Source organism: Cognatiyoonia sp. (genome assembly GCF_965661665.1).
Taxonomy (GTDB): Bacteria; Pseudomonadota; Alphaproteobacteria; order Rhodobacterales; family Rhodobacteraceae; genus Cognatiyoonia.
In genome coordinates this window covers 1-109,938 of sequence record NZ_CBFIEO010000004.1, presented here as the reverse complement: position 1 = coordinate 109,938, position 109,938 = coordinate 1, and the positions used below count along the sequence as shown (strand labels likewise).

The following is a 109,938-nucleotide window of genomic DNA, read 5'->3' as shown; positions in this document are numbered from 1 at the left end:
CCCCTTGAACTCTCGGTCGTAGTTCTGCGGCTCCCACGGGCCGCTGCCGGGCACGTTGATCACAATCGGGCTGTCATCGACGAGGTCGTAGGGGGAGAACCCCAATTCAATCGCCGTGCCGTAGATGAAAGGTTTGAAGACTGATCCTGTTTGCCGTCTGGCTTGGGTCGCGCGGTTGAAGGCGCCGATTGCTTTGACGTTCCTGCCACCAACCATCGCGCGGACTGCCCCGTCGGCGGACATCACAACAACGGCCGCTTCCGCGACTGAACTTTCGCTGACCTTATTCTCGAACACCCAAAGCAGGGCCTCTTCGGTGGCTGCCTGAATGCGTTGATCAAGGGTGGTTTGGATGATCACATCCTCTGTCGTGTCGCGGGTGAAGAACCCTGGCCCATTGTCCATCACCCAATCTGCGAAATAGCCGCCGATGCGGGCGGTGGCTTGTTCGGAAAGGGTGGCCGGGTTTGCGCGCGCTTGCGCGGTTTCCGCTTCCGTCAAATAGCCCTGATCCTCCATAAGTCTCAGGACCAAATCCCCACGCTCCTGCGCGCGTTCCAGATTGTTCGTGGGCGCAAGGCGGGACGGGGCAGGAAGGATGCCAGACAGCATCGCGGCCTCTTGCGGCAGCAGGTCTGTCGCGGATTTCCCAAAGAACCGCTGCGACGCCGCTTCAAACCCGTGGTTGCCGCTGCCAAGGAAGGCGCGGTTTAGGTAGATCGTGAGAATGTCATCCTTGGAGTATTTGAACTCCATCGCCATCGCATAGATAGCTTCTTTCACTTTACGCCAAACGGTCGTGCGGCGGCAGTCTGCTTCGTACTCCGCCTCGTTCTTCCAAACCGTCGGATCATATTTGACGCCGAGGCACAGGAGTTTGGCCGTTTGTTGAGTCAGGGTTGAGCCCCCGTTGCCTGACAGCGGCCCGCGGCCTTCGCGCAGGTTGATGCGGACGGCAGATGCGATGCCGCGTGGATCGACGCCTGGATGCCAATAGAAACGTTTGTCCTCGGACGCGATGACGGCGTTCTTGAGGTGTGGGCTGACGGTTTCGGCGGTGATAAAGCCGCCATATTGGTCGCCGCGCAGGGCAAAGATGTCGCCGTCTCGATCCAAAAGCGTGACGGAACCACGCACCCGCCCATCGACCATTTTATCCACAGGTGGCAGCTGAGCTGCGAAAAAGAAGACGCCGACTGCAATCAGGACGGCGACCACAGCAGAGAGCCGCCAAGTCATCCGCCAGATCAGACGCAGAGCCCATGTAAAAGGAGCGAAGATCCAGCCAAGCAAGCCGCGCTTCTTGGTGGGCTTACGCTTGGGTGCTGGTTTCTGCTTTGTTTTCTGCGTTGACGTCTTTTTGGGATACCGCCGGTCAGCTACCAAAGGCTGCCGCGGTTTGCGCGTTCCGCTCATCTGCCATTCAACTCATTCGTTTTGTTATCGAACAGTTTATCGCGTCCCGAACACGATGTCCTTCTTGAATTCTTGCGTTAGGCGCCTTTATGGCGTGCCTATTTTTTAACCAAATGCCCAAATTTGTGCAAAAAATGTGCAAGTTGACCTGATGTAGGGCCCATTGAATGCCCCAGAATCGTTGTCCCTCCCCTGATTCCACGTCTTTTTCGGCGCATCGTCTGTGCCCGGTACGCCGGTGCGCATTCAAACAGACTAAGGGGATCAAAGGTGAAACTCATTATTGCAACGATCAAACCGTTCAAGCTGGAAGAGGTTCGCGAAGCGCTGACCGAGATCGGCGTCCGCGGGATGATGGTATCTGAAATCAAAGGCTTTGGCGCACAGTCCGGCCACACAGAAATCTATCGCGGCGCTGAGTACGCGGTGAACTTTGTGCCGAAAGTGAAGCTGGAAATTGTTGTGACCAACGACATGGCTGAACAAGTCGCCAAAACAATCGCAGACACCGCCAAGACTGACAAAATCGGTGATGGTAAGATTTTCACTCTGGATGTCGAAGGCGCGCTGCGCGTCCGCACCGGTGAAGTGAACGAAGACGCGCTGTAAGCGCCGAAAGGGGAATGAAAGACATGAAATTCAACAAATCACTCCTGTTGGGTGCGGGCCTTACCGCGCTGCCAACATTGGCGCTGGCGCAAGACGCCGCGCCGGGCTTTGACGAGATTGGCCCGTATATCATGACCACCCTGCTGTTCTGCATGGCAGGCTTCCTTGTTTTCTTCATGGCCGCAGGTTTTGCGATGCTCGAAGGTGGCTTGGTGCGGTCCAAGAACGTGACAATGCAAATGACAAAGAACATCGCGCTCTTTTCCATCGCAGCAATCATGTACTGGATCGTTGGCTTCAACACGATGTACCCAGGCGACTTCAACGGTTGGTTCGCTATCGGCGGCCAGACAGTTCTGGACCCCGTGGGTGTTGCTGCAGCTGACGCAGCGCTTGATTATGCGTCTGTCGGCTCTGATTTCTTCTTCCAGTTGGTGTTCGTCGCTGCGACAGCCTCCATCGTATCCGGCACGCTCGCTGAGCGGATCAAGCTGTGGCCATTCCTGATCTTTGTTGTTGTTCTGACAGGCTTCATGTATCCGATTTCCGGTTCTTGGCAGTGGGGCGGCGGCTGGTTGTCCGAAGCCGGCTTCTCCGACTTTGCGGGTTCTACAGTTGTGCACTCCGTTGGTGGTTGGGCCGCGCTTGCTGGTGCGATCGTGCTGGGTCCACGTTTGGGCAAGTACAAGGACGGCAAAGTGAACCCAATGCCAGGCTCCAACCTCGCCCTCGCGACGCTGGGTACGTTCATCCTGTGGCTCGGCTGGTTCGGCTTCAACGGTGGCTCGCAGCTTGCAATGGGTACCGTTGGCGACGTGTCTGACGTGTCCCGTATTTTTGCGAACACAAACATGGCAGCCGCGGCTGGTGCAGTTGTAGCCTTGATCCTGACACAGGTTCTGTACAAGAAGCCTGACCTCACAATGATCCTGAACGGTGCATTGGCTGGTCTGGTGTCGATCACGGCTGAACCGCTCGCGCCAACTCTCTTCGGCGCGCTTTGGATCGGTGCTATCGGTGGTGTGATCGTGGTGTTCGCTGTTCCATTCCTGGACAAGCTGAAGATCGACGACGTTGTTGGTGCGATCCCTGTGCACCTCTTCGCCGGTATCTGGGGCACAATCGCTGTTGTCTTCTATAACGGTGACGCATCCCTTGGCACACAGATCCAAGGCATCATCGCCTACGGTGTCTTCACCTTCGTGGCGTCCCTTGTAGTCTGGTTCATCTTGAAAGCGATCATGGGCATCCGTGTCAGTGAAGAAGATGAGATCAACGGCTTGGACATGTCTGAGCTGGGTATGGAAGCTTACCCTGAGTTTTCCAAAGGCTAACGTCCTTCCTGTTAGCTGACTTAATTGCCCGGGCGTTCGCGCCCGGGTTTTTTGCACTTGATGATTTTGAAGCACTAATCTCGCATGAATTTTTAGCATGGCGCAAAAATTGCGCAGCACGCGGGTGTTTCACGTCAACATCTGAGAAGAACTTGCCCCAAAGGTGAGAGAAGATCGCGCAAGATCTGATTCTACGCTTGGGAGATGCGCGATGATCAAGACACCCTACCTTCTTTTCCTTGGCGACGCGCCAGATCAACTTGCTGCGAAAGTTGCGCAAGGCATCAAGGATTGGCGCCCTGAGAACGCGGTTGGCCAATTCCGGATGGATGGCTGCGGCGCGGATGTGGCTTTGACCGATATGTCGCTGACGGAGGCAAAAGCGGCAGGTGCGAAAACGCTGGTCATCGGTGTCGCCAACCGCGGCGGTGTGATTTCCGCAGCTTGGAAAGCGGTACTACTTGAGGCAATCGACATGGGATACGATCTCGCCTCCGGCCTGCATAATCTTCTGCGCGATGAAGCGGATCTTGTTGCAGCCGCCAAAGCAAATGGCACTCAGCTTCATGACGTGCGCGTGCCATCCGTCCAATACCCCATCGCAACCGGCGTAAAGCGCAAGGGCAAGCGCTGTTTGGCTGTTGGCACGGATTGTTCTGTTGGAAAGATGTACACGGGCATGGCGATGGATGCAGAGATGCGCACGCGCGGCATGAAATCGACATTCCGGCCCACCGGGCAGACCGGTATTCTGATTACGGGCGAAGGCGTCCCGCTCGACGCTGTTGTTGCAGACTTCATGGCGGGTGCGGTTGAATATCTGACCCCTGACAACGACGACGATCATTGGGATCACATCGAAGGGCAGGGAAGCCTGTTCCACGTCTCTTATTCCGGCGTCACGATGGCGCTGATCCACGGCGGTCAGCCTGATGCGTTGGTGCTGGCGCATGAACCTACACGCAAACATATGCGCGGCCTACCCGACTATCAGCAACCGAGCCTGCAAGAGTTGCGCGAGGCGGCATTTTTGATGGCGCGGGTAGCGAACCCGAACTGTCAGGTGATCGGCATTTCCGTGAACACGCAGCATTTGGCGGACGATGAATTCGAAAACTATCTTGCCAAAGTCGAAGCAGAGATGTGCCTGCCCACTATCGATCCGTTCCGTCAAGGTGCAGGCCGCCTTGTCGACGCGCTAGACGCACTTTAAGCGCGTGTTGAAGGCGGCTTTGGTTAGTTGCTGCCCCTCATCGGCAGGAGGGCGATGATGCAAATCTCGGTCCAGCAGGACATTTTCAAACTGGCGCAAACCTTTACCATCAGCCGTGGCTCACGCACTCAGGCTGAGGTGTTGACTGTTAAAGCCGATCATAAAGGCTTCGTCGGCTGGGGTGAATGCGTGCCTTATGCCCGCTATGGTGAAACGTTGGAGAGTGTGACTGCACAAATCGAAGGGTTTTCTGGCCGCTGGTGTGATTTGGAAGAGGAACTGCCCGCAGGGGCAGCCCGCAATGCTTTGGACTGTACCCTTTGGGATCATGCGGCAAAGATGGCGGGCAAGCGGGTGTGGGATCTTTTGGAGCTGCCAGCGCCGCAACCAAAAATTACCGCCTATACATTGTCGCTCGATACGCCTGAGAAGATGGAAACACAGGCGCGACGGAATGCGCATCGCCCGCTCCTGAAGATTAAGCTGGGCACCCCGGATGATATGGTGCGGCTTGAGGCTGTTCGCCGCGGCGCACCTGACGCGCCCATTATTGTCGACGCGAATGAGGGGTGGACGGCTGAGGTCTACAGTGATCTTGCGCCCCACCTGTTGCACCTTGGCGTGAAAATGGTGGAGCAACCACTCCCTGCAGGCGACGATGAGCTTTTGGCAGAGATTGCACGCCCTTTACCTGTCTGCGCGGATGAATCCTGCCATGACCGCGCCAGCTTGCCATCGCTGAAGGGCAAGTATGACATGGTGAATATCAAACTCGACAAAACCGGTGGTTTGACGGAGGCGCTGGCGCTCAAAGACGCGGCCATCGTCGAAGGGTATCAGATCATGGTGGGCTGCATGGTTGGGTCGTCCCTCGCGATGGCGCCAGCAACGATCTTGGCGCAGGGTGTGGCATTTACCGACCTTGACGGACCTCTGCTTTTGGCCGAAGACCGCGAACAATCACTGATTTTTGATGACAAAGGCGTGCACCCTCCTGCCGCCGCATTATGGGGATAACACCATGCGCACAGTCTACTTAAACGGCGAATACCTGCCCGAGAATGAAGCCAAGGTTTCCATCTTTGACCGTGGGTTCCTGATGGCGGATGGTGTCTATGAGGTGACGTCAGTGCTTGAAGGTAAGCTTGTTGATTTTGAAGGCCATGCCGTGCGGTTGGAACGATCGCTCAACGAATTGAACATGCCGCATCCGATCACCAAGGAAGAGTTGCTGGACGTGCACCGCGAACTGGTTCGCCTGAACGACATCGATGAGGGGATGGTCTATCTCCAGATCACACGCGGCGCGCCAGATGATCGTGACTTTGTCTTTCCTGATCCAGAAACGACACCTTGCACGGTTGTTTTGTTCACTCAGAACAAGCCGGGACTTGCAAACAGCCCTGCTGCCAAGAAGGGGATGAAGGTTATTTCCATCGACGATCAGCGATGGGGCCGGCGTGACATCAAAACGGTTCAACTGCTCTACCCATCGATGGGAAAGATGATGGCGAAGGCTGCCGGCGCTGATGATGCCTGGATGGTGGAGGATGGCCACGTCACCGAAGGCACGTCCAACAACGCCTATATCGTTAAGGGCAACACAATCATCACACGGCAATTGTCGAATGACATCCTGCACGGCATCACACGTGTAGCGGTGCTTCGCTTTGCGAAAGAGGCACAGATGCAAGTGGAAGAGCGGCTCTTCACCATTGAAGAGGCGCAAGACGCCGATGAAGCGTTCATCACCTCCGCCAGCACATTCGTCATGCCTGTGGTAGAAATCGATGGTAAAGCTGTTGGGACGGGTGAACCAGGAAGCGTTGCTGGGCGCTTGCGCGAGATTTACCTTGAAGAAAGCATCAAAGCGGCGGTTTGATCAGAGGACAGCTTCAACCGTCAGGTCAAGCTCTTCGGGATCAGTGATCCCTTGTACGATCTAGATAGTTACATCGCCGATTAAGACATTGATGCCATCGTCACTTGCTGTGGCGGTGGCGTCTTCGTTTTCAGTGCTCTCTGGCACTTGGATAAGGATCGTCTCACCTGCGGTGTAGTCAGAAATGACAACTGCATCATCGGTGGCTGCGTCAAACTCAACGATAAAGCTGTCGACACCCTCGCTGCCATGCATTTCGTCCCCGTCATCTCCAACAAGCGTGTCCGCGCCAAAACCGCCGAACAGCTGGTCTGCCGCATCGGTCGCCTCTGGCGAGTTTTCGGTGGCATCCAGAACGTCAGCTTTTAGATCGCCAAAGAGCTCATTTGACCCCTCGACATCGATCAGCACGTCCGCCCCATCTCCACCACGGATGAAATCGTCCCCAAGCGCCCCTGTGACGGGGTCGTCAGGCAGGTTATCCCCATGCGCGTCGATGAAGGATAGATCATCACCATCCGAAAAGAATATATGATCGTTTTTGGCGCCTGTTGAAATCTGATCGTTGCAACCTTCGGCAAAGATCGCTTCAGGGCCGATGCCAAAGCTTTCTATGTCGTCCCGTTCGTCAAATCGGATGTATATGATGGGCTGCTCTTCGGGAAGGATGCCGCCTTCGTCTGCGTTCCCAAGCGTTCCGCCGCTTTCTTCGTCATCGTTTGATGCAAATGCCAACAAGCCAAAGCCAAGCAGCAAGAGCAAAGGAAATGCGGCATAATCCATGAAACCATCCTCAAAGAGGTGACTGAGTACGTCGCCGGTCTGGGATGGGCGCACGGACCTGTCAACAAATGTGGCAATATCGTGTCAGAATATCGACAAAACTTTGCCGATGGCCCTGTTGTTGCGAAATGCCCCACAATCCGACAAGCAGCGCGGCCGCTCTTCCCATTGCTGCGGCTGCATTGTAAGACGCGCCGGATATCTAAGGAGCGTACATATGGGTTATCGAATCGCAATCGTTGGGGCGACAGGAAATGTCGGCCACGAAATGCTCAACATCCTTGCTGAACGTGAGTTTCCGGCGGACGAAGTGGCCGCATTGGCCAGCCGTCGGTCCATTGGCACGGAGGTGAGCTTTGGTGAGAAAACGCTCGTCACCCAGGACCTCGACACCTTCGACTTTTCCGGCTGGGACATGGCGCTTTTTGCAGTTGGGTCTGATGCGACTAAGAAGTACGCGCCGAAAGCTGCTGCGGTGGGCTGCGTGGTCATCGATAACAGCTCGCTCTACCGTTATGACCCCGATGTGCCGCTGATCGTTCCAGAAGTGAACGCCGACGCGATCGAAGGCTACAAAAACAAAAACATCATCGCCAACCCGAACTGCTCAACGGCGCAGATGGTTGTGGCGCTGAAGCCTCTGCATGACCGTGCGAAGATCAAGCGCGTTGTCGCTTCGACCTATCAGTCCGTGTCTGGCGCGGGCAAAGAGGGGATGGATGAGCTCTGGGATCAGACAAAATCCATGTACAATCCGACCGATGATGTGCCGTCCAAGAAGTTCCAGAAACAGATCGCCTTTAACGTGATCCCGCACATCGACGTCTTCATGGAAGATGGCACTACAAAAGAAGAATGGAAGATGGTAGCGGAGACCAAGAAGATCGTCGATCCATCCATCAAAGTGACCGCGACATGCGTGCGCGTACCAGTCTTTGTTGGCCACTCAGAAGCGATTAACATCGAATTTGAAGACTTCCTCGACGAAGACGAAGCGCGCGACATTTTGCGTGAAGCCCCTGGCATTATGGTGATCGATAAGCGCGAAGACGGCGGTTATGTCACTCCGATTGAATGTGTCGGTGATTATGCGACGTTTATCAGCCGTATTCGTCAGGATTCCACCATCGAAAATGGCCTAAATCTTTGGTGTGTCTCAGACAATCTGCGCAAGGGCGCTGCGCTGAATGCAGTACAGATTGCCGAAGTTCTCGGTCAGCGTTGTTTGAAGAAAGGGTGAGTCGGATCTATTGTTTCGACATCTGCAACAGTCGCCATATTTGATGTCTGATTATTTGTCAAAATGATACAGTTCTATACGCATAAGTAGAAAATGACATCTTTCTGCCGTTTACTTGTCGTAATTTTGTCCGCTCATGGTATCGTTCCCCAGCGGTCTATATTCAGTTAATTGTTGGATTTTCCACCGCTACTGTGGCCTGGGGGTGCATTTATTTGCTGGGATACGCTGCCGCTGCCAATTCAGTTATTTAACGAGTGTTGACAATGGGGTGAATTCGGATACCCTTTTTTCTTTTTCAACATCTCAGCAGCCCAATTCAGTCAAATCAAATTACTTCAGAAATGAGGTAAACCTAAGGCGTTTGAGGCGGATTTTCCCGAACTTCGAGCTATTTCATCAGCCGTAGGAGACCTTCTGGGAAGGACTGGCCCGTATCCCTTTTCACATGGTTACAAACGCCTACCTAACCCTTCATCCTTCCGAGCATTCCGCAGAGGTCGTGCCATTGCGGCTCAAGCGGGAATGCGAGTTGGAAGAGGCACAATTCATTGCACTGTTCAGTACCAAAGATCCGCAACGGGCTGAGGATGTCATTTTCTCCGCTTTAGAAGAAAAGGCAGCACAAGTTGAAGAAATTCGCCTTTCAGTTGCGCAAAACGGCATCGAGGCAACGCTGATCTCGACTAGACGACTGACGGTGATCTCCCAAAGAGTTGGGCTTTTGTCTGTAAGCAGAGCGGCGTCATTTTTTCGACCAGCGAACGCAAAGGTCAGCACCGCAACCATTTCAGCCGCGTTTGAACGTCTGGATCGATCGTTTGACGAAGCTATCTCTCAGATGTGGAAGATGTTTGAGGCACTTTGAGGTTGTTCAAAAGGGCTGATAAGCTAGGCTGCTAAGGGAGAGGAGTCCCTTATGCAAACTCATTTTGCCCCAGCAGATACCAAATCGACCCCACTCCACATCACGACATTCGAAGAAATTGTGAACCTGCCCAAAGCGGCTGCCGATTGGGCGGGGAAGGTAGGATACAAAGCTGGCTTGGGTCAGGAACTCATCGTCCCTGACAAGAGCGGCGGCATTTCTTGTATCTTGATTGGCAATGGCACGGATGACGCCCGCGCGCGGTCGCGCTTTGATTTGGGCGCTGTTGCCACACGATTGCCTGCAGGCACCTATCATTTGGCCAATGAGCTGCCGCAAGACAAAGCGGAAGAGTTTGCATTGGCGTGGCTCCTCTCCGGCTACACATTCACCAGATACAAAGGATCCCCGACAGACATACCAGCGCTCGTTGCGCCCGCGGACGTTGATACCATCCGGGTCGAGGCGATCGCTGCAGGGGAGGTTTTGACCCGTGATCTTATCAACACACCGGCCTCGGATATGGGTCCTGCAGAGCTTGAGGATGCCGCACGTACGATTGCCTCGACTTTTGGTGCCAAAGTCGATGTGACAGAAGGCAGCGATCTGCTGAGACAAAACTTCCCGATGATCCACACCGTTGGTCGCGCCTCCAACCGCGCACCACGGCTTATCGATATGCACTGGGGCAAACAGGGGCCGACGCTGACTTTGGTGGGTAAAGGCGTTTGTTTTGATACAGGAGGGCTGAATATTAAACCCGGTGGATCGATGGGTCTGATGAAAAAGGATATGGGCGGGGCTGCCACTGTCCTTGGGCTGGCTCTGATGATTATGGCGCTCGATCTGCCAATTCGCTTGCGCGTTTTGATCCCTGCTGTGGAAAACAGCATCGATGGCAACGCCTTCCGCCCACAAGATGTGCTGACTTCGCGCAAGGGATTGACTGTAGAGATCAACAATACCGATGCCGAAGGGCGCCTTGTGCTTGCTGATGCGCTGGCTCTAGCAGACGAAAGCAATCCAGATTTGGTGATCTCTATGGCGACACTAACCGGCGCAGCGCGCGTAGCGCTTGGCCCTGATCTATCGCCCTTTTACACGGATGATGACGGACACGCGGTTGCCTTGTCAGAAAGTGCGGCAAAGGTCGCGGATCCTGTGTGGCGGATGCCCTTCCACGGTCCCTATGAAACGATGATTGAGCCTGGGATTGCCGACCTCGACAATGCGCCGAAGGGCGGGTTTGCGGGCAGCATCACAGCCGCGCTTTTCCTCAGACGGTTTGTGAAAGCCCCGTATATACATTTTGACATCTATGGCTGGCAACCCAGCCCCGCACCGGCACGCCCGAAAGGCGGCGTTGGCATGGGTGCGCGGACCATTCTAGATGCGCTGCCCAAACTGCTCTCACTCTGATGGATCGTCGATTGATCCCAGCGAACGAGCGTGTTGTGCTGCGTGGGTCAGGGTTAAACGTGGATGATCGTGAGTTGGTGGATGGAAAAACAGTATCTGTCACTGTCAGCTTCGTTGATCTGTTGACCGTGCCAGATGGCAAGCGTGAGCGGCAACTGCTTTTGGGGGAGCGGGTCACGCAGATAGAAGACGATAACGGTTGGTCATTTGTTCAAACAGTATCTGGTTACGTCGGGTATCTCCCGTCGCCTGCGCTGACGACTGGCTCCGAACCCACACATTTCGTCTCGACCCTCGCCACGCATGCTTATGAAGCGTCGGATATGAAAACGCCTGACCTTATGTATTTGTCTTTTGGTAGCCGCGTGACTGTGCTTTCCGAAGAGCGTAAATTCATGGAAACCTCGGTTGGCTACGTTCCCAAGGGGCATCTGCGCCCGCTTGACCGACCCCTGACAGACCCTGCTGCGGCTGCTCAGATGTTTTTTGGCGTGCCTTACCTGTGGGGTGGGAATGCCTCCCTCGGGATTGATTGTTCAGGGTTGGTGTCAGCCGCCTTTGCAGCGTGTGGTCATATCGTGCCAGGGGATAGTGATCTGCAGGAAATGTCTTTTGGCGACCTAACACCCAATAATTCCAAGTATTCGCGTGGTGATTTGATATTTTGGGATGGCCATGTTGCAATCGTGGTAGACGAGAGCACGCTGATCCACGCAAATGCGCACCACATGGCCTGTCGGTATGAGTCGATTTCGCAAGCCATTGATCGGATTTCTGCGCAAGGGTACGGTCCAGTCACCGCGCACCGTCGCGTTTTGTCCTAATCGACAGCGCGGATCAGTTTCCGCTCCAACACCCGCAAGACCTGTTTCAAATCGTTGCCGCGCTTCAAGATGCGCCCATCCATACCGACGACTGCATACTGCCCTTGTCGCAATCGCAGTTTGGGGCGCTTTTCGATGCGGTACATCGGATATTCCGCCGTCCGACGAAACACCGAAAACACTGCAAGATCCTTCAAAGAGCTGATCCCGTAGTCGCGCCATTCCCCCGCTGCGACCATGCGGCCATAGAGGGCAAGGATAGGAGCCAGCTCTGTTCGGTGGAATGCCACGACTTCATAAGGTGAAGGCTTGAAGGGGATAGGTGATTGATCCGTCATGACCACAGATTTGCGACAATTGGGCAGTAAATCAAGCACCGCCACGAACTTGCCCAAAAAAGACCTCTACGGAACCATGACTCGCTCAAAACCCGAACACAGTCGGGGTGCACTACCAAGGGCATAGCGAACGCTACCTAAGGGCTGTGACGATTATGCCCCCACCCAGTTTATTGTCTTGAGTGCGTTCGCTTCATCCCCCAAACCTAGCCACATGTGATCGCAGTGATTGTTTTTGTGCTGTCGATGAAAAAGTTGATCCGCTCGGGCTGGAAATCCTGTGTAACCGCTGTTGTGGGCCGAATTAGCCGCACCTGACCCAAGATCAAGACCTTCTCAAGCGCCGTCGCCGGTTGCTCAACAACTGCGCCATATTGCGCCGCACCACAACTGTCAGCGTCGCCATCCGGTACGGGCGGCAGCCCGACGGTGTGGCTACAAGCCGAGAGAACAATGAGGATCAGAATACGTTTCATGCAGCCACAGTCAATAGATTGTCGGCAGGGTTCAAGCAGGGCAATGTCGACGGACCTCCCAAAAACATTGAAATTCTCTGATTTATCGCTGAACAATGGTGTATTGAAAAAGAGAAGGGCATTGAAATGCGGACACGTGCGGCGGTTGCTTTGGAAGCTGGCAAACCTCTTGAGGTGATGGAGGTAAACCTCGATGGCCCGAAAGCTGGTGAAGTTCTAGTGGAAATTAAAGCCACGGGGATTTGCCATACAGATGAATTCACACTGTCTGGCGCTGACCCAGAGGGGATGTTCCCGGCAATCCTTGGCCATGAGGGCGCAGGCGTCGTGGTTGAAGTCGGTGAAGGTGTCACATCCCTCCAACCAGGCGACCACGTGATCCCGCTCTACACGCCAGAATGCCGTGAATGTGAGTACTGCCTGAACCCGAAGACAAACCTGTGTCAGTCGATCCGCTCAACTCAAGGCAAAGGCGTAATGCCAGATGGTACCAGCCGTTTCTCCATGCTCGATGGGACGCCGATCTTGCACTACATGGGCTGTTCGACTTTCGCGAACCATACGGTTTTGCCTGAGATTGCGCTCGCCAAAGTCCGCCTTGACGCGCCGTTTGATAAGATTTGCTACATCGGCTGCGGTGTCACGACAGGCATTGGTGCCGTTATCAACACTGCAAAGGTAGAGATTGGCAGCCGCGCGATCGTATTTGGTTTGGGTGGCATCGGCCTTAACGTCATCCAAGGTCTGCGCCTCGCTGGAGCGGATCAGATTGTGGGCGTTGACCTGAACAACGACAAGAAATCGATGGCTGAGAAGTTCGGCATGACCGATTTCGTCAATCCGAGCGATGTGAAAGGCGATATGGTCGGCCACTTGTTTGAATTAACCGGCGGCGGTGCGGACTACACGTTTGATGCAACCGGCAACGTGCAAGTGATGCGGACTGCGTTGGAATCTGCGCATAAGGGCTGGGGCGAAAGCATCATCATCGGTGTGGCCCCTGCTGGTGCGGAAATCGCAACCCGTCCTTTCCAACTTGTTACGGGTCGCAGCTGGCGCGGCACTGCGTTCGGCGGTGCCAGGGGGCGAACAGACGTGCCAAAGATCGTGGATTGGTACATGGACGGCAAGATCGAGATTGATCCAATGATCACGCATACCATGTCGCTGGATGACATCAATTCAGGTTTTGATTTGATGCATGAAGGAAAATCAATCAGGTCTGTTGTGGTATATTGATATTTGGGGATCAGGCTTAGAGCCTAAACTACCGCTTGGCATGTGAGGCCATAAAGGTCCTCACAGCGCCTTTTGCAATGCGCTCTTTCTCCGCATCGGAGAAGTCTTTCGTGCCTTGGAAGACCATGCGCGGGTGAAGCTCTGCCTTGCAAAGTTCTGCAAACTGGTCGGCGGCGAGTGCGAAATCTTCAATTTCCACCACACCGTCATTATGCGCACACTGCAACAACTCGGTCATGTGCGACCGAAACAGCATCGGGCCGCTCTCATAAAACGCGCGGCCCAGTTCAGGGAAACGCTCACTTTCAGCCACGCAGATGCGGAAAATCTGTTGCCCGAATTTTGAGGTGATGAAGTCGATGAAACGTGTGGCGACTTCCAAAAGGACAACATCCAACGGGTCTTCATCGGATGTTTCGGCAAGGATCGACATCGCCTGCTTTTGACATTCGGATTTCGAGATTTCGATGAACAAGCTCTGTTTATCGTTGAAGTAGCTATAGAGCGTGGCTTTTGACACGCCTGCCGTCCGCGCAATGTCATCAACAGACGCGGCGCCGAACCCGTGCATCATGAACACGTCCCGCGCACCATCCAGCACTTGGTCGAATTTCCGACCGCGTTTGATGGCGTTGGACCCGTCTGGCATTCATGTCTCCGCTGAATAGGTTTGAATTAGAACATAGTCCGTGCGGTGCGGTCTACAACTTAAGCACCGGTCCTGCTTGTCGCCGCAACCATCGTCGTTACGCTTTGAAAGCCGAAGATATGCTTGAGCGGGCCAAGGTGCTGAGTATCAACGCTTGAAAACCCGTTTCGGTCATAAAGTGCTTTTGCTCTAGGATTCGTATCAATCACATCGAGACGGATGGTATCATAGCCCCGCCTTTCTGCCGCTGATTTGACCGCAGCCAAGAGCGCTTGGTCCACGCCTTGGCCTCGGGCGTCAGCGGTGACAAAGATGCCATCCGTCAAGAACCTTTGGTTTTCGATGTCGCGCTCCAACATCGAGAGAAGCATGGCCCGCCAAACAGCACCAAATGTCCCGTAAATTGCGCGCATGTTAGAGAAGTCGCCGCCAACCAAAGCGCCGTGAATCGTCTTGAACCCAACAAGGCCCAAGAGTTGCCCGTCGTCCGAGTAAGCTGAAATCGCATGATCTCTGCGGATCACACGATCCAGAAATTTTAGTGCCTTGTATCGGGGGCCGAGGGCGCGACCAAGTTTGGCCCCGAATGCTTCCCAAAAAAGCGCGCCTGCCAACTGCCGGTCGGACGGATCAAAGCCCGCGCGGATGATCATAAGCCGAAGCTGGAAAAGGGTAGAAAATCAACAAGATCACCCTGCTCCACAGTCATCGCCTCATGGGGCAAACGGATCAATCCATTGGCCCAACTGAGCCCTGAAATCCGCCCTGACCCTTCGGAGGCAAAAGGAACAGCGCACCCATTTTCTATTCTGGCCCTAAGGTATTCGGTGCGCCCGTCTTTCTTAGATTTGCTGAATGCCGCGGGCACCTTAAAGGTCATTGGCTCTTGCCACGCCATCCCTGCCATCATGGAGAGTGCTGGATAGGCGAAAATTAGGGAGCAGACTTGCGCGGCCACCGGATTGCCTGGCAAGCCAAAGACGGGCGTTTGGTTCCACATGCCCATCGCCAAGGGGCGTCCGGGCTTTACGGCCACGCGCCACAGCGCGAAGTCGCCAGTGTCTTTCAGGACCGTTGACATGTGGTCCTCATCACCCGCGGACGCGCCACCAGAGGTCAAGATCGCGTCGCATCGTTTTGCTGCACTATCGAGGATAGACCGTACCTTTGTGCGGTCGTCAGGCGCCCGCCCTAAATCGATCGCCTCAAATCCCCAGCGCTGCAGGTTTTCCAACAGCATTGGACGGTTTGCGTCGAATATCTGCGCATCTGTTGCCGCCTCGCCCACGTCGCGCAGTTCATCCCCTGTTGACAAAACGCCAACCTTCAGGTGCTGGAAAACCTCCACTTGTGCAATTCCTGCTGCGGTCAGCGTACCCAGATCAGCGCTGGTCAATCGACGCCCTGCGGATAAGACAGTCTGCCCCGCGGTCATATCCTCCCCCGCTTTGCGCGCATTTGCCCACGCTTTGAGGGGGCCATGGAATGCGATGGAAGTGCCGTCGTTGGACACATCTTCCTGAAGAATGACGGTATTGGCCCCGTCGGGCAGTGGCGCGCCCGTTAGGATGCGTAGCGCTTCGCCATCTGCGACCACGCCGTCAAAAACATGACCTGCTGCTAAAACGCCGTCGACCAGCGTCAAGTTATGAGACCCCTCTGCGATAGGACCAACCATCGCATACCCATCCACTGCGGAGTTTGGGGTCGGTGGGTGGGAGCGGGCAGCGACAGCATCGGTTGCAAGCACCCTGTTCGCCGCCAAGGATACGCGCATCTTTTCGGCGCCAACAACGGGCGTCATCGCGGCGCGCAAATGGGCGAGTGCGTCCGCCTCCGGTGTCCAATAGGCACCTTGCGGCATCGCAAAGCAGTCATTGCGCAAGGGCGGCGGGACCAATCCGCCCTCGGCAGCAGCTTTTAATGCATCCTCATGACCCAAACCGAAAATCCATCCTTCTTCCGTTACAGGCACGTCCAGCATCTGCGACAGGGCATCTACCTGCAACCGGCTTATGGCCTGAGCTAAGACCCGAACCTGATGCGCGTCTTTGATTTCGCCTTCGGGCAGGCTTTCAGCAATCTCTGTGCTGAGCAAGGAGGGCCACACTTCCATCAGAACGATGTCCGTCTCCGTCGGTTCCAGTGGCCAAACCGATAACGCGGCCCCAAACTCCCTACGCAGCCGGTTGAGCAAGGGTAGGCCCATCAAGGTCTGTGACCCGACGGACCCCGCGCCAGCCAATTGCCAAACGGTGAACGTGCCTTTGGCGTTTTCCTCCGCCTTGCGACGCTCTGGCCATCCGTGTTGTTCCCGGACAAGTCCTTTTCGCGGTAGGCCGTCGTGATCACCCTTTGTCCCATTCCCCCAAAAAGGGCCAATCCCATCGCACAAACGGTTCATCTCTGCCGCGACGGCGAAACGGTTGTTGTCCTTGGGTGCGTCCTCAATCCGGTCTTCGATCCAATCCCAGAGGGCAAAAGCGTCGTCTGATCCGGTGAGATGTTTTGCAAACCCAGTTGGATAGCCGAACGGGAAGTCAAAACCGCAGAGCACGCGGTGGCTAGCCTCCCGTGCATCTCTCAATTCGTCCCGACACCACGTTTCAAAAACCTGCCGGTTTCGGAAATAGATGGGATCAGTCACTTGTCTTTGTGTCACCACACAGGCCCAAATCGCATCTTTCTTTGGCTTTGGCCCCTGATCTTTCCCGCCCGACCAATCGACAATGATGATCTTGTCAAAGGTCAAAGGTCAAAGCCCAACGTCCAAAAGGATGAAATCCGCAATAGCCGTCGTGTCGTTTAGATCAAAAACAGGGCAGGGCGCGTCAACTTTGCAATCGGCGGCCACCGCCCGCACCGTTGGGTCATCAGGGGCAAGCAGCGGATTTCCGGGTTCGGCGCGGTGCGCTTCTACCTTCGGATGATCCCCACGCTTGTAGCCTTCGACCAGGACCAAATCGACGGGCGACAGCCCTGCCAGCAATTGATCGAGCGTGGGTTCGTCTGCCCCACGCAGTTCTGTCATCATCGCCCAGCGATTGGCGGAGGCGAGGACGGTCTGCGATGCGCCCGCCTTTCTATGCCTGTAGCTGTCCCTGCCAGGTTGATCGACGTCGAAATTATGATGCGCGTGTTTTATGGTGGAGACGGTGAAGCCGCGGCCAACAATTTCCGCCACCAGCCGTTCCATCAAGCCTGTCTTCCCCGCGTTCTTGAACCCAACGATCCCGTACATCTTCATAGCATCGCCACTGCCATTTTCAGATCGTCGGGCGTGTTAATGTTGAAGAACGCCGCATCATCGGGAAAGGCGGCTATGCCTGCGGCGTGTCGGTCCGTCCAATGCAGAACCTTGCGCACGCCGTCCTCTAACGCCTCCCGCAAATCACCGCGTAGGGCGACGGGCCATAGGCCAAACGTGGGTTGCATGCCGCTTGGCGATTGCGAAAGCGCGAGGCCCGCTTCATTTGCCGCCAACTGAAGCTGGGACACCAAATCGCAGGGCAGGAACGGAGTGTCCGCCGCTGCCGTGACAATGTGATCGGCGCCATTGGCCGCTGCCCAATCCAGCCCCGTCAATACGCCAGACAATGGCCCTGCAAACCCGTCGATACTGTCCGGGCAGACGGGCAATCCTAACATGTCGAACCGGCTGGCGTCGCCGTTCGCGTTCAGTACAAGACCGTCACACTGAGGTGCCAGTCGGTCAACTACATGGTCAATGACCCGAGCGTCGCCCAAGGGCAGAAGGCATTTGTCCCCACCGCCCATGCGCGTGGCCAACCCGCCCGCTAGGATCACACCTTTGGGCTGTTTCATCGGGCGGCCTTGCGGCTGGCCGCTTTGGGTTCGTCGGAAACGGTTTTCGGGTCTGCGTCCCTGTCCAAGCGATGCTCCCCCGCCAAACATACAAACCGCTGACCACGCATTCGGCCGATCAGCGTTAGATCAACCTGTTGCGCGATCTCGATACCCCACGCCGTAAATCCTGATCGTGACACCAGCGCAGGAATGCCCATCATCGCCGTCTTGATGACCATTTCCGATGTCAGTCGACCCGTCGTGTAAAGGATCTTGTCCTCCGGACTCACATCTTCCGACAGCATCCAGCCCGCGATCTTATCGACCGCGTTGTGACGGCCCACATCCTCCATATAGACCAGCGGCCTTGCGTCTTGGCAGAGCACGGTTCCATGGATCGCGCCCGCTTCAAGGTAGAGCGAAGGCGTGCGGTTGATCGTGTTGGCCAGTATGTAGAGGTCGGAGGTTTTCACCGTCAGGTTGGGCAGGCTCACGCCTTCCAGCCCCTCCATAATGTCACCGAATACCGTGCCAATGGCGCATCCGCTCGTCCGTGTCTTCTTGCGGAGCTTGTCCTCATAATCAGTCTGCCGCGCGGTGCGGACAATGACCGTTTCAAGCTCCTCATCAAACTCGACCGCTGCGATGTCATCATCAGCGTGCAGCATCCCTTGGTTCTTTAGGAACCCTAGCGCCAGATATTCGGGGTAATCCCCAATCGTCATGGCGGTGACGATTTCTTGGCTGTTGAGGAAGATCGTTAAAGGACGCTCTTCAACAACGGCAATCTCCGTCGCGGCGCCGTTTTCATCATGGCCCACGATGCAATGTGTCAGCCTTGACCGGTTGGGATCAGGGGCGATCAGATAGTCAGAAGTATCTACCAAACGCGCCAATTGTCATTCCTTGCTAAGCTGGATATCCCGCTGTTCAACAAACAACTTAGGACAAAGCCATGCCCCCCACCACTGTGAAATCCGCCTATTGGTCGGGTTTTCGCGACGGGACGCCGTTCATTCTGATGGCGCTGCCGTTTGCCTTGTTATTTGGCGTTGTAGGCACGGAAGCAGGGCTCGGCTTCGGTCAAACCTTTGCGTTTTCGCTTTTGGTGATCGCCGGTGCTGCGCAATTTGCCGCCCTGCAACTGATGATCGAAGACGCGGCGATTGTGATGGTCATCCTCGCGGCTGTGGCCGTGAACCTGCGGATGGCGATGTATTCTGCCTCCCTCGTGCCATACCTCGGGGCGGCCCCGATGTGGCAACGGGTGCTCATAGCCTACATGAATTTTGACCAAACCTATGTCGCGAGCATCACCAAGTATGAGGCTGTGCCGGACCTGACGATCGCGCAGAGGGTGGCCTATTTCTTTGGCGTGGCCTCGCCCATTGTGCCGACATGGGTGGGTTCCACGGTGATTGGTATTGTTGCAGGTTCTGCCATTCCACCGGAATATGCGCTCGATTTCATTGTGCCAATCATGTTCCTCGCCATGGTTGGCCCGCTCCTCAAAACCAAGGCTCATGTCGCAGCGACGGTTACATCGGTGGTTGTCGCGCTCTCGCTTGCGTCCTTGCCATCAGGGACGGGTCTGTTGATCGCGGCGGCTTGCGCTATGGTCGTTGGTGTCGTGGTTGAAACATGGGACGCGCGCAATCCATGACCTATAGCGCGTCCGAAATCTGGTTCATCATCGGCGTGTTGGCTGTGCTGACTTTCCTTATCCGTTTCTCTTTCTTGGGCCTCATCGGCGACAGACCGATGCCGACACTTGTGATGCGGTTGCTGCGCTACACACCCGTTGCTGTCCTGCCTGGCATGGTGGCCCCGTTGGTCATCTGGCCAACTGCGACCGATGGCATATTTGATCCTGCCCGCGCTGCGGCAGCACTTGCAGCGTTGAGCGCGGCTTACCTCGCCAAGAACCCGCTCTGGGGCATGGTCGCAGGAGGTGTGACGCTATACGTGGGGCTGTTTGCTACTGGCCAGTTCTGATTTGCGCGTCAATGGCAGCAGCAGCAACTGATTTGTCTTCCGAGTCATTTTCCCGATAGACCGTGGTTTCGACACCGGGCAATCGGGCGACATCATCCATCATATTGTTTGGGAAATAGGTGACACCGATACTCTCAAACCCAGGCAGGCGCGACACAAGTGAAGACGTTGCGTGGGTGCAAAGGGCGTTGGGCACAGCACCATTTGACAAGGCGAGCTCTAAGGCAAGCTCCGCCACTTCTGGCGACACGTCAACTTTCTGGGCGACTACGTAGAAGGTCAGCCGTGCGTGATAGCTGGCGTAGTAAGCCTCAATCCTTGGACTAAAGCCGAACAACACGTCATCCCGCTCTGGGATCGTTTCATGACCAAAGCTGCCCGCAGGATCGAACATCACCCGCTGGCTCGCGTCGATCAAAAGGCTGGTATGCGCGCCGCTGTCAGAGCGTGTGTTGCGCATGGTATAAAGCGTCAGGGACGCAGGTCCCTTGCTGGAAAAGGTAGCAGCTCTGACGGCCTCGTCAGATGCGTAGATGCTTACTGGGGTTGTGCAACCGGTAAGGGCCAATGCAGCACTGCCAGTTACAAAAGCCCGGCGGTGCATTCAGGTTAGGCCCCGATCAGCGCCAAAAGAACCAAAACGACAATGATCACGATTGTCGATTTTGTGACCATGCTCATAAAGCCGTTGAACGTTGCTTCCTGAACGGATGTGTCCATTTCGCCGTGCTTGTGTTCAGCCATGGGTCTTTTCCTTTGTTTCGACGGTGCCGATGTAGTGGATTCACGCACCCTTGTCACCACCTGAAATGGGGTCAGGAGGTCGCATCCTCATCGCGTTCTAACGCTTCAGCCAGTTTGACGCCGATGCGATTGGGTTCGTCTTGATCTAATTGTTTTGGCGCTGCTCTCAGCATCACATTCAATTGGCTAACATTCTAAAGAAATTGCGTTTTTGCACCTGTGTCATCTTGGCCGTAGAAGGTGATTAGATCAGGATCAAAGAACCCAAGTCCTTCAATCCTGATGACGCTCACCTGACCGCCAGTGAAGCCCATGCCAACCTCACGGTCGTTGTCCAGCTGCTTTTCGAAATTCTGGATGTACATGATGATCCGCTCATAGGCCCATTGCGCTGGACTCTTCGTCTTGGTCGATTCCTTGAGCGCAGTGGGTAGCTCAACCGCAACCCCAGTATCGGCACCTTGTTCACTGTGGACTTCGCGCACGACAGGGATGGCATCATTCTCATAGGCCTCTGCTGACGTGTCGATTTGGTTCATCGGGTGTTTGCTACAGGTCATAGGAGCACCACCGTTGTGTCTTTGATATCCTCCATAACTAAACTCGCCGACATATCCGATACAGAAATGCGTAATGTCAGTCGTTTGTAGAAGTCGTCATAGCCCGGCATATTGGCGAGTCGGACACTCAGAATGTAATCGAGATCACCGGTCATTCCGTGGGCGCCGACAACTTCTGGCAAGGTCGACAGGACAGTTTGAAACTCCCTGATCCAGTCCGCCGAATGCGTGCCGGTCTTGATCATCACAATCGCTCTCAGCGATGCGCCCACTTTGTCTGGGTCCACCAATGCGACGCGTTTCTTAACGATGCCGCTCGCCTCCATCGCTTTGATCCGGCGCCAGCAGGCATTCCGGGACAGGCCAACCTTTTAGCTGATGTTGTCCACTGGCCGGAATGCGTCAATCTGCTATTCATGGAGAATTCGGCGGTCTATATTATCGATAAAATCATCTATTACTGGGATTTTATCCCAAGAATAGGAGAAATAAAATGATCTTTGGGACAAGAGTGCGATCTATGTAGCATAGATTTGCCTCATCAAATTGAGAGGCACACCATGACAACCCGACCCATCCAAAAGCTATTCCTCGATCACTCAGCATCGGTTGATGAAAGCTACTTTCAACACATGCGCTTTGCCGCCAGTTTTGGGTTTTGGCTTTTTGTTGCTGCTGGTGCCGCGCTTATACACGCGCTCAGACCAGCCGCTTGCGAAACCACAGCCAGCCGGATCCTGACGCGCCTGCACAATCGCATGGCTGCGCGGCACTAATCCAATCGTTCGAAGACGTAGGCGCCTTGGTCGTTCAATGAGCGGCTGGCTTTGCCTGTCTGGTGCAAATGGTTCAAGTGGCCGACCGCCTCCACTAAGGCGAGCCCATATTCGCCGCTGCTAATTTTGCGCTTGAAAAGCGGCAAGAAACACTCTCCAGCCGTCTTTGGCGTATCGAGGAACGCCAATAGACGATCTAACGCCTCATGATGGTTGGAGATCATCTGCTCAAGCCGCTTTGGCAGACCGTGATAGGGCAGTTTGTGCCCCGCAAGGACAAACTGGTCGTTGGTGGCAAACTGCTGAAAATATTCGCAGCTTTCCAACCATTCGCGCACTGGGTCGGCTTCTGGTTCTGTCGGGTAGACACCTAAATTCGGGCTGATCGACAGCAACAACTGGTCGCCGCCAATCACCAGATCGCCATCTCGGCTCCACAACGTCAGGTGCTCTGGCGCGTGGCCGTGGCCCATGCGGATATCCCACATGCGCCCACCAAAAGTAATCTTCCCACCAGCGGCCAGCCTCGTATAGCCTTGTGGCAATGGCAGGACGCAATCGGCGAAGTTAAAGGGCCGCTCCGTCCGGCGCTCTTCCAGCACTACGGCATCCATTCCGGCGCGGGTGTAGAACGTGATCGCTTCGGGTGACGGGACGGTTTGTTCGTCCATCGTTAGCATCCGCGCCATCAACCATCCGGTGCGCGGCATGCAGAGTTCCGCGCCCATCTCGATAAACCAGCCCGCCAAACCTATGTGATCGGGATGGTGGTGAGTTACGATCAGGCGTCGAACTGGTCGCCCCCCCAAGTGACCTGCTAAAAGCCGTTCCCAAATCGCGCGGCTGCGTTTTGAGGCAAAGCCCGTGTCAACAATCGTCCAACCGTCGGGGTCGTCAAAGGCAAAAACGTTGACGTGATCCAAAGCCATCGGAAGCGGCAGCCGCATCCACAAAACACCGCGGGAGACCTCTATGGCCTCCCCCTCTTTTGGTGCTTGTTCAAATGGTGTTTGTATCATGCAGCAAGATCATCTGGCGTCAGGGCCATCAGGTCTGACCCGCCCTCGCGCACATGGGCCAAAAGCCCTGTGTGCTCTGGCAACATCCGCTTGATGTAGAACGTCGCCAAACGCTTGCGGGTTTCGTCGCCGTGAATGGCGGCTTTCAGATGCGCATTGGCCCCAAGAACGCGCGCAAAGGCCCGCAGGTAAGGCACGGCACCGGCAAAGCGATCCGTCATCTCCTGTTCGACCAGCCATTCGGTTGTTTCACGCAGGCTTTCTGCTGCACTCCAAACCGCTTCGGCCAGTTCTGGTTCATGTGCTTTTGCGGCCTCAGCGTTGGTCTCGATCTCTTCGATCAAGCGCGTCGCTGCTTCGCCACCGTCCATCATCTTACGTGCCACAAGGTCCATCGCTTGAATACCGTTGGTGCCTTCGTAGATCGCGGTCACGCGGACGTCACGCGAATATTGTGCTGCACCCGTTTCTTCGATGAAGCCCATGCCGCCGTGTGCCTGCACACCTTTGGATGCAACTTCGATCCCGACATCGGTGCCAAACGCCTTGCAAATTGGCGTTAAAAGGGCCGCACGCGCTACCCAATCGGCGTCACCTGTGGCGTTTGCCATGTCGATGGCAACTGCGTTCATCATGGCAATAGACCGCGCTGCAAACACATCCGCCTTCATCTCTGCCAGCATCCGGCGGACGTCGGCGTGTTCGATGATTGCACCTGTGCCGATTGCTTTGCCCTGCTTGCGATCTTTCGCATAGGCGAGCGCGTGCTGGTATGCCGCTTCTGCCACACCCAGACCTTGAACGCCAACACCCAAACGCGCGTTGTTCATCATGGTGAACATGGCTGCCATACCGCCGTTCTCCGGCCCAACGAGCCAACCTTTGGCGTTGTCGTATTCCATCACAGCGGTGGGCGAACCGTGCAGGCCCAGTTTGTGCTCAAGGCTTACAACGCGCAGTCCGTTCCGCTCACCTAAGCTGCCGTCCTCGTTAGGGATGAACTTCGGCACCATGAAAAGGCTGATGCCCTTCGTGCCAGGAACCGCGTCAGGCAAACGTGCCAGAACCAAGTGGCAGACATTTTCGCTAAAGTCGTTGTCGCCCCAGCTGATATAAATCTTCTGGCCAGAGATTGCGTAGGTGCCATCACCATTTGGCTCTGCCTTCGATCGCAACGCGCCGACGTCGGAACCCGCCTGTGGCTCCGTCAGGTTCATTGTGCCGCACCATTCGCCAGAGATGAGCTTCGGGATATACATCGCCTTGATCTCGTCAGAGGCGTGGTCTTCCAGCGCTTCGATCTGGCCTTGAGTCATCAGCGGGTTGAGCTGCAAGGACAAGCACGCGCTCGACATCATCTCGTTGACGCCCGTCGTCAGCGCCATCGGAAGGCCCATACCGCCAAATTCAGGATCAGCAGCGATACCTATCCAGCCACCTTCGGCCACAGCGGCATAGCCGTCAGCAAAACCGGGGGAGGTGTGGACAACGCCGTTCTCCAGCTTGGCAGGATATAAATCGCCATTACGCTGTAAGGGGGCCAAAACCTCTTCACTCAGCTTGGCAGCTTCGGACAGGATGGCATCCACCATGTCGTTGGATGCTTCGCTGAACTTCTCAGTCTCAGCGACCTGTGCAAAATTCACAACATGATCCATCAAAAAGCGGATGTCGTTGACCGGCGCGCGATATGGCATGTGGGCCTCCAATAAGCTCGGGTTGGATTCTCTGGTTCCCAGCGATATGGAACCAACTCTAACCATTACGTTAGCCTTACTGTAGGTCACGAAAATTGAAACGCAGCGTCACAGCGCCCAAAAATACCAAAATCCTGTCTGACAGCCCGTCAGATTCGGATCGCGCAGGCGCGATTCTGCTCGATGGCGGTTTGGTCGCCTTCCCGACGGAGACAGTCTATGGCCTTGGTGCTGATGCGCGAAATGGTCTTGCAGTTGCAAGCGTTTATGAGGCAAAGGGCCGTCCCAGTTTCAACCCTTTGATCGTGCATGTGCCTTCGATTGAGGCAGCAAGGGCACTGGTCGAGGTGTCGGATGTGGCAGAACGTCTAGCATCAGCCTTTTGGCCCGGTGCTTTGACTTTGGTGCTGCCGTTGAAGGCCGAAAGTGGCATATCAAAGCTGGTCACCGCGGGGCTTGAGACTCTGGCAATTAGAGTCCCCAGCCATGCCTTGGCTCAAGACCTGCTGATGCGCGCAGGGGTGCCCGTGGCCGCGCCATCTGCCAACCCGTCCGGTCGCGTCAGCCCTACGCAGGCGCAGCATGTCATTGCTGGTCTGGACGGGAAGATTGACGCTGTCGTGGATGGTGGGCGTTGCACCGTTGGTATTGAGTCGACGATTATTTCCCTTGCAGGCGACCCCACTTTGTTGCGCACTGGCGGCATTCCAGTTGAAGCGATTGAAGCCTGCATTTGCGCGCCACTCACCCGACAAGAGCATGCAGAAACGCCAAGCGCTCCGGGCCAACTTGCCTCCCACTATGCGCCCAAGGGTACGGTTCGGTTGAACGCCGACACGGTGGAGGGGGGGGAGACGCTGCTGGGCTTCGGGCCTGTTGATGCGGAGATCAACCTTTCGCCCTCTGGTGATTTGATCGAAGCAGCGGCGAACCTGTTTCAGTGTCTGCACCAACTCGATCAGATGGGTGCAGAACATATTGCGGTTTCACCGATCCCGACGCATGATTTGGGCGCTGCAATCAATGATCGGCTCAATCGGGCGGCTGCCCCACGCGATTAGGAACGCACCATGTCCCACGGCTATGAAAGCGGACGGCTCAATCTGCCATTTGTTGGCATAGCCACCTTTGGGAAGTATCCTTATGTCGAAGATTGGGACGCGATCGATGCAGATGTCGCCATCCTTGGTGCGCCGTTCGATTTCGGCACACAATTCCGCCCCGGCGCTCGTTTTGGTCCCCGCGCCATTCGTGAGGCGTCGACGCTTTTCTCCTTTGGTCATGCCGGTGCCTATGACTACGAAGATGATGAGACTTACCTCGGCAAAGGCACAAAGATCGTCGACCTCGGCGATGCGGATATTGTGCATACCGACACGATCAAAAGCCACGCAAACATCGAATACGGTGTGCGTAAAATTTTAGAGGTGGGTGCGATCCCTGTCGTTTTGGGCGGCGATCATTCGATTAACATCCCTTGTATCAACGCGTTCGACGGGCAGGGGCCGATCCACGTCCTGCAAATCGATGCGCATCTTGATTTCGTGGACGAACGGCACGGTGTCCGTTTTGGTCACGGCAACCCGATGCGCCGCGCGGCCGAGAAACCCTATGTGACAGGTCTCTCCCAGTTCGGCATCCGAAACGTCTCCTCCACCGCGAAAGAAGGTTACGTTGATGCTTGTGCGATGGGGTCGGATATCCTGTCGGTGCGTCAGTGTCGCGCGGTAGGAGTCGAGGCGTTGCTGGACCGCATTCCTGCCGATGCCAATATCTACCTGACCATAGATATTGATGGGTTTGACCCGTCTATCGCGCCGGGAACAGGCACGCCGAGTCATGGCGGGTTTCTATACTATGAGGTCTTGGAACTCATCGCCGCCGTCGCAAAACGTCAACGCATCGTAGGGATCGATTTGGTTGAAGTTGCACCGGACTACGACCCAACCGGCAGCACCTCAACATTGGCTGCGCAGCTTTTGCTCAATATCATCGGACGGGTGTTGAGGGCGAAAAGCTAGCTTAGGTGCGCTGGCTGCGCAGTTCTTCTGCTTCCTGACGCGCATCCCGCAAGCCATCCATCGCAGCCCTCAGCTCAGCCTCTGTCTGGCTCAGCTGATTGGTCATTTCCGCTTCGCGCTGCTGCATATAGGTGATCGCCTGATCGCGGGTTTCTTCGGCTTCGTGCAGAGCCTGCGCCATCTTATCCAGCTCGCCAATGTCTGCCTTCGTCACGCGTGAGAACCGGTTGACCAGCCAGTGCGAAAACCAGCCCAACGTATAGGCCACGAACAAAATAATCGCGATGGCGATGATGAATTCAGTTCTGTTCACGGCGTCATCCTATTCACTTTCGTCATCAGCATCGGTGCTTGCTTCCATTTGTTCGAGCGCTGTCGGTTCTTCTTCGATGGGTTCAGGGACGATTAGGCTAAATTCTATCCGGCGGTTCGCCTCGCGCCCCTCTTCTGTGCCATTGTCAGCGATCGGGTCCGCTTCACCAAATCCGATGGCGACGAAGTTGCTTGTTGGAATCCGACGCAAGCGCAAGGCGTCAAGCACGGATCGCGCCCTGTCTTCTGACAACTGCTGGTTCATGACCTCACGGCCTTGGCTGTCGGTATATCCGGCAATCTGCATTTTCAGGTCAGGGCATTTTTGCAGGATTTCTGCCAAGTCATCCATCAGCCCCTGCGTTCCGACAGAAATCGTGGCCGAACTGGGCTCAAACAGGATTTTCCTGACGGATGTGAGCGTTTGCACCTGCTCGATGCATTCCTCAACCGTCGGAAGGCCCGCGACGGGATCGAGTTGTTTGACATAGGTCACATCGATCTGGACGTCTGCTGCTTGTCCAAGTTTGTCGATCATCAGTCGTGTGATGTCGGCGCTGGCGTCCGGGTTGCCCGTGTTGCCACGGATGACAACCGTTCCGGGTTCGACGACAACCGATCCGTTGGACAGCTCAGAAAGAGCTTCCAGACCCGCCAACACACGCACCGACCATCGGCTGGGCAGATTGCTGGCGACACGCGTACCCATGGTAATATTTTCTTTCCCAAATCGGGCGGCGGCATAGTTTTGGGCGACCAAATTTGCTACCTCATCGGTCACACGACCGCGCAATTGGACTGTGCCCTCTGGACTGCGGGTGGCCACGAATTGGGGCGGACCTTCAGAAGATTCATCAGGTGCCTTTGGCAGTTCGGCTGTCACCGCAAATGCCGTTGGAAGCGCGTTCTCCAGGGTTCCGATTGTCGTATCGAAAAGACCCTCTGCAGTGCCTTGCAAGGCGACGATGGTAATGTCGGTGTCTGACACAGTGACGGTGCCACCGCCAAGATCACCAACCGCGTCGATTGACAGGGCGACAGCTTTGCCCCACTCCCGCGAGGGCGCACCCAATGCCAAAACACAGGAGGTTTCCGTTGGTTGATACCCAAGGAATCGCGCAGCGGATAGGATGAGATCAGCCGCTTCTTCTGTTTCAACCGCACAGGCGGCCAGTTTTGCACCATCCTCATTCAACGAAAACCGTGTGGTGAAAGGTGCCACAACTGGACGCGGGGCCCGCACGTTCAGCGCCAACTCCACACCATCCGGCGGGTTGCGTGTGAGTTGACGCTCAAGGCTAGCCTGTTCTTCGCGACTGTCGGTAATCGCATCGATGGCGATTCTATCTGACGACACGGAAATCTTCGACCGCGGCAGGTCTTCCAACGCCCGAACGGCGAACTTTACCGCTCGGTTCCATGTCTCTGGAGTCTGATAGTCTGCCGTTTCCAAAAGATCGGACACCGGCAACCCGTCTGCCAAATCGACGAGGTCGTTGTTTAGCGCATCACGGTCCATCGCGTCAGGGATCAGCCCGATCAGGAAAACACCGCTGTCATTGCGGAGGATTTCGATGGCGAACTCAGGTGCGGCAATGCCGGCGCTTTCTTTGACGGACATCCCATCAATCACACGGCTTGCATCGACGATACGACCTGCGGCAGACATTGCACGGAAGCGGGTTGATTCTGTTGGAGCTTCGCCCTCGATGATGATCTGCAAGCCATCACCAACGACCGACGCCCATTCGAAATTGCGATCGATCAGGTCTTCCTGCACGGCCAAAACAGATCGGTTTTCGATCGTTTGCGCAGCCCACATCCCAGCCAAGACCGAGGCCAAGGCAGCCAACACAAAAACACCGATACGGAAGAAAAAGCCTGACACGTGTTTCTCGCTTCACATCGCTGACGACACACGCAGTTTATGCGCTGCGTTGTAGTGGTTCAATCACAGGAACCATGCAAGCGCGAAAAACGGCAGCGGCAAGAATCCGGCAAAACTGTTCGACCTGAAAATCTTTAGGAGGGAGGCATCATCCGATGGGTCAAACTTGGTCAACTGATAGGTTAGGTGCCACCCCAAAGCCCAAGGCCCGCCAAGCGCGACCAGAAGTGACAGAATTGTACGCTCCTGCACGGCAAACAGAACTGCCAACCCCATTAGACAGACTGTCAAAGTCAGGAACCCGCGCAACCAAGCGTGGGACTTTTCACCAAACAGGCGTGCTGTGGATTTGATGCCAATGAGCGCATCGTCGTCCGAGTCCTGATGCGAGTAAATAGTGTCATAGAACAAGGTCCAAGCGATTCCTGAGGTGTAGAGGATGATGGGCGCGACGCTCAGCCCATTTGTGTGTGCCGCCCAAGCGAGCAGCGCCCCCCAATTGATTGCGATCCCCAAGAACGCTTGCGGCCACCATGTGAACCTTTTGGCAAAGGGGTAGATGAGCACTGGCAGTAGCGCCAAAACACCTAGGATGATGGCTGTGTCATAGAAGGTGATTAAGATGAAGAAGGCGAGGATGGCTTGCACAATCATCCAGATGACTGCCCCCTGGACTGATACTTGGCCCGATGGGATCGGACGGGATTTGGTGCGCTCCACCGATCCGTCGAAATCACGATCTGAAATGTCATTCCATGTGCAACCGGCACCACGCATCAGAAATGCTCCTGCACCGCACCCGACAATGGTCCAAATGTCATGCAGACCAAAGCGCCCCGTGCTCAGGCTCGCCAAGGCTAGCCCCCACATACACGGCAGAAAGAGAAGCCAAGTGCCAATGGGTCGATCCGCGCGAGACAGACGTAAATAAGGACGTGTCGTCATCGGCGCCCACGTATCGACCCAGTTTCCAGTGCTATCTGCGACGGTTCCGTCTGGCATCTGTGAGTGCTCGGTCATAAGGTTCTGCCCATGGCGTCCAAGGTTAGGCTCTATGTAGATCACGCCCTCGGGGAAGGGCAAATGGTTCCGTTGTCGCGGGAGCAAGCAAATTATCTTTTTGCCGTGATGCGCCTTCCCATTGGCACCGTGTTGTCTTTAATCAACGGCAAAGATGGCGAGTGGGACGCGGAGGTTGTCGAAGGTAACAAGCGCGGCGGCGCATTGCGGTGCATTGCTCAGACAAAACCTTTGCAAGAACCGCCAGATGTCTGGCTGACCTTCGCACCCATTAAGAAAGAGCGGACTGCCTTTATCGTGGAAAAAGCGACGGAACTTGGCGCGGTGCGGATTTGTCCGGTTGAGACGGATTTTACTCAAAGCGCTAACCGCATCAAACGGGATCGGCTGCAGGCACATGCTGTCGAGGCGACCGAGCAATGTGGCGGAACATTCGTGCCCGAGGTCGCCGAACTGGCGAGGCTGTCTGACGTCATTAAGTCATGGCCAGAAGATCGCAACCTGCTGATCTGCGACGAAGGTTTGGTGCACCAAACCCATTCCCTTGCAGACCTTCCAATCGGTCCTTGGGCAATCCTGATTGGACCAGAAGGAGGGTTTTCTGATGCCGAACGGGCGCAATTGACCGCGCTTTCGCAATCCTATGCAATCAGCCTTGGTCCCCGCATCCTGCGCACGGATACAGCTGCCGTCGCCGCCCTGACGCTTTGGCAAAAGCACTTCGGGGATTGGGTATGAGACGGGCAGGAGAGGCTGACCTGCCGAAAATCAAAGAATTGCTGCAAACCCAAATCGCGACATCGATGTTTTCACTGTCGAATTTGGACAAATACAGCACCGAAGGACACGATTATTCGATGCGTTTTCAGCCATTTGAAGACGCGGGTGCGATCACAGGTGCGCTATCTGTCATGCAACGGGGGAAGATCTTTCCACAGCTCCGGCCCGATCAAATTGAAGCCGCTGCACAAGCGCTCAAGGGGCTTGAAGCCATTGGCATCATCGGGGCAGCCACGCAGGTGGCCGCCCTGAATTCTGCATTAGAGCAGGATATACCAACCACGTTGGACGCGGTGGAGCCGAATTTCGCGCTGTCCCTGGCCGACATAGATAGGCCTGCGACGCAGGGCGCAAAGCTCGTACCGCTTTTAGATGCTGATTACGACCTTATGCTTGATTGGCGGACGGCCTATGATGTTGAGGCCTTGAAGACCGACCCACAAGAGGCATGCGACATCGCAAAACATTCGATGGCGCAGTATCTGACGAACGGCAGCCATCGTGTCTTGATCGTCGATGGCAAACCCGTCTGCACCACGGGGTTCAACGCTACGACACCCACGTGTGTGCAGGTGGGCGGGGTCTACACTCCACGGGACCTGCGCAATCGTGGATATGCCTGCCTTGCAGTTGCCATGCACCAGAAAGAAGCGCAGGTGCGCGGTGTGACAGATGCAATTCTCTTCTCTGCCAGCACCGCCGCAGCGAAAGCCTATATCGCCATTGGGTTTCGCCAGATTGGAGAATTCACACGGATGCTCTTCAAAGATCCGACGGTGCTGAATGGCTGATTTCTTGCGTCCAGATGCCCGCGCAACCCTTTGGCGCTACCGCGATGTGATCGCAGCGCTCGGTGTTTGTGTCCTTGGGGCGTGGTGGTTAAGCACCTTCTACGACCCTGTTCGCTGGTTGGGCTGGGCCTTCATCGCCCTTGGTGTCGTCTGGGCGCTAGGCGCGATGCAGAAGCTGCGATTTGCACAAGATGGCCAAGGCCCCGGCGTTGTGAAGATCGTCGAACGGCGGCTTGCGTACTTTGGCCCGCTGTCTGGTGGCGTGATGGAGATGGATGATCTCGCCACGCTGGAACTCGAACCCGATGCATTGCCCAAGGCGCATTGGATTCTGACCTCAGTGCGTGGTGACCGATTGGAGATCCCTGTGAACGCGGATGGGTCAGATGACCTTTTCGATCTATTTGCCAGTTTGCCCGGGATCGAGACCGAAAAAATGCTGCACAGCCTTTCCACCCAACCCAATTATCGGGTTGTGATCTGGCGGGCGACGAAACCGCTCTTGCATTGACCTTGCCCTTGGGTCAGACAAAACATCCATTGCGCAGTTAATTGGAGCCTCGCACATGTCCATCCCACAATCCGGCGGCGGCCCCATCGAAAACCACGACCAGTTGGCGCAGCTCCTTTCGGATGGATGCAAGCCAAAGGAAGAATGGCGCATCGGGACGGAACATGAAAAGTTCGGTTACTGCGTCGATACCCACAAGCCTTTGCCATATGAGGGTGAACGCTCTATCCATGCGGTTTTGTCCGCCCTGCGCGATCAATTCGGCTGGGCCCCGATCGAGGAAAGCGGCAAGCTTATCGGTCTCAAGAAAGGTGGTGCGAACGTCAGCCTTGAACCCGGCGGCGCATTGGAACTGTCAGGCGCACCGCTGAAGACGATCCACCAAACCTGTGACGAGGTGAACAGCCATCTGGAAGAGGTGAAAGCCGTTTCCGACCACATCGGTGTCAAGTTCATCGGCCTCGGGGCGGCCCCTGAGTGGACGCATGAGGAAATGCATTTGATGCCCAAAGGCCGCTACAAGTTGATGAACAACTACATGGAAAAGGTCGGCACGATGGGCACCGCCATGATGCGCCGCACCTGCACTGTGCAAGTGAACCTCGACTTCGGGTCAGAGGCGGACATGGTTCAAAAGCTGCGCGTATCTTTGGCGTTACAGCCTGTTGCTGTCGCTCTTTTTGCCAATTCGCCGTTCTTTGAAGGTAAGGTGAACGGTCATAAATCATGGCGCTCCCGCATTTGGCGCGATCTCGATGCCGACCGCACGGGAATGCTGCCGTTTGTGTTTGAAGATGGCTTCGGGTTTGAGGCTTGGGTGCAATACGTGCTCGATGTGCCGATGTATTTTGTCTACCGCGACGGTAAATATATCGCCGCGCTGGGCATGTCGTTCCGTGATTTCCTGAAGGGCGAATTGCCTGCTTTGCCAGGGGAAAAGCCGCTTTTGTCCGACTGGGCCGATCATCTTACAACAGTGTTCCCAGAAGCGCGTATCAAGCAATTCATCGAACAACGTGGGGCCGATGGCGGCCCGTGGCGGCGACTTTGCGCGCTGCCCGCATTCTGGGTTGGTTTGCTCTATGATCAAGAGGCGCTCGACGCGGCATGGGACCTTTGCAAAGGCTGGACGGCGGAGCAGCGCGAAGCGCTGCGTGTTGCAGCCTCGGTCGATGGATTGCAGGCAAAAGTCGGCGATCTCAACCTCCACGACATCGCCCGCGACGTTGTCGCGATTTCAGAGATGGGTCTCAAGAACCGCGCCCGTCCCGGTGCCGGTGGTCTGGTGCAGGATGAAACGCATTTTCTGAACGCGCTTAAGGAGTCCATTGAAAGCGGTAAGACACCTGCGGACGAATTGCTTGACCGCTATCACTGCGATTGGAATGGTGATCTGTCGCAGATCTACGCAGACTATAGCTACTAATGACCGCTAACCCTTCGACCCAATTTTTGTCTCTTCCCCGCGCTTCAAACGGCCGACGTTGCCAAGGTGGCGCAGGTAGATACCAAGGCCGAGCACGACGCCCAAAAAGAACGTGAAGCCGTTGCCGGTGAACACCATCACGATTGGCGTACAACCGGCTGTAATGAGTGCAGCCAATGACGAATAGCGGAACACAGCTGCGACGACCAACCAGATCACGCAGGATGCGAGGACCGCCGGAAAGGCCATCACAGCCATGATGCCAAAGTACGTGGCTACCCCTTTGCCGCCTTTGAATTTCAGCCACACCGGAAAACAGTGACCAAAAAATGCTGCAATCGCGGTAATTTGAACCGCATCTTCAGCGATAAACGCCCGCGCCAGCAGGATCGCGACGATGGCTTTTCCGGCATCGATTAACAGCGTCAGGACTGCTGCTTTTTTATTGCCGGTCCGCAAGACATTTGTTGCGCCGATGTTGCCGGAGCCGATCTCACGCAGGTTGCCCAGCCCCATTGCGCGGGCCAGAAGTACGCCGCTTGGGATTGATCCGAACAGATAACCGATCGCCGCCCAAAGCAGCAGGACGCTCCAACTCGATTCAAGTATCGGCATGCGTCACGTCCTTTCCAGCAACCCATGTGTTCAGTACCTTGCCCTGCATTCGTTGCCCATCAAACGGGGTGTTTTTGGATTTCGACCGAAGCGTCCCGCGGTCCAGAACGAACGGTGCATCTGGGTCAAACAGGACCAAATCGGCAGGCGCGCCCGCCACTATCCGCCCAGCTTCTAACCCAAGCCGCCGTGCTGGGTTCAGCGACATGGCGCGGAAGAGCCGTGGCAAGTCGATCAGACCGTTGTGATAGAGCCGCAGCACTGCAGGTAGGAAGGTTTCAAGCCCAACTGCGCCACTCGCCGCCTCTTCAAACGGCAGGCGCTTGCTTTCTTCATCTTGCGGCGTGTGCATCGAACAAATGATGTCAATGAGCCCGTCTGATACCGCACGGATGACCGCCATCCGATCGTCTTCGGATCGGAGTGGCGGTTTGAGTTTGAAGAAGGTTCGGTAGTCTGCCACGTCAAGCTCGTTCAGCGTCAGGTGATGCAAACCAACGCCTGCCGTGATGTCCAACCCATTACGCTTGGCGCGTTCCAACGCGGGCAGCGCCCGCGCGGTCGTGACCTGATCGGCGTGGTACTTCGCGCCTGTCATCTCCAACAGGCTGATGTCACGATCTAGACCCAACCGCTCCGCCATCGGCGACACGGCGGGCAATCCGCGCAGGGACGCAAACTTGCCCGAAGTGACGGCTGCGCCTTCTGAAAGGATCGGTTCCTGAATATGCGCGATGACCAGCGCGTCGAGCGATTTGGCGTAAGTCAAAGCACGGTTGAAGACCTTGGTATCCGCAACAACGCGGTCACAGTCGGTGAACCCTACGGCGCCTGCGTCTTGGAGAAATCCAATCTCCGTCATTTCCCGCCCTGCACGGCCTTTGGTCAGGGCGGCCATCGGCAGGACATTGACTGGCGCATCCTCATTCGCGCGGGCTGCGACGAACTCAAGCGTTTCAGGCGTATCAATCGCGGGCAAGGTATCGGGCCGCGTCACGATGGTTGTCACACCGCCCGCCGCAGCCGCAAGACCAGCGGAGCGGAAGCTTTCCTTATGGCGTTCCCCGGGTTCACTAACCTTTACACCAATGTCGATGATACCGGGGGCGAGGCATTTGCCTTTGCAATCAATAACCTCTGCCTTCGCAACTTTGGCATCAGCAGCTTCTAGAACGTCGGAAATCTTGCCATTCTCGACAACCAGTGACCCGAGTTGGTCGGTCAGGGCAACGGGATCAATCAACCGCGCATTCTTCAGCAGCATCTTGGTCATGCGATCTTTCCTTGTCGTGTCATCCACCCACCCAAACCATCACGGCCACCAGTGCAAACATGATGAGAAGGGCCAACGTCGCCACCATACCGCCGATACGCGCATCTGATTTTGGAGGTTTTCCGCCCTGTGGCCCCGAAATCACGCCCGTTGCAGCATCGCTTTCCAGACTCGCAGCGACCGTCATACGGGCCCCGTGACCAAGGGTCGTCAGATGCCGAACGCTATCGCCCAAGACAAGCTCCACCTCCGCGCCTTCATGAGCCCGCGACATAATCAACACGACGATGTTGTCCGTTTTCGACAATGCGGCGCGGTCTGCAGCATCGAGTTCGACGTCATAGCCTTCATTGATGTAGTCGATCAGGGTCATCTCCCCCAAATCGTCCAGCTTGATGATGTCCACAAAGTCAGGATTGAGGGGGGCGCTGCCAAAACATGCGACCAGCCCTTCGATCTTGTTGTTAAAAAGGTCAGCAGCAGCCCCCGAAACGCTGAACACGCGGATTTTGCCGTGGTCGGTGTTGGGGATTGTCAGCATCGGACCATGACCCCTGCGGCTTGCTTTGCATCGCGTCGGTTCTGCGCCAGAAGATGCATTGCAGCCATCCGCACGGCAACGCCCATCTCGACCTGTGTCTGAATAACGGAGCGGTTGATGTCGTCGGCTATGGTGCCATCTATCTCCACCCCACGGTTCATCGGGCCGGGGTGCATGACGATGGCGTCGTCTTTGGCGTGGGCCAGCTTGGCCGCGTTTAGTCCGTAGCGGTGGTAGTATTCTCGCTCTGATGGAATGAAGCCGCCATCCATCCGCTCCTTTTGGAGACGGAGCATCATGACGACGTCAACGTCCTTTAGGCCGTCTTCTATATTATCGAACACTTCGACGCCAAACTCACCAATCTGGCTCGGCATCAGCGTGGGCGGCCCGATCAGGCGGATGCGGTTTTCCATCTTGCCCAACAGCCAGATGTTTGAACGCGCCACACGGCTATGGGTGATGTCGCCACAAATGGCAACGCTAAGGCGGTGCAACCGGCCCTTGGCGCGGCGGATCGTCAAAGCATCCAACAATGCTTGGGTGGGGTGCTCATGCTTGCCATCGCCAGCGTTCAATACGGCTGCATTGACCTTTTGCGCTAGCAAATCCACTGCGCCAGAGTTTGGGTGCCGCACGACCAGGAGATCGGGGTGCATCGCATTCAGCGTCAACGCCGTGTCGATCAGCGTCTCACCCTTTTTGATCGAACTGGCCTGCATTGCAATGTTCATCACATCCGCACCCAGCCGCTTGCCTGCAATCTCAAAGCTGGCTTGCGTCCGCGTGGAATTCTCAAAGAACATGTTGATCTGCGCCATTCCCGCCAAAACGCTGCGATGCGCAATGTCAGTGGGTCGGTCCGCATATTGATCTGCTAAATCAAGAAGGGTGGTAATATCTGACGAGTCCAGGTGCTCAATGCCGAGAAGATGCTTGGCGCCGAAACTCATATCTCACCTCTGCTTGGTTGCCCGCTTATAGGCGGGACATTCCAGCGCGGCAAGCATTCTGACTGCACTTCGGGTTTAAAACGGAATAAGCTCTGCGCATGGATTCGCAGGCATCTTATTGGAAGGACAGGGCGCTGCTGGAATGGCAGCTTGAAATCGGGGCCACCGACGCCATTTGCGATGCGCCGATTGACCGCTATGCGCTCGATCCCGCGCCTGCGCCGAAACCTGAGCCCGCGCTGCAGCCTACAGCCGCGCCCGCAATTGCGCAGCCCAAGACGGATGCCGTGGCCGAAGCGAAGAAATTGGTCTCGCTGGCTACAGATTTGGAGGCGCTGTCGACCGCAATGCAAGGATTTGAGCATTGTGAGCTCAAGCGCGGCGCGCGGAATTTTGTTTTCTCGGACGGTATCCCTGCCGCGCGTGTAATGATTGTTGGCGAAGCACCCGGTCGGCAAGAAGACCAGATTGGCAAACCCTTTGTTGGTCAGGCTGGTCAGCTCTTGGACAAAATGCTCGCTGCGATCCAGTTGGATCGCCGCTCTGACGATGCTGCGCAAGCGGTCTATTTCACCAACGTTTTGCCGTGGAGGCCGCCGCAAAACCGGACGGCGGACGCAACAGAAATCGCCATGCTGCTTCCGTTTCTGGAACGTCACATCACATTGGCCAATCCTGATTTGCTGATCTTGATGGGCAATACACCCTGTCAGGCGCTGTTGGGTCGCACTGGCATCACGCGCATGCGCGGCAACTGGGTGGAGGTTTTGGGCCGCCCTGCGATCCCAATGTTCCATCCTGCTTACCTTTTGCGCCAACCGCTTGCCAAGCGGGAGGCGTGGGCCGACCTTTTGAGCGTTAAAGCCAAATTGGAGGGCGCGTCTTGAGCCGGATCGACGACACGCGGGAGTTCATCCCCATCCGCATCGCCCTGATGACGGTCAGCGACACGCGCAAGCTAGACGATGACCGCTCCGGCGACACTCTAGCTGCACGGATTGCTGAGGCAGGTCACACTCTGGCAGATCGCGTCATCATCCCTGATGAACGCACCGATATTGCCGCAAAGCTGAAAGAGTGGAGCCTGTCAGACGACGTGGATGTCATCATTTCGACAGGCGGAACGGGTTTGACAGGGCGCGATGTAACTGTTGAGGCGCATCGCGACGTTTATGAGAAAGAGATTGATGCGTTCAGCATCGTGTTCACGCATGTGAGCATGGCAAAAATTGGCACCTCTGCCGTACAATCCCGCGCAACAGGTGGTGTTGCAAACGGCACTTACATGTTCGCCCTCCCCGGAAGTCCAGGTGCGTGCAAGGACGCGTGGGATGAAATTCTTGTCAAACAGCTCGATTACCGTCACCGCCCCTGCAACTTTGTAGAGATTTTGCCGCGTCTGGACGAACATCAGCGACGGAAGTGACGGCCCGCCACATTAAACGTGAGACACTGTGAAGTGGACGCTGCGCCGCAGCGTTCTAACTTTCGGTATAATCCTCACGGAAAACAGCATTTTTAGGTAGCCCCATGCGATTTCTCAGACGCTCTCTCGTTGGTATTTTTCTGCTGGCGGTGACCATTGGTCTTTTGTCCTTCGCAGGTAACACAGTTCGTGATGCCGTGCAGACACGCATGAATGCGGAGCCGCGGTCGTTTCCCGAGCGGGAGCGTGTCTTCGCCGTGAATGTTGTCGAAGTTCAGCCGCAAACCATCGCGCCGGTTTTGATGGTGTTTGGCGAAGTGGAAAGCGGCCGCAGCCTGCAAGTGCGATCTGCTGTTGGCGGCACCATCGTTGAGACGGCTGCTGAAATGGTTGAAGGCGGTACCGTCACCGCAGGACAGCTCTTGCTGCGCATTGATCCCGCAACCGCGATGACGCAGTTGGAGCGGCAAGAAGTTGATCGACAAGACGCGCAGGCCGAGTTGCGCGATGCGCAGCGGGCGCTTGAATTGGCTCAGGAAGAGCTGGCCTCTGCCCAAGGTCAAAACACGCTGCGCCAGCAGGCATTGACCCGCGCCAAAGACTTGCGGGAGCGGGGCGTTGGCACGGCAGCGTCGGTTGAGTCCGCTGAATTGGCGGTTGCATCTGCCGAAGCCGCCGTTCTGTCGCGCAGACAGGCGCTTGCCTCAGCCGAAGCACGAGCGGAGCTTGCGAATACCCGTCTCGCGCGGGCTCAGATCGGGTTGAAAGATGCTCAGCGGGCAGTGGATGAGACGGAAGTCTACGCGGTGTTCAGCGGCACCTTGGCCAATGTGACCGTGACCAACGGGGGCCGCTTGTCGCCCAACGAACAGATCGCAACGCTGCTCGACCCAACTGACCTTGAAGTGGCCTTCCGCGTCTCAACATCGCAGTACGCCCAGCTTTTGGACGAAAATGGCGTGTTGATTGACGGTGCGGTCCAAGTCGGGCTCGACCTGTCGCAACAGGGCCTCAACGCCACAGGTCAAATTATCCGCGAAAGCGCGGCAGTCGGCGAAGGCCAGACAGGACGGCTTTTGTTCGCACGTTTGGATAGCGCAGGCGGCATGCGTCCCGGTGACTTTGTGACCGTGCAAGTGCGCAGGCCGGAAATTGAAGGCGTCGCGCTTGTGCCAAATTCTGCGGTCAACACCGACAACACAGTGTTGGTTCTTGATGAAGAGAACCGCTTACAACTTGCCGAAACCGTGGTTGTGCACCGCCAAGGCGATGATGTGTTAATCCGTGTGGGCGATCTTGCCGGCAGGATCATCGTCGTCGAACGTTCGCCGCTCCTCGGTGCTGGTATCAGAGTCCGACCCATCATCCCCGGTGCCGAAAATGCACCGCCGGAGGAGCCGGAGACTGTCGCCCTTGACGCAGAACGCCGCGCGAAGCTCCTCGCCTTTGTGGAAGGCAGCCGCATGCCAGCAGAGGTGAAAGAGCGGATGAAATCGCAGTTGGAGCTGGACGAAGTGCCCGTCGCTGTCATCGCCCGCCTTGAAAGCAGGATGGGGAGCTAATCCATGGCCGAACCCCGCACCAACGCGATCCTGTCTTACTTCACGCGCCACAAGACCATTGCAAACCTGTTCCTGATCCTGATGATCGGAGCGGGCCTGATCGCGTTTCCTAACATGCGCGCGCAGTTCTTTCCCGATGTTGTCGTCGATGATGTCGACATCTCCGTTACATGGTCAGGCGCGGGGGCAGAGGATGTGGATGCGGCCATCGTACAAGTCCTTGAACCTGCACTCCTCTCAGTCGAGGGCGTCACCGAAACGCGCTCAACATCCTTCGAAGGCCGCGCGAGCCTGACACTTGAATTCCGACCCGGGACTGACAATGAAAAGGCCCGCGAAGATGTGCAATTCGCGCTTGATAACGTGCAAAACCTGCCCTCTGACGCCGATGATCCGGAGATTAGAACCGGTGGGTGGAGTGACCGCGTCACCGATGTGGTCATTACCGGACCTGTAGGGCCAGAACAACTTGGCCGGTTCGCGGATGAACTTGTCACAAGGCTTTTCGCTGAAGGTGTCACGCAAACCATCATTCGGGGCGTCGCGGCAAATTCCACGGTTGTTGAAGTGCCGTCCACCTCCCTCATCCGTCACGACATTGGCCTGTCGGAGATTGCCGCCCGCATTAATGCAGAGGTGAATGGCGACCCAGCGGGTGATGTCTCCGCCAGCACGCGGGTACGGACGGGGATTGCAAAACGAAGTGCGGATGACATTGAAGAGATTGTGCTCCGCTCCAACCCCGATGGGTCGAAACTGCGGATTGGTGATGTGGCGCGGGTTGTGTCCGAACGGGTTGACCGTGACCGCGCTTATTTTGTTGGCGAAAACCCTGCCGTCCAATTGCGCGTCAACCGCGATGCGTCTGGCGATGCCATCGGCATTCAGGCCATCGTGGAAGAGGTCGCACAGGAAATGCAGGCGACCTTGCCTGCGGGCACGACGATTGAGCTAGTCAACACATTGGCCGAAGTGATCAGCGCCCGCCTCGATATCCTGCTCGACAATGGGTTGATGGGGCTGGGGCTCGTTGTGTTGCTCTTGTTCCTATTCCTTAACGCGCGGACTGCGTTCTGGGTCGCGGCAGGGATACCAGCGGCGATGTTTGCCGCTATTGCGCTGATGTATGCGGCGGGTGTGACGATCAACATGATTTCCCTCTTCGCGCTTATCATCACTTTGGGGATCGTAGTCGATGACGCCATTGTCGTGGGGGAACATGCTGATTTCCGCGTGCGACGATTAGCCGAGGAACCCGTTGTCGCTGCCGAACGCGCCGCCGCGCGAATGTTCAGCCCTGTGTTCTCAGCCACCCTAACAACAATCATCGCCTTCTTTGGTTTGGTGGCGATTGGCGGACGTTTCGGCAGTTTGATTGCTGACATCCCTTTCACCGTGATCATCGTGCTGATTGCGTCACTGGCTGAATGCTTCCTCATCCTGCCGCACCACCTCAGCAAAGCGATGGTGCATTCTGCCAAAAACCATTGGTACGACTGGCCGTCGCGCACGTTCAACCGCGGGTTTGACTGGTTCCGTCGCACGATTTTCCGCCCCTTCATGGCCGGGGTCATTTGGGCGCGGTATCCTGTGCTGGCTGGTACGATCCTGTTGTTGGCCAGCCAAGTTGCGATGCTGGTGCGGGGTGACGTGCAATGGCGGTTCTTCAACGCGCCGGAGCAAGGACAGGTCACTGGCAACTTTGCTATGCTCCCCGCCGCTACGCGGGCAGATAGTCTTGAAATGATGCGTGAAATGCAACGCGCGACGGAGGCTTTGGGCGCGGATTACGAAGAACGCTATGGCGTGAACCCGTTGACCTTTGTTGTCTCCGAGGTGGGCGGCAACGCGGGCCGCGCCATCGCAGGATCGGACCGCAAAGACCCTGATCAATTGGGCTCGATCTCTATCACCCTGATCGACGCTGACAGCCGCCCATATTCCAGTTTTGCTTTTGTGTCGGAGCTCCAGGAAAACGTGCGCCAGCATCCTTTGACCGAAACTGTCAGCTTCCGCAGTTGGGGCCGTGGACCAGGGGGTGATAGCCTTGCGATCCAGATTTTTGGGGCCAACACCGAAGTTTTGAAAGCCGCTGCAGAGGAACTGAAATCAAAGCTAGTCCATTACTCAGAAATCAGTGGGCTGGAAGATAGCCTTGCGTATGACAAGGAAGAATTGCTGCTTGAACTAACGCCCCAAGGTCTCGCGCTTGGGCTGGATATCGAAACCTTAGGCCGGACGCTGCGCAACCGCTTGGGCGGGATCGAAGCGGCGACATATCCCGACGGTCCGCGCAGTGCGGCGATCCGCGTGGGACTGCCAGAGGGCGAGCTTTCCGCAGATTTCATGGACCGGATGCTCATTCGCACGGGGGCGGGCGACTATGTACCTTTGGGAGATGTTGTGTCCGTTGAAAGCCGGACCGGATTTTCCACCGTGCAGCGGGAGAATGGCATCGCGCTTGTCTCTGTTACTGGTGATCTCGACGATGAAGACGCCGAACGTGCGACCGAAATTCAGGAGGTCATTAACCAGACCGTCCTGCCGGAGGTCGAAACGCGGTTCGGGGTCGAAACCCAACTGTCCGGTCAAAGTGAGCAAGAGCGTCAATTTTTGGCTGATGCGCAAACGGGCCTCGTCTTGGCGCTGTTGGGTATCTTCCTTGCTCTGTCATGGATTTTTGGCAGCTGGACCCGACCGCTGGTCGTAATGGCGATCATTCCTTTTGGGCTCGTCGGCACGATCTATGGACATTTCGTTTGGGAAATCCCGATGAGCCTTTTCACCGTGGTGGGCTTGATCGGGATGGTCGGAATTATCATCAACGACTCTATCGTTTTGGTTACGACCATTGATGAATATGCGCAGGAACGTGGGCTTTTCCCGGCGATCATTGATGGTGCGTCTGACCGTTTGCGGCCGGTTTTGCTGACGACATTGACGACCGTCCTCGGTCTGACGCCGCTGCTCTACGAAGGGTCCAATCAGGCGGAGTTCTTGAAGCCAACAATCGTCACACTCACCTTCGGCCTCACCTTCGGGATGGTGCTGGTGCTCTTGGTGGTACCTGCTTTGATCGCGATGCAGTCGGATGTGGCGCGACAATTCCAGACCGTGCGCCGCGCGTTGCAAGGGCGGCGTTTGGCGATGCGACTGCCTGCTTTCGTTGCTGTGGCGGCGATGGTTGGACTGTTTTTCGCGCTGCTTGGTCCGATTCTGATCTCAGGCGCACCACTTGCGGCCGCAGCCGAGGCGTTGCCAATGCTCAACGGTGGGTTCTGGCCGGCGTTTGGGGTGTATCTTGCGGCGACGGCGGCGGTGCTGGTTGTTATCTATATCATTAGCGCGGTCAGCATGGCTGTGGCCCAACGACGCGCCTAACCGCCGGTGCAGCCTTGCACGTCGACCGCGCCGCCGGAGCCGAGGATCGTGATTCGAACGGCGGAGCGATCCAGAGCAAAGCTGGAGTAGGCGATATGCACAAGGTCGGATGTGGCTTCGATCATGCCTTTGGAAATCGTCACACTCGGCTCTGACACCCAAATTTGCGGATCGCCCGTCTCAATGACAATATCTTCGTCGCCCCGCAGGTTTGGCAAGCTCACCCGCGTCGTCAGTTCCATCGCCCCGCCGGTTGGTTTCAAGCGGCACGTGGCGGCGGTCACACCCGCTTCTTCTGCGGTCTGGGGGCGGTTGATCAAGGCTGCAACGATCGAGCTGTCCCTGCTGCCTGCCGGTGGAAGAACCGCTTGGATCGGGAATTCTACGGGGATGCAAATCTCCTCACAGACACCAATAGAAATCGTGCCTGAAACGGTGATGCTCCCATCGTCATCCACCGGATCAATGCGCATCGGTACAACGATGGAAGATTGGTAGCCTACAGAACGAAGGCCGGACTGATAAAACACCTCCGGCACTGGCCAGTGAAAATCCGCCTCAGTGATGTTTTCTGATCCTGACAAGGAAATCTCTGGCGGGATGCCACCATCACCGGGCGCGCGCCAATAGGTCTTCCAACCCTCGGCCAAAGTGATGCGCAGACCTGCAATATGGGTGCCATCCGCCCCGCGCCATCCGGGCAAAACGTCTAGCTGTGCGACATCCTCAAGCGATTGGGCGTGGGTGCTCGTGGCCGCTAGGGTCAGCAGAATCGTATGCAGCATCTTTTTCATGCAATCTGGTTTGGAAGAGTTGCCCTGAAATAGAAAGTCACGAATGAGAGATGTCACGGCGGCGTGTCCCCCTTGCACAAAGACCGCTCTCGGCACATCTTTGACATATGAAGGAATTCGGATCGAACCTTGTTGGGAAGCTTTTGATCGCGATGCCGGACATGGACGACCCAAGGTTCGCGCAAAGCGTGATCTACATTTGTGCCCACTCGGATGAAGGTGCGATGGGGCTGATCGTCAACAAGCCAAAGCCAAAGGTGCGGTTTTCCGACCTTCTGAAACAGCTTGATATTTCAAAATCTGACGCCTCACGCGACATTCGTGTGCACTGTGGCGGGCCGGTTGAGATGACACGCGGCTTTGTCTTGCACACGTCGGATTATCAATCCGGCGTCGGGACGCTGGAGGTGTCTGAAGGCATCGGCATGACGGCGACGCTGGACGTGTTGGAAGACATTGCGACAGGGCAGGGGCCCGTGACGTCGATGCTGGCGCTCGGCTATGCTGGCTGGGGACCTGGGCAGTTGGAAAGCGAGATTGCGGACAACGGCTGGCTGACCAGTGACGCGCGCAATGACATTCTATTTGGGCGCGCCAATGAGCATAAATGGAATGCCGCGATCAAACTGCTTGGTATTGATCCTTTGATGCTATCGAGCAGTGGCGGACGCGCCTAGCCATCAATCAATGCTTTCATAATGGCCACCGCGCTGTCGCTGTGCCAATCCGCATCACCCTGCAAACGCGCGATTTCCTGCCCTTTGGGATTGAGGATCAGCGTCACCGGCAGACCAAGCACACCTAAGCTGCGCGACAGATTTTGGCGTTCATCTGAGTGCAGGGGCAGGTTGTTGACGCCAATCTCGGCAAAAAATGCCTCCATCGACGGGCGCGGGTTCCGGCCTGTGGCGATGGTGACGACTTCAAGGTTATCCCCTCCAAGTTCCATCTGAAGCGCGGCAAGATCGGGCATTTCTTTCCGACAGGGCGCGCACCACGTGGCCCAGAAATTCAAAACCACATGCTTGCCCTCAAAAGCGGCGAGGGTCATCTCACTGCCATCTTCCCCCAAAAAGGCCACATCTGACCCATCGACAGGTGCGCTGTGCACCACAAGCTTGCCCATGTCACCTTCACGCAGTGCGGCGATATCAGGAGTTTCGGCCACCGCGCTGTTTGCAAGCACGCCGAGGCTTAGGTAAAGCAAGGCTGACTTAATAAATCCCATAGGGCTTCCTTTATGACTAAGAGCGCAAACACGATGTGGGGCGGGCGGTTTGCCGCCGGACCAGATGCCATTATGGAGGCGATTAATGCCTCGATCGGCTTCGATCAACGACTGGCCTCACAGGACATCGCAGGGTCACGCGCCCACGCCGCTATGTTGGCCGCGCAGGGTATTATTACCGATAAAGATGCTGAGGCGATTTCGGAAGGGCTGCTCACGGTCTTGTCAGAAATTGAAAGCGGCGATTTCCCATTCTCCACGGCTTTGGAGGACATCCACATGAACGTGGAAGCCCGGTTGAAAGAGATTGTGGGGGAGCCTGCAGGCCGTCTGCACACCGCGCGGAGCAGGAACGATCAAGTAGCTGTCGATTTCCGCCTTTGGGTGCGGGACCAATGTGATGCGGCATATGTGGCCTTGGCGGCGCTGATGCAAGCGCTCATCGGGCAGGCGGAGCAGGGGGCAGATTGGGTCATGCCCGGGTTCACGCATTTGCAAACGGCCCAGCCTGTAACGTGGGGCCATCATATGCTGGCTTATGTGGAGATGTTCGGCCGCGACAGGTCGCGGTTTGCCGATGCACGCAAGCGGATGAACATGTCGCCTTTGGGCGCGGCAGCCCTTGCCGGTACTTCCTTTCCCATTGATCGCCATGCCACGGCAGAAGCGTTGGGCTTTGACGGACCGATGGCAAATTCACTGGATGCGGTGTCGGACCGCGATTTTGCCCTCGAATTCCTCGCAGCCTCCAGCATTTGCGCGATGCATATGAGCCGCTTGGCGGAAGAGCTGGTGATCTGGTCCTCCGCCCAGTTCCGGTTTGTGAAGATGTCGGACAAATGGTCAACAGGATCGTCGATCATGCCGCAAAAGCGCAATCCGGATGCGGCAGAATTGATCCGCGCCAAGATTGGCCGGATATTTGGGGCCAATGTTGCCCTGATGACGGTGATGAAAGGTCTGCCATTGACCTATTCGAAAGACATGCAGGAAGACAAAGAGCAAGTCTTTGATGCTGCGGACAATCTGATGTTGGCATTTGCGGCCTTGAGCGGGATGGTCGCGGATATGTCGGCGCAGCCTGACAATCTGAAATTGGCGGCGGCAAGCGGATTTTCGACAGCGACTGATTTGGCGGACTGGCTTGTGCGTGAACTTGGGCTACCCTTCCGAGACGCGCACCATGTGACGGGATCGCTTGTGGCGCTGGCAGAAGGCAAGGGCATCGACCTGCCTGATTTGACGCTGGCGGATATGCAATCGGTCCATTCGGGTATAACGGAAGCGGTGTTTGACTTTTTGGGAGTGGCAAACTCTGTTGCGTCACGCACCAGCTTTGGTGGAACGGCCCCGAGCGAAGTGCGCAAACAGATAGCTCTTTGGAAGGATCGAATTTGATGAGGTATTTAAAGTGCTTGGGGCTGATCGCGGTGTTGGCGTCTTGTGGCGCGCAGAGCGACCCGCTGCGCCCTACCGCAAACTTTGGATTGAGCGTTGGCAGCGATGGCGTACAGCCAAGCGCCCAAATCGGCGCAACAAATGGCCCTGTATCTGTGTCGGTGGGCCTGTGATGCGCTGGGTCTTTCTGGCAATCGCCGTCTGGGGCGCCATCCATCCGATGTATTACTTCATCACGTGGTTCAACACGGACGGCTATGACCTGATGGCGATGGTTGATGCATGGCACGCCAACGCCGCCTCCAGCGGGCTGGTTTGGGATCTGACAATTGCGGCGGTTGCCTTGACCGTTTGGATCCTTTTCGAAGTCATCCAGCGTCGGATTTGGCTCGGCCTTATCGCGATCCCTGCGACATTTGGCATCGGGGTCAGTTGCGGACTGCCGCTCTACCTGTTCTTGCGGATGCGCAACGACACCTGATGGAGCCTCCGGCGGAGGTATTGCTGGCCAAAGAGGGTTGGTGTTTCGCCCGGATCTGCTATGACACGCGCTAGATTTTTGATGGAGACAGACGCGTGGATCATTTCCTGTATCGCGATGGTGTTTTGCATGCCGAAGACGTGCCGGTGGCTGAGATTGCCGCCGCTGTTGGCACGCCGTTCTATGTCTATTCCACAGCTACGTTAGAGCGGCATTTTAAGCTCTTTGATGAGGCTTTGGATGGTCTGGATCATTTGGTTTGCTTTGCAATGAAATCCCTTTCAAACCAAGCGGTATTGAAGGTTCTGGCGGATGCTGGGGCGGGGATGGATGTTGTTTCTGGTGGGGAATACTGCCGTGCGCGTGCCGCGGGCGTTCCGGGTGAAAAGATCGTGTTCTCCGGTGTTGGCAAAACGGCGGAAGAAATGTGCGTAGCCCTTAAAGGCGGCATTCGGCAGTTCAACGTCGAAAGTGAGCCTGAAATGGAGGTTATGAGCCGCGTCGCGACTGAGGTGGGTGTCGAAGCGCCGATCACAGTGCGCGTGAACCCCGACGTTGATGCCAAGACCCATGCTAAAATTGCGACGGGTAAGTCGGAAAACAAGTTTGGCATCCCGATCAGCCGCGCGCGCGAGGTTTACGCGATGGCGGCTGCTTTGCCGGGGCTGAAGGTGATTGGTATCGACGTGCATATCGGGTCGCAACTGACGGAGTTGGAGCCGTTTGAGTTAGCTTACAAAAAGGTTGCGGAGCTGACGGAACAGTTGCGCGCCGATGGGCACGAGATCACACGGCTGGATTTGGGCGGCGGGCTTGGCATTCCCTACGCGCGCTCGAACGAGGCGCCGCCCTTGCCGATGGACTATGGTGCGCTCATTAAGCGGACCGTCGGGCATCTTGGCTGCGAGATTGAGATTGAGCCGGGGCGCCTGATTTCGGGCAACGCGGGCCTGATGGTGAGCAAGGTGATCTACGTCAAAGAAGGCGAAGACAGGAAGTTTCTAATCATCGACGGGGCGATGAATGATCTGATCCGTCCTGCGATGTATGAGGCGCATCATGACATTGTGCCCGTGGTCGAACCTGCAGCGGGCGTGGAGCCTGCAACCTATGACATCGTGGGTCCGGTTTGTGAAAGCGGCGACACTTTTGCCAAGGGTCGCATGATGGCGGTGGTCGGTGCTGATGATCTGATCGCATTCCGGTCGGCGGGGGCCTATGGCGCGGTAATGGCGTCTGAATACAACTCCCGCCCGCTGATTCCCGAAGTTCTGGTGAAAGGCGATCAATTTGCGGTTATTCGCCCGCGCCCAACCTTTGACGAAATGATCGCGCGGGATACGTTACCTTCGTGGCTGTGATTCACGCAGCCTTGCAGGAGAAAGGTTCTGACCCAGCGACCTGACCAGCTGCCGCATTTGCGGCGCCCGATCGCGCTGACCCGCTTGGGTCTGATTGCGGAGCAGGTCCTGCGCGCGTTCTGGCCTTTGTGGACGGTTCTCTGCCTTGTCATGGCACCGCTGCTGTTCGGATGGCACGATAACCTGACGATAGAGGCGTTTTGGAGCCTTGCGACCCTTTCCATCCTAGCAATCGTGGTCACAGCGGGCTGGGGCGTTTACAAGATGCGCTGGCCGTCGCGGGACGAAGCGGTGGCGCGTGTTGATGCGCAGATGGCGGGCCGACCCATCGCGGCCATTGCCGACCAGCAAGCCATCGGATCAGGCGATTCAGCGTCAGAGGCTGTCTGGCAAGTACATATGGCGCGGATGGCGGAGCGGACTAAGGCCGCGACCGTGGCGGAGCCGAACCTGAGGATCGCGGACCGCGACCCTTATGGATTGCGATTTATGGCGATGCTGTTCTTGCTTTGCGGCTTGCTGTCGGGGTCTATCCTGCGTGTGGCCTCTGTGGGAGATATGGCGACTGCAACCGGCACCGACCTTGCCACTGGTCCTGTGTGGGAAGGTTGGATTACGCCACCTGCCTACACCGGCAAGCCAACGCTCTATCTCAATGATGTGCCTCAAGGGTCTGTTCCCGTGCCAGAGGGGTCAGAAGTGGCGCTGCGGCTCTATGGGGAAGTCGGCGCTTTGACGGTGGCTGATACGGTCTCCGGCAGGACCGACGGCCTTGGTTCCGCATCTGACGCGCAACAAGAGTTTGTGGTCACTCAAACAGGCCGATTGGAGATCATGGGCGAGAACGCGGCGGCTTGGACATTCGATGTCATTCCTGATGCTGCGCCAACTGTCGAGGTGATAGGTGACTTGGAAGTGGCTGCCTTGGGTGAATTCACGCAGCACTTTGCGGCTAAGGATGACTATGGCGTCAGCAGTGGGTTCGCGACGATTACTTTGGATTTAGATGAAGTCGAGCGGCGCTATGGTCTGTCCGTTGTGCCTGAAGAACGCGACGCGTTGGTTGTGGACCTGCCGATGCCCTTTGGCGGTGACAGGGATGATTTTGATGAGTTGCTGATCGACGATTTCAGCCAGCATCATTTTGCGAACTTGCCTGTGACCATGATCCTGACGGTGGAAGATGACATCGGGCAGCAAGGCGTGTCGGAGCCGGAACAGCTTGTTCTGCCCGGACGCCGGTTCTTTCAACCATTCGCGCGCGCGATCATCGAGCAGCGTCGCGATTTGATGTGGTCGAAAGAGAACGGCAAGCGCGTGGTGCGGATTTTGAAGGCGATTGCGCATCGACCTGAGGGCTTATTCTCGAACGAGGTGACGTTCCTTCGAATGAGGGCAATCACACGCAACCTTGACCGCTATGTCACCGATGGTCTGACCGACACGCAGCGGAACGAAATTGTCGAAGCCATGTGGGATTTGGCCATCCAGCTTGAGGATGGCACCCTAGCTGACGCGCGGGAGCGGTTGCGCCGCGCGCAGGAGCGGTTGTCCGAAGCTATGCGAAATGGTGCGTCGGACGAAGAAATTGCCGAACTGATGAACGAATTGCGCGAGGCGACGGACGATTACCTCGACCTTCTGGCACAACAGATGGAGCCGGGTGGCGAACAGACCGACCAGCCCGATCAGGGCGGCGAAGGGACGGAATTCACCCAAAACCAGCTCGACGCGATCATGGACCGTATTCAGGAACTGATGGAAGACGGCCGGATGGCGGAGGCTGAATCGCTGATGGAGGAATACAATCGTCTCCTTGAAAACCTTCGGATGACGGAAAACCAGTCGGGTCAGAATGGGGACGGACGCCAGACACCTGGCCAGCAATCGATGGATGAGCTTTCTGATACGCTTCGGGATCAGGAAGAACTGTCAGATGATGCGTTCCGTGAGTTGCAGGAACAAAGCCGCCGCCAGCAGCAAGGGCAACAACAAGGCCAACAGGGGCAGCAAGGTGCACAGGGCCAGCAGCAGGGTCAGATGCAACCCGGTCAGCAGAATGGGCAACGTGGCGTTAGTCAAGAAGGCGAAGTGGGTGATCAATCTGGGGAGCATTCGCAAAACGGTCAGGGCGAGGGCAGCAACGGGTCCGATCAACGGGGAAGCAGCGGGGATGGAGATGAGCAATCCCTCGCCGAACGTCAGGAAGCCTTGCGCAACGAACTTCAGCGCCAACGGGAGAACTTGCCCGGATTACCCGGTGAGCAAGGTGAGATGGCGCGTCGGTCCCTCGATCAAGCGGAAGGGGCAATGGACGGCGCTGAGGAGGCTTTGAGAGATGGTGATCTGGCCGATGCAATTAATCGTCAGGCGGAGGCGTTAAATGCGCTCCGCAACGCTCTGCAATCTATTCTTGGTGCCTTGGCAGAGAATGAGCAGGATCAGGAAGGTCAAGGCACCGCCAATGGCGAAGGGGCACCTTCGTCAGAGCCTGCACGCCGTGATCCGCTCGGCCGTCAGGTTGGGAACACGGGTCAGCTTGGCACGGATCAAAGCTTGCTTGGTGACCGTGACATCAGACGCCGCGCTGATGAACTTTTTGGTGAAATCCGCAGACGCTCAGGCGATCTGACCCGACCTGAGGTTGAGCGTAATTACCTGAAACGGTTGTTAGACCGCTTCTGATTATTGGTTTGCGTCAACCGCGCTTTGCATGGAATCGCGAACGCCACCCAGAAGCCCATCCAGCCACGCCCGCCCGCTATCGACTGCGGTGACATAGGCGTCGACTGTTCCAGCCAATGCCGGCATGGCCGATTTGATCTGAGGCGCGAACATATACAGTATGACAATCACCAAAACGATCAAAAGCACACTAAAGAAACCCGTTCTGAACCCGCGCTTTTGGGCTTTTTCAACTTTTTCCGGCCCTGGGGCGACTTTTTCTCTGCGTTCCTCATTTGAACGCAGGGTCGAGTTAATCTCTTCAATGTCCGGCAGCATTTCTTTGCGGGTCGCGGCGGCGACCGCTGCTGCGGTTGCCTTTTCACCCTTCAAGCGGGCAAGGCGTTCGGTGGTTTTTTTGTCACGCGCCTCATCTTGGGTGAGGCCCATTTCTGTCTGGCTTTCCATCGGCGTGCCGCGTTCAGCAGCGCGCGCAGCCTCTTCCCGTTCCGCTTCGGCATTCAGGATTTCAGCGACAGATGGATCAACGCGGGAAGGTTCAGCGGCCGCTGCCGCCTGGTCTGGCGCATCGGGTGCAGCCGCTTCATCGACATCCTCTTCGATGTCTTCGACAGGTTCTGGTTCCTGATAGGCAGGTAAAGGTTCTGGCGCCGGCGGCGCGTCAGCGACAACGCCAGGCGTTTCGAACCAGGTATGGCCGCAGTTAGAGCATTGGACGTCGCGCCCACGTGCTGGGATGACGTCATCGCCAACTTCGTACTGCGCCGTACAATTTGGGCACACTAATCTCATTAACTTACCCCTCGCCACCTCAGGCTTTTGACAGAAGCTGTATCACCGGACCTCTCAAACGCAATGCGCTTAGATAGGAGCGGCGCGGAGTTGATTGTAACCTGTTGCAAATTTGGGCAAAAGAAACCTGGGCAAGAACACAGAGGGCAGGCGCGTGATTGAGCTGGAAAATATTGCCTATAGCTACGGCGGTGGCGAACTTTTTTCCGGTGCTTCCCTGACCTTGGAACCTGGTTCTTTCCACTTTTTGACGGGTCCATCCGGTGCAGGTAAAACAACGCTTTTGAAGCTTTGCTATGGTGAATTACTGTCGACGTCTGGTCAGGTGCGGCTATTTGCAAAACCGGTGGAGGCCCACAGTCGGGATGATATTGCGATCGTGCGTCGGCGGATCGGTGTGGTGCATCAAAACTGTGAATTCTTGGACCATCTGAGCATTTATGAGAATATCGGTCTGCCTTTGACCGTTTCTGATCGAACCTTGGCAGCGTCATCTTATCTGGATGATTTGGTGGCTTGGGTGGGTCTCAAGCATCAGATGAGCCAACTGCCCCCTCAGCTTTCAGGGGGCGAACGGCAGCGTGCTGCGGTCGCACGAGCGGTCATCACATCGCCCGATGTGATTATTGCTGATGAACCGACGGGCAATATTGATTGGGAGATGTCCCAACGCGTATTGAGCCTTTTGGTGGAACTGAACCGGATGGGAAAAACTATACTCGTGGCGACCCACGACTTGAACCTGATCCGAACGGCAAAGGCACAAATTGGCATACGGGTTTTGAGGCTGAAAAACCGAAAACTGCAATTGTCAGGGGCAGAGCTTTGAGGACTGTCTTTTCCTTGCTTGGTCGGTTGTTGATCAGCAACCCAGACGCGGACCGTACCGTGTCGCCAACGGGGTTTATGGCCCGCCTTACTGTTTTCACGGCGGCGGCGATGGCTTTCTTAGCTGTATTTGCTCTGGCCTTGTCTTTTGCAGCCGATCGATTGGCGGATCGTTGGGCGTCTGAACTGGCTCAAATCTCGACCATTCGGATTTCTGCCCCGGCGGAACAGATAGATGCCCAAGTGGCGGCGGCGCTACGTGTTTTGGAGACGACCCCCGGCGTGGCCTCTGCCCGCGTCTTGAATGACGCAGAACAGCGGGACTTGCTGGCACCGTGGTTTGGGCCAGAGTTGCCCATCGAAACGTTGAGCATCCCTGACCTGATTGAAGTTCTTGAGACTGGTGAGGGCTATGATGCCACGGCTTTGCGGGCGCGGTTGCAAGCCGAAGTACCAGGCGCTGTTTTGGACGATCACACAAGGTGGCGGGAGCCGTTGGTAGCTGCCGCATTACGCCTGCAAGTTCTGGGGCTTATTTCGATCGTGCTGATTGTCGGGGCAACGGCGGCGATGATCACGTTGGCCGCGCAGTCGACCTTATCGGCAAACGCGCAAGTGGTACGTGTCCTGAGGCTGGTTGGCGCGCAGGACACGTATATCGCGCTCGCCTTCGTTCGCCGCTTCACGCTGCGGTCTATTGGTGGCGCTGCGCTAGGGGCCGTCATTGGGGCAATCTGCGTCGCGCTCCTCCCGTCCACCGACACCGCGGGTAATTTCCTGACAGGTTTGGGATTTCAGGGCTTGGAATGGTCCGTCTTGCTTCTGATCCCTATACTCGCTGGAACCGTCGCATTCTTTGCAACGCGCCATGCGGCGTTTCTTACTTTAAGGAACCAATCATGACATATGCTATTCAGTTGATCCGATCGCTGATTTTTAATGCATCAATGTACCTCGCCATGCTTGTCTTGGGCATCCTCTTCTTCCCATGGTCACTGGTGTCGTCGCGCGGGGCGATTGCCGCCTGTAAGACCTACTGCCGATATGTCCGCTGGTCCGCCGCTTGGATGATCGGGCTGAAGACAGAGATACGCGGCAAAGTGCCAGAAGGCGAAGTGATGATCGGGGCAAAACATCAGTCCTTCTTAGATGTCATCATGCTTTATGGCGCCGTCCCGCGTGGCAAATTCATCATGAAGCGCATCCTGATGTATGCGCCAATTCTGGGCCAATATGGGCTCCGCATCGGATGTGTGCCTGTGGATCGCGGCAAGCGTGGGCAGGCGATCCGCAAAATGTTGGCGGATGTGGAGGCGGGTCGCGCTAAAGGGGGGCAATTGCTGATTTATCCGCAAGGCACCCGCGTCGCGCCAGGTGTTGATGCGCCTTACAAAGTTGGCTCAGCTGCGCTCTATAAAGAGCTTGGTCAGCCTTGCATTCCGGTCGCCTGCAACGTCGGTGTATTTTGGCCAAAGCGTGGGTTTTATCGCAAACCAGGTGTGGCGGTGATGGAGTTTCTGGAGCCGATTGAGCCGGGACTAGAGACCGATGAGTTCATCGCAAAGTTGAAAGACCGGATCGAGACACGGTCGGATGCCTTAGCTGCTGAAGGTGGGTTCAGGAAGGATGTCTGACGGGATCGTCAAAGACATTGAGCAGTTAGACAAGATTTACGGCTCGCCTGCGCGTGCGTCGTTGATCAAAGTCTCGGACAAGATGATCCCAGTTTATGCAGATTGGATCATGGCCGCGCGTCTCTGCGTATTGTCGACCGTTGAGCGAGAAGGGACCGACGGCAGTCCGCGTGGCGATGATGGTCCGGTCGTCCGTATCGCTGATGAAAAGACACTGTTGATGCCCGATTGGCGCGGCAACAACAGGGCGGATTCCCTGCGCGATATGGTTCGCGATGGACGGGTGAGCTTGATGTTCATGGTTCCAGGCTCAAACAATGTGGTCCGCGTCAATGGCACAGCCGTCCTTAGCATTGCAAAAGACCTGCTGACGCGATTCTCCGACAAGGGTCGGCGTCCAAGAAGCGTGATCGTGGTCACGATTGGGGAGATCTATAGCCAATGCGCGCGTGCCCTGATGCGTGCAAGAACCTAGGAGGCAGGTGATGAAAGCGCAGGGCTTCCAACGGTGGGTGAGATGCTCACCGCAACATAGGATGGCTTTGACGGCAGAGTCTATGACGATGTGTGGCTGGAGCGCGCCAATCAGACGATGTGGAATGCCGACTAGCCAGATTTGAAAGTTAGGTTGCTCGGCTCCCGCAGCGCAACCTTTAGCGCGGAAAAGATCTTTGCCGCGCTGATCAACAGCCAGAGCCCACCCAAAAAGACCGTTGGTCCGCCAAATTCCGCTGCCAATATCCAGGCGTCTGACCCCACCGACGCGCGGAGGATCGTGTGGGACAAGAGATCAAACCGCACATCGATAATGCTGGCCAAGCCAATCACCCGCAAACCGAGGTCGTTTGCATCTCGAGGCAGCCAGCGTGCGCAAGCCAGCATGGCCAATCCCGTGACACCAGAGAAAATGAGCGCAAAACAGCCGCTGATATAAAGCGCGGCGATCAGCAAAAGACCCGCACCGCAAGCCGACATGATGATCCTGTCAGCCTTAGTTTTGAGGGCGGCCAGCAAGAGTGCGAGGCCAATGAGGAGCAACCCAAGATAACCCACGGTGAGTGTCCAGAACCGGCTCCCGCCCCGCGATCAGACAACACCGCCTTGGTCAGTAGACACCGACAGGCTGACCACTTTCCCACCCGTCAAAATGGTCATCACCGCGTGGGACACCTCATGGAAGAAGACGATGAGAATTTTGAGAGGGGCGGCGACAGGCATTTGCCAAAGTGCAAAAACAAGGGCGAGGATAAGCGCCAGCTGCCAATGGCCCCGCAGCAATGTGATGCTTTAAGCGGCCAGCCCTTTTGAGCCGAGATCAAGATACTTCTGCTGACGGTCGCCGCGGATCTTCTTGGCCGATTTGCCCTCGACTTGTTTCAGCAGTTTCAGGATCGCCTTTCCAACTGCTTTGATCGTGGCGTTGGCGTCACGATGCGCGCCGCCAACAGGCTCTTTGATAATCTCGTCGCATACGCCGAGTTTATGGAGGTCTTGCGCTGTCAGGCGCAGCGCCTCTGCCGCTTCGCGCATTTTCTCTGCATCTTTCCAGAGGATTGATGCGCAGCCTTCTGGGCTGATGACGGAATAGACCGAATGCTCTAACATCGCGACCTTATTGGCCGTTGCAAAGGCTACGGCTCCACCAGAGCCGCCTTCGCCAATGATGACGCTGATCAGTGGCACGCCAAGCTCTAGGCAGGCTTCTGTCGACCGCGCGATGGCTTCGGATTGTCCGCGCTCTTCAGCTCCTTTTCCGGGGTAGGCGCCGGGTGTGTCGACAAGGGTGATGACGGGCAGGCCAAACTTATCGGCGAGTTTCATCAGGCGGATGGCTTTGCGATACCCTTCTGGGCGGGCCATGCCAAAGTTCCGCTCGATCCGTGATTTGGTGTCGTTGCCCTTTTCATGGCCGATCACCATCACTGGGTTGCCGTCCAGACGAGCGATGCCCCCCATAACAGCATGATCATCGGCAAAGTTCCGGTCGCCGGCGAGCGGTGTGTATTCCGTAAACAGTGCGTTGATATAGTCTTGGCAGTGCGGCCGGTTCGGGTGCCGTGCGACCTGACATTTCCGCCAAGGGGTCAAATCCGCATAAAGCGATTTGAGAAGGTCATCAGCCTTCTTGTCGAGGGCGGCGGCCTCTTTCTCGACGTCCATCTCGTCATTTTCACGGGCGAGGGCGCGCAGCTCTTCCGCTTTGCCTTCAATCTCCGCCAGCGGTTTTTCGAATTCGAGATACTGCGTCATTCCGGCCTCTTTCTCTTTGGTGGGATATAGGCACTTGAGGCCGGTGTTTGCAATGGCGGGGTGACGCTTCGCTGCGCAATCGCCCCACCCGCCATCCCGATGGGTTAGCCCGCGATAAGCTCTGCTTGCGCCACAATCACTTCGGCTTGCTTGATAGAGGCGATATCGACCAAGCGCCCTTTGTAGACGGTCGCGCCTTCACCGCGGGCTTTGGCATCGGCCATTGCCTGCAAAATCTCCCGCGCTTCGGCCACAGCCTCGTCAGACGGTGTGAAAACTTCGTTTGCAAGCGCGATTTGCTTTGGGTGGATCGCCCATTTGCCGACCATGCCCAGCGTCGCACTGCGCCGTGCTTGCGCGCGGTAGCCTTCATCATCTGAGAAGTCACCAAACGGCCCATCCACAGGCAAAACACCGTGGGTCCGACAAGCGGCCACAATGGCTGTCTGCGCCCAGTGCCATGGGTCGGAGAAATGGTGCGTGTCGCCGTGCAGCATGTAGTAATTCTCCTGCGTGCCGCCGATTCCAGTGGTCTGCATGCCCATGGAGGCTGCAAAATCAGCGGCCCCAAGGCTCATCGCAGCCAAACGGGGGGAGCTTGCTGCGATCTCCTCCACATGGGCGATGCCCGCCGCGGATTCGATGATTACTTCAAAGGTGATTTTCTTTGTCCGGCCTCTCGCTGCTTCGATCGCGGTTACTAGCGCATCAACCGCGTAGATGTCTGCCGCACAGCCCACCTTTGGGATCATGATCTGATCCAACCGGTCGGAGGCTTGCTCCAGCAAGTTGACCACATCCTTGTACCAATAGGGCGTGTCCAAACCGTTGATCCGCACGGACAGCAGCTTGGTATTCCAGTCCACCTCATGCGTGGCTTTGATGACATTGGCGCGTGCTGCATCCTTGTCCGTGGGCGCAACACTGTCTTCGAGGTCGAGATTGATTACATCGGCCGCCGACGCTGCCATTTTCTCGAACAGTTTGACGTTGGACCCCGGTCCAAAAAGTTGGCAGCGGTTGGGGCGGGCAGGGGGCGTTGGTTGAAGTTGGAAGGACATGTCGTGGTTCCGCTAGCAAGAAAATAACGATTGAGATTGCGTATTCGATATTATCTTGCGCGACGACTCGCAAGGATCATTTCGCACTTGCAGCATTTTCGCCCAACAAAGGCGGGAAAGGCGTCTTTTGCTCCAAACACCTTCGGGGTGAGGCGCATCGCGCCGAGGGGCAGACAGCCCCTTTAGCGGTGGTTAGACGCCTGCCTCCACGATGGCTTTGGCGAGCACGGGCACGGATTTCTCATTCAATCCAGCAATGTTCATGCGGCTGTCCCCAACCATGTAGATGCCGTGATCTACGCGGATTTTTTCGACCAGTTCTGGCGTTGTCCCAAGACGGCTGAACATGCCGCGGTGGTGGGCCAAAAAGTCGAACCGGTCGGAATTGGTCAAGCGCTTCAACTCATCCACCAATTGCTGACGCAGCGCCAGCATGCTGTTGCGGGTCTCTTCCAGCTCCGCTTCCCAGTCCAAGCGCAGTTCGGCGTCTTGCAGGATCGTAGTCACGACACGTGCACCGTGATCCGGCGGGAAGGAGAAGTTTTGACGATTGAGGAACGACATATTCTGTTGTGCCAAGGCGGCTTGATCGGCGTCTTTCGCAATGGCCATCAAAATGCCAGTGCGTTCGCGGTAGATGCCAAAGTTTTTGGAGCAGGACGTCGCGATTAAGCAGTTTTCAAAGCCTGCTGCAATCGCGCGGGTGGCTTGCGCGTCTTCGTCTAGACCGTCGCCGAAGCCTTGGTAAGCGATGTCGACCAAAGGGATCGCGCTCTGCGCATTCACTTTGGCGATGACTTGTGCCATTTGATCTTCCGTTAGGTTCGCGCCGGTTGGGTTGTGACAGCAGCCGTGGAGCAGTACGACGTCACCCGCAGCAACCGCGCCTAAGTCCTCTATCATGCCATCAAAATCGACGCCACGGGTGTCATTGTCGAAATACCGATAGGTGCCCATCGGCATGTCGAGGTATTTGATAATTGACGGGTGGTTTGGCCATGTCGGGTTGGAAAGCCAAATTGTAGCCGTAGGGTCCGCCAGTTTGATGAGTTCCAGCGCCTGACGAATGGCCCCTGTGCCGCCCGGTGTGGCCACGGCTGCGATCCGGTCGTGGGTGATTGTGTCGCCTAGCACCAATTTAATCATCACGTCAGAGAATGCAGGATCCCCAGCAAGCCCGACGTAGGATTTTGTGGACTGATTGGCGAGGATGCGACGCTCCGCCTCTTTCACGGCCCGCATGACCGGCGTGTTGCCGCTGGCATCCTTGTAGACACCGACGCCGAGGTCGACTTTTTCATCCCGCGGATCGGCGCGGAATTGTGCCATCAGTGCGAGGATTTTGTCAGCAGGTTGTTGGTAGAGTTTCTCAAACATCAATCATTACCAGTCGCGATAGGAAGGTCGTGGTACATGCCCCATTCGGACCATGAACCGTCATAAAGGCTGTGATCGGTCTTGCCGATCCGTTCGAGCGCAAGGCTAAGGACTGCTGCCGTCACACCTGACCCGCAGGTTGTGATGGTGGGCTTGGAGAGGTCAACGCCTCTGCTTTCAAACACTTTTTTCAAATCATCAGGTGACAGCATTGTACCATCTGACGCCAGCACATCGCGGAAGAAAACGTTCTTCGACCCTGGAATATGGCCGCTGCGCATGCCGTCGCGCGGCTCCGGTGCGGTGCCGTCAAATCGGTCGCTCGAACGCGCGTCAATGATCGTGTGATCGCCAAGTTTCGCGGCGCGGGCCACTTCGGTCACATCGCGGACCAAACCGTTATTGCGTGTGACGGTCATATGCCGGTCGCGGATGACGGGCGATTGGTCAGAGGTCGGGCGCCCTTCTGCAACCCATTTTGGGAAACCGCCGTCGAGCACGGCAACATTGGTCTGACCCATCAGCTTGAAGAGCCACCAAACCCGCGCGGCGGAGAACAGACCAGCCCCATCATAGACCACGACTTGATGACCGTCGCCGACGCCCATGGCCCGCATGCGGGACATGAATTTTTCAACGGGCGGAACCATGTGCGGCAATTCGGAGCGCAGATCGCTGATCTCGTCGATGTCACAGAAACGCGCGTCTGGAATGTGGCTTTCGGCAAATTCCGCTTTCGCATCGCGGTTCATGTCTGGCAGGTACCAAGACGCGTCTAAAATGCGCAAATCAGGGCCTCTCAAGTGGGTGGCGAGCCACTCGGTTGAGACAAGCGTTTTTGGGTCGTCGATGTGGTCTTTCATAGCGGAACCTGTGCAGAAGCGGTCTGGCCTTAGATCAGGCTCTAGCGTGGGCCTGATGATCTTGCAAGGGTTGGGCCTGACCAGAGAAAAAGTGGCGTAAGTTCCCCTGCGCCCCTTCGCAAATCTTGCAACTTGAACTTAGCCCATCATCTTGTTTTTGATCAGCCAGATGACAGCCGTCAGAACGGCACCGCCGCCTGCGCCGCCAAGCAGACCCGCAATGTCAAAACCACCTACGGCTGCCGCGGCTTCACCACTAGTGCCAAGCATGCCCAAAAGCTGTCCGCCGCCCAAGCCGCCGATAGCGCCCGCGATGGAGTTCCCCGCAGCGCCTATTGAAAGATTTTTCAGACCTGCACCAACGGCGTTTCCGCCAACGGCACCTTCGATCAATTGGATAATAAGTTCCCTATTCCCCGGTTCCTTCCTGTCGGGCCAATTATAATTGGGATTTGCGGCTGGCCCCAAGGTCGCTCATGAACAGCGTATCACCGAACAATCGTTCGTGAAGGGGACATTTAGGCACGTGCGGCTTGTGAGAGGGCTCAGACGTCGTGGCGCAACAGTCGTTGCTTTTGACGATTCCAGTCCTTTTTGGCGTCTGAGGCACGTTTGTCGTGCGTTTTCTTGCCTTTAGCCAACGCGATCTTTAGCTTCACGAGACCGCGGTCGTTGAAATACATCACAAGCGGGACGATGGTCATACCATCACGCTTTGTCGCGTTCCAAAGCCGCGCCAATTCCCGTTTTGAGCACAAAAGTTTACGCTTGCGCCGCTCTTCAAAGCCGAACATGGCTTGCTCATAGGGTGCTATATAGGCGTTGGTCAGCCACAGCTCCCCATCATCGACAGAGGCATAGCTGTCCGCGATGTTGGATTGACCCGTCCGAAGCGATTTGACTTCTGGTCCGTGCAGGACGATCCCGACCTCCAAGTCATCCTCAATCGCATAGTCGTACCGCGCCCGCCGGTTTTCAGCGATGACTTTGTAATTTTTGTTATCGGATTTTTTAGCCATAGTTGGCGTGAGATAGGGCAATCGCCTTTTCAAAACAAGCCTGCTCAGCGTCAGGGAAAGGAGACTTGGATGTTGCTCCAATTGTTCATCGGCAGCGGGTTGTTGGTGTTCTCTATTGTCTTGGCCGGATTTGGGTTTTGGTTGATTGAGTTCATTTTGCGCCGCGTCCGGAAAAGGTTCCGCCGTTCCCATCAAGGCAAACGCATGTTGGTGTTCTTGTCGTTGGCGTCGATCTGGGTGTTTATCCAATTGACGGTCGGTGTTTGGATTTGGGCACTCTGTTTCTGGTATTTTGGAATTTTCGAAACGCTAGAGCCAGCGATCTATTTGTCGCTCGTTGCCTTCACGGCCCTGGGGTTCGGCGACATCCTCTTGTCGGTGGAATGGCGGTTGTTGGGTGGGATGACAGCGGTGAATGTGCTGTTGTCGATCGGATTTGTGACGACCATTTTGGTGGAATTCCTCCGCCAAGCGCGTCTGACGCCGGGGGATGACTGACGTGGTCCCCGTCCTTTTAAATGCCACGGTGCGGCGGGTGTTTCTGCGAAAGCACCTTTTGACCGACACGCCATCGGGGGCAGGGAAGGGGGCGGACCTTGCCAAGCTGATCGGTAATTTGGGGTTTGTGCAGCTTGATAGTGTGAACACTTTCGCCAGCGCGCACGACATGATCCTGTGATCGCGGCGGCAGCAGTATCGGCCGCAAACTTTGGACTTGCTCCTTAAGCGCGACAGGAAACTGTTTGAGCATTGAACCCACGACGCGGCAACTGTACCCACCGAGTTCTTCCCGAAATGGCGGCTGCGGTTTCAACGGTCAGCGTGGCGACTCGAAGATCACTACAGCAAGAACAGGCGGGGGATTTCTGGGAAAAGACCGATGAGGTCTTGCGGCATATCTCCGACAATGGGGCCTGTGGGACGGCGGATGTCGGTCAGGATGAAAAGAAATCCTCCGGCGGATGGTGGGATTGGCATCCGTCAAAGACCGCGCTCGAATATCTTTGGCACGCGGGGGAGCTTTCGGTCACGCGGCGCGAAGGGTTCCGCAAAATTTACGACCTGACAGATCGAGTGATCCCCTCAGCGCATTTGAACGCTTTTGTTTCTAATGAAGACGCGATCGATTGGCACTGTAACGAAGCGCTTGACCATTTGGGGTTTACCACAAGTGGGGAGATTACCGCGTTTTGGGACACGGTGACGTCCCAAGAAGCGAAAGAATGGTGTCAGCGGGGCCTTGTGACAGGTGCGTTGATCGAAGTTGACGTGGAATGCGTCGATGGCAGCTTGCGCCGTTCCTTTGCGCGGCCGGACCTGCTGGATTTGCCAGTCCTAGATATTTCACAAAGGGTACGGATCCTTTCGCCTTTTGATCCGGTCTTGCGTGATCGCAAGCGTGCTGAGCGGCTTTTTGGGTTTCACTACCGGATCGAGATTTTCGTCCCTGCTGCGAAACGGCAATACGGCTACTACGTATTCCCCGTGATGGAAGGCGATCAGTTGATCGGGCGCATCGATATGAAAGCAGATCGAGAGGCAAAACGTCTCGACGTCACCGCTTTTTGGCCGGAGCCAAAGGTGCGCATGGGCGCTGGGCGCCAGAAGCGTCTGATGGCCGAATTGGACCGCGCCGCCCGCTTTGGCGGCTGCGACGCGGTCGCATTTGCCGATGATTGGCTGAGGACGGCGGGCTAGTTCAGAAGCCCTGCAAAGACCATCGCGTCTTTGATTTTCGCCTTCGTCTCATCTGTTAGCGTTGTCAGGGGGGAGCGGACATTGTCGCTGCACATTCCCAAAACAGACAATCCATATTTCGCGCCACAAAGCCCCGGCTCTGTAAATATCGCTTCATGCAAGGGCATGAGACGGTCCAGAAGGGTCAACGCGCCATCAAAGTCTTTTGCCAGCGTTTTCTCCTGAAACTCAGCGCAAAGCCGAGGCGCGACGTTCGCCGTGACGGAGATACAGCCAACGCCGCCATGGGCGTTAAAGCCGAGCGCCGTTGCGTCTTCGCCAGACAACTGGATGAAGTCCTTCCCGCAGCGGTGGCGCGTTGCCGGAACGCGTGACAGGTCAGCTGTGGCGTCTTTTACGCCAATGATCATCTCATGCTTGCTCAACTCAGCCATTGTGTCGGGCGTCATGTCGATCACGGATCGTGGCGGGATGTTGTAGATGATGATCGGCAGACCGCAGTCGGCAGCAGCCAGAAAATGCGCCTTTAACCCGCGCTGTGTTGGCTTGTTGTAATAAGGCGTGACAACAAGCGCGGCCGTCGCCCCTGCGTCCTTGGCTGCCTGAATAAGACGCACGGTTTCTTCCGTGTTGTTGGAACCCGCACCAGCAATCACGGGGATGCGACCGGCCACTTGGTCCACGACAGTTTGCACCACCAAATCATGCTCTTCATGGCTCAGGGTTGGGCTTTCACCTGTTGTCCCGACGGGTACCAACCCGTGCGAGCCTTGGTCAATGTGCCAATCAACAAGTTTTTTGAGCGCGTCGATGTCCACTGAACCGTTCGAGAACGGCGTGACGAGTGCTGGCAAAGATCCTTTGATCATAACGCGCTTCCTTTTTTTGCGGTGATGGGCGGTTTGCCCCTTAAAATCGCGCGGACACTAGACGCCTTTCCGCTGAATGCCAAGAATTTGTGTGGCCTTGTTCGGCTGTCCGACCTAGCTTGTTGAAAAACGCGATCCAACAGGCAATTATGATCCGACTTCTCCTCATCCTTCTTTTGGGGCTGCTGCCTTTTTCGGCGGCCGCGCAACTGATGCCAAAAGCTGCGGTAGACGCGGTGCGCCTTGCTGGGGACGAGGATTGGTTTGCTGCCCGTGGCGTGGCCGAGGGGCAGGCCCAAGATGCGGTGACGGTTGACTTGGTGGAGTGGCTGCGCTTGCGGGCGGGTGAAGGCACATTTGCCGATTACCGCGCCTTTGGCACCAAGCGCCCTGACTGGCCCGGACTGCGATCGATCCGCGCCAAGGGTGAGGAAGCGATCCCCGAAAATGCCGATCCCGGCGTCGTTCTGCAATGGTTCGGTGATGTGCGGCCACAAACCGGATTGGGGGCCGTCCGGCTGGCACAAGCTTTGGATGCGCGGGGTCTGATAGGTTTGGCTGATGACGTGGTCGCGACTGCTTGGATCGAACTGCGGCTGAGCGAGGAAGGGCATGACGCTTTGCTAGAGGCGTTTCCTGATCGTTTGGCCCCGCATCATGCCGCCCGTGTTGATGCGCTTTTGTGGCGCTGGCGGACGGAAGAGGCGGAGCGGATGCTGCCGCTTTTGTCTGAAGATCAGGCAAAACTCGCCGCCGCGCGATTGGGCTATATCCAGAACAAGAGCGATTTGGCGGAGCGGGTGGAGGCCGTGCCTGTCGCGCTCAAGTCGACACCCGCGCTGAAATATGACCGCTGCAATTGGCTTGTGGATCGGGGACGCCGTGCCGAAGCTGTTGCGGTCGCACTTGGGCAATCCACAAGTGCGGAGGCTTTGGGTCAACCATTCCGTTGGTCTGGATGGCGACGCTCCCTCGCCCGGTGGGAAATGCGGGAAGGACGCCCGACGCAAGCCTACCGTCTGGCGACGCAGCACTTCTTGGAGGATGGAAACGCTTTTGCGGATCTCGAATGGTTGGCGGGCTACATCGCGCTGACCTATTTGAACGAACCTGCTGCTGCGATTGGGCATTTTGAAAAGGCGCGTGCGGAAATCGACACACCCATTTCCATTGCACGCATGGAATACTGGATCGGTCGCGCGTTTGAGGCTTTGGGCGATGCTCGTGCAACCGCTGCCTACCAACGCGCGGCGGAGCATCAGACAGCCTTCTACGGCTTGATCGCGTCAGAGAAATTGGCCCGTCCCTTGAACGCCGCGTTGACGGGTCAGAATGACCCGCGCGATTGGGAAAACTCGGACATCCTAGAGAATGACAAAATCCGCGCCGCGCTGACGCTTTTGGAGGCGGGGGAGCGCGGGGCGGCTGTCACCTTCTTTGCTGATTTAGGTCGGACTCTTGATGCGGAAACGCTGTCACTTCTTGGGGCCGCTTTGGAGGCGAAGGGGGAGAGTTTCTTTGAACTCATCCTCGGCAAGTCAGCCATCTCAAAGGGGCGTTTGGTGCCGTCGAGCCATTTCCCAATTCACCCGCTATCGGAGATGGACTTGCCGACAAAGCCCGCCTTGGCGCTGTCCATCGCACGACGGGAGAGTGAGTTTAATCCCGTTGTGGGCAGTCCCGTGGGTGCCTTGGGGCTGATGCAATTGATGCCTGCCACTGCAGAAGAAGTCGCGGGCTTTCTGGACTTGCCTTACAGCCGCGGTCGGTTGACCGCTGATTGGCGCTACAACGCACGACTGGGGTCAAAATACCTTGCTGTGCTGGAGGAGGAGTTCGGCTACTCCCCCGTCCAGATTGCAGCGGGCTATAATGCGGGACCAAGCCGCCCCGCGATCTGGATGTCAGAACGAGGCGACCCGCGTTTGGGGGAGGTGGATGTCATTGACTGGATCGAGCACATCCCGTTCCGCGAAACACGCAATTATGTGATGCGGATCACAGAATCGATCCCGATCTACGAGGCCCGCTTGAGTGGCGAGGTGGGTCCAGTCCAGTTTATGGAGTTGCTCACAGGGATCAAACCGAATATCCGGCCAGAGATGCGGCCAGATGATTTGTCTTCACCCGAAGGTTTGACCACATCACTGAGACCCACCGCGCGGCCTTAGGCTAAACGCGCGCGCCACAGGGTGTAGAGCCCAGCCAGGACGATGATGAGACCGCCGAAGGCGACATGCGGCTCCAACGTTTCCCCAAAGAGGCTAAGGCCGATGATTATGGCAAACACCATTTGGAGGTAGGCGAAGGGTTGGATCGCGCTTGCCTCCGCCGCTTCATAGGCTTTGATCAGCGTCCAATGGCCCAAGGCTCCCGTCACGCACAAGATGGCCATCCATGCCCAATCGTTGCTGGTCATCGGCTCCCAAAACCAGATGCCGATTGCGGTCATCACAACCGCACCCACTGTGCCGGTCCAGAAAAACGACGTGGCAGCGGTGTCCTTGCGAGCGGCGTACCGCGTGAGCAGGCTATAGAGCGCGAACATCGCGGCAGAGGCGAATGGGATCGCTGCCGCCGGTGCAAACACGCCTCTCCCCGGTTGCAGGATCACCAAGACTCCGATGAAGCCTGTCGCAATCGCACCCCAGCGCCGCCAGCCAACTTGTTCGCCCAAGATCGGGCCAGAGAGGGCGGCGATGACAAGTGGGTAGCAGGCAAAGATTGCGTGGCTTTCCACCAATCCCAAGATCACAAACGCGCTGACCATTACGCAGATTTCCAGCGCCAAAAGCGCCCCGCGCAGGATTTGAATGAAAGGCTGACTGGTGGATGCAGCGGCGCGGATCGATCCGGATTGGCGGGAAGCGACAGTGATCACGAAGGCCGCAAAGAACCAGTAGCGGATCATCACCACCATGTAGACGTTGTATGTACCCGCTAGATGCCGCGAAATGCCGTCCTGCACCGCGAAGACGAAAGCGGTGATGACCATGAAAATGATGCCAAGCCTGAGGTTATTCTGCATTCAGCATCTGCCCCACTGTCATATGACGCTTGCGACCAAAGCCAGGGACCCGCTGAACTTCGAAACCCGCTTCGGCCAACGCGCGGCGCACATGGCCCGCAGCGGTGTAGGTTGCAAAGGTACCGCTAGGTTTGGTTTTGATACCCACGGTGTTCATGAGGCTCACTTCCCAAAGCTCGGGATTTTTGGCGGGCGAGAAGCCGTCAAGGAACCAAGCGTCGGCTTCATCGGTCAAATTCGGCAAGGTCTTACGTGCATCACCAATGATAACGCGCAGCTCAAAATCCGGCCCATTCAACTCCTCAAGGGAAGGCACCTTCAGGATATCCGTCGGCAAATCCGTGTAAGGGGCCAAGGCCGTTCGGAGATCGGCAGGGGCCATCGGAAACGCTTCAAAACTGGTGAACCTCAACCTTCCGGACGTGCCTGACCGCCGAAACGCCTCAAGCGTGGCAAGAAAGTTGAGCCCTGTGCCAAAGCCAAGCTCTGCCACGTGGAACCCATCCTTGAACCGCGCGGGCAAGTCATTTCCATCCAGAAACACATGCCGTGTTTCCGCCAAGCCGTTGTCGAGCGAATAATACGGATCATCAAACTGGGTGGAAATTGGCACCGCACCCGCTTCGGTCTCGCGCCATTCAAGCTGTTCGGTCTGGTCGCTCATCGCAATTTGCCCTAATTTCGTGGGGCAAAGATGGCGCGAGGGGCGTGGAATGGCAACGGTCGATGTAACGGTCTATGGCGCAGGCATTTTTGGTCTGTCCGTGGCCTTTGCCTGTGCCAAACGCGGGGCAAAAACCCGTGTAATTGATCCCAATGAGGTGGCTGGCGGTGCGAGCGGTGGGATCGTTGGGGCACTAGCCCCGCATGTGCCGGAGAATTGGAACGCCAAGAAACAATTCCAACTCGACAGTCTGCTGATTGCGCGGGACTTTTGGCCCGACGTTGAGGCCCGAACCGGCCTGCCGACTGGGTATTCGCGCAGTGGTCGTTTGCAGCCTTTGGCAGATGGCGCTGCCGTTTCTTTGGCCCGTCAACGCGCGATGTCGGCCACGGAATTATGGAAAGACCAAGCGCAGTGGAACGTGGTCGCCGCGACCGCATCTGGGTGGGAGCCGCCATCGGCCACCGGGTTGTTGGTGAAGGACACTTTGTCAGCCCTGATCCATCCGCGTTTGGCCACGCAAGCCTTGGCCCGCGCCGTTCAGAACCTGAAGGGGGAGATTTGCGCCGAAGCGAAGCCTGAAGGTCAGGTGGTTTGGGCGACTGGTTGGGCGGGCCTTTCTGAGATGTCACAGGATGCGCCACGTCAGATTGGTAATGGTGTCAAGGGACAAGCTGCGCTGCTGGATTTTGATGCCTCTGGTGCGCCACAGCTTTTTGCCGACACCTTGCATATCATTCCCCATCGCGGTGGAACGGTGGCGGTTGGATCAACGTCCGAGAGGGAGTTTGACAAACCCAATGTCACGGACGATGCGCTTGAGGATGTGATTGCGCGGGCGAAGGCTGCGATGCCAATCCTAAGCGACGCGCCGGTGATAGAACGCTGGGCCGGTGTCCGCCCTCGCAGTCGAAGCCGCGCGCCCATGCTGGGGGAACACCCACAGCGCAAGGGCGAATTCGTAGCAAACGGTGGGTTCAAGATCGGCTTTGGCATGGCCCCAAAAGTGGGGGAGGTGATGGCCGATCTGGTACTGGAGAAACGCGTCACCTATCCAGACGACTTCGACATCAGCCGCAATCTCTAGTCGCTAGGAAAAATCCGCCAGCATCAACTGCCGTCCGTCCGGCCCCTGCGCCCAAAGGTTTCGTCCGTTCCGACATAGTTTTGCTTTTTCATGATGCATCAGCGGCGACGTCGCGCGATAAGCAAAGCGATTGAGCGGGCCAGCATGATCTTCGGCCATCAGCATCAGCAATTGCGCGATCAAAGGACCATGCACGACGAGGCCGTCATACCCCTCAACCTCCCGCGCGTAGGTTTCATCATAGTGGATGCGATGTCCGTTGAAGGTCAGCGCGGAGTACCGAAACAGGAGCGTTGAATCGAAGTTCACCGTCTGAGTCTCTGTCGCGCCTGTGGGCACCGCTGGGGGTGACGGTGGCGTCTGCGGCTTGTCTTCGCGGTAGACCAAATCCTGCATCTCTGTCACTGCGAGGGTATGGCGCTGTTTGATGTCATGCCGAAGCCGCACGAAAGCAAGCGGGCCGGAGCGTCCGGTCTTTCGCTCAACTGACTCAACGGTAGTGACCTTCTCCGCTCTGACACCCGCCAAAAGCGGGCGGTGAAATGTGAGTTTGCCCGCGGCCCACATGCGGCGTGGCATGCCCGTGTCCGGCACCAATCCGCCTGTCTTGGGGTGCCCGTCGCGGCCAAGGGCGGCGGGTGGCTGTGCATTCCAGAAATAGATGTGGTGAAAGAACGGCGGCAGCGCGTCCATAGGCTGCAGATTTGCGGGTCTGCCCAATGCGGCCAACATTGCATTGGTCCGCGCCACGTCCATCGGATCGTTCAGTGTTTGCGTTTGGCCGGTTTCGTCTGACATGGTGGAACGTGGTTAACTCAATAGGTGCGCTATGCCCGAACTCAGCAGCTTGGATCATTTGGTTCTGACCGTCGCCGATGTCGATCAGACAGTGGCCTACTATGAACAGGTTTTGGGCATGAAAGTCGAGGTTTTTCATCCAAGCGACGGATCCGTTCGGACAGCGCTTTCGTTCGGAACACAGAAAATAAACCTTCACCCAGCCGCCAAACCATTTGAACCGAAAGCCGCAGCACCCACGCCGGGCAGTGCTGATTTGTGTTTTTTGAGTGCGACGCCCCTCACTGAATGGCAGGTTCATTTTGAGGCTGAAGGTGTTGATGTTTTGGAAGGTCCCGTCCAGCGCACAGGTGCGACGGGATCGATCATGTCGCTCTATATCCGCGACCCAGACGGCAATTTGATTGAGGTGAGCAACCCGCTTTGACCCCTGCGCCAAACCGCGCACTTGAGAGGTGGCAGGCCAAGCACTACCTGAATTTTATGCCTTATCAATGGTCGCCAGAACCGCCCCATGAAAAGCCCGATTGGGAACTCAGCCTTTGGCCATATCGGTCATTGTTGCGTAAGGATTTTGTGCTGTTCATTGGCTCCACCGCCGCCATGGTGGCTCTGCCGCTGATTGCGTTATTGGGTACACCCGTATTGTGGGGGCTTCTGCCGTTCTTTGGGATCATGCTGGCCGCGATTTGGTTTGCGCTCTACGTCAGCTATCGGCGGGGCGAAGTGTTGGAAGAGCTGGTGGTGTCAGAAGACCGCGCGCAGCTTGTCCGCCACAACCCCAACGGCCATGTGCAAGAGTGGGAAGCGAACCGATATTGGGTCAGCGTTCATCTGCACCCGAACAAAGGGCCAGTCGAGAACTACATTACCTTACGAGGTGGCGACCGTGAGGTTGAGATTGGTGCGTTTCTCGATCCGGCAGAGCGGCTTGCCCTCTATGATGAGCTGAAAGCCGCACTACCTGTTACCTACCGTTAGATAGCGGCCTTAAGCTCTTTCATAAGGTCGTCGAGCACACCCAGATAATGCTCATTGGTGAGCAGCCCATTCTCATCGAATTGGTCAGAATTTGCCGCAACCAACAGCTCCGGACCTTGGATCAGTTTGGCACGAAAGGGCGTCATGCACAGTCGCAGCGCGAATTGCGCGCGTTCACCGCCTGCACGCCCTGCGGTTGCTGACATGATTGCCACAGGCTTATCCCGCCATGGGCTGCCCTTAGTGCGGCTCACCCAGTCCAGCCCGTTCTTCAAGACGCCTGAAATGGATTTGTTGTATTCTGGCGTCGAAATAACGACAGCATCAGCATCCTTGATCTGATCCGAAAGCGTTTGAACCTCAGTCGGAATGCCTTCCTTCTCCAAATCCCCATCATAAAGCGGCAAATGCAGGTTCGCTTCAATAAAGGTGTCGGGCTCAAACGCGTCGCGGGCCGCGCGGATCAGCATGCGGTTGGTCGCGTCATTGCGTAGGGAACCGGAAATGCCGAGCAGGGTGGTCATGGGTGGTCCTTTCTAATTCTGTTGGATGCAAACGTAAGGCGATTGGCTGAGGTTCCAAGACGCTTGCCTGTGCACCGTCGCAGGCGCATTGTGCAGCAAGGGCAAGGAGAGCGTGAATGAAGCGGCACGGTGGGAAAATCCTCAGCGATCAGCTGGTGAAGTTGGGTGTGAAGCGGGTCTTCTCCGTGCCGGGCGAAAGCTTTCTTGCGGCTTTGGATGGGTTTTATGACAGCGACATCCAAAACGTCGTGTGCCGGCACGAGGGCGGTGCTGCGATGATGGCGGAGGCTTATGGCAAAATGACCGGCCAGCCGGGAGTCTGTTTCGTGACCCGAGGGCCAGGGGCCACGAATGCCAGTGCGGGCGTTCACATCGCGATGCAGGACAGCACGCCGATGGTTCTGTTCATTGGGCAAATCGACAACCGCCACACTGATCGCGAAACCTTTCAAGAGGTTGATTACCGTACGATGTTTGGCGATTTGGCCAAATGGGTGGCGCAGGTCGATCAGACGGATCGACTGCCCGAATACATCGCCCGCGCCTTTCGCGTGGCGACCAGCGGGCGGCCTGGGCCAGTGGTTTTGGCACTGCCAGAAAATATGCTGAGTGCAGAGTCTGACGTGCCCGATTTTGCAGGGGCCATGGATATAGTTAGCGACGTATCCGAAGCCTCCATCGAAGACATCCTACAAAGGCTATCAGCCGCAAAATGCCCCTTGGTCATCGCTGGAGGACCACATTGGTCGGCTAAATCCCAGCGCGATTTGGAGCGGTTTGCCGAGGCTTCGGGCCTGCCGATTGCTGCTTCTTTCCGCAGACAAGACATGATTGCCAATTCCCATCCGAACTACGTCGGTGATCTCAATGTCGGGATCAATCCAAAACTCGCGCAGCGGGTCCGCGATACCGATTGTCTGCTTCTTCTTGGCACAAGGTTCGGCGATATCGCGACGCAAGCATACGTGTTGGTCGATCCGGCTGATCCCCAGAAAACCATCCTCCATATCCACGCCGACGCTGGAGAAATGGGGCGCGTCTATGGCGTGGATGCAGGGCTGGTGGCCCGCGCGGATCATGTGATTGGGCTAATGGCTGATATAGCGTCCAAAATCGATTGGCCCGAAACACTCTTTAACTGGACCATCGCTGCTCGCGCTGATTATGAGGCGTGGCTGACGCCACAAGAAAGCCCCGGCGACGTCAAACAAGAGCTGGTCATCAAATGGCTCTCTGACGACCTGCCGAAAGACGCGATCTTGACCAATGGGGCGGGCAACTACGCTGCGTGGCTGCACCGGTATTTCGTTTACAAGCAGTATGGCACGCAACTTGCGCCGACCTCAGGCTCTATGGGATACGGGTTTCCGGCGGCGATTTCGGCGTCGCTCCAGCATCCGGATCGGGATGTGGTGTGTCTCGCAGGTGATGGCTGTTTTCAAATGACCTGCAACGAGATGTCGACGGCCATCCAGCATGGTGCAAAGCCCATCGTGATCGTGATGAACAATGGACGCTATGGTACGATCCGAATGCACCAAGAAAAGACCTACGCAGGTCGCGTCTCTGGCACAGACCTTGCCTCCCCCGATTTTGCCGCCTTTGCACGTTCGTACGGCGGTCACGGGGAAACGGTTCAAACCCAAGCCGAGTTTGCACCCGCTTTCGATCGTGCGCGGGCAAGTGGCGTCGCTTCGGTTATTGAGGTCAAGCTTGATCCAGATGTGCTTGCAACCGGCATGGCGCTTTCGGATCTGAAGCCCTAGCTCTGGCGCCAATTTGCTGCTTGGCTCGGCAGAAATGCTTCCACTGCTGCGGTCGCAATAACAATCGTGTCCCCATTTGGGTTTGGGACATTCTGCCCACCTTTGATACCCCTCACCGTCGCACGTCCGCGCGGCAGCTTTTCCGCCAGCGCGTCTGTGTCCAGCGCCTCTGGCTCCTGCACGCCAACTGTGACCTGAACGCACATCTCCTCTTGTGAAATGCCAAGGCCACCAAACATCGGGATGGAGGAATGTCGAAACGCGTCCTCGATCGCTCGGGCGGCGGCCTTTTGGTAATCCATCCCATGCAGGTCGTTGCCCATACCCATTTCAATGATGAACCGTTGATCTGTCATGCCCGCTCCATCTCAAACGACACATTGATCGCAGCATTGGCAATCACGGTCGGGTTACCGTCTGGTCGCGGGATGTCGAGCCCACCGTGGCTTGTGGTTATTGAGATTTGACCATAGGGGAAGATGTCTTTCAGCGCGTCCACGTCCACTTTGGACGGATCCTGCACCGCGATGTCGACATCAATGATCATCGCTTCTTTCGGAAACCCAAATAGCTCTGACATGTTGATGGAGTTGTGCCACAGCGCATCTTGGAGCGCCCGCTTTGCCGCTTGGGTGTAGTCATGCCGCCGCAAAGAACTCCCCATGCCAAACTCTGTCAAAACCCGATGTTTCGCCATTTTCGCCTCTCTTTCACCACCTTGGTTACTTACGCGGCAGAGACAGAAAATCAACGCGTCCCTTTGCAGTTCATGTAATGGTCGCGTAAATGACTAAAAACGGCGGAAGAGCAGCCATGTCAAAAACACGAACAGTATTGGTGACGGGAAGCGCAGGCTTCATCGGCTTCTGGCTGTCACGACTATTGCTGGAACGTGGGTTCAAGGTCGTGGGGCTGGATAGCCTTTCGTCCTATTACGACGTCGGCTTGAAAGAAGCGCGGCTGGCGCAACTGACCGGACAGCGCGGTTTCACGCAGTATCATGCGAAAGTCGAAGATGCAGACGCTGTCAGGCGCGTGTTTGAAGACCATCAGCCTGATGTAGTCGTACATTTAGCTGGACAGGCGGGCGTCCGTCATTCGCTCAAATCGCCGCGCGACTACGTTGATGCAAACTTGGTCGGCAGTTTCAACATCATGGAAGGTGCGCGCGAATTTGGTGTTGAGCATCTGCTGATGGCCTCTACCTCGTCCGTCTATGGCGCGAATAGGGAGATGCCGTATCGCGAGACGGACAAGGTCGACACCCAGATGTCATTCTACGCTGCTACCAAGAAGGCGAATGAGGCAATGGCGCATTCTTACGCCCATCTCCACAACATCCCCACCACGATGTTCCGGTTTTTTACCGTCTATGGTCCTTGGGGCCGCCCAGACATGGCGCCCTATCTGTTCACCAGCGCCATTCTGGTGGGCGAGCCAATCAAGGTCTTCAATCACGGCAACATGCAGCGCGATTTCACTTATGTAGCCGATTTAGTCGAGGGCATCCGCCTCTTACTGGATGTGCCTCCTACCAGTAAAGGCAAGGACGGTGACAGCCTGTCGCCCGTTGCGCCTTACCGGATAGTGAACATCGGCAATTCAGAACCCGTCAAACTGCTCGACTTCATTGAAGCGATTGAGACGGCCACCGGCAAATTGGCTGAGAAGGTGTTCATGGACATTCAACCCGGCGATGTACCAGTGACATGGGCGGATGCGTCACTGTTGCAGCGGTTGACAGGGTATCGCCCCGCGACAGATATCCAAACCGGGGTTGCCGCCTATGTGGATTGGTTCAAGAGCTATTACCCAAGCGTCGAGGAGGCGCGTCCCAAATGAAGATTGTTGTGATTGGCACTGGTTATGTTGGTTTTGTTTCGGGTGTCTGCTTTTCTGACTTCGGTCATGAAGTTGTCTGCGTCGACAAAGACGCTGACAAAATCGCGCGCCTGAATAAAGGTGAGGTGCCAATTTATGAACCGGGACTCGAGGATGTCATGGCTCGTAACGTTGCAGCGGGGCGATTGACGTTTACGCTGGATTTGGCCGCGGCGCTTGCTGGCGCTGAAGCGGTCTTTCTTGCCGTTGGGACACCAACGCGCCGCGGCGATGGTCATGCTGACTTGGCGTACGTTTTCCAAGCCGCCGAAGAGGTCGCCAAGAATTTGAATCACTACGCAGTCATCGTTACAAAATCAACCGTTCCCGTTGGAACAAACAGGAAGGTTGCGGAGGTCGTTTCCAAAGCAAATCCGACACTTGAATTTGATGTCGTGTCAAACCCTGAATTCCTTCGTGAAGGTGCCGCAATCAACGATTTTATGCGACCAGATCGGGTGGTCGTGGGTGTTGAAGCTGACCGTGCAAAAGATGTGATGGCTGAAATCTATCGCCCGCTTTTTCTGCGCGAATTTCCGATCGTTTACACTGATCTGGAAAGTGCAGAGATTATCAAATACGCGGCCAATGCCTTTCTCGCGACGAAGATCAGTTTCATCAATGAAGTGGCGGCCCTTTGTGAGGCAGCTGGTGGAGACATCAAATCAGTTTCCAAAGGCATCGGGTTGGATGGTCGCATTGGTGGGAAATTCCTGCATGCTGGTCCGGGCTATGGCGGTTCATGTTTCCCCAAAGATACTCAGGCGCTGGTCAAAACTGCCGAGGATTACAACGTTCCCATGGACATCACGAAAACTGTCGTTGCAGTGAATGCCGCCGTCAAAGAACGCATGGTTGGGAAGATAATCGACCTTTGCGGGGGTGATGTGACTGGCCAACGGATCGCAATACTCGGCGTTACGTTCAAACCCGAGACCGATGATATGCGCGAGGCGCCCAGCCTGACAATCGTGCCCGCTCTCCAAAAGGCCGGTGCAAGCATCCGCGTTGTCGATCCGCAAGGCCGACACGAAGGCCAAACGCTGTTGCCAGATGTGGAGTGGTTTGAAGATGCCTATGGCGCTGGTGAGGGCGTAGACGCTGTTGTCTTGCTAACGGAGTGGAATGAGTTCCGTGCGCTTGACTTGAAGCGTCTTGCAGAGGCAATGGCGCAGCCAAGAATGGCCGATTTGCGCAATATCTATAGCGCAGATGATGCTGCTAAATCAGGGTTTTCGGCTTATGTCAGTGTAGGACGCTAAGAGCGCTAAAACTCGACCCCGATCTGCGCTTTGATGCCAGATCGGAAAGGGTGTTTGACCAGTTCCATTTCCGTCACCAGATCGGCGATTTCGATCAGCTCCTCATGCGCATTGCGGCCTGTCAGGACGACATGGGTCATTTCAGGCTTTTCGTCGCGTAGGAAGGCAACCACCTCAGCAATATCGATATAATCGTACCGCAGCGCGATGTTGATTTCATCAAGCAGCACCATGTGGTTACTTTCATCCAGGATTAGTTCCTTAGCTTTGGCCCAAGCGGCTTGGGCCATTTCGGTGTCACGGGATTTGTCCTGAGTTTCCCAAGTGAACCCCTCGCCCATCGTGTGAAACGCGCAAGTGTCATTGAATTTGGAGAGGATGAGATCACGCTCGCCCGTGCTCATCCCGCCTTTGATGAACTGGACAACCGCACACTTCATGTCATGGGCAATGCAGCGGAAGATCATGCCAAAGGCCGCGGAAGATTTGCCTTTGCCTTTGCCCGTATGGACGATGATCAGACCTTTCTTTTCGGTCTTAGTCGCCATGATCTTGTCCCGCGCGGCCTTCTTCTTGGCCATCTTCACTGCGTGGCGGTCGGTGTCTTGGGTCATTGGTCATCTCCCTGTTGGGCACAGCATACCGCAAAAGCAGGGAACGGTGCGAGATCATTTCCCAGTGCATGCCTCAAAATTCGTTGGTCGGTGCGCGCCATGACTTATTTCGCAGCATTCTTGTTTCTGGGCTACCTTGGTACCGCCGTTTTGGCGTCAGGCCTCTGACCGCCTAAGTTCTGCGATCCGGGCACGGGCTGAGTTTGAGAGCGGCTGCCAAAGTCCCCGATCGATTGCCTCATGCAATCTGTCAGCAATGTCAGCCAAGGCCGGCGCGTTGTGTTCCGCGATAAAGGCGCGCGTGTCTTCGTCGGCAAGGAAGGCGTCTTCGCAGAGGTCGAAATGGTGGTTCTTGACCGCGCCTGTCGTGGCTGCGAAGGCAAAGAGGTAATCAACCGTGGCTGCAATCTCAAATGCGCCTTTGTAGCCATGCCGCTTGACGCCATCGATCCATTTTGGGTTCACGACGCGGGAGCGGACCACGCGCCCGATCTCATCGTCGAGCGTGCGGATGAGCGGTCTTTCAGGACGGGAATGATCGTTGTGATAGATGGGGCGTTCGCGGCCTTGAAGGGTGGCAACGGCGGCAGCCGCCCCACCTTCGAATTGGTAGTAGTCGTCAGAGTCGAGGATGTCGTGCTCGCGGTTGTCTTGGTTTTGAACGACCGCCTCTGTCTGGGACAAACGCTGGCTGAAAGCTTCCTTGGCGCGCGCGCCTTGTGTTTTGGCGGAATAGGCGTAGGAGCCCCATTCCAGATAAGCGTCGGCGAAGTCCGCGCGGTTGGACCAAATGCGTTCGTCAATGAGGGCTTGCAAGCCGGCACCATAGGCGCCCGGTTTGGAGCCAAAGACGCGGTAGCCATCCTCGCCCGCACGGTGGCGGGCGGCAGCGGGGTTGATGTCGTCTGGTTCGTCCAGGGCCTGCACCGCGCGGGCGGCTGAATCGACCAAAGCGATCAATTGCGGGAAGGCATCACGGAAGAAACCGGAGATGCGCAGCGTGACATCGACTCGCGGACGACCAAGGGCGGTATGCGGAATGATGTCAAACCCGGTGACGCGCCGGTTGGCGCTGTCCCATTTTGGTTTGACGCCCATCAAGGCCAAAGCTTGGGCAATGTCATCACCACCGGTCCGCATGTTTGCGGTGCCCCATGCGGTCAGCAGCATGGTCCGTGGCCAGTCGCCGTGGTCCTGTAGGTGCTTTTCAATGAGTAAATTTGCAGACTTCCATCCTAATACCCAAGCCGTAGGCGTTGGGACGGCCCGGCTGTCGACAGAATAGAAGTTCCGGCCTGTTGGAAGCGTGTCCAATCGCCCACGCGTGGGTGCTCCAGACGGGCCCGGGTCGACGAACCGTCCTTTCAGGGCGGTGAGGAGACCGGTCCCCTCATTGGGTCCACAGGCCTCTATCATCGGTCTGATGGTGCTATTGATCTCCTCAATGACGGCTCGGGACGCGGGGCCGGGTGCCGCTCGGTTCGCGCCATTGCCCCACCCGCCGTCCCGCAAAAGATCTTGTGAGAGGCGTTCGAGGCGTTCAATCGTGTCGCCGTTTGTGCGCCATGTTTCGTCATTTGCAAGGATTCCTGGCTTCTCTGGCGCCGGTGCGGCCAATTCGCAATCCAAGGGATCGATGCTGAGGGATAAGTCTTCTGCCAGTGCGCGCAGCAATGAGGCATCTGCTCCCTTGCCGTCCCCACGCGGCACGCGGGCCAGTGCGATGGCGAGGTCGCGGGCCAATGGGCCCTTGGGCGCTTGTCCAAAGATGTGTAAACCGTCGCGGATTTGTGTCTCTTTCAACTCGCACAGATAGGCGTCGAGTTTTGCCAGATCGCTGTCTTCTTCCCCTGTGAAATCCGCATCTTTCGACAGTCCTGTCACATCCGCGAGGGACATGATTTCCCGTCTCAGGTGTTCGAGTCGGCGAGGATCGACTCCGGCAGCTTCATAGTATTCATCGACCAGCGCTTCGAGGTCCCGCAGCGGACCGTAGCTTTCGGCGCGGGTCAGCGGAGGGGTTAGGTGATCGATGATGATAGCAGCGCTGCGCCGTTTGGCTTGCGTGCCCTCGCCGGGGTCGTTGACGATGAAGGGGTAGATATGTGGCGTGGGGCCGAGGATGGCTTCGGGCCAGCACGCCTCCGACAGGGCCGCGGCCTTGCCTGGTAGCCATTCGAGGTTGCCATGTTTCCCCATGTGGACGATGGCGTTGGCGCCCCAGTGGTGGCTGAGCCAGAAATAGAAGGCCAGATAGTTGTGCGGCGGGACGAGGTCGGGGGAATGGTACGTCTCCGTCGGGTCGATATTGTAGCCGCGGGCGGGTTGTAGGCCGATAACCGCGTTTCCGAACCGGTGGATGGAAAGTTTGAACGCAGAGTTCTTCGAGCCCTCTGATGCCGCTGGCGGAAGTATTTGCAGTGAAAGAAATGGGTCGTTTTCGGGTGGTCCCCAGCGGTCAAGGATTTGTTCCTTCAGGGCCCATGGCAGGTCTTTGAAATAGGATTCGTAAAGGTCGAGCGGCAGGCTTTCACCGCCGTCTGTGTCAGCGCGATCGGTGAGCCAGTTAGTGGGACCGGCCATAAGCTGGTCCATTAGTGCTTTGCTGGACGCTGGTGGGGTCGTGGTGTAGCCATTCTCTTGCATCAAAGACAGCACGTGATGCGTGGCAGCGGGCGTGTCGAGGCCCACGCCATTGGCGAGGCGGCCATCTTTGTTGGGGTAGTTGGCAAGGATCAGTGCGACTTTTTTGTCCGCCGCTGGCGTGGTGCGGAGTTTGGCCCAATTGGCAGTGAGTTGTGTGACGAAATTGATCCGGTCGCCGCGCGCTTGATAGGTGGCGATGGGGCATTCAGTGGCTTCATCAAAATAAGCCTCCCCCTTGAAACTGATCGCGCGGGAGAGGATGCGCCCGTCCACCTCCGGCAAGGCCACGTTCATTGCAATATCGCGGGCGGATAGGCCCTGCGCGCTGTCCTGCCAAGCCTCTTCCGAACTGCCGGACAGGATCACTTGGAAAACGGGGCTGTCGTTTGCGGCAGCGGTTGTGAGGGGGTTTGCGGCTTGCGTTGCGTCATGAGGCGTGCCGACGGAGAAGGCCGTGCAATTCAGGATGACGGAGGGCGGCGCGGCGGTGAAGAGCTGCTCAAGCGTCGCCGCGCTGACTGGGTCTTTCAATGAGGCCACGAAGATTGGCAGGGGGTTGAGACCTGCGCGGCTGAGGTTGCGCGTCAACCGGTTGATTGGGTTCAGCCCTGCGCCCTGCACCAATGCGCGGTAGAAAATGATCGGGACCACGGGCGCACCGTCCCCCCATGCGGATCGCGCAGCGGAAAGGTCTGCCACGCCAGCGCCGGGCCAGTAGACGCCTGCGCGCAGCAGGGGTTTGGCGGCTGGCGGCTCGGCGGTGTCAACGATCAGCGATTGGGCGAAGCGCAGCGCGTTCAGGATATTCTCTGGCCCCCCTTCAACGAAATAGGCCCAGAGCTGGTCATAGGCCGTATCTGAAATAGTGGATTGGCTGCGCAGGTCATCATCGGGTTTGTCGTCACCCGGGAGAGCGGCGAAGAGCACGCCTGCCTCCCGTAACCGTGCGGCGTATTGGGTCAGGCCATAAGTCCAATAGCCGGCACCACCCAAGATGCGGGCGATCACGATTTTTGATTTCGACGCGCAGGTGTCGATGTGCAGGTCCACCGACATCGGATGCTGAAGGTGCATCATATTAGCAAGGCGCAAGCTTGGCGGGGTGTCCATCGTGGCGCGCGCCCCTGACAGTGCCGCGAGTTCGGTGTCGGCAGCAGAAATCACCACGACGTGGGCAGGCGTTTGCGCCAGATCGACAGGCTCTTTGCTGTCTTCGATGGTTCCGGGTGTCGCGGCTAGCAGGTGCATGTCAGTCCAGTGGTTTTTCCATGAAGACAGAGCTGCCCGCGTCGAAGTAGTCGCCAAACGGGCCGCAATCGACGAACCCGTGGCGGCGATAAAGCCTGTGGGCGGCGTGGAGTTTGTCACCGGTTTCTAACTTCAGGATTGGCAGAGATTTTTCCCGCGCGGCGTCTTCGACCTGACGCAAGAGTGCGGCGCCAACACCTTTGTCGCGCGCCGCCTCATCCACATACATGGATTTCACCTCCCCATAGTCGCCGCAATAGGCGAGCGCGGCAGTGCCCAAGACGGTATCCCCGTCGCGGGCAGTGAAGAAATCGATGTGATCCGCGCAAATGGCGTCGATATCGAGGTAGAAGTTCTCCTCTGGCGGAAAAAGGCTTTCCATAAGCGCGTGGCTTTGTTTGAGCAAAGCGGAGGCCGCAGGTGTGCGGGGGTCTGCCAGCTCGACAATGATCATGCGCGCAGGGCTTCGGTGATTGCGGCCTCATTCAGACCAGCCTCCCCAATCACGACAAGGCGCGTTTTGCGTGAGTCATCGCCAAAGGGTTGGTCAAAATAGGTGTCGACCCGTGGCCCTACGGCTTGAAGGGTGAGGCGCATGGGTTTGCCCGCCACGGCGGCGAAGCCTTTCAGCCGCAGGATATTGTGATCGCGGATAACGCGAGCGACCTGTTCAGCGAATGCGTTTGGATCGTCGATTTCGCCGCGATCCACGGTGAAGCTTTCAAACTCATCATGACCGTGCTCGTGCTCATGATCGTGGTGGTGATCGTCGTCCTCACCCTCATGATGGTGGTGGTGATGGTGGATTTCGTGCCGCGTTTCCAGATCGCCTTCGGCGCCGATGCCTTGACCCAAGAGAACGTCGATAGGCAAAGCGCCCATCGTTGATTTGACGACCTGAACCCCGTCGCGGCTTTCGGTTTTGAGGCGGGTCGTCAGCGCGTCGGCTTCAGATGCTTCCAGCAAATCGGATTTGTTGACCACGATCAGGTCGGCACAGGCGACCTGATCTTCAAAAAGCTCAGACAATGGCGTCTCATGGTCAAGGTTTTCGTCCTGCGCGCGTTGAGCATCGACCGCCGCGAGGTTGTGTGCGAATTGCCCATCTTGCACCGCGCGGCCGTCGACGACTGTTACGACGCCATCGACCGTCACCTTTGTCGATATCCCCGGCCAGTTAAACGCGCGGACCAGTGGTTGTGGCAGGGCCAAGCCAGAGGTTTCAATCACGATGTGATCGGGGCGGTCTTCGCGGGCCAAAAGCTGTTCCATCGTTGGGATGAAGTCATCCGCCACGGTGCAGCAGATACAGCCGTTTGACAGTTCTACGATGTCATCTTCGGTGCAGGTTTCTTCCCCACAGCCTTTCAGGATGTCGCCATCCACGCCGAGGTCGCCAAACTCATTAATGATCAGAGCGATCTTCTTGCCTTCAGCGTTTTGCAACATGTGGCGGATGAGTGTGGTTTTTCCCGCGCCAAGAAAACCAGTGACGACGGTGGCAGGGATTTTTGCAGGCATGGTGTGTCCTCGCTTACGGGCTGGTGATTTCGGCGGCGATGGGTTGGCCATCAAGGCCCCAGCCGCTGTGATCATTGGCATTCAATGTGACGCGGATAACCGCATTTGCAGGCACATCGGCCAGATGCACCCAAGCGCCATAGGCGCGCATGATCTTTTCCCCGTTCACATAGACATGTGCATGTCCGGTGCCAGTTCTGTTGGGACCGTTGGCCTCTTCTGGCGCGAAGATAAAGCCTTCGGTCATTATGTGCAGGTTTTGCGCATCACCCGTGTCGGGGCTGAGGGCGAGGTCGAGCCTTGGCGCAGGCCCCTCCCACGCGACAAGGGTGCTGTGGACGTGGCTGGCGTCGCTGTGACCTGCGTGATCATGGCCGTCGCTGCCCATGCCGCCCGCGGCCAAGAAACCGCCCGCCCCACCAAAGACGAGGCCAATGAAGAAGAGGATAAGTGCCCTCATCCGGCATCGCTCGCCCAAGCGCTGTTCCAAATCGTGGCGAGGAACAGACCAAGGCAGGCCCAGACAACGACCGCCGTGCCCAAAGTGCGCGCGGCAAAGCTTGCTGCCAATTCAGGTGGCGCGACATTGGTGAGGCTGTCAGGTAGGGGTGCGCCAATCAGGTGCGGTGCTGCGATCAGGATGATGGCCGCGCCCCAAGCTGCCCGGTTTTGACCAAAGGCGATCAGCCACAGCCCGATGGCCGTTGTGGCTGCGGTGCCGTACCACCAGATTTGGCGTGGCCCGACATCAGCCGCATTCAAGCCGGGCATATCGGGCGCAAGACCGTAGGCAGGCGCCAAATGCAGCGCGAAGAAACCCGCGATGCCCCAGATCAGCCCTTTGCGGGGTGATATGTCAGCGCCGCGTTCGTCGGCAAAGGCCATGCCCGCGACCAAGATAAAGGCGAAGCCTGTATAAATCAGGGCCGCGAAGATGACATTGAAGACCTCCCGCATCGGGTCAAATGACCCGCGCGGTACGGTCACTTGATCCAAAGCCGGCGCAGGGCCCAACTCAAAAAGTTCAGCGTGCAGCAACAGAGGTTGGATGAACACATATTGCAACAGGGCCTGCACAAGGCCTGCCCCGAAGCCAGCGATCAACGCGCTGACGGCAATTCTGACAATCATGTCTTAGTGGCAGGGAAAGCCAGTTGCGTGACGCACATCATGTGCGGCGTCATGCATGGCAGCTGCTTGAACGTGGCCTGCAACGCTCACAATGGCGAGGCCCAGAAGTGCAGAGAACGCCACAGTAACAAGTGAAAGTGTCTTTGACTGTGGGACCGCGACTGCTTTGACGTCTATATTTTTCATGTTTGCTCCTATCCCCGTCACACCCGACGGGAGCTGGTTTCGTTTCGCGCGGCCGGTCTCCTGGCTTGTGGGTCGCTGCTGATGTCGGCCTTCCCGGTTGCCCAGTGGCGTTGTGACATCCGCTTTCCACTTACAGTCGCGGGGGCGGCTGTGGTTAAAGACCTCCAATACGGATCGGCCCCTCCACATTCCCAGTTTCATCCCCAGAGCGCTTTGCGTCCGACGGGGAACCGTGCGTCATGGTTGTGCACCTGCGTTGCACAGGCGGTCAAGGATGATTCCGACCAAGAATATCGCGTTTCCGTCGCGTCGCTTTGGTTTTCTTGCGACTGTGGCTCTAATTGCGTCGTGTCTCGGGACGGACAAAGCTTCTGTTTCAGCAATATCTTGTGGATAAGTTGTGCTTTCCGTCTACATACGGGGCGTTTTGGTTGACTCGTCACCCCCGCAACCCGCATCTTTGCTTGGTGAGGACTCAAGCAGGAGCGTCATAAGTGCGCTTTTCAAAACTAAGGCTGAATGGCTTCAAAAGCTTCGTCGACCCGACCGATTTGATTATCGCGGACGGGCTGACAGGTGTCGTCGGACCGAATGGTTGCGGAAAGTCCAATCTTTTGGAGGCGTTGCGTTGGGTTATGGGCGAAAACCGCCCGACAGCGATGCGCGGCGGCGGCATGGAAGATGTGATCTTTGCTGGTGCCGCGACCCGTCCCGCCCGCAACTTTGCTGAAGTTGCCCTGATGATCGACAACACCGATCGCTTGGCCCCAGCAGCGTTCAATGATTCTGATGCGTTGGAGATTGTACGCCGTATCACACGCGATGTGGGGTCCGCCTATAAGGTGGGTGCGAAAGAGGTCCGCGCCCGCGATGTGCAGATGCTGTTCGCCGATGCCTCAACCGGTGCGCATTCGCCTGCGCTTGTGCGGCAGGGCCAAATTTCTGAACTCATCAACGCCAAGCCCAAAGCGCGGCGGCGCATCTTGGAAGAGGCGGCGGGGATCTCCGGCCTCTACCAACGGCGGCATGAGGCGGAGTTGAAGCTTAAAGGGGCTGAAACGAACCTTTCGCGTGTGGATGATGTCATTGAGCAACTGGCGAACCAGCTGTCGCAACTCGCGCGACAAGCACGGCAAGCTGCACGCTACCGCGAAATTGGGGAGGCTTTGCGCACGGCGGAGGGGATGCTCCTTTATCGGCGCTGGCGCGAGGCGGATCAGGCCCTTGCAGCAGAGGCGGAGCAGTTGCGCACGGGCACAACCGCTGCTGCGCAGGCAGAGACTGCAGCGCGGCAAGCGGCAACAGCACGCCAGACCTGTGATGACGCCATGCCGCCCTTGCGGGAAGAAGAAGCCGTCGCTGGTGCAGTGCTGCAACGTCTGCAAGTTCAACGTGATGCTTTGAATGATGAAGAGGCGCGGGCTGTTGCGGCGGTTGAAACGCTCGAAGCCCGTATTCAGCAATTAGGCCACGATATCGCCCGCGAAAGTGAGCTCAACAAAGACGCTGGCGAAACCATCGAGCGGTTGGAATGGGAAGCGTCTGAAATTGAGAAAGCCGGCGCGGGGCATGAAGCGCGATTGGAAGATGCGCGGGTGTCGTCGTCAGATGCAGCGTCGATCCTTCAAGAGCGGGAAGATGATCTGGCGCAACTCACCGAAGACGTCGCGCGGCTGGCTGCCCGACATCAGTCGGCACAACGTCTTCTGGACGAAACCCAAACGCGGAAGGAGCGCGCAAGCGGTGAGGCCGAGCGCAGCAAAGCCGCTCAAGCCGACGCAGATGTTGCTTTGACTGCTGCCAAAACAGCGCTTGTCACCGCGCAGGAAGCGGAAGCGAGCGCAATGAAGGTCGCGGCAGATGCTGAAGAGGCTTTGTTCGCCACCGAACGGGCTCGCGCTGTCGTACAGGACCGCGAAAGCGAAGCGCGTGCGGCACGGTCAGAGGCGGAAGGTGAAGCGAATGCGCTAAAGGCCGAGGTCGCCGCACTGGCCCGCCTCGTTGAGCGGGACACCAAAGAAGGCGGGCAGGTGATGGACCTTCTGACCGTCGAAAGCGGTTATGAGAAAGCGCTCGGCGCGGCATTGGCCGATGATCTGCGCGCGCCAGAGGTGGATGGATCCGCCAAATCTGGATGGGCGACATTGCCCGGCTACGCGACGCCGCAATCTTTGCCGGATGGCGTGAAAGCGCTGACCAATTATGTCAGCGTGCCCGTGGTCTTGGTCCGCCGAATGGGGCAGGTCGGCCTTGTGTCGCAGGAAGATGGCGCGCGTCTACAAGAGGCGTTGCAGCCGGGTCAGCGGCTCGTCTCGCTCAAAGGCGATTTGTGGCGCTGGGACGGGTTCCGCGCGGCTGCTGAAGATGCGCCCTCCGCTGCGGCGTTGCGCTTGCAGCAGTTGAACCGTTTGGTGGAACTCAAGCGCGATTTGGAAGAACGTAACGCGCAAGCGATGGGCGCGGCACAGGCGCATGATGCGCTGACAAGCGATCTGGCCTGCCTGACAACCGAAGATCAGGAGGCGCGGCAAGCCCGTCGCGCCGCTGATGCGGCGGTTGCTGACGCCAACCGCGCGGCGAGCCGTGCCGAGGCCGATGAAAACCTCGCACAAGGCAAGCTGGATTCGCTAGCCCTGTCGCTCGCCCGTTTTGAGGAAGAAGCGATATCGGCCCGCGCGGCGGTCAAAGAGGCCGAAGCAGGCGTGGCTGAACTGCCAGACTTGAATCATGTGCGTGGCAAAGTTGATGAAATCAAGCTGACGGTCGAAGCCGCACGGATCACTATGATGTCAAAGCGTACAGCCTTTGACGAGGTGCGCCGCCTGGGCGAGGCGCGGTTGAAGCGCAGTCAAGAGATCACGAAAGAGGTGTCCGGCTGGAAGCATCGCTTGGAAACGGCCGAGAAGCGGATCGCTGAACTTGCAGAGCGGCAAGAACAGTCAGAGGCAGAGCTTGCGACGGCCGTGAACGCGCCTGATCAGATTGCAGCGAACCGCGCGGAACTTGCTAACGCGATTGAGGAGGCGGAGGTGCGGCGCAAAGCTGCCTCCGACGCATTGGCCGAAGCGGAAACTACCTTGCGGCAGGCGGCAGATGCCGAGCGCGAGGCAGAACGCCGCGCGTCAGAAGCCCGCGAAGCCCGCGCACGGTCAGAAGCCCACGCCGACGCCGCGCGGGAAGCGGTTGCGGCTGCGGCAGAACGGATATCAGAAGCGCAGCAAGTCGCGCCGGAGCAACTGTTGGAAAGCCTCGACGTTGATCCAGATGCGATGCCAGCGGCAGAGGTCATTGAAGGTCAAGTTGCGCAGTACAAACGGCAGCGGGACGCGCTGGGCGCGGTGAACTTGCGGGCGGAAGAAGACGCTAAAGAAGTGCAAAAAGAGCACGATGCCCTTGTCTCAGAAAAGGCTGACTTGGAAGAGGCAATCGCGGCCCTGCGCAACGGAATAGCCAGCCTGAACAAAGAAGGCCGTGAGCGGCTGCTCACAGCGTTCGAGCAGGTGAATGAGAACTTCGGCCTGCTCTTCACCCACCTTTTCGGTGGTGGTGAGGCGAACTTGGTTCTGGTGGAAAGCGATGACCCGCTTGAGGCCGGGCTGGAGATCATGTGCCAACCACCTGGCAAAAAGCTATCGACCTTGAGCCTTCTGTCAGGCGGGGAGCAGACGCTGACCGCGCTGGCACTGATCTTTGCGGTCTTCTTGGCCAATCCAGCGCCGATCTGTGTGCTCGACGAGGTGGACGCGCCGCTTGATGATGCCAACGTCACGCGGTTCTGTGACCTGTTGGATGAGATGACCCGCCGCACCGAAACACGTTTCCTCATCATCACGCACCACGCGGTCACGATGAGCCGGATGGACCGGCTGTTTGGTGTGACGATGGGCGAGCAGGGCGTGTCGCAGCTTGTCTCTGTCGACTTGAAGAAAGCTGAACAGCTCGTCGCCTGACACATCGCCAAATCGTGATATCGCCCCAGCTCCGAAACCGATTAGGTTTTCGGGTTCAGGAGAATGTCTTGCGTGTTTTGACCGGAGTTTTGGTGTGTCTTGTTGCGTTGCCTGCTGTTGCGCAAGAGTTTTCCCCGCGCGATTTTGATCGTCTGCTGAGTGCCGATGATATGGCTTTAGAGGTCGTTGGCCGCACCCATGAGTTTTTTGATGGTGAGGTGTCGTTCTTTTCCGTAAGCGGAACCTACAGCTACACCTATTCTGACGGGGGGCGGGCGTTTGGGTCCTATGCTTTGGACGATGCAACCGAAGGTGTGGTGTGTTCGTCTTTTGAGAATGGCTTTTCGCAGTGTGACATGTACGTGCATGACGGCACGCGGCTTGTTCTCATCATGGAAGCGGACGACAGGTTTCCAGTGCGCGAGGTCCGCTAGTCCGGCGGGCCGCTGTTGCCCTTTGGACAATACGCCCCTCCCGCTGTCCTGCAAGATCAGTCGTTGATTAACTTATCAGGTTGCTTGCCGAGGTAGGCTGGAGACCACCTCTGCAAGCAAGCTTAAAGCGCGTTGAGCAAGGCTTGGGTTGGCCACGCATCCGCAGGCAGACCAAGACGCTGTTGTTCGGCCTGCACGGCAGCGCGGCTCTTGGCACCCAAAATGCCATCAACACCGCCCACATCGTGACCGCGCGCCTCAAGTTTCCGTTGCAAGACCTTAATCGATTCGCCACTGAGCGCGGATGAGGGTGATCCGGCGTCATAGACCGATGCGCCCGACAGACGGGTTCCGAAGTAGGCGGCGGTGGTGACGTAGACGAAGCTTTTGTTCCATTCGAAATAGACATCGAAATTCGGGTAGGCGAGGAAGGCAGGGCCGTTTCGGCCCATCGGCAGCAGGACTGAGGCTGGCAAGTTGGACGGCCCCAGATTGCCTTCGCGGGCTCTAACACCAAGCGATGCCCAATCCGACACGCGCTGCTTTTTGTCGAGACCTGTCAAAGACCAATCGAGGTTTTCAGGCACGCGAATTTCTTGCAGCCATGGCTCATTCGGACGCCACCCCAAGGACGACAGTACGTTTGCCCCGGACATCAGCGCATCGGGCGAAGAGTTCTTCAGATCCACGCGGCCGTCGCCATCCCCGTCCATCCCGTGGTCGATGATGTCTTTGGGGAGCATTTGGACCTGTCCAATCTCCCCCGCCCAAGCGCCGCTGGTGCGCTGTGGGTCAAAGGCGCCGCGCTCATAAAGCTCTATGGCGGCAATCAGTTGCGGGCGGAACAGCCCTGGCCTGCGGCAATCATGGGCAAGCGTTAGTAGTGCGTTGCGGGTGTTGAAGTTGCCCTGCACCTGCCCGAAGTCTGTCTCAAACGCCCAAAACGCCAAAAGGACGCCGCGGGGGATGCCGAACTGTGCTTCGATCCGATTAAAGGTGGTGTCAAACCGTTGTCCATAGATTCGGCCGTTGTCGATGCGGTTCTGGCTGATCAATGCCCTTGAAAAGCTGATGAAGTCCTTCTGAAACACCCCTTGCGCACGGTCCGCCCGCAGCACGGCTTGGTCAATCGCCGCCCCTTGGAAAAATTGGTTGGCCGCTTGCGCTGAGATGCCTTGCCGGACGGCTTCGGCCTTCACGCCCTCAATGAAGCTGGAGACGTTGCCGCCGCAGGCGTGGGCAAAGGTGCTCAGACAGGTGAAAGCAAGGATAAGTGGGGTATGCATAAAAGCCTCCTTCAATCGCTTGGGGGAAGGCTAGCAGGCGCAAGGCTCGCTTAAAACAGGGCAATTCCCAAGGCGGCGATAAACGCCACGCCCCAAACGGCCCTGAGGATCTTCACCGTGCGGTCAATGTCAGAGGCGGAGAGTGTGCGCTGGCCGTTAGGGCCCACATAGGGATCATTGGTCATCTGCCCCTCGTAGCTGCGTGGACCACTCAGTGCGACATCAAGCCGATGCGCCATCGCTGCCTCCGGCCAGCCTGCGTTGGGGGAGCGGTGCTTTGGTGCCTCTGCCATGATCTTTGCGGGTGTTTCAAGGCTTGGCCCCGTGAGCCAGATGAACAGAGCAGTCAGTCGTGCAGGGATTAGGTTTAGCAGATCGTCGAACCGCGCAGCCGCCCAGCCAAATTCGCGGTGTTTCGTGGACTTGTAGCCGATCATGCTGTCGGCCGTGTTGGTGATCTTGTAGATCAGAATGCCTGGCAAGCCCGCGACCGCATACCAAAAGAGCGGGGCGATGATGCCGTCGGAGAGATTCTCGGCCGCACTTTCAATCGCGCCACGGGCGACGCCTGATTGGTCGAGCGTCTTGGTGTCACGCCCCACAATCATTGCGACGGATCTTCGCCCATCTTTCAGGGAGAGGCGTAGGTTGTCGGCAACGGCTTTGACGTGTTGCATCAGTGATTTCTGCGCCACCAGGATCGCCACGACGATCACATCGACGACCTTGAAAGGTATCGCGTCGAGCAACACACCGATGCTCCAAGCCAACGCAACCAGGCCAAGGATCACTAATATGCCGCGCAGTTTGCGTCTGCTCCCATGATTGAGGTTTGCGTCGCACCAGCCGATCAATTTGCCCATGACAACGGCGGGGTGCCGAATGCGGGACCACAGCCAACGCGGCTCCCCAAATGCTGCATCCAACAGCATAGCAAGGGCGAGCGTCACAGCGCGGCCTCCAACCGCGCCCAATCCTTTAGTCCAGGGAGGCCGAGGCGTAGCCATGTCTTGGAATAAGGAAAAATGCGCGACCAGATGTGATGCTCTGCCAAGCGGTTCTGCCACTCTTGCGCGTCTGAGGTGTCATAAAGGCGGAACAGCGTCGTGCCGCCGACCGTCTTGGCCCCAGCCTTGGTCATCAAAGCGTCCAATTGCATTGCATCTTGGGACAGACGCACGCGCGTTGCTTCAGCCCACAAATCGTCCTCCAATGCTGTAGCGCCAATCGCCAAGGCTGGGCCAGACACTTGCCACGGCCCCAAAGTTGCGCGGAGGCGCGTGATGATTTCTGGATCACCTATTACAAATCCAAGGCGCAGCCCTGCAAGTCCCCAAAACTTGCCAAAGCTCTTCAAAACAATCGTTTCGGATTTTACGGTCTGCTGGATATGGCTCTGATCTGGAGCAATATCACAAAAGCTTTCGTCGATGACGCGAATGCGGTTCGTCATTTCTATCGCGGTCCACATCCGCCCGTCGGGATTGTTGGGGTGCACGAACACGCCAACATCGCCGCCATCGCGCAGATCCCAACCTTGGGCGACAAAAGCGGCCTCGTGTTCGTTATAAGTGGGTTTGCAGATTTCGACGGATTGACCGTCGAGCACATGTGGCAATTGCGCGATCAACGCCGATGCACCTGGCGCGGGGAGGACTGCGACCCCCTCTGGCACGTTCCAGAAAGTGCGGACCGCATTGGTCAGGCGCTCAAAAGCGGCTTGATCGGGCAGGGCGGTCCAGCTTTCGGCTGACACCTTGCCCGTTGGATAGGGTACAGGGTTGATGCCCGTCGACAGGTCCAACCAATCGCAACGGGTCCCGCCCCATTTGGCAGCGGCAGCATCAAGCCCGCCGCCATGATCGCGCAATTTTGTCATTCCGGCTCTGTCAGCGGCACATGCCGTGTCACAAAATGCCCTTTGATTGCTTCAGGCCATTCACGGTAAGGCACCTGACCTGTTTCACTTTCTGCATGTTTGGCTGCGTAATCTACGATCCCAGATGCCGCATCCTCCGTCGGTTCGAACTCACCCAAGCTGTAGTTGAACTTACCGGCGCTTTGGATGGTGACGTTGCAGGCGCGTTTGCAGCCCATGAGGCAGGAAAAGCGTCGCGTTTTGACGTCGTCCTGCCCTTTCGCGGCCGCTTCGATAAGCTCTGCCAAAACCTCCCCGTCGGTGCGGGGTTGCGCGGACGGATCCCACCCATCCTGCTTACAGGTGTCACAAACTGTAATCCAAGTTGTCATCGTGGGGCCCTTTGTTTCAAACGTGTTTCAAGCCGAAAACCGCGGGTGATGCAAGCAATGCTGCCCAAAATGCGATTGAATCGAATGGCAGTAAATATCGTTAACTATTCATTAAGCTTTACAGTCAATTCACAAAGGGTGCCTGTAGGATGGGCAAGCAAAAACTCGAAATTGGAAGCGAAGGGTCAAGCTGCCGTGCGGACGCTTATCGTTCATAGCAACAGAGAATTATTCCGTTTGTGGCAGTCGCATTTGGAGCGACTGGGCAGCCATGTATCAGTTTCACTTGACGGTCACGACGCCATTGAGATGCTCGAAGTCGCTGATTTTGATGTCATCGTTTTGGATTTGATGTTGTCCGAAGAGAATGCACTCAGCGTTGCGGATATGGCGTCGTTCCGACAGCCAAATGCGAATGTGGTCTTCGTGACTAAAGCCAGCTTCTTCTCTGACGGCACGATTCTCGCACATAGCAGCAATGTGAGAGCGATTGTAGAAAGCGAAACCCCGCCGGGTGATCTCGCACAGATCGTTTAGCACTATGGCAGCGACATCAGCCGCGATGATGCGGCTCTGCCAGACCCAGTTCTGGATTAATTGGAATAATCCGGTTGGGGTTGATGGTTTCGTGGCTGTAGTGATAGTGCCGCACGATGTGATCCATATTCACGGTCTCTGCCACACCATCCCACTGATAGAGTTCGCGTGTGAACGCCCAGATGTTGGGATAGTCGATGATCCGCTTCTTATTGCACTTGAAGTGTAGGTTATAGACCGGATCGAACCGAATGAGGGTCGTCCAAAGCCGCCAATCCGCTTCGGTAATTTGATCGCCCATGAGATAGCGATTGGCCGCCAAACGGTCCTCGATCCAGTCGAGGCTTTCAAACAGCGGTACAACGGCCGCGTCATAGGCCTCCTGACTGGTGGCAAAGCCAGATTTGTAGACCCCGTTGTTGACGGTGGAATAGATGCGGCTGTTCACCTCTTCAATTTCATCGCGCAGCTCTTCCGGCCACAAATCGAGCGTGTTGCCGGTGATGTCGTTAAAGGTGCTGTTGAACATGCGAATGATTTCGGAGGATTCGTTCGAGACGATCGTTTCACGCTGCTTATCCCAAAGAACTGGCACCGTCACACGCCCCGAAATTTTTGGGTCGGCCTTGGTGTAAACTTCCCGCGCGAAGTCTAGACCATAAAGAGTGTCGCCTGTGGCCCCTTTGTCATCCGTTTCAAAGGTCCAGCCCTCCCCCAGCATATCCGGATGAACAGCAGAAATCGTAATCAGGTCCTCAAGACCCTTCAGCTTGCGAAAGATGAGCGTGCGATGCGCCCAAGGGCAGGCGTAGGAGACATAGAGGTGATAGCGGCCAGCCTCTGCCGGAAACCCACCTTCGCCGGATGGTCCAGCACTGCCATCCGCAGTGATCCAATTGCGAAACTTCGCTGTGGTCCGCTTGAAAGCACCACCTGTTGATTTGGTGTCATACCAAACATCTTGCCAAACACCGTCGACCAACTGACCCATCGTCTTCTCCTTCGTTCTTGTTCAGGATTTAGGCCTGTGCGCGGATTCGGCCAATAGAGCAGACCGCGCAGCTGAAGTGCGTTGCTGCACAGGTCGGGAACGTTGGGTTCTGCGGCGTTTCTTGGATTGCGGGCCATGGGGTGGCTGGGTATATCGACAGCGACGAAGCCCTACGGGGCCAGAGAGGTTGGTGTTGTCACGGTTGACCCAAACAGGGGATCGGCGGAACACATCGTCGCGCCGCTTTTGGTGCCTTCCCTCTTTCATTGAAAACAAATGAGGATGCCATGCGCTCACTGACTTCTACTTTTTTTCTTTTCTTCGCGACCTCTGCTGCTGCTCATCCGGGCCACATTATTGAAGTGGCAGGTCACGATCATTGGATTGCTATCGGTTTGATCGGTGCGGCGGGCCTTGCCGCGCTTTTGGGCAAACGCAAAGGCGAAGTGGTTGAACCAGAGGCCGAGGATGAGCCCGATACCGAAGCCGAGCCAGCATAGAGCGTGAGTCATGCGCCCCTACAAAACCGACCCTCAGGCGATTTATGCCGAAAGCTTTGAAACCGTCCGCCGCGAAGCGCGGCTGGAGCGATTTCAGGCAAATATGCACCCGCTGATCACGCGGGTGATCCACGCCTGCGGCATGGTTGAAGTGGCTGATCGTTTGGCGTGGTCCCGAGGTGCGGCGCTTGCGGGTCAGGCTGCGCTTCAAAACGGGGCTCCGATCCTTTGTGATTGTGAAATGGTGGGCGCGGGGATCATCAGGCGCTATTTGCCCGCCCAGAACGACGTGATCGTCACCTTGAATGACCCATCTGTGCCGGATCGGGTTAAGGAGATCGGCAACACGCGGTCCGCTGCAGCGGTCGAATTATGGGCGCCGCATCTGGAGGGCGCGGTTGTAGCCATCGGCAATGCGCCGACGGCGCTCTTTCACCTTCTCGAACTCATGGACCAAGGCGCGCCAAAACCGGCGGTGATCCTCGGGTTCCCTGTGGGCTTCGTAGGTGCGGCAGAATCTAAAGCCGAGCTTACCGCCAACCCGCGCGGGGCGGAGTTTGTGGCATTGCGCGGACGGCGTGGTGGGTCCGCGATGGCCTCTGCAGCCGTGAACGCGCTTGCCGTCGGTTTGCCAGAAGGACAAACCCATTGACCGCGCCGTGGCTCCATATCGTTGGTATTGGCGAAGATGGTCTTGACGGTCTTACGCCCGCGACCCGCGCTGTGGTCGAGGCAGCGGATGTGATCGTTGGCGGGGACCGACATCATTCGCTCTCCGATCAGGTGACTGCGGAACGGATCGCTTGGCCGTCACCTTTCGATGTGATGGTCACCCAGATTGAGGCGCTGCGCGGCAAACGTGCAGTCATCCTCGTCACTGGTGATCCGCTCTGGTTCTCCGTCGGGGCGCGGATCGGGCGGGCGATTGATCGGAGCGAGATTGTCTATCACCCACAGCTGTCTGCGTTTCAGTTGGCCGCGGCGCGGATGGGCTGGTCGCTTGCGGATGTTGAGACCTTGACGGTCCATGGCCGCCCCGTTGAGCAGATGATTGCTTTCATTCAGCCTGCCGTGCGGTTGCTTATCCTGACGACGGGGGCGGAAACCCCGGCGCAAATTGCGAGGTTTTTGACCAAGCGCGGCTATGGTCAATCCAAAATGACGGTGTTGGCTGCCATGGGTGGGGAGCGCGAAGAGCGGTTCGATGGTGTCGCGGCCACATGGGATCATGAGGTTCCAGCGTTCAACACGCTCGCAGTTGAATGCGTCGCCGCCAGCGATGCCGCGCTCTTGCCCCGCGTGCCGGGGCTGGATGATGCGCTTTTTGAAAGCGACGGGACGATCACCAAGCAAGAGGTGCGAGCGGCGACTGTGTCAAAGCTGATGCCGATGCGCGGGGCGTTGCTGTGGGATATTGGCTGCGGGTCTGGGTCGGTGGCGATCGAATGGATGCGAGCGGCACGATACGCCCGCGCGATCGGGATAGAGCCCCGCGACGATCGCCGCGCGATGGCGGGATCAAATGCTTTAGCGCTGGGTGTTCCAAAGCTAGAGTTGATTGCGGGCACGGCACCTGATGGTTTGGAGGGCTTGCCCGCCCCAGATGCGGTGTTCATCGGTGGTGGCTTGAGCGCTGAAACCTTTGAGGCCGCTTGGAACGGTCTGCGCCCCTTAGGCCGATTGGTGGTCAACGCAGTGACATTAGAATCCGAAGCGCAGCTTCTGGCGTTGCACCAAAAATATGGTGGCAAGCTCGTGCGTTTGTCGGTCTGTCGTGCGGAACCCGTGGGCGGAATGACGGGCTGGCGTCCGTCAATGCCGGTGACGCAATTGAGTTTGGTGAAGCGATGACGACGGATGACGCTCGGCTCACGCCATCGCCCCACCCGCCGTCCCGTGGGACGCTCTACGGTGTGGGTCTTGGTCCTGGGGATCCCGACCTGATGACGCTCCGCGCGGCTCGGTTGATTTCGGACGCGACGGTTGTCGCCTATCCGACGCTGGCCGGCTGCGAAAGCTTTGCCCGCTCCATCGCCGCAGACTTAATCGGTCAAGACGTGCATGAAATCGTCATGGACGTGCCTATGACGGTGGAACGTGCCCCCGCGCAACACGCTTACGACAAAGGCGCGGCAGAGATTGCTGCGGCGTTGGAGGCGGGTACGGATGTGGTCTGCCTGTGTGAAGGGGATCCGTTTTTCTACGGCTCCTTCATGTATATTTTTGCGCGGTTGTCAGAAACCTACGACGTTGAGGTTGTTCCGGGAGTCACCTCTGTTACCGCGTGCGCGGCACGAACGGGAATGCCCTTGGCGGCGCGGAACGAGCGGTTGACCATTCTGCCAGGGCCTTTGCCAGCGGCGGAGTTACAGGCGCGGATTGATGGCGCGGAAAGCGTTGTGGTGATGAAAGTCGGTCGCCATTTAAGCAAAATCCGCGAGGTTGTTGCTGGACTGGGGCTGCTTAATGCAGCGGTCTATGTTGAACGCGCGACTCTGTCGGAAGAGCGCGTGCTGCCCTTGGCCGATGCCCCTGATCCCGCACCGTATTTTTCAATGATCCTGATCACGAAAGGGGCTGATCCGTGGCTTTAGAACCCGTTGTTTTGACCCTGTCGCGGTCGGGTGAACGAGTGGCGCATCGCGTGGCGCGGTTTTTGGGGGCGCAGGTGCATGGGCGCGCGGGCCGTGTGAATGAGGCGGATGCCTTTTTCGACAACGCTTTGGACCACGTGCGGGATTTGTTTGCGGCAGGGCGGCCCGTCGTTGGTGTCTGTGCCAGCGGGATATTGATCCGCGCGATAGCACCCTTGCTTGGCGATAAAACGGTTGAGCCGCCTGTGGTCTCCGTTAGTGATGATGGCGCGGTGGTTGTGCCGCTGGTTGGCGGTCATCGCGGAGCCAACCGTTTGACACGGCAGATCGCGGCAGAGCTAGATGCCACGGCAGCGGTGACGACAGCAGGAGATGTGGCAATTGGCGTAGCGCTGGATGAGCCGCCAGCGGGGTGGCGTTTGGTCAATCGTCAGGATGCCAAGCCCGTGATGGCCGCGCTTTTAGCGGGCGAGGGGGCAACCGTTGTTGGGGATGTACCTTGGCTGGAAGGTTTGCCGAAGGGGGACGGTGTGACCCTTACCGCATCGATGGAACGGGACGTGGCGCGAGGGCCAAGAGCGCTGCATTTTGCACCGTTGCAGGTGACTGTCGGTGTCGGCTGCGCGCGGAATTGCCCGCCGGAGGAAGTGATTGGTCTGGTCGAGGCGGCTTTGTCTGACGCGGGACTTTCGCCCGCTGCCGTTCAATCGGTGAACTCCGTGACGTTGAAAGGTGACGAACCTGCGATGATCGCGTTGGCCAAGCATCTCGATTGCCCATTCCGGCTCTTTGAAGCGACGGAGTTGGAGGTGGCCAGCGACTGTGTGCCGAACCCCTCTGACGTAGTGTTTGCAGAGGTTGGCACCCATAGCGTGGCGGAGGCGTCTGCTTTGGTGCAAGCCGGACCAGATGCCAAGCTGGTTGTCGAAAAACTGAAAACCGCAAACGCCACTTGCGCGATTGCGGTGGCTCCTGCGCCCTTTACCATGCTGAAGGGGCGCAGCCGTGGGCGGCTGTCGATCGTAGGGATTGGACCAGGGCAGGCCAATTGGCGTACGCCGGAGGTCTCCCAACTCGTGAGCGAGGCTGAAGAGCTTGTGGGTTATGGGCTTTATATCGATTTGCTAGGGCCATTGGCCGTCGGCAAGGCGCGATCTGACTTTCCACTGGGCGGCGAAGAAGACCGGTGCCGCTATGCGTTGGAGCAGGCGGGTAAAGGCAAAAACGTGGCTCTGGTCTGCTCTGGCGACGCGGGCATCTATGCAATGGGGGCGTTGGTCTTTGAACTGATGGATCGCGGGGCGGAGGAACTGGGTGTCTCGCAAGCGGCGAAATGTGTTGAGGTGATCTGCTCCCCCGGTGTCAGCGCGTTGCAAGGGGCGGCGGCGCGGGCCGGGGCACCGTTGGGCCATGATTTCTGTGCAATTTCTTTGTCGGATTTGCTGACCCCGCGTGAGGACATCGTCAAACGGCTCCATGCGGCGGCGCAGGGCGATTTTGTCATTGCTTTCTATAATCCAGTATCCAAGCGGCGGCGAACATTGCTGGTAGAGGCGCGCGATATTCTGCTCCAACATCGCCCCGCAGACACGCCGGTGATGTTGGCCAGTTCTTTGGGGAGGCCGGAAGAACATTTGCGCTATCGCAGGCTAGATGAGCTCGACGTGGATGAAGTGGATATGCTGACGGTGGTCTTGGTGGGGTCGTCCCACAGTCGCTTGGCTGGTTTGGGCACGGGACCACGGATGTACACACCGCGTGGCTATGCCCGTAAGATTGATGGGGATTTGGCGGGCTAACGGACGGGAGCCGCGCGTGCTGTCGCACGACGCCCCTCCCACCGTCCCGCGAAGGAGACGAAGATGACGGTGTATTTTATTGGCGCGGGTCCGGGGGATCCTGAACTGCTGACATTGAAAGCGGCAAGGATCATTGGCGAATGTCCTGTGTGTCTTTATGCAGGCTCTTTGGTGCCGGAGCAGGTGGTTGCGTGTGCGCCAGAGGGCGCTTTGGTGATGGATACGGCACCAATGCACCTGGATCAGACCCATGCAGAGATTGTGAAAGCCCACGCCAAAGGTCAGGACGTGGCACGGGTGCATTCGGGCGATCCATCGCTTTATGGGGCAATTGCCGAACAAATCCGCCGCTTGAAAGCTGAAGGGATCGATTATCAGATCATCCCGGGTGTGCCCGCTTACACGGCGATGGCTGCGGCGCTCGGGACCGAATTGACCGTGCCTGAGGTGGCGCAATCCATCGTGCTTACCCGCATGTCGATGAAATCCACTGGCATGCCGGAAGGGGAGACATTGGAGAACTTCGCAGCCTCCGGCACAACACTGGCGATCCACCTCGGGATTCGTGCTTTGCGTGACATCGTCCGTCGCTTGACGCCATTCTACGGTGCGGACTGCCCGTGTGTGGTGGGCTACCGCGTCGGATGGCCGGATCAGATGCTGATCCGCAGCACGCTGAAAGGCATTCACGCAGAAGTCCGCGCCGCCAAACTGACGCGCACAGCGCTGATCATGGTGGGACCCGCTTTGGCCGATTCGCATGGTTTCCTTGACTCAGCGCTTTATGACGCGGCAAAGCCGCACGTTCTGCGCCCTGTCGCGGACGTGTAAATACAGGCAATCGCTCGCTTTTTCTGCGGTGCAGCGGACGTGTGACTTGATTTTTAGGGATGCGATTTACCATTCTTCGTGGGGGAGGTGTGAGTAATGAATGATTTTTTGCCTAAAGAGGTCCAAGAGGGCCTGAAAGCCGCTCGACGCGCCTCCATCAAGCGGAATGACAAGCTTTGTGTCCATGACGGTGATGATGTTTATCGAATCAAGCGGATTTGGGACGACGGTTTGTCCTTGGGTGCAGAGCACGGTGACAAGCTGCGTGGACGCGTGGAAATCTACGACGGCGCACGCCATCTTTATCAGTGTCTGATCGTCAATTCGCGCCGCGAAGGCGACGAATACATCTTTGATTTCAAGTGGCTGAATCCTGTGACCAACCGGCCTGCGGCGGATTTTGTCCGGCCTGATGCGATTCCGGCGGGTTTGATCACCAAAGCCAGCGCATGACGTTACTGCAAATCTGAGAACGCCGCCTGCATGCGGCTGACCGCCTCAGCGATTTGAGCGCGGGGGGCCGCGATGTTGAACCTCAAGAAGCTTTCCCCGCCTTTGCCGAAGGTCGGACCGTGGTTGACGGCAAGCTTGGCTTGTTTCTGAACACGGTCAGTAAACTCGCTGCGGCTCATGCCAGTGCCCGCGAAATCGACCCAAGAGAGGTAGGTGCTTTCCAGCTCCATTGAAGCGATCCCGGGGATGGTATTGATGCCTTCGTAAAAAAGCTTGTGGTTGCCATCAAGATAGGTACGAAGTTCATCGACCCAAGCGGCCCCTTCCGGCGTGTAGGCGGCTGTCGCCATGAAAAGCCCAAAGCTGTTGGGCGACAGGCCCAGCGCTGCCATACGGGACGCAAACCGCGCCCTCAGATCAGGGTCTTCGATGATGACGTTGCCAGAATGACTGCCCGCGATGTTGAATGTCTTGGTGGTGGCCGTCATCATCACCAAACGGTCCGTGATACCATCGATATGCGACATCGGAATATGTGTCTGGCCCGGCATTGTTAGATCATGGTGGATTTCGTCTGAGATGAGGATCAATTCGTGCCGCTTGGCAAAAGCGGCGACAGCCTCAAGCTCCGCCTTGGTCCAGACGCGGCCACCGGGGTTGTGGGGGGAGCAGAGTATGACCATCCGTTCGGATCCTGTCATCTGTGACTCGTAGGCGTCGAAATCCATCTCGTAACGGCCATTGTTGTTGACCAACTCGCATTCTACGACTTTGCGGTTGGCGGCCGTGATGACGCGCGCGAAGGCGTGGTAGACAGGAGTGAAAAGGACAATCCCGTCGCCTTCCTTCGTATAGGCATCAACACACATCGCTGTGCCATTGACCAAACCATGGGTGGTGAAAATCCAAGATGGGTCGATGTACCAGCCGTGGCGATGCTCCATCCACCACTGGATTGCGGCGCGGTAGGGGCCTTCGTCGCCGAAATAGCCGTAAACGCCGTGGTCTTTCATGTCCTGAACTGCGCGTTGGATGCAGTCGGGCGCGGCAAACTCCATATCGGCCAACCACATCGCGATCCCGTCATCGGGGGAAACGCTATAGAGCGCCTCCATCGCGTCCCACTTCTCACAGTGGGTGTTGCGGCGGTCGATTGGGGTGTCAAAACCCATAAGCTCAGCCTCTCAAACAGAATATGCGCAGGATTAAGGGCATTCACGACAGGTGCAAGAGGCAATCGGCTTGCGCGGTCAGGGACCAATGGTTAGATCAGCCTCATGACGATACGGCCTATCCTGATCCATCCCGATCCGCGCTTGAAGAAAGTGGCTGATCCCGTTGCGGAGATCACGCCAGAGCTTCAGCGCCTATCGGATGATATGTTGGAAACGATGTATGACGCCCCAGGCATTGGCCTTGCGGGGCCGCAGATCGGTGCGATGCAGCAAATCCTCGTTATGGATTGCATCAAGGACGAGGATGAGGAACCCCGTCCGATGGTGCTCGTGAACCCCAAGATCACATGGTCGAGCGAGGATCTGAGCACTTATGAAGAGGGCTGTTTGTCGATCCCAGAGCAATTCGCAGATGTAGAACGACCGGCTGAGGTGGATGTCGAATGGCTAGGCCTAGATGGTGCGGGGCATCAGGAGCGGTTCACAGGCCTATGGGCGACCTGCGTGCAGCACGAGATTGATCATTTGAATGGCAAGCTTTTCATCGATTATCTGAAACCGCTCAAGCGCCAGATGATCACCCGCAAGATGCAAAAGCTCAAGCGCGAGCGTGCCCGGGGCTGATCATGCGGCGCATTGTGCCTTGGCCCCATCCTGTGTTGCGGACGCCGGCGGCGGAGGTGGCCGAGATCTGCGATGATATTCGCGTAATATGGGACGATTTGATCCGCGTGATGGAAGACATGCCCGGCGTTGGCTTGGCGGCGGTTCAATTGGGCTTGGATTTGCGGCTCGCTGTCGTGGATGCAAGCCATGAGCGGGGCCAAGCAATCAAACTGGCCAATCCTGTCTTGATCGAACGTAGTGATGAGATGCGTGATCATGAGGAGGCGAGCCCGAACTTGCCCGGTGTCAGCGCCAAACTGTCCCGCCCTGCACGTGTGACGGTGCAATTTCTCAATGAGGACGGGCAGGAAGAGCTGCGCGACTTTGAGGGGCTGTGGTCCACCTCCGTCCAGCATCAGATCGACCATCTCAATGGAACGATGTATTTTGACAATCTCAGCCGCACCCGCCGTGCGATGCTGCTGAAGAAGGCGAAGAAACTGAGGTAGGATGCCTCCAGCGGAGGTACTTTGAGCGAAAGACGATAGGCGATGCGCGTTATTTTCATGGGAACTCCTGCGTTTTCGGTGCCAGTGCTCGATGCGTTGGTGGAGGCTGGTCATGAGGTGATCGCCGTTTATTCACAGCCCCCACGTCCTGCGGGACGTGGCAAGAAAGAGCGCCCAGGGCCTGTGCACGCGCGGGCGGTGGAGCTTGGGTTGGACGTGCAGACGCCCAGGTCCTTGCGGACGACCGAGGCTTTGGCGACATTTCAAGCTTGTGAAGCCGATGTGGCGGTGGTTGTGGCTTACGGTCTGATCTTGCCGCAAGCGATCCTTGATGCGCCGAAGAACGGCTGTCTGAACATCCACGCCTCGCTGCTACCACGGTGGCGCGGCGCCGCCCCGATCCATCGTGCGATTTTGGCGGGGGATGCGCGCACGGGCGTTTGCATCATGCAGATGGAGGCGGGTCTAGACACCGGTTCTGTGCTGTTACGCCTTGATATTGATATTACGCCCGATACGACCACAGGCTCGTTGCATGATGAGCTGTCCGACATGGGTGCTTTGGCAATTGTCGAGGCGTTGGCCCAACTTCCATCATTGACACCGCAACCACAGCCTGAAGACGGCGTCACCTACGCCGAAAAAATCGACAAGGCAGAGGCGCGGGTGGATTGGTCTAAGCCCGCGGCGGAGGTCGATCGGCAAATCCGCGGCTTGTCCCCCTTCCCCGGCGCGTGGTGCATGGTGGGCGAGGAGCGCGTGAAGCTGTTGCACAGCCAGGTGGCGCAAGGCAGTGGTGCCGCGGGCGAGGTTCTGGGCGGATTTACAATTGCTTGTGGCGATGGGTCGGTTACGATCACGCGGGCGCAACGCGCGGGCAAAAAAGCGATGTCCGCAGAGGACGTGCTTCAAGGATTATCGCTGGGCCAAAGGCTGAGCTAGGGAGGGGACAATGACAGGTATGACGACAGCTCCCGCTTTGGGATACGGGACGTGGAACCGGCCAAATGACCGTGGCTATCGCTGCACTTTGGATGCGCTTGAGGTTGGGTACAGGCATCTCGACTGTGCAGAAAACTATGAAAACGAAGCGGAGGTGGGCCGCGCCATTGCAGATTTTGACCTACTTCGCGAAGAGCTGTGGGTCACAACCAAGGTGGCCCCCGAAAGCTTTGGTCCCGGTCAAATTCGACCGCATGTGGAGGCATCTTTGGAAAAGCTGGGTGTTGGCCCCGTCGATCTTTTGCTGCTGCATTACCCATCGATCAAAGATGAATACGACATCGAAGACTACATGGCGCAATTTGCAGCCGTTTATGACGCTGGTCTGACCCGCAACATCGGTGTGTCCAACTTCACTATCCCTTATCTGGAGCGCGCGATTGCGCTTTTGGGTGATCGAAAGCTGATGACCAACCAGGTGGAACTACACCCATTCTTGGCCAACCATTCGATCGTAAATCACACTAAGGCAGCGGGCATTCGTCTGACCGCTTATTGCCCTTTGGCGCGGGGTGCTGTGCTGGATGACCCTGTCCTGAACGAGGTTGGTGCTGAGATTGGCGCGACGGCGAGCCAAGTGTCTTTGGCCTATCTGTTGGCCAAGGGCTTTTGGGTGATCCCGTCGGCCGGCCACCGCGACCGCATTCAAGAAAACTTTGCCGCGCAGCAAAAGGAGCTGTCGCCAGACCACATCGCGCGGATAGATGCGCTCGACTGTGGGATGCGATTGGTGGATGAGGCGTGGTGCCCAGTTTGGGATGAATGAACCGATGAAGATTTGTCGCACAGTTGAAGATATGCGGGCCACAGTCCACGCGCTTCGAACGAAAGGGGAGATTGGGCTGGTCCCAACAATGGGTGCACTGCATGCAGGGCACATGTCGCTTGTGGCGCAGGCGCTCAAGGAAAACCAAGGCGTCGTGACCTCGATCTTCGTCAATCCTACGCAGTTCGGCGACCCTTCCGATCTGGAAAAATACCCGCGCGACGATGACGCGGACTTTGCCAAGCTGGAGGCAGCGGGCGTTGATGCTGTGTTTCTCCCCTCCGTCGATCAGGTCTACACCGACGGCGATGAAACGATTGTTGAGACGACAGGCCTCGCCAACGTCTTTCATGGACTGGTGCGGCCTGGCCATTTTCGCGGTGTGGCGACGGTTGTGACCAAGCTTTTGAACATCGTCGGGCCGGATCAGGTCTATTTCGGGCAGAAGGATTACCAGCAATTGGCGGTGATCAGGCGGATGGTGCAAGACTTGCACATGCCGGTTGTTGTGCGGGATGTGCCAACGGCGCGGGACACAGACGGGTTGGCGCTGTCGTCCCGCAACGCACGCCTGACCCCAGAACACCGCGCCGTAGCACCCGTTCTGAACAGGGCTTTGGTGGTTGCCGAAGAAGCGCTTCAAGGGGGCGCAGCGATCGAGTACGCAGCCGATTTGATCAAATCGACCATCGCGGCGGAGCCTTTGGCCGACCTGCAAGCGGTTGATTTCGTCGATGCAGCAACGTTTGACCAAGCGACGGGAGACTTCTGTGGCGCGATTGGTATTATGATTTCAGCCCTTTTTGGGGGCATACTTTTGATTGATCAGCGGGAAGTGACGCGATGAGCAAGCAAACCGAAACCATCCGCCGCATGACGGTGCCACAAATCTCTGCCCGCAAAGGGGGGGAGCCGATCGTCTCGCTCACCTCCTATCACGCGCATACGGCGGCGATTGTCGACAAACATGCCGACTTCATCCTTGTGGGTGACAGCCTCGGCATGGTGATGCATGGGATGGAAAGCACCGTGGGTGTGCCGCTCGATCTGATGATCATGCACGGCAAGGCAGTGGTGCGCGGCACGCAGAAGGCGTTGATCGTCGTTGATATGCCTTTTGGCACCTATGAGGAAAGCCCGAACATGGCTTTCCGCAATGCCGCGCGGATCATGAAGGATACCTCTTGTGGCGCGGTGAAGCTGGAAGGCGGGGCGCGCATGGCCGAGACAATCCGCTTCCTCGTCGAACGTGGCATCCCCGTGATGGCCCACATCGGCCTGACCCCGCAGTCGAGCCATGTCATGGGCGGGTTCAAAACCCAAGGCCACGATGCAGACACTTGGGCCGCGCATATCGCCGATGCCCATGCCGTGACGGAGGCGGGGGCCTTTGCTGTCGTGCTCGAAGGCATGGTGGAGCCACTGGCTGCCAAGATCACGAAACAGATTGCCATTCCAACGATTGGGATTGGCGCCTCAGCTGACTGCGACGGCCAGATCCTTGTGTTGGAGGATATGCTGGGCCTCAACGACTGGACCCCGAAATTTGTGCGGGTCTATTCGGATTTGGGGCCGGCGATTGAGAGCGCAGTGGAGCGCTATGCCAGCGACGTGCGCGACCGGAGCTTCCCAGGTGAGGATGAGACATACTAGCGAAGGGCGAGGTTAATCTCGAATCGATTCGAGAACCTCTTTCCTTTGAGCGTCAAAGGCTTCAGCTTCCCTCGCCCAATGGTCAAAGTGACCGCCAAGTCTGAGCCGCTCAGCGGCGTCTGATCCGAGCATTTGGATAGCAGATGTTTCAGAACTCACATGTTCCAAAACCTCTGATATCATGTGAATAACCTCGTCTGGCTATTCGCACCCATATGTCTCGCAAAGAAGCTTCAGGCGCGGGCAACCCTTGGCCAGCTGTGACTCCGTGTGTGGTGCAAGGTCGTCGAAGGTGAAGGACAGTGGCACCATCCAGAAGGCCAGATAAGCCAGGTCGCGAATGCGCGGACCTGGCCCGCAAAGATCAAAGTCGAGGATTGCTATCGGCAGACCATCTCTGAACACCATGTTGTAGGGCGCAAAATCATTGTGGCAGATCACCTCATGCTGCGTTTGGTCAGGCTAGTGGTAGGCCCAACTCGTGGCAGTCGATGGCACAAAATCAACTGATGCGTCGTGGAGGTGCCGCAGGATTTGGTAGGATTTGATGAGCGCGTCATCATTCAGCCAAAGGTCGCCTGGATAATCTGTTTCGCCTTCGATGTACGAAAGGATTTCGCGGCTTTGCGGGGCGATACCCAGAAACTCGGGGGCGGGAACCCGTTTGACTCTCAATAGCGTCAGGTACCGATGGATCGTCTGGCTGTGCGGCGTCAGATTGCGCCGAAAAGTATCGCCGCAGCGCACGACGGACGGTATTTGTGTTGCCGCCCTCTATTGGCTCTTCAACAGGCTTGGAACTCATCAAAGCTAACGGATTGGGTCGAGCTGTGCGTCGCCCAGATTGCAATCGCGGATCACATCGCGTCCACATTCCCGAAATTCCAGATCGCGTGTCAAACAAATCCGCGCTTCTTGAATGTAATCCTGCTTGCAGGTCACGGTGATTTGGTCTCGGTCAAGGTCGGGGTTGGCCTGAACGAAGGCGTCTTCGATGACGGAGGCGGGGAGGGTGACGGCGCGGTCCAGGCGGCGAAAGACGGGTGGGCGCGTGATCTTTTCGTAGGCAAGGCGGGAAAGGGCGTAGTAATCTTCCGACGATAGGCCGGAACACACCCCGTGTTTGTTCCATTGATGCCAAGCTAGGCCCGACGTCCCCATAATATCCGCCATTTCAGATGTTTGACGGCGGGAGGGGTTGCGGAAGGACGTTCGGCAATTGGCGGGCCAGCCGTCCTCGTACTGCGGCCAGAGGCCATGCAGGATCCAGCCAAAATCGTTGGACTGATCGCATTGTGGTGATTGCCGTGCGTCGCCTTCGATCGCGCACCAAGAGGGCGACCAAGACAGCGCCATCACGTAGTAATCGAACTCGCCCGCGACATCTTCCGCCCATGCGGGGGTGGCGGCAAAGAGGACGGCGCATAAAAGGCGACGCATTTTGGACCTTTCCTAACGGGGCAGGTGTCACTATACAGGCCGCAAGTTCCCGGACAATGCGAACCCGGCCCCAGCGGTCAGCCCCCTCAAGGGCGCAGGAAAGAACTGTTTGCACACCAAGGAGTAGACACAATGTCAAATACACCGATTATGGCTAAGGCAACTGCGGTTTGGCTTTGCGACAACACAACAATCACTTTCAAACAGATCGCGGATTTCTGCGGCTTTCACGAGCTTGAGGTGCAGGGCATTGCCGATGGCGATGTGGCTGTGGGCGTCAAAGGGTTCGACCCGATTGCCAACAAGCAGCTGACACAGGAAGAGATCGACAAGGCAGAGAAGGATCCGCTTCACAAGCTGAAGCTTCTGTTCAACCCAGCGAGCGCAGGCGAAGAAAAGCGCCGTGGTCCCCGCTACACACCGCTGTCCAAGCGTCAGGATCGTCCGGCCTCCATCTACTGGCTGGTCAAGTTCCATCCAGAGCTGTCTGATGGCCAGATTTCCAAACTGGTTGGCACAACAAAGCCAACGATCCAGTCGATCCGCGACCGGACCCATTGGAACATCAATAACCTTGAGCCAATCGACCCTGTGGCCCTTGGCCTCTGCAAGCAGTCGGAGCTTGACCTTGCCGTGCAAAAGGCCAACGCCAAGAAGGCGAAAGAGGGCACCGTGATGTCCGACGATGAGCGGCGCAAACTCGTCTCGACCGAGCAGAGTTTGGCGATGGATGCGGAACCAAAGATTCCAACAGCGATCGCTGGTCTCGAAACCTTTAGCCTTGGCGACGGTGCAGATGATTCTACCGCCGTTGAGACGGCTAAACAGGGTGATGACATTGTCGACGCCGACAGCTTTTTCAATTTGCCAGACGATGCCGAAGACGACGAAAATTAAGCGATTCCGACAAGTCTTAAAGAAGGCTCCACATTGTGGGGTCTTTTAGTGGGGAATCGGTAAGAGAATCATAGGCCGAGAAAGTCGGCCGCTTGGTATGCTCGCGGCGCAGTCGTGCATTCGTGCCACACCCCTAAAGGTAAGGTTATCCAGTATTTGGAAACGGTGTGTTGTCATATTAATGATAACCGTCGCCAACAATTATGGCGGAGGTTCGCAAGAACCACGTTGCAGAGTTTTTTGTTTGTTTATTTTTAAACGGTGGGGAGTACACCTGTGCGTGGTGTATTCATTACATGGAATTTACGCACTCAGAACGGCGGTGGAAACGTCGCCGTTCGTCGTTTCTAGATCGACTTACGGGCGTTCAGCGCGGCCGTGATCGTGCCGTCGTCCAAGTAATCCAACTCTCCCCCTACAGGGACACCTTGCGCCAACGATGTGACCGTCACGCCAGGCAATTGATCGGCGATGTAATGCGCGGTCGTTTGACCGTCGATTGTGGCGCTGAGAGCTAGGATGACCTCCGTCACCTCTTCGGTTTTGCACCGATCCACCAGTTTCGGGATACGCAACTCGTCCGGCCCAATGGCATCAAGCGCGGAAAGCGTGCCGCCCAACACGTGATACCGCCCCTTGAAGACCGCGGCACGCTCCATCGCCCAAAGATCGGCAACATCCTCAACCACGCAAATCTGGCCCGTCGCCCGCTTTGGTGCATCGCAGATTTCACAGATGTCGGTCGTGCCAATGTTTCCGCAATTCAGGCATTCCCGCGCGGTTGCGCCCACGCGGTGCATCGCCTCTGCCAGGGGAATGAGTTGCAGACTGCGCTTCTTAATCAGATGTAACACAGCCCGCCGCGCCGACCGTGGCCCCAAGCCGGGCAGCTTCGCCATCAGCGCAATCAGGTTTTCAAGATCTTCAGAGCCGCTACTCATTCCAAGATTGACCTTTCTGCCGAGAGGCCAAAGCCTTCGGCGAAGGTTTTTTTAGCGAAAGGATCAGGTGTGTTCAGAATGGCAGTTTCATGCCAGTTGGCAAGCCCATGCCTTCAGCCATCTTGGCCATTTCCTGTTGGCTGCGTTCTTGCGCCTTGGCTTGTGCGTCTTTGATTGCGGCGAGGATCAAATCTTCGACCACTTCTTTCTCATCGCCATTGAAGATCGATGGATCAATGTTGAGCGCGATCAGCTCACCTTTTGCGGTGGCCGTGGCTTTGACAAGACCCGCGCCGCTTTCGCCCACCACAGTCATGGAGTTCAGATCTTCTTGCATCTGTTCCATCTTGCCCTGCATTTCTTGGGCTTGTTTCATCATCTTGGCCATGTCGCCAAGGCCACCGAGACCTTTGAGCATTTAGCTTTCTCCGTTTTTGTCCGCCGACAGTCGTGGGGCGGTGTAAAGAACAATTGCAATACATATCGCAATCGTAATCGCGATGAACAAGGTGTTAGGGCCAATGCAGCCTTCATCCACTGCAGCCTTGCGCAGGGAATTTATCCGTTCTGAATTGATGATGGAGACCAACGCCGTCCAAGCCACCACAACCGCGAGCCCGCCCCAGACGCTTTTGTAGCGCAGAACGATGAGAGTCGCGGCTATCAACGCGAGCGAGGGCAGGGTGGAGAAAAGTACGATTGCCTCCCCAATAGCAGAGACGGGAGTGCCGTCCCAATTCGGGCGCTCTTTGTCGCAAACCTTTGCCAGCACAGAGGATGGGGCGAGGGCGAGCGCGGCGATCAGTCGTCGTCGAATGGATCCCACTCCTCATCGACTTCAGGAAGCGCGTCTTCCAGCGCGTCTTGTTCCAGATCATCTGCTGTGCGCACTTCGGTGATCGTGGCTTTGGGAAAGGCAGCTATGACTGCTTGCACCAACGGGTGCGCTTCGGCCTCTTGCTTGGTCTTCAACTCCGTCGCGTCGCGCACTTCGGCGATGGTCGGTGCGCCTGCGTCGTTGGATACAGAAATCGTCCAGCGATTGCCGGTCCAGCTTTGCAAGCGGGAGCCGAGCCGCTGTGCCAGATCGGTAGGTGCCGCCTCTGACGGGCTAAACTCGATGCGGCCGGGTTGGTAGCTGACCAACCGCAGGCCGGTTTCGACCTCGACAAGCAATTTGACGTCGCGGTGGGTGCGGATCAAGTCCACCACATCCTCAAATCGCGCGTAATGGGCCAGCGCCTCCTCCGCCAAAACTGGCGCTGTCGCGGCACTTGCCGTCGGGCCGGATGGTGTGGCGTGGGTCGGCGCGGGGGTAGTGGATGTCGCGTTTGTCGGAGACGGTTGCGGTGCAGGTGCCCGTGGCCCGCCGCTTGGCCCACCTGACGGGGGCGGCGTTGCGTCTTTCAGCTTTTTTACCAACTCTTCTGGCGTGGGTAGGTCGGCCACATGAGTGAGCCGGATGATCGCCATTTCCGCGGCCATCATCGCATTCGGTGCCATCGACACCTCTTCCAGCGCTTTCAAAAGCATCTGCCATATCCGCAACAAGACCCGCATAAGCAGGGCGTCGGCCATATCTTTGCCGCGCACCCGCTCATCAGGGCTGACGGTGGGGTCGTCGGCGGCGTCGGGCGTGATCTTGATGACGCTGACCCAATGCGCAATCTCCGCCAGATCGCGCAGGATTGAAATCGGATCGGCCCCATCTGCGTATTGGCCCGAAAGCTCCGTCAGGGCAGCCGCCGCATCGCCCCGCAGGATCATATCAAACAGGTCGAGCACCCGACCACGGTCGGCAAGACCCAGCATCGCGCGCACTTGATCGGCGGTGGTTTCAGCAGAATCATGCGAGATCGCTTGATCCAGCAGGGATTGCGCATCACGGGCGGACCCTTCGGCGGCGCGGGTGATAAGCGCCAGCGCATCGTCTGAAATCTTTCCCCCCTCGGCCGTTGCGATCTTGCGTAACAGGGCGATCTGATCTTCGGGCTCGATCCGGCGCAGATCAAATCGCTGACAGCGCGACAGCACCGTGACGGGCACCTGCCGAATTTCAGTTGTCGCAAAGATGAATTTCACGTGCTCTGGCGGTTCTTCCAGCGTTTTTAAAAGCGCGTTGAACGCGTTCTTCGACAGCATGTGTACTTCGTCGATGATATAAATTTTGTAGCGGGCGGAAGCGGCGCGATAATGTACGCTGTCAATGATTTCACGGATGTCGCCTACACCTGTGCGGGAAGCGGCGTCCATCTCCATCA

118 protein-coding genes, 3 pseudogenes and 1 riboswitch (1 of these 122 only partly in view) are annotated in these 109,938 nt (G+C 57.1%); of the genes and pseudogenes, 60 read left to right on the top strand and 61 right to left on the bottom strand.

Features of this window, described 5'->3' with window-relative positions:
• Positions 1-1,416: the 5' portion of a transglycosylase domain-containing protein gene (locus ACTF5F_RS03935; protein ID WP_438955579.1), read on the bottom strand. It extends 708 nt beyond the left edge of the window; only the first 1,416 of its 2,124 coding nucleotides appear in the window; the start codon lies at positions 1,414-1,416; its stop codon lies beyond the left edge, outside the window.
• 270 nt (positions 1,417-1,686) lie between these two features.
• On the opposite strand from ACTF5F_RS03935, the gene ACTF5F_RS03930 reads away from it, so the two are divergent.
• The 5 genes from ACTF5F_RS03930 to ACTF5F_RS03910 all read left to right on the top strand — a co-directional run bounded on the left by ACTF5F_RS03930 (position 1,687) and on the right by ACTF5F_RS03910 (position 6,454).
• Positions 1,687-2,025, top strand: coding sequence for a P-II family nitrogen regulator (locus ACTF5F_RS03930; protein WP_438955578.1), 339 nt, complete (start codon positions 1,687-1,689; stop codon positions 2,023-2,025).
• Between the two features lie 23 nt (positions 2,026-2,048).
• Positions 2,049-3,359: an ammonium transporter gene (locus ACTF5F_RS03925; protein ID WP_438955577.1), complete on the top strand. Its 1,311-nt coding sequence runs from the start codon at positions 2,049-2,051 to the stop codon at positions 3,357-3,359.
• Positions 3,360-3,570: 211 nt separating this feature from the next.
• A complete protein-coding gene (gene dgcN, locus ACTF5F_RS03920; RefSeq protein WP_438955576.1) occupies positions 3,571-4,572 on the top strand; it encodes an N-acetyltransferase DgcN in 1,002 nt (333 codons plus the stop codon).
• Positions 4,573-4,629: 57 nt separating this feature from the next.
• The gene (gene dgcA / locus ACTF5F_RS03915) at positions 4,630-5,589 is read left to right on the top strand and encodes an N-acetyl-D-Glu racemase DgcA (RefSeq protein WP_438955638.1); all 960 of its coding nucleotides are present in this window, start codon (positions 4,630-4,632) and stop codon (positions 5,587-5,589) included.
• A gap of 4 nt (positions 5,590-5,593) precedes the next feature.
• Positions 5,594-6,454, top strand: coding sequence for a D-amino-acid transaminase (locus ACTF5F_RS03910; RefSeq protein WP_438955575.1), 861 nt, complete (start codon positions 5,594-5,596; stop codon positions 6,452-6,454).
• Positions 6,455-6,514: 60 nt separating this feature from the next.
• On the opposite strand, the gene ACTF5F_RS03905 is transcribed toward ACTF5F_RS03910, so the two are convergent.
• On the bottom strand, positions 6,515-7,237 hold the full coding sequence (locus ACTF5F_RS03905) for a hypothetical protein (RefSeq protein ID WP_438955574.1): 723 nt from the start codon (positions 7,235-7,237) through the stop codon (positions 6,515-6,517).
• Between the two features lie 217 nt (positions 7,238-7,454).
• On the opposite strand from ACTF5F_RS03905, the gene ACTF5F_RS03900 reads away from it, so the two are divergent.
• The 4 genes from ACTF5F_RS03900 to ACTF5F_RS03885 all read left to right on the top strand — a co-directional run bounded on the left by ACTF5F_RS03900 (position 7,455) and on the right by ACTF5F_RS03885 (position 11,588).
• The gene (locus ACTF5F_RS03900) at positions 7,455-8,477 is read left to right on the top strand and encodes an aspartate-semialdehyde dehydrogenase (protein ID WP_438955573.1); all 1,023 of its coding nucleotides are present in this window, start codon (positions 7,455-7,457) and stop codon (positions 8,475-8,477) included.
• A 448-nt stretch (positions 8,478-8,925) separates the two neighbouring features.
• Entirely contained in the window at positions 8,926-9,345 is a 420-nt protein-coding gene (locus tag ACTF5F_RS03895; protein WP_438955572.1) for a hypothetical protein, read from the top strand.
• A gap of 51 nt (positions 9,346-9,396) precedes the next feature.
• Positions 9,397-10,764: a leucyl aminopeptidase family protein gene (locus ACTF5F_RS03890; RefSeq protein ID WP_438955571.1), complete on the top strand. Its 1,368-nt coding sequence runs from the start codon at positions 9,397-9,399 to the stop codon at positions 10,762-10,764.
• Between the two features lie 11 nt (positions 10,765-10,775).
• Positions 10,776-11,588: a C40 family peptidase gene (locus tag ACTF5F_RS03885; RefSeq protein ID WP_438955570.1), complete on the top strand. Its 813-nt coding sequence runs from the start codon at positions 10,776-10,778 to the stop codon at positions 11,586-11,588.
• Here ACTF5F_RS03885 and ACTF5F_RS03880 read toward each other — a convergent pair.
• Both ACTF5F_RS03880 and ACTF5F_RS03875 read right to left on the bottom strand, forming a co-directional pair.
• Entirely contained in the window at positions 11,585-11,926 is a 342-nt protein-coding gene (locus tag ACTF5F_RS03880; RefSeq protein WP_438955569.1) for a DUF2794 domain-containing protein, read from the bottom strand. The genes ACTF5F_RS03885 and ACTF5F_RS03880 overlap by 4 nt on opposite strands.
• A 206-nt stretch (positions 11,927-12,132) precedes the next feature.
• Positions 12,133-12,402, bottom strand: a complete 270-nt coding sequence (locus ACTF5F_RS03875) for an I78 family peptidase inhibitor (protein WP_438955568.1) — start codon at positions 12,400-12,402, stop codon at positions 12,133-12,135.
• A 126-nt stretch (positions 12,403-12,528) separates the two neighbouring features.
• On the opposite strand from ACTF5F_RS03875, the gene ACTF5F_RS03870 reads away from it, so the two are divergent.
• Positions 12,529-13,641: an S-(hydroxymethyl)glutathione dehydrogenase/class III alcohol dehydrogenase gene (locus ACTF5F_RS03870; protein ID WP_438955567.1), complete on the top strand. Its 1,113-nt coding sequence runs from the start codon at positions 12,529-12,531 to the stop codon at positions 13,639-13,641.
• A gap of 28 nt (positions 13,642-13,669) precedes the next feature.
• Here the strand turns inward: ACTF5F_RS03870 and ACTF5F_RS03865 are convergent, their stop codons facing one another.
• Genes ACTF5F_RS03865 through ACTF5F_RS03840 form a run of 6 tightly spaced genes read right to left on the bottom strand, consistent with a single transcriptional unit; the run spans position 13,670 to position 18,993 of the window.
• Positions 13,670-14,290, bottom strand: a complete 621-nt coding sequence (locus ACTF5F_RS03865) for a TetR/AcrR family transcriptional regulator (RefSeq protein WP_438955566.1) — start codon at positions 14,288-14,290, stop codon at positions 13,670-13,672.
• Between the two features lie 59 nt (positions 14,291-14,349).
• Positions 14,350-14,943: a GNAT family N-acetyltransferase gene (locus tag ACTF5F_RS03860; protein WP_438955565.1), complete on the bottom strand. Its 594-nt coding sequence runs from the start codon at positions 14,941-14,943 to the stop codon at positions 14,350-14,352.
• Complete coding sequence (locus ACTF5F_RS03855) at positions 14,940-17,042, bottom strand: molybdenum cofactor synthesis domain-containing protein (protein WP_438955564.1); 2,103 nt, start codon at positions 17,040-17,042, stop codon at positions 14,940-14,942. The genes ACTF5F_RS03860 and ACTF5F_RS03855 overlap by 4 nt, the downstream gene beginning before the upstream one ends.
• A gap of 3 nt (positions 17,043-17,045) precedes the next feature.
• Positions 17,046-17,537: a molybdopterin-guanine dinucleotide biosynthesis protein B gene (mobB, locus tag ACTF5F_RS03850; protein ID WP_438955563.1), complete on the bottom strand. Its 492-nt coding sequence runs from the start codon at positions 17,535-17,537 to the stop codon at positions 17,046-17,048.
• Positions 17,534-18,115 carry a molybdenum cofactor guanylyltransferase MobA gene (gene mobA / locus ACTF5F_RS03845; protein WP_438955562.1) on the bottom strand — a complete coding sequence of 194 codons (582 nt, stop codon included), beginning with the start codon at positions 18,113-18,115 and terminating at the stop codon, positions 17,534-17,536. Before mobA ends, mobB begins: the two co-directional genes overlap by 4 nt.
• Positions 18,112-18,993, bottom strand: a complete 882-nt coding sequence (locus ACTF5F_RS03840; protein WP_438955561.1) for a formate dehydrogenase accessory sulfurtransferase FdhD — start codon at positions 18,991-18,993, stop codon at positions 18,112-18,114. Before ACTF5F_RS03840 ends, mobA begins: the two co-directional genes overlap by 4 nt.
• A 59-nt stretch (positions 18,994-19,052) precedes the next feature.
• Between ACTF5F_RS03840 and ACTF5F_RS03835 the strand changes: the two genes are divergently transcribed.
• A complete protein-coding gene (locus tag ACTF5F_RS03835) occupies positions 19,053-19,760 on the top strand; it encodes an AzlC family ABC transporter permease (RefSeq protein ID WP_438955560.1) in 708 nt (235 codons plus the stop codon).
• Positions 19,757-20,092, top strand: a complete 336-nt coding sequence (locus ACTF5F_RS03830; RefSeq protein WP_438955559.1) for an AzlD domain-containing protein — start codon at positions 19,757-19,759, stop codon at positions 20,090-20,092. The genes ACTF5F_RS03835 and ACTF5F_RS03830 overlap by 4 nt, the downstream gene beginning before the upstream one ends.
• Here ACTF5F_RS03830 and ACTF5F_RS03825 read toward each other — a convergent pair.
• The 5 genes and pseudogenes from ACTF5F_RS03825 to ACTF5F_RS03805 form a co-directional block, all read right to left on the bottom strand.
• Positions 20,076-20,552, bottom strand: coding sequence for a hypothetical protein (locus ACTF5F_RS03825; protein ID WP_438955558.1), 477 nt, complete (start codon positions 20,550-20,552; stop codon positions 20,076-20,078). The genes ACTF5F_RS03830 and ACTF5F_RS03825 overlap by 17 nt on opposite strands.
• A 149-nt stretch (positions 20,553-20,701) precedes the next feature.
• The gene (locus tag ACTF5F_RS03820; protein WP_438955557.1) at positions 20,702-20,836 is read right to left on the bottom strand and encodes an aa3-type cytochrome c oxidase subunit IV; all 135 of its coding nucleotides are present in this window, start codon (positions 20,834-20,836) and stop codon (positions 20,702-20,704) included.
• Positions 20,837-20,907: 71 nt separating this feature from the next.
• A pseudogene (locus tag ACTF5F_RS03815) lies at positions 20,908-21,375 on the bottom strand (DUF6173 family protein).
• Between the two features lie 17 nt (positions 21,376-21,392).
• The gene (locus tag ACTF5F_RS03810; RefSeq protein WP_438955637.1) at positions 21,393-21,722 is read right to left on the bottom strand and encodes an Lrp/AsnC family transcriptional regulator; all 330 of its coding nucleotides are present in this window, start codon (positions 21,720-21,722) and stop codon (positions 21,393-21,395) included.
• Positions 21,705-21,761: pseudogene (locus ACTF5F_RS03805) on the bottom strand (winged helix-turn-helix transcriptional regulator); the annotation flags it as partial. The pseudogene ACTF5F_RS03805 and the gene ACTF5F_RS03810, both read right to left, overlap by 18 nt.
• A gap of 195 nt (positions 21,762-21,956) precedes the next feature.
• On the opposite strand from ACTF5F_RS03805, the gene ACTF5F_RS03800 reads away from it, so the two are divergent.
• Positions 21,957-22,172, top strand: coding sequence for a DUF6356 family protein (locus ACTF5F_RS03800; RefSeq protein WP_438955556.1), 216 nt, complete (start codon positions 21,957-21,959; stop codon positions 22,170-22,172).
• Here ACTF5F_RS03800 and ACTF5F_RS03795 read toward each other — a convergent pair.
• Both ACTF5F_RS03795 and ACTF5F_RS03790 read right to left on the bottom strand, forming a co-directional pair.
• Positions 22,169-23,191, bottom strand: coding sequence for an MBL fold metallo-hydrolase (locus tag ACTF5F_RS03795; RefSeq protein ID WP_438955555.1), 1,023 nt, complete (start codon positions 23,189-23,191; stop codon positions 22,169-22,171). The two genes, ACTF5F_RS03800 and ACTF5F_RS03795, sit on opposite strands and share 4 nt — an antisense overlap.
• Positions 23,188-24,888, bottom strand: coding sequence for an acyl-CoA dehydrogenase (locus tag ACTF5F_RS03790; protein ID WP_438955554.1), 1,701 nt, complete (start codon positions 24,886-24,888; stop codon positions 23,188-23,190). Before ACTF5F_RS03790 ends, ACTF5F_RS03795 begins: the two co-directional genes overlap by 4 nt.
• A 95-nt stretch (positions 24,889-24,983) precedes the next feature.
• Between ACTF5F_RS03790 and ACTF5F_RS03785 the strand changes: the two genes are divergently transcribed.
• A complete protein-coding gene (locus tag ACTF5F_RS03785) occupies positions 24,984-25,949 on the top strand; it encodes an L-threonylcarbamoyladenylate synthase (RefSeq protein ID WP_438955553.1) in 966 nt (321 codons plus the stop codon).
• A 9-nt stretch (positions 25,950-25,958) separates the two neighbouring features.
• Complete coding sequence (gene speB, locus ACTF5F_RS03780) at positions 25,959-26,909, top strand: agmatinase (protein WP_438955552.1); 951 nt, start codon at positions 25,959-25,961, stop codon at positions 26,907-26,909.
• Between the two features lies 1 nt (position 26,910).
• Here speB and ACTF5F_RS03775 read toward each other — a convergent pair whose 3' ends face one another.
• From ACTF5F_RS03775 to ubiA, 3 genes are all read right to left on the bottom strand, one after another.
• On the bottom strand, positions 26,911-27,222 hold the full coding sequence (locus ACTF5F_RS03775) for a hypothetical protein (RefSeq protein WP_438955551.1): 312 nt from the start codon (positions 27,220-27,222) through the stop codon (positions 26,911-26,913).
• 9 nt (positions 27,223-27,231) lie between these two features.
• Entirely contained in the window at positions 27,232-29,109 is a 1,878-nt protein-coding gene (locus ACTF5F_RS03770) for an OmpA family protein (RefSeq protein WP_438955550.1), read from the bottom strand.
• 63 nt (positions 29,110-29,172) lie between these two features.
• On the bottom strand, positions 29,173-30,129 hold the full coding sequence (gene ubiA, locus ACTF5F_RS03765; RefSeq protein ID WP_438955549.1) for a 4-hydroxybenzoate octaprenyltransferase: 957 nt from the start codon (positions 30,127-30,129) through the stop codon (positions 29,173-29,175).
• A 12-nt stretch (positions 30,130-30,141) separates the two neighbouring features.
• Between ubiA and ACTF5F_RS03760 the strand changes: the two genes are divergently transcribed.
• The 4 genes from ACTF5F_RS03760 to ACTF5F_RS03745 are packed head-to-tail and all read left to right on the top strand — an operon-like array spanning position 30,142 to position 33,637.
• Positions 30,142-30,867, top strand: a complete 726-nt coding sequence (locus tag ACTF5F_RS03760) for a 16S rRNA (uracil(1498)-N(3))-methyltransferase (protein WP_438955548.1) — start codon at positions 30,142-30,144, stop codon at positions 30,865-30,867.
• On the top strand, positions 30,864-31,700 hold the full coding sequence (locus ACTF5F_RS03755) for a GNAT family N-acetyltransferase (protein WP_438955547.1): 837 nt from the start codon (positions 30,864-30,866) through the stop codon (positions 31,698-31,700). The genes ACTF5F_RS03760 and ACTF5F_RS03755 overlap by 4 nt, the downstream gene beginning before the upstream one ends.
• Complete coding sequence (locus ACTF5F_RS03750) at positions 31,693-32,211, top strand: hypothetical protein (RefSeq protein ID WP_438955546.1); 519 nt, start codon at positions 31,693-31,695, stop codon at positions 32,209-32,211. The genes ACTF5F_RS03755 and ACTF5F_RS03750 overlap by 8 nt, the downstream gene beginning before the upstream one ends.
• A 55-nt stretch (positions 32,212-32,266) precedes the next feature.
• A complete protein-coding gene (locus ACTF5F_RS03745) occupies positions 32,267-33,637 on the top strand; it encodes a glutamate--cysteine ligase (protein ID WP_438955545.1) in 1,371 nt (456 codons plus the stop codon).
• 6 nt (positions 33,638-33,643) lie between these two features.
• Here the strand turns inward: ACTF5F_RS03745 and plsY are convergent, their stop codons facing one another.
• From plsY to ACTF5F_RS03725, 4 genes are read right to left on the bottom strand one after another with little or no spacing between them, the layout of a single operon-like run.
• Entirely contained in the window at positions 33,644-34,252 is a 609-nt protein-coding gene (gene plsY / locus ACTF5F_RS03740; RefSeq protein ID WP_438955544.1) for a glycerol-3-phosphate 1-O-acyltransferase PlsY, read from the bottom strand.
• Entirely contained in the window at positions 34,239-35,525 is a 1,287-nt protein-coding gene (gene pyrC, locus ACTF5F_RS03735) for a dihydroorotase (protein WP_438955543.1), read from the bottom strand. The genes plsY and pyrC overlap by 14 nt, the downstream gene beginning before the upstream one ends.
• A 19-nt stretch (positions 35,526-35,544) precedes the next feature.
• Complete coding sequence (locus ACTF5F_RS03730; RefSeq protein WP_438955542.1) at positions 35,545-36,066, bottom strand: hypothetical protein; 522 nt, start codon at positions 36,064-36,066, stop codon at positions 35,545-35,547.
• Positions 36,060-37,019 (bottom strand): aspartate carbamoyltransferase catalytic subunit, encoded by a 960-nt coding sequence (locus ACTF5F_RS03725; RefSeq protein ID WP_438955541.1) that lies wholly within the window; start codon positions 37,017-37,019, stop codon positions 36,060-36,062. Before ACTF5F_RS03725 ends, ACTF5F_RS03730 begins: the two co-directional genes overlap by 7 nt.
• 98 nt (positions 37,020-37,117) lie before the next feature.
• Here ACTF5F_RS03725 and ACTF5F_RS03720 point away from each other — a divergent pair, with 98 nt between their 5' ends.
• The 4 genes from ACTF5F_RS03720 (at position 37,118) to ACTF5F_RS03705 (ending at position 43,388) form a co-directional block, all read left to right on the top strand.
• Positions 37,118-37,906, top strand: a complete 789-nt coding sequence (locus ACTF5F_RS03720; protein ID WP_438955540.1) for a uracil-DNA glycosylase — start codon at positions 37,118-37,120, stop codon at positions 37,904-37,906.
• Positions 37,903-38,445: a molybdenum cofactor biosynthesis protein B gene (gene moaB, locus ACTF5F_RS03715; RefSeq protein ID WP_438955539.1), complete on the top strand. Its 543-nt coding sequence runs from the start codon at positions 37,903-37,905 to the stop codon at positions 38,443-38,445. Before ACTF5F_RS03720 ends, moaB begins: the two co-directional genes overlap by 4 nt.
• 104 nt (positions 38,446-38,549) lie before the next feature.
• Positions 38,550-40,007, top strand: a complete 1,458-nt coding sequence (locus tag ACTF5F_RS03710; RefSeq protein WP_438955538.1) for an efflux RND transporter periplasmic adaptor subunit — start codon at positions 38,550-38,552, stop codon at positions 40,005-40,007.
• A 3-nt stretch (positions 40,008-40,010) separates the two neighbouring features.
• Complete coding sequence (locus ACTF5F_RS03705; RefSeq protein ID WP_438955537.1) at positions 40,011-43,388, top strand: efflux RND transporter permease subunit; 3,378 nt, start codon at positions 40,011-40,013, stop codon at positions 43,386-43,388.
• Here ACTF5F_RS03705 and ACTF5F_RS03700 read toward each other — a convergent pair.
• Positions 43,385-44,182, bottom strand: coding sequence for a protein-disulfide reductase DsbD domain-containing protein (locus ACTF5F_RS03700; protein ID WP_438955536.1), 798 nt, complete (start codon positions 44,180-44,182; stop codon positions 43,385-43,387). The genes ACTF5F_RS03705 and ACTF5F_RS03700 overlap by 4 nt on opposite strands.
• Before the next feature lie 107 nt (positions 44,183-44,289).
• Here ACTF5F_RS03700 and ACTF5F_RS03695 point away from each other — a divergent pair, with 107 nt between their 5' ends.
• Complete coding sequence (locus ACTF5F_RS03695) at positions 44,290-44,859, top strand: YqgE/AlgH family protein (RefSeq protein WP_438955535.1); 570 nt, start codon at positions 44,290-44,292, stop codon at positions 44,857-44,859.
• On the opposite strand, the gene ACTF5F_RS03690 is transcribed toward ACTF5F_RS03695, so the two are convergent.
• The gene (locus ACTF5F_RS03690; RefSeq protein ID WP_438955534.1) at positions 44,856-45,410 is read right to left on the bottom strand and encodes a TlpA disulfide reductase family protein; all 555 of its coding nucleotides are present in this window, start codon (positions 45,408-45,410) and stop codon (positions 44,856-44,858) included. The two genes, ACTF5F_RS03695 and ACTF5F_RS03690, sit on opposite strands and share 4 nt — an antisense overlap.
• 12 nt (positions 45,411-45,422) lie before the next feature.
• On the opposite strand from ACTF5F_RS03690, the gene argH reads away from it, so the two are divergent.
• The 5 genes from argH (at position 45,423) to ACTF5F_RS03665 (ending at position 51,335) form a co-directional block, all read left to right on the top strand.
• Positions 45,423-46,808, top strand: a complete 1,386-nt coding sequence (gene argH / locus ACTF5F_RS03685) for an argininosuccinate lyase (protein WP_438955533.1) — start codon at positions 45,423-45,425, stop codon at positions 46,806-46,808.
• Entirely contained in the window at positions 46,808-46,981 is a 174-nt protein-coding gene (locus tag ACTF5F_RS03680) for a hypothetical protein (protein ID WP_438955532.1), read from the top strand. Before argH ends, ACTF5F_RS03680 begins: the two co-directional genes overlap by 1 nt.
• Positions 46,981-47,289, top strand: a complete 309-nt coding sequence (locus tag ACTF5F_RS03675) for a DUF2834 domain-containing protein (protein ID WP_438955531.1) — start codon at positions 46,981-46,983, stop codon at positions 47,287-47,289. Before ACTF5F_RS03680 ends, ACTF5F_RS03675 begins: the two co-directional genes overlap by 1 nt.
• Positions 47,290-47,384: 95 nt before the next feature.
• The gene (gene lysA, locus ACTF5F_RS03670) at positions 47,385-48,650 is read left to right on the top strand and encodes a diaminopimelate decarboxylase (protein WP_438955530.1); all 1,266 of its coding nucleotides are present in this window, start codon (positions 47,385-47,387) and stop codon (positions 48,648-48,650) included.
• Between the two features lie 57 nt (positions 48,651-48,707).
• Entirely contained in the window at positions 48,708-51,335 is a 2,628-nt protein-coding gene (locus ACTF5F_RS03665) for a DUF4175 domain-containing protein (RefSeq protein ID WP_438955529.1), read from the top strand.
• Here ACTF5F_RS03665 and ACTF5F_RS03660 read toward each other — a convergent pair whose 3' ends face one another.
• On the bottom strand, positions 51,336-52,127 hold the full coding sequence (locus ACTF5F_RS03660) for a zinc-ribbon domain-containing protein (protein WP_438955528.1): 792 nt from the start codon (positions 52,125-52,127) through the stop codon (positions 51,336-51,338). It lies immediately after the preceding gene.
• Between the two features lie 154 nt (positions 52,128-52,281).
• Here ACTF5F_RS03660 and ACTF5F_RS03655 point away from each other — a divergent pair, with 154 nt between their 5' ends.
• The 4 genes from ACTF5F_RS03655 to ACTF5F_RS03640 are packed head-to-tail and all read left to right on the top strand — an operon-like array spanning position 52,282 to position 55,064.
• Positions 52,282-52,956 carry a cell division ATP-binding protein FtsE gene (locus ACTF5F_RS03655; RefSeq protein ID WP_438955527.1) on the top strand — a complete coding sequence of 225 codons (675 nt, stop codon included), beginning with the start codon at positions 52,282-52,284 and terminating at the stop codon, positions 52,954-52,956.
• On the top strand, positions 52,953-53,858 hold the full coding sequence (locus tag ACTF5F_RS03650) for a cell division protein FtsX (protein ID WP_438955526.1): 906 nt from the start codon (positions 52,953-52,955) through the stop codon (positions 53,856-53,858). The genes ACTF5F_RS03655 and ACTF5F_RS03650 overlap by 4 nt, the downstream gene beginning before the upstream one ends.
• Positions 53,855-54,589 (top strand): lysophospholipid acyltransferase family protein, encoded by a 735-nt coding sequence (locus ACTF5F_RS03645; protein ID WP_438955525.1) that lies wholly within the window; start codon positions 53,855-53,857, stop codon positions 54,587-54,589. The genes ACTF5F_RS03650 and ACTF5F_RS03645 overlap by 4 nt, the downstream gene beginning before the upstream one ends.
• The gene (locus ACTF5F_RS03640; protein ID WP_438955524.1) at positions 54,582-55,064 is read left to right on the top strand and encodes an MSMEG_1061 family FMN-dependent PPOX-type flavoprotein; all 483 of its coding nucleotides are present in this window, start codon (positions 54,582-54,584) and stop codon (positions 55,062-55,064) included. The genes ACTF5F_RS03645 and ACTF5F_RS03640 overlap by 8 nt, the downstream gene beginning before the upstream one ends.
• 131 nt (positions 55,065-55,195) lie before the next feature.
• Here ACTF5F_RS03640 and ACTF5F_RS03635 read toward each other — a convergent pair.
• The 7 genes and pseudogenes from ACTF5F_RS03635 to smpB all read right to left on the bottom strand — a co-directional run bounded on the left by ACTF5F_RS03635 (position 55,196) and on the right by smpB (position 61,159).
• Positions 55,196-55,867, bottom strand: a pseudogene (locus tag ACTF5F_RS03635) (M50 family metallopeptidase).
• Between the two features lie 9 nt (positions 55,868-55,876).
• Positions 55,877-56,839 carry an acetyl-CoA carboxylase carboxyltransferase subunit alpha gene (locus ACTF5F_RS03630; RefSeq protein ID WP_438955523.1) on the bottom strand — a complete coding sequence of 321 codons (963 nt, stop codon included), beginning with the start codon at positions 56,837-56,839 and terminating at the stop codon, positions 55,877-55,879.
• A 104-nt stretch (positions 56,840-56,943) separates the two neighbouring features.
• Positions 56,944-57,900: an L-malyl-CoA/beta-methylmalyl-CoA lyase gene (locus ACTF5F_RS03625; protein WP_438955522.1), complete on the bottom strand. Its 957-nt coding sequence runs from the start codon at positions 57,898-57,900 to the stop codon at positions 56,944-56,946.
• A 192-nt stretch (positions 57,901-58,092) separates the two neighbouring features.
• A complete protein-coding gene (locus ACTF5F_RS03620) occupies positions 58,093-59,277 on the bottom strand; it encodes an aromatic amino acid transaminase (RefSeq protein ID WP_438955521.1) in 1,185 nt (394 codons plus the stop codon).
• Entirely contained in the window at positions 59,277-60,140 is an 864-nt protein-coding gene (sseA, locus tag ACTF5F_RS03615; RefSeq protein ID WP_438955520.1) for a 3-mercaptopyruvate sulfurtransferase, read from the bottom strand. The genes ACTF5F_RS03620 and sseA overlap by 1 nt, the downstream gene beginning before the upstream one ends.
• Positions 60,141-60,278: 138 nt before the next feature.
• Positions 60,279-60,533, bottom strand: a complete 255-nt coding sequence (locus tag ACTF5F_RS03610; RefSeq protein ID WP_438955519.1) for a hypothetical protein — start codon at positions 60,531-60,533, stop codon at positions 60,279-60,281.
• Between the two features lie 152 nt (positions 60,534-60,685).
• Positions 60,686-61,159, bottom strand: a complete 474-nt coding sequence (smpB, locus tag ACTF5F_RS03605; protein WP_438955518.1) for an SsrA-binding protein SmpB — start codon at positions 61,157-61,159, stop codon at positions 60,686-60,688.
• Positions 61,160-61,228: 69 nt separating this feature from the next.
• Between smpB and ACTF5F_RS03600 the strand changes: the two genes are divergently transcribed.
• The 3 genes from ACTF5F_RS03600 (at position 61,229) to ACTF5F_RS03590 (ending at position 62,857) form a co-directional block, all read left to right on the top strand.
• Positions 61,229-61,657 (top strand): two pore domain potassium channel family protein, encoded by a 429-nt coding sequence (locus tag ACTF5F_RS03600; protein ID WP_438955517.1) that lies wholly within the window; start codon positions 61,229-61,231, stop codon positions 61,655-61,657.
• A complete protein-coding gene (locus ACTF5F_RS03595; protein WP_438955516.1) occupies positions 61,650-61,838 on the top strand; it encodes a hypothetical protein in 189 nt (62 codons plus the stop codon). The genes ACTF5F_RS03600 and ACTF5F_RS03595 overlap by 8 nt, the downstream gene beginning before the upstream one ends.
• Positions 61,839-61,981: 143 nt before the next feature.
• A complete protein-coding gene (locus ACTF5F_RS03590; protein ID WP_438955515.1) occupies positions 61,982-62,857 on the top strand; it encodes a winged helix-turn-helix domain-containing protein in 876 nt (291 codons plus the stop codon).
• On the opposite strand, the gene dapA is transcribed toward ACTF5F_RS03590, so the two are convergent.
• Positions 62,854-63,726, bottom strand: a complete 873-nt coding sequence (gene dapA, locus ACTF5F_RS03585) for a 4-hydroxy-tetrahydrodipicolinate synthase (RefSeq protein ID WP_438955514.1) — start codon at positions 63,724-63,726, stop codon at positions 62,854-62,856. The genes ACTF5F_RS03590 and dapA overlap by 4 nt on opposite strands.
• Before the next feature lie 149 nt (positions 63,727-63,875).
• Between dapA and ACTF5F_RS03580 the strand changes: the two genes are divergently transcribed.
• Entirely contained in the window at positions 63,876-65,897 is a 2,022-nt protein-coding gene (locus tag ACTF5F_RS03580) for a transglycosylase SLT domain-containing protein (protein WP_438955513.1), read from the top strand.
• On the opposite strand, the gene ACTF5F_RS03575 is transcribed toward ACTF5F_RS03580, so the two are convergent.
• Positions 65,894-66,754, bottom strand: a complete 861-nt coding sequence (locus ACTF5F_RS03575; RefSeq protein ID WP_438955512.1) for a DMT family transporter — start codon at positions 66,752-66,754, stop codon at positions 65,894-65,896. The genes ACTF5F_RS03580 and ACTF5F_RS03575 overlap by 4 nt on opposite strands.
• Positions 66,744-67,418 carry a tRNA (5-methylaminomethyl-2-thiouridine)(34)-methyltransferase MnmD gene (gene mnmD / locus ACTF5F_RS03570; RefSeq protein WP_438955511.1) on the bottom strand — a complete coding sequence of 225 codons (675 nt, stop codon included), beginning with the start codon at positions 67,416-67,418 and terminating at the stop codon, positions 66,744-66,746. Before mnmD ends, ACTF5F_RS03575 begins: the two co-directional genes overlap by 11 nt.
• A 49-nt stretch (positions 67,419-67,467) precedes the next feature.
• On the opposite strand from mnmD, the gene ACTF5F_RS03565 reads away from it, so the two are divergent.
• Positions 67,468-68,505, top strand: a complete 1,038-nt coding sequence (locus tag ACTF5F_RS03565) for an NAD(P)/FAD-dependent oxidoreductase (RefSeq protein ID WP_438955510.1) — start codon at positions 67,468-67,470, stop codon at positions 68,503-68,505.
• 3 nt (positions 68,506-68,508) lie between these two features.
• Here ACTF5F_RS03565 and ACTF5F_RS03560 read toward each other — a convergent pair whose 3' ends face one another.
• Complete coding sequence (locus ACTF5F_RS03560; RefSeq protein WP_438955509.1) at positions 68,509-69,303, bottom strand: FAS1-like dehydratase domain-containing protein; 795 nt, start codon at positions 69,301-69,303, stop codon at positions 68,509-68,511.
• A gap of 31 nt (positions 69,304-69,334) precedes the next feature.
• Between ACTF5F_RS03560 and ACTF5F_RS03555 the strand changes: the two genes are divergently transcribed.
• Both ACTF5F_RS03555 and ACTF5F_RS03550 read left to right on the top strand, forming a co-directional pair.
• The gene (locus tag ACTF5F_RS03555; protein WP_438955508.1) at positions 69,335-69,730 is read left to right on the top strand and encodes a VOC family protein; all 396 of its coding nucleotides are present in this window, start codon (positions 69,335-69,337) and stop codon (positions 69,728-69,730) included.
• Between the two features lie 56 nt (positions 69,731-69,786).
• Positions 69,787-70,284, top strand: a complete 498-nt coding sequence (locus ACTF5F_RS03550; RefSeq protein WP_438955636.1) for a DUF2244 domain-containing protein — start codon at positions 69,787-69,789, stop codon at positions 70,282-70,284.
• Here ACTF5F_RS03550 and ACTF5F_RS03545 read toward each other — a convergent pair.
• Positions 70,281-70,808 (bottom strand): NADPH-dependent FMN reductase, encoded by a 528-nt coding sequence (locus tag ACTF5F_RS03545; RefSeq protein WP_438955507.1) that lies wholly within the window; start codon positions 70,806-70,808, stop codon positions 70,281-70,283. The two genes, ACTF5F_RS03550 and ACTF5F_RS03545, sit on opposite strands and share 4 nt — an antisense overlap.
• Before the next feature lie 116 nt (positions 70,809-70,924).
• On the opposite strand from ACTF5F_RS03545, the gene ACTF5F_RS03540 reads away from it, so the two are divergent.
• Entirely contained in the window at positions 70,925-72,574 is a 1,650-nt protein-coding gene (locus ACTF5F_RS03540; RefSeq protein WP_438955506.1) for a thiamine pyrophosphate-binding protein, read from the top strand.
• On the opposite strand, the gene ACTF5F_RS03535 is transcribed toward ACTF5F_RS03540, so the two are convergent.
• Positions 72,571-72,930 carry a Lin0512 family protein gene (locus ACTF5F_RS03535; protein ID WP_438955505.1) on the bottom strand — a complete coding sequence of 120 codons (360 nt, stop codon included), beginning with the start codon at positions 72,928-72,930 and terminating at the stop codon, positions 72,571-72,573. The genes ACTF5F_RS03540 and ACTF5F_RS03535 overlap by 4 nt on opposite strands.
• Complete coding sequence (locus tag ACTF5F_RS03530) at positions 72,927-73,271, bottom strand: Lin0512 family protein (protein WP_438955504.1); 345 nt, start codon at positions 73,269-73,271, stop codon at positions 72,927-72,929. The genes ACTF5F_RS03535 and ACTF5F_RS03530 overlap by 4 nt, the downstream gene beginning before the upstream one ends.
• A gap of 116 nt (positions 73,272-73,387) precedes the next feature.
• Here ACTF5F_RS03530 and ACTF5F_RS03525 point away from each other — a divergent pair, with 116 nt between their 5' ends.
• Together ACTF5F_RS03525 and ACTF5F_RS03520 are read left to right on the top strand one after the other, a co-directional pair.
• Positions 73,388-74,416: an NAD-dependent epimerase/dehydratase family protein gene (locus ACTF5F_RS03525; protein WP_438955503.1), complete on the top strand. Its 1,029-nt coding sequence runs from the start codon at positions 73,388-73,390 to the stop codon at positions 74,414-74,416.
• Positions 74,413-75,717, top strand: coding sequence for a UDP-glucose dehydrogenase family protein (locus tag ACTF5F_RS03520; protein WP_438955502.1), 1,305 nt, complete (start codon positions 74,413-74,415; stop codon positions 75,715-75,717). The genes ACTF5F_RS03525 and ACTF5F_RS03520 overlap by 4 nt, the downstream gene beginning before the upstream one ends.
• A gap of 5 nt (positions 75,718-75,722) precedes the next feature.
• Here the strand turns inward: ACTF5F_RS03520 and cobO are convergent, their stop codons facing one another.
• From cobO to ACTF5F_RS03485, 7 genes are all read right to left on the bottom strand, one after another.
• Positions 75,723-76,331, bottom strand: coding sequence for a cob(I)yrinic acid a,c-diamide adenosyltransferase (gene cobO / locus ACTF5F_RS03515; protein WP_438955501.1), 609 nt, complete (start codon positions 76,329-76,331; stop codon positions 75,723-75,725).
• 156 nt (positions 76,332-76,487) lie between these two features.
• Positions 76,488-80,225, bottom strand: coding sequence for a cobaltochelatase subunit CobN (cobN, locus tag ACTF5F_RS03510; protein WP_438955500.1), 3,738 nt, complete (start codon positions 80,223-80,225; stop codon positions 76,488-76,490).
• Position 80,226: 1 nt separating this feature from the next.
• Positions 80,227-80,679 carry a GNAT family N-acetyltransferase gene (locus ACTF5F_RS03505; protein WP_438955499.1) on the bottom strand — a complete coding sequence of 151 codons (453 nt, stop codon included), beginning with the start codon at positions 80,677-80,679 and terminating at the stop codon, positions 80,227-80,229.
• Positions 80,676-81,746, bottom strand: a complete 1,071-nt coding sequence (gene cobW, locus ACTF5F_RS03500; RefSeq protein WP_438955498.1) for a cobalamin biosynthesis protein CobW — start codon at positions 81,744-81,746, stop codon at positions 80,676-80,678. The genes ACTF5F_RS03505 and cobW overlap by 4 nt, the downstream gene beginning before the upstream one ends.
• A gap of 13 nt (positions 81,747-81,759) precedes the next feature.
• Entirely contained in the window at positions 81,760-82,206 is a 447-nt protein-coding gene (locus ACTF5F_RS03495; protein ID WP_438955497.1) for a hypothetical protein, read from the bottom strand.
• Complete coding sequence (locus tag ACTF5F_RS03490) at positions 82,203-82,877, bottom strand: CbtA family protein (protein ID WP_438955496.1); 675 nt, start codon at positions 82,875-82,877, stop codon at positions 82,203-82,205. Before ACTF5F_RS03490 ends, ACTF5F_RS03495 begins: the two co-directional genes overlap by 4 nt.
• A 3-nt stretch (positions 82,878-82,880) precedes the next feature.
• Positions 82,881-83,063, bottom strand: coding sequence for a CbtB domain-containing protein (locus ACTF5F_RS03485; RefSeq protein ID WP_438955495.1), 183 nt, complete (start codon positions 83,061-83,063; stop codon positions 82,881-82,883).
• A 33-nt stretch (positions 83,064-83,096) separates the two neighbouring features.
• Positions 83,097-83,313, bottom strand: a riboswitch (cobalamin riboswitch).
• A gap of 244 nt (positions 83,314-83,557) precedes the next feature.
• Here ACTF5F_RS03485 and smc point away from each other — a divergent pair.
• Both smc and ACTF5F_RS03475 read left to right on the top strand, forming a co-directional pair.
• A complete protein-coding gene (smc, locus tag ACTF5F_RS03480; RefSeq protein WP_438955494.1) occupies positions 83,558-87,013 on the top strand; it encodes a chromosome segregation protein SMC in 3,456 nt (1,151 codons plus the stop codon).
• A 68-nt stretch (positions 87,014-87,081) separates the two neighbouring features.
• Positions 87,082-87,447: a hypothetical protein gene (locus ACTF5F_RS03475; RefSeq protein WP_438955493.1), complete on the top strand. Its 366-nt coding sequence runs from the start codon at positions 87,082-87,084 to the stop codon at positions 87,445-87,447.
• A gap of 122 nt (positions 87,448-87,569) precedes the next feature.
• On the opposite strand, the gene ACTF5F_RS03470 is transcribed toward ACTF5F_RS03475, so the two are convergent.
• From ACTF5F_RS03470 to ACTF5F_RS03455, 4 genes are read right to left on the bottom strand one after another with little or no spacing between them, the layout of a single operon-like run.
• The gene (locus tag ACTF5F_RS03470; RefSeq protein WP_438955492.1) at positions 87,570-88,733 is read right to left on the bottom strand and encodes a lytic murein transglycosylase; all 1,164 of its coding nucleotides are present in this window, start codon (positions 88,731-88,733) and stop codon (positions 87,570-87,572) included.
• 50 nt (positions 88,734-88,783) lie between these two features.
• Positions 88,784-89,683, bottom strand: coding sequence for an adenosylcobinamide-phosphate synthase CbiB (gene cbiB / locus ACTF5F_RS03465; protein WP_438955491.1), 900 nt, complete (start codon positions 89,681-89,683; stop codon positions 88,784-88,786).
• Positions 89,680-90,612, bottom strand: a complete 933-nt coding sequence (locus tag ACTF5F_RS03460) for a threonine-phosphate decarboxylase (protein ID WP_438955490.1) — start codon at positions 90,610-90,612, stop codon at positions 89,680-89,682. The genes cbiB and ACTF5F_RS03460 overlap by 4 nt, the downstream gene beginning before the upstream one ends.
• Positions 90,609-90,983 carry a DUF1636 family protein gene (locus tag ACTF5F_RS03455; RefSeq protein ID WP_438955489.1) on the bottom strand — a complete coding sequence of 125 codons (375 nt, stop codon included), beginning with the start codon at positions 90,981-90,983 and terminating at the stop codon, positions 90,609-90,611. Before ACTF5F_RS03455 ends, ACTF5F_RS03460 begins: the two co-directional genes overlap by 4 nt.
• Before the next feature lie 48 nt (positions 90,984-91,031).
• On the opposite strand from ACTF5F_RS03455, the gene ACTF5F_RS03450 reads away from it, so the two are divergent.
• On the top strand, positions 91,032-91,520 hold the full coding sequence (locus ACTF5F_RS03450; protein WP_438955488.1) for a response regulator: 489 nt from the start codon (positions 91,032-91,034) through the stop codon (positions 91,518-91,520).
• A gap of 16 nt (positions 91,521-91,536) precedes the next feature.
• On the opposite strand, the gene ACTF5F_RS03445 is transcribed toward ACTF5F_RS03450, so the two are convergent.
• Positions 91,537-92,511, bottom strand: coding sequence for a glutathione S-transferase family protein (locus tag ACTF5F_RS03445; protein WP_438955487.1), 975 nt, complete (start codon positions 92,509-92,511; stop codon positions 91,537-91,539).
• Between the two features lie 287 nt (positions 92,512-92,798).
• Between ACTF5F_RS03445 and ACTF5F_RS03440 the strand changes: the two genes are divergently transcribed.
• The 7 genes from ACTF5F_RS03440 to ACTF5F_RS03410 all read left to right on the top strand — a co-directional run bounded on the left by ACTF5F_RS03440 (position 92,799) and on the right by ACTF5F_RS03410 (position 98,688).
• Positions 92,799-93,011, top strand: coding sequence for a DUF6732 family protein (locus ACTF5F_RS03440; RefSeq protein WP_438955486.1), 213 nt, complete (start codon positions 92,799-92,801; stop codon positions 93,009-93,011).
• 10 nt (positions 93,012-93,021) lie between these two features.
• On the top strand, positions 93,022-93,663 hold the full coding sequence (locus tag ACTF5F_RS03435) for a precorrin-8X methylmutase (protein WP_438955485.1): 642 nt from the start codon (positions 93,022-93,024) through the stop codon (positions 93,661-93,663).
• Positions 93,660-94,862 carry a precorrin-6y C5,15-methyltransferase (decarboxylating) subunit CbiE gene (gene cbiE, locus ACTF5F_RS03430; RefSeq protein ID WP_438955484.1) on the top strand — a complete coding sequence of 401 codons (1,203 nt, stop codon included), beginning with the start codon at positions 93,660-93,662 and terminating at the stop codon, positions 94,860-94,862. Before ACTF5F_RS03435 ends, cbiE begins: the two co-directional genes overlap by 4 nt.
• Entirely contained in the window at positions 94,859-95,605 is a 747-nt protein-coding gene (gene cobI, locus ACTF5F_RS03425; RefSeq protein ID WP_438955483.1) for a precorrin-2 C(20)-methyltransferase, read from the top strand. The genes cbiE and cobI overlap by 4 nt, the downstream gene beginning before the upstream one ends.
• Entirely contained in the window at positions 95,596-97,404 is a 1,809-nt protein-coding gene (cobJ, locus tag ACTF5F_RS03420) for a precorrin-3B C(17)-methyltransferase (protein ID WP_438955482.1), read from the top strand. The genes cobI and cobJ overlap by 10 nt, the downstream gene beginning before the upstream one ends.
• A 63-nt stretch (positions 97,405-97,467) precedes the next feature.
• Positions 97,468-98,235 carry a precorrin-4 C(11)-methyltransferase gene (cobM, locus tag ACTF5F_RS03415; protein ID WP_438955481.1) on the top strand — a complete coding sequence of 256 codons (768 nt, stop codon included), beginning with the start codon at positions 97,468-97,470 and terminating at the stop codon, positions 98,233-98,235.
• Positions 98,236-98,331: 96 nt separating this feature from the next.
• On the top strand, positions 98,332-98,688 hold the full coding sequence (locus tag ACTF5F_RS03410; protein WP_438955480.1) for a hypothetical protein: 357 nt from the start codon (positions 98,332-98,334) through the stop codon (positions 98,686-98,688).
• Between the two features lie 2 nt (positions 98,689-98,690).
• On the opposite strand, the gene ACTF5F_RS03405 is transcribed toward ACTF5F_RS03410, so the two are convergent.
• Complete coding sequence (locus tag ACTF5F_RS03405; RefSeq protein ID WP_438955479.1) at positions 98,691-99,860, bottom strand: MalY/PatB family protein; 1,170 nt, start codon at positions 99,858-99,860, stop codon at positions 98,691-98,693.
• Positions 99,861-99,965: 105 nt separating this feature from the next.
• On the opposite strand from ACTF5F_RS03405, the gene def (ACTF5F_RS03400) reads away from it, so the two are divergent.
• Genes def (ACTF5F_RS03400) through panB form a run of 6 tightly spaced genes read left to right on the top strand, consistent with a single transcriptional unit; the run spans position 99,966 to position 104,399 of the window.
• Entirely contained in the window at positions 99,966-100,487 is a 522-nt protein-coding gene (gene def, locus ACTF5F_RS03400) for a peptide deformylase (protein ID WP_438955478.1), read from the top strand.
• A 2-nt stretch (positions 100,488-100,489) separates the two neighbouring features.
• Entirely contained in the window at positions 100,490-100,978 is a 489-nt protein-coding gene (def, locus tag ACTF5F_RS03395) for a peptide deformylase (RefSeq protein ID WP_438955477.1), read from the top strand.
• A gap of 42 nt (positions 100,979-101,020) precedes the next feature.
• On the top strand, positions 101,021-101,920 hold the full coding sequence (gene fmt, locus ACTF5F_RS03390; RefSeq protein WP_438955476.1) for a methionyl-tRNA formyltransferase: 900 nt from the start codon (positions 101,021-101,023) through the stop codon (positions 101,918-101,920).
• A 10-nt stretch (positions 101,921-101,930) separates the two neighbouring features.
• The gene (locus tag ACTF5F_RS03385; RefSeq protein WP_438955475.1) at positions 101,931-102,746 is read left to right on the top strand and encodes an aldo/keto reductase; all 816 of its coding nucleotides are present in this window, start codon (positions 101,931-101,933) and stop codon (positions 102,744-102,746) included.
• A 4-nt stretch (positions 102,747-102,750) separates the two neighbouring features.
• Entirely contained in the window at positions 102,751-103,593 is an 843-nt protein-coding gene (gene panC / locus ACTF5F_RS03380; protein ID WP_438955474.1) for a pantoate--beta-alanine ligase, read from the top strand.
• On the top strand, positions 103,590-104,399 hold the full coding sequence (gene panB / locus ACTF5F_RS03375) for a 3-methyl-2-oxobutanoate hydroxymethyltransferase (RefSeq protein ID WP_438955473.1): 810 nt from the start codon (positions 103,590-103,592) through the stop codon (positions 104,397-104,399). Before panC ends, panB begins: the two co-directional genes overlap by 4 nt.
• A 201-nt stretch (positions 104,400-104,600) precedes the next feature.
• On the opposite strand, the gene ACTF5F_RS03370 is transcribed toward panB, so the two are convergent.
• The 3 genes from ACTF5F_RS03370 to ACTF5F_RS03360 form a co-directional block, all read right to left on the bottom strand.
• Positions 104,601-104,840 (bottom strand): phosphotransferase, encoded by a 240-nt coding sequence (locus ACTF5F_RS03370; protein ID WP_438955472.1) that lies wholly within the window; start codon positions 104,838-104,840, stop codon positions 104,601-104,603.
• Positions 104,841-104,861: 21 nt separating this feature from the next.
• Complete coding sequence (locus tag ACTF5F_RS03365) at positions 104,862-105,074, bottom strand: hypothetical protein (protein ID WP_438955471.1); 213 nt, start codon at positions 105,072-105,074, stop codon at positions 104,862-104,864.
• A gap of 135 nt (positions 105,075-105,209) precedes the next feature.
• Positions 105,210-105,839, bottom strand: coding sequence for a ribonuclease T2 family protein (locus tag ACTF5F_RS03360; protein WP_438955470.1), 630 nt, complete (start codon positions 105,837-105,839; stop codon positions 105,210-105,212).
• A 132-nt stretch (positions 105,840-105,971) separates the two neighbouring features.
• Between ACTF5F_RS03360 and ACTF5F_RS03355 the strand changes: the two genes are divergently transcribed.
• On the top strand, positions 105,972-106,736 hold the full coding sequence (locus ACTF5F_RS03355; RefSeq protein WP_438955469.1) for a DUF1013 domain-containing protein: 765 nt from the start codon (positions 105,972-105,974) through the stop codon (positions 106,734-106,736).
• Positions 106,737-107,083: 347 nt separating this feature from the next.
• On the opposite strand, the gene recR is transcribed toward ACTF5F_RS03355, so the two are convergent.
• From recR to ACTF5F_RS03335, 4 genes are all read right to left on the bottom strand, one after another.
• Positions 107,084-107,677 carry a recombination mediator RecR gene (recR, locus tag ACTF5F_RS03350; RefSeq protein ID WP_438955468.1) on the bottom strand — a complete coding sequence of 198 codons (594 nt, stop codon included), beginning with the start codon at positions 107,675-107,677 and terminating at the stop codon, positions 107,084-107,086.
• A 73-nt stretch (positions 107,678-107,750) separates the two neighbouring features.
• Entirely contained in the window at positions 107,751-108,095 is a 345-nt protein-coding gene (locus ACTF5F_RS03345; RefSeq protein ID WP_438955467.1) for a YbaB/EbfC family nucleoid-associated protein, read from the bottom strand.
• Complete coding sequence (locus ACTF5F_RS03340; protein ID WP_438955466.1) at positions 108,096-108,503, bottom strand: hypothetical protein; 408 nt, start codon at positions 108,501-108,503, stop codon at positions 108,096-108,098.
• Positions 108,479-109,938: DNA polymerase III subunit gamma/tau (locus ACTF5F_RS03335; protein WP_438955465.1), on the bottom strand; the 1,460-nt coding region annotated here is incomplete at its 5' end. The genes ACTF5F_RS03335 and ACTF5F_RS03340, both read right to left, overlap by 25 nt.

What these genes read in the sequence shown, in the direction of transcription:
- ACTF5F_RS03925 (WP_438955577.1), top strand. Translation starts at nt 2,049, where the DNA reads ATGAAATTCAACAAATCACTCCTGTTGGGTGCGGGCCTTACCGCGCTG.
- dgcN (WP_438955576.1), top strand. Translation starts at nt 3,571, where the DNA reads ATGATCAAGACACCCTACCTTCTTTTCCTTGGCGACGCGCCAGATCAA.
- dgcA (WP_438955638.1), top strand. Translation starts at nt 4,630, where the DNA reads ATGCAAATCTCGGTCCAGCAGGACATTTTCAAACTGGCGCAAACCTTT.
- ACTF5F_RS03910 (WP_438955575.1), top strand. Translation starts at nt 5,594, where the DNA reads ATGCGCACAGTCTACTTAAACGGCGAATACCTGCCCGAGAATGAAGCC.
- ACTF5F_RS03905 (WP_438955574.1), bottom strand. Translation starts at nt 7,237, where the DNA reads ATGGATTATGCCGCATTTCCTTTGCTCTTGCTGCTTGGCTTTGGCTTG.
- ACTF5F_RS03900 (WP_438955573.1), top strand. Translation starts at nt 7,455, where the DNA reads ATGGGTTATCGAATCGCAATCGTTGGGGCGACAGGAAATGTCGGCCAC.
- ACTF5F_RS03895 (WP_438955572.1), top strand. Translation starts at nt 8,926, where the DNA reads ATGGTTACAAACGCCTACCTAACCCTTCATCCTTCCGAGCATTCCGCA.
- ACTF5F_RS03890 (WP_438955571.1), top strand. Translation starts at nt 9,397, where the DNA reads ATGCAAACTCATTTTGCCCCAGCAGATACCAAATCGACCCCACTCCAC.
- ACTF5F_RS03880 (WP_438955569.1), bottom strand. Translation starts at nt 11,926, where the DNA reads ATGACGGATCAATCACCTATCCCCTTCAAGCCTTCACCTTATGAAGTC.
- ACTF5F_RS03875 (WP_438955568.1), bottom strand. Translation starts at nt 12,402, where the DNA reads ATGAAACGTATTCTGATCCTCATTGTTCTCTCGGCTTGTAGCCACACC.
- ACTF5F_RS03870 (WP_438955567.1), top strand. Translation starts at nt 12,529, where the DNA reads ATGCGGACACGTGCGGCGGTTGCTTTGGAAGCTGGCAAACCTCTTGAG.
- ACTF5F_RS03865 (WP_438955566.1), bottom strand. Translation starts at nt 14,290, where the DNA reads ATGCCAGACGGGTCCAACGCCATCAAACGCGGTCGGAAATTCGACCAA.
- ACTF5F_RS03860 (WP_438955565.1), bottom strand. Translation starts at nt 14,943, where the DNA reads ATGATCATCCGCGCGGGCTTTGATCCGTCCGACCGGCAGTTGGCAGGC.
- mobB (WP_438955563.1), bottom strand. Translation starts at nt 17,537, where the DNA reads ATGAAGATGTACGGGATCGTTGGGTTCAAGAACGCGGGGAAGACAGGC.
- mobA (WP_438955562.1), bottom strand. Translation starts at nt 18,115, where the DNA reads ATGAAACAGCCCAAAGGTGTGATCCTAGCGGGCGGGTTGGCCACGCGC.
- ACTF5F_RS03835 (WP_438955560.1), top strand. Translation starts at nt 19,053, where the DNA reads ATGCCCCCCACCACTGTGAAATCCGCCTATTGGTCGGGTTTTCGCGAC.
- ACTF5F_RS03830 (WP_438955559.1), top strand. Translation starts at nt 19,757, where the DNA reads ATGACCTATAGCGCGTCCGAAATCTGGTTCATCATCGGCGTGTTGGCT.
- ACTF5F_RS03825 (WP_438955558.1), bottom strand. Translation starts at nt 20,552, where the DNA reads ATGCGCAACACACGCTCTGACAGCGGCGCGCATACCAGCCTTTTGATC.
- ACTF5F_RS03820 (WP_438955557.1), bottom strand. Translation starts at nt 20,836, where the DNA reads ATGGCTGAACACAAGCACGGCGAAATGGACACATCCGTTCAGGAAGCA.
- ACTF5F_RS03810 (WP_438955637.1), bottom strand. Translation starts at nt 21,722, where the DNA reads ATGGAGGCGAGCGGCATCGTTAAGAAACGCGTCGCATTGGTGGACCCA.
- ACTF5F_RS03800 (WP_438955556.1), top strand. Translation starts at nt 21,957, where the DNA reads ATGACAACCCGACCCATCCAAAAGCTATTCCTCGATCACTCAGCATCG.
- ACTF5F_RS03795 (WP_438955555.1), bottom strand. Translation starts at nt 23,191, where the DNA reads ATGATACAAACACCATTTGAACAAGCACCAAAAGAGGGGGAGGCCATA.
- ACTF5F_RS03790 (WP_438955554.1), bottom strand. Translation starts at nt 24,888, where the DNA reads ATGCCATATCGCGCGCCGGTCAACGACATCCGCTTTTTGATGGATCAT.
- speB (WP_438955552.1), top strand. Translation starts at nt 25,959, where the DNA reads ATGTCCCACGGCTATGAAAGCGGACGGCTCAATCTGCCATTTGTTGGC.
- ubiA (WP_438955549.1), bottom strand. Translation starts at nt 30,129, where the DNA reads ATGACCGAGCACTCACAGATGCCAGACGGAACCGTCGCAGATAGCACT.
- ACTF5F_RS03760 (WP_438955548.1), top strand. Translation starts at nt 30,142, where the DNA reads ATGGCGTCCAAGGTTAGGCTCTATGTAGATCACGCCCTCGGGGAAGGG.
- ACTF5F_RS03755 (WP_438955547.1), top strand. Translation starts at nt 30,864, where the DNA reads ATGAGACGGGCAGGAGAGGCTGACCTGCCGAAAATCAAAGAATTGCTG.
- ACTF5F_RS03750 (WP_438955546.1), top strand. Translation starts at nt 31,693, where the DNA reads ATGGCTGATTTCTTGCGTCCAGATGCCCGCGCAACCCTTTGGCGCTAC.
- ACTF5F_RS03745 (WP_438955545.1), top strand. Translation starts at nt 32,267, where the DNA reads ATGTCCATCCCACAATCCGGCGGCGGCCCCATCGAAAACCACGACCAG.
- plsY (WP_438955544.1), bottom strand. Translation starts at nt 34,252, where the DNA reads ATGCCGATACTTGAATCGAGTTGGAGCGTCCTGCTGCTTTGGGCGGCG.
- pyrC (WP_438955543.1), bottom strand. Translation starts at nt 35,525, where the DNA reads ATGACCAAGATGCTGCTGAAGAATGCGCGGTTGATTGATCCCGTTGCC.
- ACTF5F_RS03730 (WP_438955542.1), bottom strand. Translation starts at nt 36,066, where the DNA reads ATGCTGACAATCCCCAACACCGACCACGGCAAAATCCGCGTGTTCAGC.
- ACTF5F_RS03725 (WP_438955541.1), bottom strand. Translation starts at nt 37,019, where the DNA reads ATGAGTTTCGGCGCCAAGCATCTTCTCGGCATTGAGCACCTGGACTCG.
- ACTF5F_RS03720 (WP_438955540.1), top strand. Translation starts at nt 37,118, where the DNA reads ATGGATTCGCAGGCATCTTATTGGAAGGACAGGGCGCTGCTGGAATGG.
- ACTF5F_RS03710 (WP_438955538.1), top strand. Translation starts at nt 38,550, where the DNA reads ATGCGATTTCTCAGACGCTCTCTCGTTGGTATTTTTCTGCTGGCGGTG.
- ACTF5F_RS03705 (WP_438955537.1), top strand. Translation starts at nt 40,011, where the DNA reads ATGGCCGAACCCCGCACCAACGCGATCCTGTCTTACTTCACGCGCCAC.
- ACTF5F_RS03700 (WP_438955536.1), bottom strand. Translation starts at nt 44,182, where the DNA reads ATGAAAAAGATGCTGCATACGATTCTGCTGACCCTAGCGGCCACGAGC.
- ACTF5F_RS03695 (WP_438955535.1), top strand. Translation starts at nt 44,290, where the DNA reads ATGAAGGAATTCGGATCGAACCTTGTTGGGAAGCTTTTGATCGCGATG.
- ACTF5F_RS03690 (WP_438955534.1), bottom strand. Translation starts at nt 45,410, where the DNA reads ATGGGATTTATTAAGTCAGCCTTGCTTTACCTAAGCCTCGGCGTGCTT.
- argH (WP_438955533.1), top strand. Translation starts at nt 45,423, where the DNA reads ATGACTAAGAGCGCAAACACGATGTGGGGCGGGCGGTTTGCCGCCGGA.
- ACTF5F_RS03680 (WP_438955532.1), top strand. Translation starts at nt 46,808, where the DNA reads ATGAGGTATTTAAAGTGCTTGGGGCTGATCGCGGTGTTGGCGTCTTGT.
- ACTF5F_RS03675 (WP_438955531.1), top strand. Translation starts at nt 46,981, where the DNA reads ATGCGCTGGGTCTTTCTGGCAATCGCCGTCTGGGGCGCCATCCATCCG.
- ACTF5F_RS03660 (WP_438955528.1), bottom strand. Translation starts at nt 52,127, where the DNA reads ATGAGATTAGTGTGCCCAAATTGTACGGCGCAGTACGAAGTTGGCGAT.
- ACTF5F_RS03645 (WP_438955525.1), top strand. Translation starts at nt 53,855, where the DNA reads ATGACATATGCTATTCAGTTGATCCGATCGCTGATTTTTAATGCATCA.
- ACTF5F_RS03640 (WP_438955524.1), top strand. Translation starts at nt 54,582, where the DNA reads ATGTCTGACGGGATCGTCAAAGACATTGAGCAGTTAGACAAGATTTAC.
- ACTF5F_RS03630 (WP_438955523.1), bottom strand. Translation starts at nt 56,839, where the DNA reads ATGACGCAGTATCTCGAATTCGAAAAACCGCTGGCGGAGATTGAAGGC.
- ACTF5F_RS03625 (WP_438955522.1), bottom strand. Translation starts at nt 57,900, where the DNA reads ATGTCCTTCCAACTTCAACCAACGCCCCCTGCCCGCCCCAACCGCTGC.
- ACTF5F_RS03620 (WP_438955521.1), bottom strand. Translation starts at nt 59,277, where the DNA reads ATGTTTGAGAAACTCTACCAACAACCTGCTGACAAAATCCTCGCACTG.
- sseA (WP_438955520.1), bottom strand. Translation starts at nt 60,140, where the DNA reads ATGAAAGACCACATCGACGACCCAAAAACGCTTGTCTCAACCGAGTGG.
- smpB (WP_438955518.1), bottom strand. Translation starts at nt 61,159, where the DNA reads ATGGCTAAAAAATCCGATAACAAAAATTACAAAGTCATCGCTGAAAAC.
- ACTF5F_RS03600 (WP_438955517.1), top strand. Translation starts at nt 61,229, where the DNA reads ATGTTGCTCCAATTGTTCATCGGCAGCGGGTTGTTGGTGTTCTCTATT.
- ACTF5F_RS03595 (WP_438955516.1), top strand. Translation starts at nt 61,650, where the DNA reads ATGACTGACGTGGTCCCCGTCCTTTTAAATGCCACGGTGCGGCGGGTG.
- dapA (WP_438955514.1), bottom strand. Translation starts at nt 63,726, where the DNA reads ATGATCAAAGGATCTTTGCCAGCACTCGTCACGCCGTTCTCGAACGGT.
- ACTF5F_RS03580 (WP_438955513.1), top strand. Translation starts at nt 63,876, where the DNA reads ATGATCCGACTTCTCCTCATCCTTCTTTTGGGGCTGCTGCCTTTTTCG.
- ACTF5F_RS03575 (WP_438955512.1), bottom strand. Translation starts at nt 66,754, where the DNA reads ATGCAGAATAACCTCAGGCTTGGCATCATTTTCATGGTCATCACCGCT.
- mnmD (WP_438955511.1), bottom strand. Translation starts at nt 67,418, where the DNA reads ATGAGCGACCAGACCGAACAGCTTGAATGGCGCGAGACCGAAGCGGGT.
- ACTF5F_RS03565 (WP_438955510.1), top strand. Translation starts at nt 67,468, where the DNA reads ATGGCAACGGTCGATGTAACGGTCTATGGCGCAGGCATTTTTGGTCTG.
- ACTF5F_RS03560 (WP_438955509.1), bottom strand. Translation starts at nt 69,303, where the DNA reads ATGTCAGACGAAACCGGCCAAACGCAAACACTGAACGATCCGATGGAC.
- ACTF5F_RS03555 (WP_438955508.1), top strand. Translation starts at nt 69,335, where the DNA reads ATGCCCGAACTCAGCAGCTTGGATCATTTGGTTCTGACCGTCGCCGAT.
- ACTF5F_RS03550 (WP_438955636.1), top strand. Translation starts at nt 69,787, where the DNA reads ATGCCTTATCAATGGTCGCCAGAACCGCCCCATGAAAAGCCCGATTGG.
- ACTF5F_RS03545 (WP_438955507.1), bottom strand. Translation starts at nt 70,808, where the DNA reads ATGACCACCCTGCTCGGCATTTCCGGTTCCCTACGCAATGACGCGACC.
- ACTF5F_RS03540 (WP_438955506.1), top strand. Translation starts at nt 70,925, where the DNA reads ATGAAGCGGCACGGTGGGAAAATCCTCAGCGATCAGCTGGTGAAGTTG.
- ACTF5F_RS03535 (WP_438955505.1), bottom strand. Translation starts at nt 72,930, where the DNA reads ATGACAGATCAACGGTTCATCATTGAAATGGGTATGGGCAACGACCTG.
- ACTF5F_RS03530 (WP_438955504.1), bottom strand. Translation starts at nt 73,271, where the DNA reads ATGGCGAAACATCGGGTTTTGACAGAGTTTGGCATGGGGAGTTCTTTG.
- ACTF5F_RS03525 (WP_438955503.1), top strand. Translation starts at nt 73,388, where the DNA reads ATGTCAAAAACACGAACAGTATTGGTGACGGGAAGCGCAGGCTTCATC.
- ACTF5F_RS03520 (WP_438955502.1), top strand. Translation starts at nt 74,413, where the DNA reads ATGAAGATTGTTGTGATTGGCACTGGTTATGTTGGTTTTGTTTCGGGT.
- cobO (WP_438955501.1), bottom strand. Translation starts at nt 76,331, where the DNA reads ATGACCCAAGACACCGACCGCCACGCAGTGAAGATGGCCAAGAAGAAG.
- cobN (WP_438955500.1), bottom strand. Translation starts at nt 80,225, where the DNA reads ATGCACCTGCTAGCCGCGACACCCGGAACCATCGAAGACAGCAAAGAG.
- ACTF5F_RS03505 (WP_438955499.1), bottom strand. Translation starts at nt 80,679, where the DNA reads ATGATCATTGTCGAGCTGGCAGACCCCCGCACACCTGCGGCCTCCGCT.
- cobW (WP_438955498.1), bottom strand. Translation starts at nt 81,746, where the DNA reads ATGCCTGCAAAAATCCCTGCCACCGTCGTCACTGGTTTTCTTGGCGCG.
- ACTF5F_RS03495 (WP_438955497.1), bottom strand. Translation starts at nt 82,206, where the DNA reads ATGAGGGCACTTATCCTCTTCTTCATTGGCCTCGTCTTTGGTGGGGCG.
- ACTF5F_RS03490 (WP_438955496.1), bottom strand. Translation starts at nt 82,877, where the DNA reads ATGATTGTCAGAATTGCCGTCAGCGCGTTGATCGCTGGCTTCGGGGCA.
- ACTF5F_RS03485 (WP_438955495.1), bottom strand. Translation starts at nt 83,063, where the DNA reads ATGAAAAATATAGACGTCAAAGCAGTCGCGGTCCCACAGTCAAAGACA.
- ACTF5F_RS03470 (WP_438955492.1), bottom strand. Translation starts at nt 88,733, where the DNA reads ATGCATACCCCACTTATCCTTGCTTTCACCTGTCTGAGCACCTTTGCC.
- ACTF5F_RS03460 (WP_438955490.1), bottom strand. Translation starts at nt 90,612, where the DNA reads ATGACAAAATTGCGCGATCATGGCGGCGGGCTTGATGCTGCCGCTGCC.
- ACTF5F_RS03455 (WP_438955489.1), bottom strand. Translation starts at nt 90,983, where the DNA reads ATGACAACTTGGATTACAGTTTGTGACACCTGTAAGCAGGATGGGTGG.
- ACTF5F_RS03450 (WP_438955488.1), top strand. Translation starts at nt 91,032, where the DNA reads ATGCAAGCAATGCTGCCCAAAATGCGATTGAATCGAATGGCAGTAAAT.
- ACTF5F_RS03445 (WP_438955487.1), bottom strand. Translation starts at nt 92,511, where the DNA reads ATGGGTCAGTTGGTCGACGGTGTTTGGCAAGATGTTTGGTATGACACC.
- ACTF5F_RS03440 (WP_438955486.1), top strand. Translation starts at nt 92,799, where the DNA reads ATGCGCTCACTGACTTCTACTTTTTTTCTTTTCTTCGCGACCTCTGCT.
- ACTF5F_RS03435 (WP_438955485.1), top strand. Translation starts at nt 93,022, where the DNA reads ATGCGCCCCTACAAAACCGACCCTCAGGCGATTTATGCCGAAAGCTTT.
- cobI (WP_438955483.1), top strand. Translation starts at nt 94,859, where the DNA reads ATGACGACGGATGACGCTCGGCTCACGCCATCGCCCCACCCGCCGTCC.
- cobM (WP_438955481.1), top strand. Translation starts at nt 97,468, where the DNA reads ATGACGGTGTATTTTATTGGCGCGGGTCCGGGGGATCCTGAACTGCTG.
- ACTF5F_RS03410 (WP_438955480.1), top strand. Translation starts at nt 98,332, where the DNA reads ATGAATGATTTTTTGCCTAAAGAGGTCCAAGAGGGCCTGAAAGCCGCT.
- ACTF5F_RS03405 (WP_438955479.1), bottom strand. Translation starts at nt 99,860, where the DNA reads ATGGGTTTTGACACCCCAATCGACCGCCGCAACACCCACTGTGAGAAG.
- def (WP_438955478.1), top strand. Translation starts at nt 99,966, where the DNA reads ATGACGATACGGCCTATCCTGATCCATCCCGATCCGCGCTTGAAGAAA.
- def (WP_438955477.1), top strand. Translation starts at nt 100,490, where the DNA reads ATGCGGCGCATTGTGCCTTGGCCCCATCCTGTGTTGCGGACGCCGGCG.
- fmt (WP_438955476.1), top strand. Translation starts at nt 101,021, where the DNA reads ATGCGCGTTATTTTCATGGGAACTCCTGCGTTTTCGGTGCCAGTGCTC.
- ACTF5F_RS03385 (WP_438955475.1), top strand. Translation starts at nt 101,931, where the DNA reads ATGACAGGTATGACGACAGCTCCCGCTTTGGGATACGGGACGTGGAAC.
- panC (WP_438955474.1), top strand. Translation starts at nt 102,751, where the DNA reads ATGAAGATTTGTCGCACAGTTGAAGATATGCGGGCCACAGTCCACGCG.
- panB (WP_438955473.1), top strand. Translation starts at nt 103,590, where the DNA reads ATGAGCAAGCAAACCGAAACCATCCGCCGCATGACGGTGCCACAAATC.
- ACTF5F_RS03360 (WP_438955470.1), bottom strand. Translation starts at nt 105,839, where the DNA reads ATGCGTCGCCTTTTATGCGCCGTCCTCTTTGCCGCCACCCCCGCATGG.
- ACTF5F_RS03355 (WP_438955469.1), top strand. Translation starts at nt 105,972, where the DNA reads ATGTCAAATACACCGATTATGGCTAAGGCAACTGCGGTTTGGCTTTGC.
- recR (WP_438955468.1), bottom strand. Translation starts at nt 107,677, where the DNA reads ATGAGTAGCGGCTCTGAAGATCTTGAAAACCTGATTGCGCTGATGGCG.
- ACTF5F_RS03345 (WP_438955467.1), bottom strand. Translation starts at nt 108,095, where the DNA reads ATGCTCAAAGGTCTCGGTGGCCTTGGCGACATGGCCAAGATGATGAAA.